This is a genomic window from Ruegeria sp. AB8 (assembly GCF_056542605.1).
This window is the reverse complement of record NZ_JBQGAB010000012.1, coordinates 1-109,485: the sequence shown is the minus strand read 5'-3', so window position 1 is coordinate 109,485 and position 109,485 is coordinate 1. Positions and strand designations below refer to the sequence as shown.

119 protein-coding genes, 2 tRNA genes, 1 other RNA gene and 1 pseudogene are annotated in these 109,485 nt (G+C 59.1%); 64 read left to right on the top strand and 59 right to left on the bottom strand.

Annotated elements, in window-relative coordinates; translation table 11 throughout:
* Window positions 1-28: 28 nt before the first annotated feature.
* Together ACR0CG_RS14060 and ACR0CG_RS14055 are read left to right on the top strand one after the other, a co-directional pair.
* A complete protein-coding gene (locus tag ACR0CG_RS14060) occupies window positions 29-886 on the top strand; it encodes a bile acid:sodium symporter family protein (protein ID WP_480525673.1) in 858 nt (285 codons plus the stop codon).
* Window positions 887-897: 11 nt separating this feature from the next.
* A complete protein-coding gene (locus tag ACR0CG_RS14055) occupies window positions 898-2,559 on the top strand; it encodes an FAD-binding dehydrogenase (protein ID WP_480525671.1) in 1,662 nt (553 codons plus the stop codon).
* A gap of 4 nt (window positions 2,560-2,563) precedes the next feature.
* Here the strand turns inward: ACR0CG_RS14055 and ACR0CG_RS14050 are convergent, their stop codons facing one another.
* From ACR0CG_RS14050 to ACR0CG_RS14040, 3 genes are all read right to left on the bottom strand, one after another.
* On the bottom strand, window positions 2,564-3,310 hold the full coding sequence (locus ACR0CG_RS14050; RefSeq protein ID WP_321252079.1) for a YbaY family lipoprotein: 747 nt from the start codon (window positions 3,308-3,310) through the stop codon (window positions 2,564-2,566).
* A gap of 97 nt (window positions 3,311-3,407) precedes the next feature.
* Window positions 3,408-5,186 (bottom strand): SLC13 family permease, encoded by a 1,779-nt coding sequence (locus tag ACR0CG_RS14045; RefSeq protein ID WP_170609899.1) that lies wholly within the window; start codon window positions 5,184-5,186, stop codon window positions 3,408-3,410.
* An 82-nt stretch (window positions 5,187-5,268) separates the two neighbouring features.
* Complete coding sequence (locus ACR0CG_RS14040) at window positions 5,269-6,090, bottom strand: TIGR00282 family metallophosphoesterase (RefSeq protein WP_480525669.1); 822 nt, start codon at window positions 6,088-6,090, stop codon at window positions 5,269-5,271.
* Window positions 6,091-6,178: 88 nt separating this feature from the next.
* Here ACR0CG_RS14040 and ACR0CG_RS14035 point away from each other — a divergent pair, with 88 nt between their 5' ends.
* The gene (locus ACR0CG_RS14035; RefSeq protein ID WP_480525667.1) at window positions 6,179-6,412 is read left to right on the top strand and encodes a putative hemolysin; all 234 of its coding nucleotides are present in this window, start codon (window positions 6,179-6,181) and stop codon (window positions 6,410-6,412) included.
* A gap of 3 nt (window positions 6,413-6,415) precedes the next feature.
* On the opposite strand, the gene ACR0CG_RS14030 is transcribed toward ACR0CG_RS14035, so the two are convergent.
* Entirely contained in the window at window positions 6,416-6,988 is a 573-nt protein-coding gene (locus ACR0CG_RS14030) for a 5-formyltetrahydrofolate cyclo-ligase (RefSeq protein WP_480525665.1), read from the bottom strand.
* Complete coding sequence (gene mgtE / locus ACR0CG_RS14025; protein ID WP_480525663.1) at window positions 6,985-8,379, bottom strand: magnesium transporter; 1,395 nt, start codon at window positions 8,377-8,379, stop codon at window positions 6,985-6,987. Before mgtE ends, ACR0CG_RS14030 begins: the two co-directional genes overlap by 4 nt.
* A 138-nt stretch (window positions 8,380-8,517) precedes the next feature.
* On the opposite strand from mgtE, the gene guaD reads away from it, so the two are divergent.
* Window positions 8,518-9,807 (top strand): guanine deaminase, encoded by a 1,290-nt coding sequence (guaD, locus tag ACR0CG_RS14020; RefSeq protein ID WP_480525660.1) that lies wholly within the window; start codon window positions 8,518-8,520, stop codon window positions 9,805-9,807.
* 65 nt (window positions 9,808-9,872) lie between these two features.
* Here the strand turns inward: guaD and ACR0CG_RS14015 are convergent, their stop codons facing one another.
* The 3 genes from ACR0CG_RS14015 to ACR0CG_RS14005 all read right to left on the bottom strand — a co-directional run bounded on the left by ACR0CG_RS14015 (window position 9,873) and on the right by ACR0CG_RS14005 (window position 12,531).
* The gene (locus ACR0CG_RS14015) at window positions 9,873-11,207 is read right to left on the bottom strand and encodes an 8-oxoguanine deaminase (protein WP_480525658.1); all 1,335 of its coding nucleotides are present in this window, start codon (window positions 11,205-11,207) and stop codon (window positions 9,873-9,875) included.
* A 116-nt stretch (window positions 11,208-11,323) separates the two neighbouring features.
* Window positions 11,324-12,115, bottom strand: a complete 792-nt coding sequence (hisN, locus tag ACR0CG_RS14010; protein WP_480525656.1) for a histidinol-phosphatase — start codon at window positions 12,113-12,115, stop codon at window positions 11,324-11,326.
* A 44-nt stretch (window positions 12,116-12,159) separates the two neighbouring features.
* Window positions 12,160-12,531, bottom strand: coding sequence for a helix-turn-helix domain-containing protein (locus ACR0CG_RS14005; RefSeq protein ID WP_170609884.1), 372 nt, complete (start codon window positions 12,529-12,531; stop codon window positions 12,160-12,162).
* A 345-nt stretch (window positions 12,532-12,876) separates the two neighbouring features.
* Between ACR0CG_RS14005 and ACR0CG_RS14000 the strand changes: the two genes are divergently transcribed.
* A complete protein-coding gene (locus ACR0CG_RS14000) occupies window positions 12,877-13,833 on the top strand; it encodes an NADPH:quinone oxidoreductase family protein (protein ID WP_480525654.1) in 957 nt (318 codons plus the stop codon).
* Between the two features lie 6 nt (window positions 13,834-13,839).
* On the opposite strand, the gene ACR0CG_RS13995 is transcribed toward ACR0CG_RS14000, so the two are convergent.
* Window positions 13,840-14,721, bottom strand: a complete 882-nt coding sequence (locus ACR0CG_RS13995) for a LysR family transcriptional regulator (protein ID WP_170609881.1) — start codon at window positions 14,719-14,721, stop codon at window positions 13,840-13,842.
* 126 nt (window positions 14,722-14,847) lie between these two features.
* Between ACR0CG_RS13995 and ACR0CG_RS13990 the strand changes: the two genes are divergently transcribed.
* The 3 genes from ACR0CG_RS13990 (at window position 14,848) to ACR0CG_RS13980 (ending at window position 16,567) form a co-directional block, all read left to right on the top strand.
* Window positions 14,848-15,066 carry a DUF1127 domain-containing protein gene (locus ACR0CG_RS13990; RefSeq protein WP_480525652.1) on the top strand — a complete coding sequence of 73 codons (219 nt, stop codon included), beginning with the start codon at window positions 14,848-14,850 and terminating at the stop codon, window positions 15,064-15,066.
* 172 nt (window positions 15,067-15,238) lie between these two features.
* Window positions 15,239-16,015: a Bax inhibitor-1/YccA family protein gene (locus ACR0CG_RS13985; RefSeq protein ID WP_480525650.1), complete on the top strand. Its 777-nt coding sequence runs from the start codon at window positions 15,239-15,241 to the stop codon at window positions 16,013-16,015.
* Window positions 16,016-16,084: 69 nt separating this feature from the next.
* A complete protein-coding gene (locus ACR0CG_RS13980) occupies window positions 16,085-16,567 on the top strand; it encodes an N-acetyltransferase family protein (protein WP_480525648.1) in 483 nt (160 codons plus the stop codon).
* Between the two features lie 53 nt (window positions 16,568-16,620).
* On the opposite strand, the gene ACR0CG_RS13975 is transcribed toward ACR0CG_RS13980, so the two are convergent.
* The 3 genes from ACR0CG_RS13975 to ACR0CG_RS13965 form a co-directional block, all read right to left on the bottom strand.
* Window positions 16,621-17,127, bottom strand: coding sequence for a hypothetical protein (locus tag ACR0CG_RS13975; RefSeq protein WP_480525646.1), 507 nt, complete (start codon window positions 17,125-17,127; stop codon window positions 16,621-16,623).
* 214 nt (window positions 17,128-17,341) lie between these two features.
* On the bottom strand, window positions 17,342-17,509 hold the full coding sequence (rpmG, locus tag ACR0CG_RS13970; RefSeq protein WP_010441901.1) for a 50S ribosomal protein L33: 168 nt from the start codon (window positions 17,507-17,509) through the stop codon (window positions 17,342-17,344).
* 128 nt (window positions 17,510-17,637) lie between these two features.
* The gene (locus tag ACR0CG_RS13965) at window positions 17,638-18,342 is read right to left on the bottom strand and encodes a DUF533 domain-containing protein (protein WP_321252040.1); all 705 of its coding nucleotides are present in this window, start codon (window positions 18,340-18,342) and stop codon (window positions 17,638-17,640) included.
* A gap of 348 nt (window positions 18,343-18,690) precedes the next feature.
* On the opposite strand from ACR0CG_RS13965, the gene ACR0CG_RS13960 reads away from it, so the two are divergent.
* From ACR0CG_RS13960 to ACR0CG_RS13950, 3 genes are all read left to right on the top strand, one after another.
* Window positions 18,691-19,326: a DUF1326 domain-containing protein gene (locus ACR0CG_RS13960; RefSeq protein ID WP_170609870.1), complete on the top strand. Its 636-nt coding sequence runs from the start codon at window positions 18,691-18,693 to the stop codon at window positions 19,324-19,326.
* Window positions 19,327-19,338: 12 nt separating this feature from the next.
* Window positions 19,339-20,181, top strand: a complete 843-nt coding sequence (locus ACR0CG_RS13955) for a DUF2182 domain-containing protein (protein ID WP_480525644.1) — start codon at window positions 19,339-19,341, stop codon at window positions 20,179-20,181.
* Window positions 20,182-20,246: 65 nt separating this feature from the next.
* A complete protein-coding gene (locus tag ACR0CG_RS13950) occupies window positions 20,247-20,579 on the top strand; it encodes a GYD domain-containing protein (RefSeq protein ID WP_170609866.1) in 333 nt (110 codons plus the stop codon).
* Between the two features lie 6 nt (window positions 20,580-20,585).
* On the opposite strand, the gene rnpB is transcribed toward ACR0CG_RS13950, so the two are convergent.
* From rnpB to gatC, 5 genes are all read right to left on the bottom strand, one after another.
* An RNA gene (gene rnpB / locus ACR0CG_RS13945) (RNase P RNA component class A) lies at window positions 20,586-20,977 on the bottom strand.
* 139 nt (window positions 20,978-21,116) lie between these two features.
* Window positions 21,117-21,818 (bottom strand): N-acetylmuramoyl-L-alanine amidase, encoded by a 702-nt coding sequence (locus ACR0CG_RS13940; protein ID WP_480525642.1) that lies wholly within the window; start codon window positions 21,816-21,818, stop codon window positions 21,117-21,119.
* On the bottom strand, window positions 21,769-22,470 hold the full coding sequence (locus ACR0CG_RS13935; protein ID WP_170816665.1) for a hypothetical protein: 702 nt from the start codon (window positions 22,468-22,470) through the stop codon (window positions 21,769-21,771). The genes ACR0CG_RS13940 and ACR0CG_RS13935 overlap by 50 nt, the downstream gene beginning before the upstream one ends.
* Window positions 22,471-22,508: 38 nt before the next feature.
* Window positions 22,509-23,996, bottom strand: coding sequence for an Asp-tRNA(Asn)/Glu-tRNA(Gln) amidotransferase subunit GatA (gene gatA / locus ACR0CG_RS13930; protein WP_170609860.1), 1,488 nt, complete (start codon window positions 23,994-23,996; stop codon window positions 22,509-22,511).
* 3 nt (window positions 23,997-23,999) lie between these two features.
* Window positions 24,000-24,287: an Asp-tRNA(Asn)/Glu-tRNA(Gln) amidotransferase subunit GatC gene (gatC, locus tag ACR0CG_RS13925; protein ID WP_170325838.1), complete on the bottom strand. Its 288-nt coding sequence runs from the start codon at window positions 24,285-24,287 to the stop codon at window positions 24,000-24,002.
* A gap of 233 nt (window positions 24,288-24,520) precedes the next feature.
* On the opposite strand from gatC, the gene ACR0CG_RS13920 reads away from it, so the two are divergent.
* Both ACR0CG_RS13920 and ACR0CG_RS13915 read left to right on the top strand, forming a co-directional pair.
* Window positions 24,521-24,679 (top strand): hypothetical protein, encoded by a 159-nt coding sequence (locus tag ACR0CG_RS13920; protein WP_480525640.1) that lies wholly within the window; start codon window positions 24,521-24,523, stop codon window positions 24,677-24,679.
* A gap of 151 nt (window positions 24,680-24,830) precedes the next feature.
* Complete coding sequence (locus ACR0CG_RS13915; RefSeq protein WP_480525638.1) at window positions 24,831-25,403, top strand: DUF4202 domain-containing protein; 573 nt, start codon at window positions 24,831-24,833, stop codon at window positions 25,401-25,403.
* Here the strand turns inward: ACR0CG_RS13915 and ACR0CG_RS13910 are convergent.
* Entirely contained in the window at window positions 25,394-26,047 is a 654-nt protein-coding gene (locus ACR0CG_RS13910) for a ceramidase domain-containing protein (RefSeq protein WP_480525636.1), read from the bottom strand. The two genes, ACR0CG_RS13915 and ACR0CG_RS13910, sit on opposite strands and share 10 nt — an antisense overlap.
* A 57-nt stretch (window positions 26,048-26,104) precedes the next feature.
* On the opposite strand from ACR0CG_RS13910, the gene ACR0CG_RS13905 reads away from it, so the two are divergent.
* Window positions 26,105-26,797, top strand: coding sequence for a metal-dependent hydrolase (locus ACR0CG_RS13905; protein ID WP_480525634.1), 693 nt, complete (start codon window positions 26,105-26,107; stop codon window positions 26,795-26,797).
* Window positions 26,798-26,804: 7 nt separating this feature from the next.
* Entirely contained in the window at window positions 26,805-27,776 is a 972-nt protein-coding gene (locus tag ACR0CG_RS13900; protein ID WP_480525633.1) for an adenylate/guanylate cyclase domain-containing protein, read from the top strand.
* A 27-nt stretch (window positions 27,777-27,803) separates the two neighbouring features.
* Here ACR0CG_RS13900 and ACR0CG_RS13895 read toward each other — a convergent pair whose 3' ends face one another.
* Window positions 27,804-28,262: a nucleoside deaminase gene (locus ACR0CG_RS13895; protein WP_480525631.1), complete on the bottom strand. Its 459-nt coding sequence runs from the start codon at window positions 28,260-28,262 to the stop codon at window positions 27,804-27,806.
* A gap of 62 nt (window positions 28,263-28,324) precedes the next feature.
* On the opposite strand from ACR0CG_RS13895, the gene ACR0CG_RS13890 reads away from it, so the two are divergent.
* From ACR0CG_RS13890 to ACR0CG_RS13820, 15 genes are all read left to right on the top strand, one after another.
* On the top strand, window positions 28,325-29,140 hold the full coding sequence (locus tag ACR0CG_RS13890) for a pseudouridine synthase (protein ID WP_480525629.1): 816 nt from the start codon (window positions 28,325-28,327) through the stop codon (window positions 29,138-29,140).
* 177 nt (window positions 29,141-29,317) lie between these two features.
* Window positions 29,318-30,232 (top strand): 5-bromo-4-chloroindolyl phosphate hydrolysis family protein, encoded by a 915-nt coding sequence (locus ACR0CG_RS13885; RefSeq protein WP_480525627.1) that lies wholly within the window; start codon window positions 29,318-29,320, stop codon window positions 30,230-30,232.
* Window positions 30,233-30,262: 30 nt separating this feature from the next.
* Entirely contained in the window at window positions 30,263-31,453 is a 1,191-nt protein-coding gene (locus ACR0CG_RS13880; protein WP_480525625.1) for a toxic anion resistance protein, read from the top strand.
* Entirely contained in the window at window positions 31,428-32,423 is a 996-nt protein-coding gene (locus ACR0CG_RS13875; protein WP_480525623.1) for a DUF2927 domain-containing protein, read from the top strand. The genes ACR0CG_RS13880 and ACR0CG_RS13875 overlap by 26 nt, the downstream gene beginning before the upstream one ends.
* Window positions 32,424-32,445: 22 nt before the next feature.
* The gene (locus tag ACR0CG_RS13870; protein WP_480525622.1) at window positions 32,446-33,594 is read left to right on the top strand and encodes an SPFH domain-containing protein; all 1,149 of its coding nucleotides are present in this window, start codon (window positions 32,446-32,448) and stop codon (window positions 33,592-33,594) included.
* A gap of 4 nt (window positions 33,595-33,598) precedes the next feature.
* Window positions 33,599-34,024 carry a hypothetical protein gene (locus tag ACR0CG_RS13865; protein ID WP_480525620.1) on the top strand — a complete coding sequence of 142 codons (426 nt, stop codon included), beginning with the start codon at window positions 33,599-33,601 and terminating at the stop codon, window positions 34,022-34,024.
* A gap of 56 nt (window positions 34,025-34,080) precedes the next feature.
* Complete coding sequence (locus ACR0CG_RS13860; protein WP_480525618.1) at window positions 34,081-35,205, top strand: TFIIB-type zinc finger domain-containing protein; 1,125 nt, start codon at window positions 34,081-34,083, stop codon at window positions 35,203-35,205.
* Window positions 35,206-35,287: 82 nt separating this feature from the next.
* Window positions 35,288-35,956: a nitroreductase gene (locus ACR0CG_RS13855; RefSeq protein ID WP_480525616.1), complete on the top strand. Its 669-nt coding sequence runs from the start codon at window positions 35,288-35,290 to the stop codon at window positions 35,954-35,956.
* Between the two features lie 39 nt (window positions 35,957-35,995).
* On the top strand, window positions 35,996-36,433 hold the full coding sequence (gene dtd / locus ACR0CG_RS13850) for a D-aminoacyl-tRNA deacylase (RefSeq protein WP_170682042.1): 438 nt from the start codon (window positions 35,996-35,998) through the stop codon (window positions 36,431-36,433).
* Complete coding sequence (locus ACR0CG_RS13845; RefSeq protein WP_480525614.1) at window positions 36,433-37,536, top strand: glycerate kinase type-2 family protein; 1,104 nt, start codon at window positions 36,433-36,435, stop codon at window positions 37,534-37,536. Before dtd ends, ACR0CG_RS13845 begins: the two co-directional genes overlap by 1 nt.
* 357 nt (window positions 37,537-37,893) lie before the next feature.
* Complete coding sequence (locus ACR0CG_RS13840; RefSeq protein ID WP_170609826.1) at window positions 37,894-39,480, top strand: ABC transporter substrate-binding protein; 1,587 nt, start codon at window positions 37,894-37,896, stop codon at window positions 39,478-39,480.
* Window positions 39,481-39,495: 15 nt separating this feature from the next.
* On the top strand, window positions 39,496-40,452 hold the full coding sequence (locus ACR0CG_RS13835; RefSeq protein ID WP_170609824.1) for an ABC transporter permease: 957 nt from the start codon (window positions 39,496-39,498) through the stop codon (window positions 40,450-40,452).
* Window positions 40,452-41,267 (top strand): ABC transporter permease, encoded by an 816-nt coding sequence (locus ACR0CG_RS13830; protein WP_170610901.1) that lies wholly within the window; start codon window positions 40,452-40,454, stop codon window positions 41,265-41,267. The genes ACR0CG_RS13835 and ACR0CG_RS13830 overlap by 1 nt, the downstream gene beginning before the upstream one ends.
* On the top strand, window positions 41,264-42,901 hold the full coding sequence (locus ACR0CG_RS13825; protein WP_170682045.1) for an ABC transporter ATP-binding protein: 1,638 nt from the start codon (window positions 41,264-41,266) through the stop codon (window positions 42,899-42,901). Before ACR0CG_RS13830 ends, ACR0CG_RS13825 begins: the two co-directional genes overlap by 4 nt.
* 157 nt (window positions 42,902-43,058) lie before the next feature.
* Window positions 43,059-43,895 (top strand): alkaline phosphatase family protein, encoded by an 837-nt coding sequence (locus tag ACR0CG_RS13820; RefSeq protein ID WP_480525611.1) that lies wholly within the window; start codon window positions 43,059-43,061, stop codon window positions 43,893-43,895.
* 9 nt (window positions 43,896-43,904) lie between these two features.
* Here the strand turns inward: ACR0CG_RS13820 and ACR0CG_RS13815 are convergent, their stop codons facing one another.
* The 8 genes from ACR0CG_RS13815 to ACR0CG_RS13780 all read right to left on the bottom strand — a co-directional run bounded on the left by ACR0CG_RS13815 (window position 43,905) and on the right by ACR0CG_RS13780 (window position 52,789).
* Window positions 43,905-44,828: an alpha/beta hydrolase gene (locus ACR0CG_RS13815; protein WP_480525609.1), complete on the bottom strand. Its 924-nt coding sequence runs from the start codon at window positions 44,826-44,828 to the stop codon at window positions 43,905-43,907.
* 13 nt (window positions 44,829-44,841) lie between these two features.
* On the bottom strand, window positions 44,842-46,731 hold the full coding sequence (locus ACR0CG_RS13810; RefSeq protein ID WP_480525607.1) for an acyl-CoA synthetase: 1,890 nt from the start codon (window positions 46,729-46,731) through the stop codon (window positions 44,842-44,844).
* Between the two features lie 156 nt (window positions 46,732-46,887).
* Entirely contained in the window at window positions 46,888-48,708 is a 1,821-nt protein-coding gene (locus ACR0CG_RS13805; protein WP_480525605.1) for an ABC transporter transmembrane domain-containing protein, read from the bottom strand.
* A gap of 129 nt (window positions 48,709-48,837) precedes the next feature.
* A tRNA-Gly gene (locus ACR0CG_RS13800) sits at window positions 48,838-48,912 on the bottom strand.
* Window positions 48,913-48,988: 76 nt separating this feature from the next.
* Complete coding sequence (nagA, locus tag ACR0CG_RS13795; RefSeq protein WP_480525603.1) at window positions 48,989-50,131, bottom strand: N-acetylglucosamine-6-phosphate deacetylase; 1,143 nt, start codon at window positions 50,129-50,131, stop codon at window positions 48,989-48,991.
* On the bottom strand, window positions 50,128-51,156 hold the full coding sequence (locus tag ACR0CG_RS13790; protein ID WP_480525601.1) for an SIS domain-containing protein: 1,029 nt from the start codon (window positions 51,154-51,156) through the stop codon (window positions 50,128-50,130). The genes nagA and ACR0CG_RS13790 overlap by 4 nt, the downstream gene beginning before the upstream one ends.
* A 21-nt stretch (window positions 51,157-51,177) precedes the next feature.
* Window positions 51,178-51,927 (bottom strand): GntR family transcriptional regulator, encoded by a 750-nt coding sequence (locus tag ACR0CG_RS13785; protein ID WP_170609757.1) that lies wholly within the window; start codon window positions 51,925-51,927, stop codon window positions 51,178-51,180.
* Window positions 51,914-52,789, bottom strand: a complete 876-nt coding sequence (locus ACR0CG_RS13780; protein WP_480525599.1) for a glucosamine kinase nucleotide-binding domain-containing protein — start codon at window positions 52,787-52,789, stop codon at window positions 51,914-51,916. The genes ACR0CG_RS13785 and ACR0CG_RS13780 overlap by 14 nt, the downstream gene beginning before the upstream one ends.
* A gap of 167 nt (window positions 52,790-52,956) precedes the next feature.
* Here ACR0CG_RS13780 and ACR0CG_RS13775 point away from each other — a divergent pair, with 167 nt between their 5' ends.
* The 6 genes from ACR0CG_RS13775 (at window position 52,957) to ACR0CG_RS13750 (ending at window position 58,981) form a co-directional block, all read left to right on the top strand.
* A complete protein-coding gene (locus ACR0CG_RS13775) occupies window positions 52,957-53,844 on the top strand; it encodes an N-acetylmuramic acid 6-phosphate etherase (protein WP_170805262.1) in 888 nt (295 codons plus the stop codon).
* Between the two features lie 24 nt (window positions 53,845-53,868).
* On the top strand, window positions 53,869-55,122 hold the full coding sequence (locus ACR0CG_RS13770; RefSeq protein ID WP_480525597.1) for an ABC transporter substrate-binding protein: 1,254 nt from the start codon (window positions 53,869-53,871) through the stop codon (window positions 55,120-55,122).
* A gap of 71 nt (window positions 55,123-55,193) precedes the next feature.
* Window positions 55,194-56,108: a carbohydrate ABC transporter permease gene (locus ACR0CG_RS13765; RefSeq protein WP_170609749.1), complete on the top strand. Its 915-nt coding sequence runs from the start codon at window positions 55,194-55,196 to the stop codon at window positions 56,106-56,108.
* Window positions 56,109-56,118: 10 nt separating this feature from the next.
* A complete protein-coding gene (locus ACR0CG_RS13760; RefSeq protein ID WP_170682055.1) occupies window positions 56,119-56,958 on the top strand; it encodes a carbohydrate ABC transporter permease in 840 nt (279 codons plus the stop codon).
* The gene (locus ACR0CG_RS13755) at window positions 56,955-57,989 is read left to right on the top strand and encodes a Gfo/Idh/MocA family protein (protein WP_170805259.1); all 1,035 of its coding nucleotides are present in this window, start codon (window positions 56,955-56,957) and stop codon (window positions 57,987-57,989) included. The genes ACR0CG_RS13760 and ACR0CG_RS13755 overlap by 4 nt, the downstream gene beginning before the upstream one ends.
* Window positions 57,986-58,981 (top strand): ABC transporter ATP-binding protein, encoded by a 996-nt coding sequence (locus ACR0CG_RS13750; RefSeq protein ID WP_321251970.1) that lies wholly within the window; start codon window positions 57,986-57,988, stop codon window positions 58,979-58,981. The genes ACR0CG_RS13755 and ACR0CG_RS13750 overlap by 4 nt, the downstream gene beginning before the upstream one ends.
* A 148-nt stretch (window positions 58,982-59,129) precedes the next feature.
* On the opposite strand, the gene ACR0CG_RS13745 is transcribed toward ACR0CG_RS13750, so the two are convergent.
* Together ACR0CG_RS13745 and ACR0CG_RS13740 are read right to left on the bottom strand one after the other, a co-directional pair.
* The gene (locus ACR0CG_RS13745; protein ID WP_480525593.1) at window positions 59,130-59,693 is read right to left on the bottom strand and encodes a tetratricopeptide repeat protein; all 564 of its coding nucleotides are present in this window, start codon (window positions 59,691-59,693) and stop codon (window positions 59,130-59,132) included.
* A gap of 30 nt (window positions 59,694-59,723) precedes the next feature.
* On the bottom strand, window positions 59,724-60,212 hold the full coding sequence (locus tag ACR0CG_RS13740) for an Lrp/AsnC family transcriptional regulator (protein ID WP_170609741.1): 489 nt from the start codon (window positions 60,210-60,212) through the stop codon (window positions 59,724-59,726).
* Window positions 60,213-60,314: 102 nt separating this feature from the next.
* Between ACR0CG_RS13740 and putA the strand changes: the two genes are divergently transcribed.
* The 3 genes from putA to ACR0CG_RS13725 are packed head-to-tail and all read left to right on the top strand — an operon-like array spanning window position 60,315 to window position 64,870.
* Window positions 60,315-63,716 (top strand): bifunctional proline dehydrogenase/L-glutamate gamma-semialdehyde dehydrogenase PutA, encoded by a 3,402-nt coding sequence (gene putA, locus ACR0CG_RS13735; RefSeq protein WP_480525591.1) that lies wholly within the window; start codon window positions 60,315-60,317, stop codon window positions 63,714-63,716.
* Window positions 63,717-63,758: 42 nt separating this feature from the next.
* A complete protein-coding gene (locus ACR0CG_RS13730; protein ID WP_480525589.1) occupies window positions 63,759-64,502 on the top strand; it encodes a rhomboid family intramembrane serine protease in 744 nt (247 codons plus the stop codon).
* Window positions 64,499-64,870 (top strand): GFA family protein, encoded by a 372-nt coding sequence (locus ACR0CG_RS13725; protein WP_480525587.1) that lies wholly within the window; start codon window positions 64,499-64,501, stop codon window positions 64,868-64,870. The genes ACR0CG_RS13730 and ACR0CG_RS13725 overlap by 4 nt, the downstream gene beginning before the upstream one ends.
* Here ACR0CG_RS13725 and ACR0CG_RS13720 read toward each other — a convergent pair.
* Complete coding sequence (locus ACR0CG_RS13720) at window positions 64,846-65,685, bottom strand: IclR family transcriptional regulator (RefSeq protein ID WP_480525585.1); 840 nt, start codon at window positions 65,683-65,685, stop codon at window positions 64,846-64,848. The two genes, ACR0CG_RS13725 and ACR0CG_RS13720, sit on opposite strands and share 25 nt — an antisense overlap.
* A gap of 199 nt (window positions 65,686-65,884) precedes the next feature.
* Between ACR0CG_RS13720 and bhcA the strand changes: the two genes are divergently transcribed.
* From bhcA to bhcD, 4 genes are all read left to right on the top strand, one after another.
* Window positions 65,885-67,075, top strand: a complete 1,191-nt coding sequence (bhcA, locus tag ACR0CG_RS13715; RefSeq protein ID WP_480525583.1) for an L-aspartate--glyoxylate aminotransferase BhcA — start codon at window positions 65,885-65,887, stop codon at window positions 67,073-67,075.
* Window positions 67,076-67,084: 9 nt separating this feature from the next.
* Window positions 67,085-68,056, top strand: a complete 972-nt coding sequence (gene bhcB / locus ACR0CG_RS13710) for a beta-hydroxyaspartate dehydratase BhcB (RefSeq protein ID WP_480525581.1) — start codon at window positions 67,085-67,087, stop codon at window positions 68,054-68,056.
* Between the two features lie 11 nt (window positions 68,057-68,067).
* Window positions 68,068-69,231 carry a 3-hydroxy-D-aspartate aldolase BhcC gene (gene bhcC / locus ACR0CG_RS13705; RefSeq protein WP_480525579.1) on the top strand — a complete coding sequence of 388 codons (1,164 nt, stop codon included), beginning with the start codon at window positions 68,068-68,070 and terminating at the stop codon, window positions 69,229-69,231.
* Window positions 69,232-69,316: 85 nt separating this feature from the next.
* Window positions 69,317-70,282, top strand: coding sequence for an iminosuccinate reductase BhcD (bhcD, locus tag ACR0CG_RS13700; RefSeq protein ID WP_480525577.1), 966 nt, complete (start codon window positions 69,317-69,319; stop codon window positions 70,280-70,282).
* A 63-nt stretch (window positions 70,283-70,345) separates the two neighbouring features.
* Here the strand turns inward: bhcD and ACR0CG_RS13695 are convergent, their stop codons facing one another.
* On the bottom strand, window positions 70,346-71,131 hold the full coding sequence (locus ACR0CG_RS13695) for an inositol monophosphatase family protein (protein WP_480525576.1): 786 nt from the start codon (window positions 71,129-71,131) through the stop codon (window positions 70,346-70,348).
* A gap of 321 nt (window positions 71,132-71,452) precedes the next feature.
* Between ACR0CG_RS13695 and ACR0CG_RS13690 the strand changes: the two genes are divergently transcribed.
* A complete protein-coding gene (locus tag ACR0CG_RS13690) occupies window positions 71,453-71,812 on the top strand; it encodes a hypothetical protein (protein ID WP_170682068.1) in 360 nt (119 codons plus the stop codon).
* Between the two features lie 70 nt (window positions 71,813-71,882).
* Here the strand turns inward: ACR0CG_RS13690 and ACR0CG_RS13685 are convergent, their stop codons facing one another.
* On the bottom strand, window positions 71,883-72,788 hold the full coding sequence (locus ACR0CG_RS13685; RefSeq protein ID WP_480525574.1) for a LysR family transcriptional regulator: 906 nt from the start codon (window positions 72,786-72,788) through the stop codon (window positions 71,883-71,885).
* A 94-nt stretch (window positions 72,789-72,882) separates the two neighbouring features.
* Between ACR0CG_RS13685 and metF the strand changes: the two genes are divergently transcribed.
* Entirely contained in the window at window positions 72,883-73,749 is an 867-nt protein-coding gene (metF, locus tag ACR0CG_RS13680; protein ID WP_170609711.1) for a methylenetetrahydrofolate reductase [NAD(P)H], read from the top strand.
* A gap of 214 nt (window positions 73,750-73,963) precedes the next feature.
* Window positions 73,964-74,650, top strand: a complete 687-nt coding sequence (locus ACR0CG_RS13675) for a J domain-containing protein (protein ID WP_480525572.1) — start codon at window positions 73,964-73,966, stop codon at window positions 74,648-74,650.
* A 69-nt stretch (window positions 74,651-74,719) separates the two neighbouring features.
* On the opposite strand, the gene ACR0CG_RS13670 is transcribed toward ACR0CG_RS13675, so the two are convergent.
* Entirely contained in the window at window positions 74,720-75,238 is a 519-nt protein-coding gene (locus tag ACR0CG_RS13670) for a YHS domain-containing (seleno)protein (RefSeq protein ID WP_480525570.1), read from the bottom strand.
* A 251-nt stretch (window positions 75,239-75,489) separates the two neighbouring features.
* Here ACR0CG_RS13670 and yghU point away from each other — a divergent pair, with 251 nt between their 5' ends.
* Window positions 75,490-76,368: a glutathione-dependent disulfide-bond oxidoreductase gene (gene yghU / locus ACR0CG_RS13665; protein ID WP_480525568.1), complete on the top strand. Its 879-nt coding sequence runs from the start codon at window positions 75,490-75,492 to the stop codon at window positions 76,366-76,368.
* 43 nt (window positions 76,369-76,411) lie between these two features.
* On the opposite strand, the gene ACR0CG_RS13660 is transcribed toward yghU, so the two are convergent.
* Both ACR0CG_RS13660 and ACR0CG_RS13655 read right to left on the bottom strand, forming a co-directional pair.
* Window positions 76,412-77,200 carry an SseB family protein gene (locus tag ACR0CG_RS13660; protein WP_480525565.1) on the bottom strand — a complete coding sequence of 263 codons (789 nt, stop codon included), beginning with the start codon at window positions 77,198-77,200 and terminating at the stop codon, window positions 76,412-76,414.
* Window positions 77,193-77,780 (bottom strand): uracil-DNA glycosylase family protein, encoded by a 588-nt coding sequence (locus ACR0CG_RS13655; RefSeq protein ID WP_480525563.1) that lies wholly within the window; start codon window positions 77,778-77,780, stop codon window positions 77,193-77,195. Before ACR0CG_RS13655 ends, ACR0CG_RS13660 begins: the two co-directional genes overlap by 8 nt.
* A gap of 225 nt (window positions 77,781-78,005) precedes the next feature.
* Here ACR0CG_RS13655 and ACR0CG_RS13650 point away from each other — a divergent pair, with 225 nt between their 5' ends.
* Genes ACR0CG_RS13650 through ACR0CG_RS13635 form a run of 4 tightly spaced genes read left to right on the top strand, consistent with a single transcriptional unit; the run spans window position 78,006 to window position 82,577 of the window.
* Window positions 78,006-78,665, top strand: coding sequence for an ABC transporter ATP-binding protein (locus tag ACR0CG_RS13650; protein ID WP_170609701.1), 660 nt, complete (start codon window positions 78,006-78,008; stop codon window positions 78,663-78,665).
* Complete coding sequence (locus ACR0CG_RS13645) at window positions 78,643-80,226, top strand: KpsE/RkpR family capsule polysaccharide export protein (RefSeq protein WP_480525561.1); 1,584 nt, start codon at window positions 78,643-78,645, stop codon at window positions 80,224-80,226. Before ACR0CG_RS13650 ends, ACR0CG_RS13645 begins: the two co-directional genes overlap by 23 nt.
* A gap of 5 nt (window positions 80,227-80,231) precedes the next feature.
* Complete coding sequence (gene kdsA, locus ACR0CG_RS13640) at window positions 80,232-81,065, top strand: 3-deoxy-8-phosphooctulonate synthase (RefSeq protein WP_480525559.1); 834 nt, start codon at window positions 80,232-80,234, stop codon at window positions 81,063-81,065.
* A 15-nt stretch (window positions 81,066-81,080) separates the two neighbouring features.
* A complete protein-coding gene (locus ACR0CG_RS13635; protein WP_170682076.1) occupies window positions 81,081-82,577 on the top strand; it encodes a phosphomannomutase/phosphoglucomutase in 1,497 nt (498 codons plus the stop codon).
* Window positions 82,578-82,631: 54 nt separating this feature from the next.
* On the opposite strand, the gene ACR0CG_RS13630 is transcribed toward ACR0CG_RS13635, so the two are convergent.
* Window positions 82,632-84,587 carry an AsmA family protein gene (locus ACR0CG_RS13630; RefSeq protein ID WP_480525556.1) on the bottom strand — a complete coding sequence of 652 codons (1,956 nt, stop codon included), beginning with the start codon at window positions 84,585-84,587 and terminating at the stop codon, window positions 82,632-82,634.
* Window positions 84,588-84,685: 98 nt separating this feature from the next.
* Here ACR0CG_RS13630 and rimO point away from each other — a divergent pair, with 98 nt between their 5' ends.
* Window positions 84,686-86,074, top strand: a complete 1,389-nt coding sequence (gene rimO, locus ACR0CG_RS13625; protein WP_480525554.1) for a 30S ribosomal protein S12 methylthiotransferase RimO — start codon at window positions 84,686-84,688, stop codon at window positions 86,072-86,074.
* A 97-nt stretch (window positions 86,075-86,171) separates the two neighbouring features.
* Here rimO and ACR0CG_RS13620 read toward each other — a convergent pair whose 3' ends face one another.
* Window positions 86,172-86,360, bottom strand: coding sequence for a hypothetical protein (locus ACR0CG_RS13620; RefSeq protein ID WP_170609689.1), 189 nt, complete (start codon window positions 86,358-86,360; stop codon window positions 86,172-86,174).
* A 228-nt stretch (window positions 86,361-86,588) separates the two neighbouring features.
* On the opposite strand from ACR0CG_RS13620, the gene ACR0CG_RS13615 reads away from it, so the two are divergent.
* Complete coding sequence (locus tag ACR0CG_RS13615; protein WP_480525553.1) at window positions 86,589-86,831, top strand: CDGSH iron-sulfur domain-containing protein; 243 nt, start codon at window positions 86,589-86,591, stop codon at window positions 86,829-86,831.
* Here the strand turns inward: ACR0CG_RS13615 and ACR0CG_RS13610 are convergent.
* The 5 genes from ACR0CG_RS13610 to ACR0CG_RS13590 all read right to left on the bottom strand — a co-directional run bounded on the left by ACR0CG_RS13610 (window position 86,814) and on the right by ACR0CG_RS13590 (window position 88,770).
* Window positions 86,814-87,092 carry a DUF6455 family protein gene (locus tag ACR0CG_RS13610; protein ID WP_480525551.1) on the bottom strand — a complete coding sequence of 93 codons (279 nt, stop codon included), beginning with the start codon at window positions 87,090-87,092 and terminating at the stop codon, window positions 86,814-86,816. The genes ACR0CG_RS13615 and ACR0CG_RS13610 overlap by 18 nt on opposite strands.
* Entirely contained in the window at window positions 87,092-87,361 is a 270-nt protein-coding gene (locus ACR0CG_RS13605; protein ID WP_170682081.1) for a DUF6455 family protein, read from the bottom strand. Before ACR0CG_RS13605 ends, ACR0CG_RS13610 begins: the two co-directional genes overlap by 1 nt.
* Window positions 87,362-87,376: 15 nt before the next feature.
* Entirely contained in the window at window positions 87,377-87,628 is a 252-nt protein-coding gene (locus ACR0CG_RS13600) for a DUF6455 family protein (protein WP_480525548.1), read from the bottom strand.
* Window positions 87,629-87,697: 69 nt separating this feature from the next.
* Window positions 87,698-88,066: a YigZ family protein gene (locus ACR0CG_RS13595; RefSeq protein ID WP_480525547.1), complete on the bottom strand. Its 369-nt coding sequence runs from the start codon at window positions 88,064-88,066 to the stop codon at window positions 87,698-87,700.
* Window positions 88,063-88,770, bottom strand: a complete 708-nt coding sequence (locus ACR0CG_RS13590) for a M48 family metalloprotease (protein ID WP_480525545.1) — start codon at window positions 88,768-88,770, stop codon at window positions 88,063-88,065. Before ACR0CG_RS13590 ends, ACR0CG_RS13595 begins: the two co-directional genes overlap by 4 nt.
* A gap of 120 nt (window positions 88,771-88,890) precedes the next feature.
* Between ACR0CG_RS13590 and ACR0CG_RS13585 the strand changes: the two genes are divergently transcribed.
* Complete coding sequence (locus tag ACR0CG_RS13585) at window positions 88,891-89,139, top strand: hypothetical protein (RefSeq protein WP_170609675.1); 249 nt, start codon at window positions 88,891-88,893, stop codon at window positions 89,137-89,139.
* Here the strand turns inward: ACR0CG_RS13585 and ACR0CG_RS13580 are convergent.
* Entirely contained in the window at window positions 89,127-89,402 is a 276-nt protein-coding gene (locus ACR0CG_RS13580; RefSeq protein ID WP_480525543.1) for a DUF167 domain-containing protein, read from the bottom strand. The two genes, ACR0CG_RS13585 and ACR0CG_RS13580, sit on opposite strands and share 13 nt — an antisense overlap.
* A gap of 134 nt (window positions 89,403-89,536) precedes the next feature.
* On the opposite strand from ACR0CG_RS13580, the gene ACR0CG_RS13575 reads away from it, so the two are divergent.
* Together ACR0CG_RS13575 and ACR0CG_RS13570 are read left to right on the top strand one after the other, a co-directional pair.
* Window positions 89,537-90,115, top strand: a complete 579-nt coding sequence (locus tag ACR0CG_RS13575) for a nitroreductase family protein (RefSeq protein ID WP_480525541.1) — start codon at window positions 89,537-89,539, stop codon at window positions 90,113-90,115.
* A complete protein-coding gene (locus tag ACR0CG_RS13570) occupies window positions 90,112-90,810 on the top strand; it encodes an EI24 domain-containing protein (RefSeq protein ID WP_480525539.1) in 699 nt (232 codons plus the stop codon). Before ACR0CG_RS13575 ends, ACR0CG_RS13570 begins: the two co-directional genes overlap by 4 nt.
* A 3-nt stretch (window positions 90,811-90,813) precedes the next feature.
* On the opposite strand, the gene ACR0CG_RS13565 is transcribed toward ACR0CG_RS13570, so the two are convergent.
* The 4 genes from ACR0CG_RS13565 to ACR0CG_RS13550 all read right to left on the bottom strand — a co-directional run bounded on the left by ACR0CG_RS13565 (window position 90,814) and on the right by ACR0CG_RS13550 (window position 93,801).
* A complete protein-coding gene (locus tag ACR0CG_RS13565; RefSeq protein ID WP_170609668.1) occupies window positions 90,814-91,089 on the bottom strand; it encodes a DUF1467 family protein in 276 nt (91 codons plus the stop codon).
* 22 nt (window positions 91,090-91,111) lie between these two features.
* Window positions 91,112-91,516 carry a methylmalonyl-CoA epimerase gene (gene mce / locus ACR0CG_RS13560; protein WP_170609666.1) on the bottom strand — a complete coding sequence of 135 codons (405 nt, stop codon included), beginning with the start codon at window positions 91,514-91,516 and terminating at the stop codon, window positions 91,112-91,114.
* A gap of 96 nt (window positions 91,517-91,612) precedes the next feature.
* Entirely contained in the window at window positions 91,613-92,539 is a 927-nt protein-coding gene (argF, locus tag ACR0CG_RS13555; protein WP_170609664.1) for an ornithine carbamoyltransferase, read from the bottom strand.
* A 74-nt stretch (window positions 92,540-92,613) separates the two neighbouring features.
* Complete coding sequence (locus tag ACR0CG_RS13550; protein WP_480525536.1) at window positions 92,614-93,801, bottom strand: acetylornithine transaminase; 1,188 nt, start codon at window positions 93,799-93,801, stop codon at window positions 92,614-92,616.
* A gap of 293 nt (window positions 93,802-94,094) precedes the next feature.
* Here ACR0CG_RS13550 and ACR0CG_RS13545 point away from each other — a divergent pair.
* Window positions 94,095-94,972 (top strand): annotated as a pseudogene (locus ACR0CG_RS13545) (DMT family transporter).
* A gap of 123 nt (window positions 94,973-95,095) precedes the next feature.
* On the top strand, window positions 95,096-96,331 hold the full coding sequence (locus tag ACR0CG_RS13540) for an MFS transporter (protein ID WP_480525533.1): 1,236 nt from the start codon (window positions 95,096-95,098) through the stop codon (window positions 96,329-96,331).
* Here ACR0CG_RS13540 and ACR0CG_RS13535 read toward each other — a convergent pair.
* A complete protein-coding gene (locus tag ACR0CG_RS13535) occupies window positions 96,328-97,131 on the bottom strand; it encodes an ABC transporter permease (RefSeq protein WP_480525738.1) in 804 nt (267 codons plus the stop codon). The two genes, ACR0CG_RS13540 and ACR0CG_RS13535, sit on opposite strands and share 4 nt — an antisense overlap.
* Before the next feature lie 126 nt (window positions 97,132-97,257).
* On the opposite strand from ACR0CG_RS13535, the gene ACR0CG_RS13530 reads away from it, so the two are divergent.
* Both ACR0CG_RS13530 and ACR0CG_RS13525 read left to right on the top strand, forming a co-directional pair.
* On the top strand, window positions 97,258-97,833 hold the full coding sequence (locus tag ACR0CG_RS13530; RefSeq protein ID WP_170610884.1) for a GcrA family cell cycle regulator: 576 nt from the start codon (window positions 97,258-97,260) through the stop codon (window positions 97,831-97,833).
* 5 nt (window positions 97,834-97,838) lie between these two features.
* The gene (locus tag ACR0CG_RS13525) at window positions 97,839-98,483 is read left to right on the top strand and encodes an NUDIX hydrolase (protein WP_480490312.1); all 645 of its coding nucleotides are present in this window, start codon (window positions 97,839-97,841) and stop codon (window positions 98,481-98,483) included.
* Between the two features lie 19 nt (window positions 98,484-98,502).
* Here the strand turns inward: ACR0CG_RS13525 and ACR0CG_RS13520 are convergent, their stop codons facing one another.
* From ACR0CG_RS13520 to ACR0CG_RS13490, 7 genes are all read right to left on the bottom strand, one after another.
* Window positions 98,503-99,633, bottom strand: a complete 1,131-nt coding sequence (locus ACR0CG_RS13520; protein WP_480525531.1) for an energy transducer TonB family protein — start codon at window positions 99,631-99,633, stop codon at window positions 98,503-98,505.
* Window positions 99,630-100,007 carry an ExbD/TolR family protein gene (locus ACR0CG_RS13515; RefSeq protein WP_480525529.1) on the bottom strand — a complete coding sequence of 126 codons (378 nt, stop codon included), beginning with the start codon at window positions 100,005-100,007 and terminating at the stop codon, window positions 99,630-99,632. The genes ACR0CG_RS13520 and ACR0CG_RS13515 overlap by 4 nt, the downstream gene beginning before the upstream one ends.
* 4 nt (window positions 100,008-100,011) lie before the next feature.
* A complete protein-coding gene (locus ACR0CG_RS13510; RefSeq protein ID WP_480525527.1) occupies window positions 100,012-100,338 on the bottom strand; it encodes an ExbD/TolR family protein in 327 nt (108 codons plus the stop codon).
* Between the two features lie 31 nt (window positions 100,339-100,369).
* On the bottom strand, window positions 100,370-101,035 hold the full coding sequence (locus ACR0CG_RS13505) for a MotA/TolQ/ExbB proton channel family protein (protein WP_170609650.1): 666 nt from the start codon (window positions 101,033-101,035) through the stop codon (window positions 100,370-100,372).
* Complete coding sequence (locus tag ACR0CG_RS13500) at window positions 101,032-101,466, bottom strand: hypothetical protein (protein ID WP_480525525.1); 435 nt, start codon at window positions 101,464-101,466, stop codon at window positions 101,032-101,034. Before ACR0CG_RS13500 ends, ACR0CG_RS13505 begins: the two co-directional genes overlap by 4 nt.
* 198 nt (window positions 101,467-101,664) lie before the next feature.
* Window positions 101,665-102,243, bottom strand: a complete 579-nt coding sequence (locus ACR0CG_RS13495; RefSeq protein ID WP_480525524.1) for a PA14 domain-containing protein — start codon at window positions 102,241-102,243, stop codon at window positions 101,665-101,667.
* 116 nt (window positions 102,244-102,359) lie between these two features.
* Window positions 102,360-102,812, bottom strand: a complete 453-nt coding sequence (locus tag ACR0CG_RS13490) for an Lrp/AsnC family transcriptional regulator (protein ID WP_170609644.1) — start codon at window positions 102,810-102,812, stop codon at window positions 102,360-102,362.
* 73 nt (window positions 102,813-102,885) lie between these two features.
* Here ACR0CG_RS13490 and ACR0CG_RS13485 point away from each other — a divergent pair, with 73 nt between their 5' ends.
* Window positions 102,886-103,482 carry a LysE family translocator gene (locus tag ACR0CG_RS13485; protein WP_170609642.1) on the top strand — a complete coding sequence of 199 codons (597 nt, stop codon included), beginning with the start codon at window positions 102,886-102,888 and terminating at the stop codon, window positions 103,480-103,482.
* 1 nt (window position 103,483) lies between these two features.
* Here the strand turns inward: ACR0CG_RS13485 and ACR0CG_RS13480 are convergent, their stop codons facing one another.
* A complete protein-coding gene (locus ACR0CG_RS13480; RefSeq protein ID WP_480525522.1) occupies window positions 103,484-104,317 on the bottom strand; it encodes an AraC family transcriptional regulator in 834 nt (277 codons plus the stop codon).
* Window positions 104,318-104,917: 600 nt separating this feature from the next.
* Between ACR0CG_RS13480 and ACR0CG_RS13475 the strand changes: the two genes are divergently transcribed.
* Complete coding sequence (locus tag ACR0CG_RS13475; RefSeq protein WP_480525521.1) at window positions 104,918-105,880, top strand: acetyl-CoA carboxylase carboxyltransferase subunit alpha; 963 nt, start codon at window positions 104,918-104,920, stop codon at window positions 105,878-105,880.
* Between the two features lie 4 nt (window positions 105,881-105,884).
* Here ACR0CG_RS13475 and ACR0CG_RS13470 read toward each other — a convergent pair whose 3' ends face one another.
* The 3 genes from ACR0CG_RS13470 to ACR0CG_RS13460 all read right to left on the bottom strand — a co-directional run bounded on the left by ACR0CG_RS13470 (window position 105,885) and on the right by ACR0CG_RS13460 (window position 108,513).
* Window positions 105,885-107,015 (bottom strand): lytic murein transglycosylase, encoded by a 1,131-nt coding sequence (locus ACR0CG_RS13470; protein ID WP_480525519.1) that lies wholly within the window; start codon window positions 107,013-107,015, stop codon window positions 105,885-105,887.
* Window positions 107,016-107,139: 124 nt separating this feature from the next.
* Window positions 107,140-107,787 (bottom strand): GntR family transcriptional regulator, encoded by a 648-nt coding sequence (locus ACR0CG_RS13465; RefSeq protein WP_170609635.1) that lies wholly within the window; start codon window positions 107,785-107,787, stop codon window positions 107,140-107,142.
* A gap of 30 nt (window positions 107,788-107,817) precedes the next feature.
* Window positions 107,818-108,513: a M48 family metallopeptidase gene (locus tag ACR0CG_RS13460; RefSeq protein ID WP_480525516.1), complete on the bottom strand. Its 696-nt coding sequence runs from the start codon at window positions 108,511-108,513 to the stop codon at window positions 107,818-107,820.
* Window positions 108,514-108,613: 100 nt separating this feature from the next.
* Between ACR0CG_RS13460 and ACR0CG_RS13455 the strand changes: the two genes are divergently transcribed.
* Both ACR0CG_RS13455 and ACR0CG_RS13450 read left to right on the top strand, forming a co-directional pair.
* Window positions 108,614-108,931 (top strand): TIGR02300 family protein, encoded by a 318-nt coding sequence (locus ACR0CG_RS13455; protein ID WP_170609631.1) that lies wholly within the window; start codon window positions 108,614-108,616, stop codon window positions 108,929-108,931.
* Between the two features lie 146 nt (window positions 108,932-109,077).
* Window positions 109,078-109,153, top strand: a tRNA-Ala gene (locus ACR0CG_RS13450).
* Window positions 109,154-109,485 lie beyond the last annotated feature (332 nt).

The following is a 109,485-nucleotide window of genomic DNA, read 5'->3' as shown; positions in this document are numbered from 1 at the left end:
ATCCGAACAGCTTTGGGAGGAGTTGTTCTTGGATCTGCTCATCAATGTCGGCCTGCCCGTTTCGTTGGCCATCATCATGCTGTCTCTTGGTATCGGACTGGAGGCGGCCGATTTCCGTCGCGTGCTAAGCCGACGGTATCCGATCGCGATCGGCGCCTTGTCTCAGATTGTTTTGCTGCCTGTCACCGCTTTTGCCGTCGTCAAGCTGTTCGCCTTGCCGCCCGCAATCGCAGTCGGGTTCATGTTGCTGAGCTTTTGTCCCGGCGGCGTGACCAGCAACATCCTGTCCCGGCTTGCCAGGGGCGATGTCGCGCTGTCCGTCAGTCTGACCGCCGTAATCAGCCTGCTGTCCATCGTGACCGTGCCCGTACTGGCCGCATGGTCAATCAGCCATTTCATGGCCGAGGATGCGCCCGAGGTGTCGATCAGCGGACTGGCCATCGCCATGTTTCTGATCACCACGCTGCCCGTGGCCATTGGTGTCGGCCTGCGCCATTTTGCAACCGGGTTTGCCGATCGGGTCGAACCTGCGCTGGCCAAAACCGCTACTATCCTATTCATCCTGATCGTCATCGCCGCCCTGGCCGGAAACTGGCAGTTGTTCATCGACAACCTCGGCATCATGGGTGCGGGGCTGGTCACACTGAACCTGGCGCTGCTGCTGATCGGACTGGGACTGGCGCGCGCAGCCAATCTGTCGTGGAATGAAAGCAAGACGATTTCCATCGAAACCGGCATTCAGAACTCGACACTGGGTATCACGCTGGCGGCCTTGATCACTGGAACAGAAAGCGGGTTCAGCCCGCTGGCCCTTCCCTCGGCCGTTTATGGCATCACAATGTATTTCGTGGCTCTTCCGTTTCTCGTTTGGTTCCGCAACCGCTGAAAGGACATTTCATGACCAACAATACTGCAGATGCAATTGTCGTTGGCGGCGGTCTTGCCGGTCTGGCAGCGGCGGCGGAACTTGGCGACCGCGGCAAGAAAGTGATCATCGTTGATCAGGAACCTGAACACTTTCTGGGCGGCCAGGCGTTCTGGAGCCTTGGCGGATTGTTCATGGTCGACACGCCCGAGCAACGCCGCATGGGCATCCGCGACAGTCAGGATCTTGCCCTGCGGGATTGGATGGGCAGTGCGCAGTTCGACCGCGACGATGACCTCTGGCCCCGCAAATGGGCCGAAGCCTATGTCGAGTTTGCCGCTGGCGAGATGCGCCCGTGGTTGCATCAGATGGGCCTGCGCTGGTTTCCGGTGGTGGGCTGGGCCGAACGCGGCGGATCTTTCGCGGATGGACATGGAAATTCGGTCCCGCGCTTTCACATTACATGGGGCACCGGACCGGGCGTGCTGGAACACTTCATCCGCCGGGTGCATGAACATGTCAGCGCCGGGTTGATCCGGTTGGAATTCCGCCATCAGGTCAGCCACATCATCATGCAAAACGGCGCGGCCAAAGGCGTTTCGGGCGAAGTTCTGGCCGACGACGACGCCCAGCGCGGTGGTAAGACCAACCGCGACGAGGTTGGCGAGTTCGAGTTCTATGCGCCATCAATCATCGTCACGTCCGGCGGCATTGGCGGCAACTTCGAGATGGTGCACAAAAGCTGGCCGCGCGAGCGTCTGGGCGCTCCGCCGCAGGACATGGTTGCGGGCGTTCCCTTTCACGTCGATGGCCGGATGATCCCGATCAGCGAAAAGGCAGGCGGGCATGTCATCAACGGCGACCGGATGTGGCACTACACCGAGGGCGTGCGGAACTGGGATCCGATCTGGCCAGCCCACGGAATCCGCATTCTGCCCGGCCCCAGCTCGATGTGGTTCGATGCCAAGGGCAACCGGATGAAACCGCCCTGCCTGCCGGGTTTCGACACGCTGGGCACGCTGCGCGAAATCCTGAAAACGGGATACGAATACAGCTGGTTTGTCCTGACACAGAAAGTGATCAAGAAGGAATTCGCCCTGTCGGGGTCCGAGCAGAACCCGGACTTCACCTTGGGCAGTTGGAAAGAGGTGATCCGTCAACGTGTCCTATCCGGCTCAAAAGCCACCGGGCCGGTCGAGGCGTTCAAGGAAAAGGGCGAGGATTTCGTCGTTGCTAACACCCTGACCGAACTGGTGCGGGGCATGAACCATCTGGGCGATGACCTGATTGACGAAGCCCACTTGCGAGCCCAGATCGAAGCGCGGGATTCGCAGGTCGACAACCCGTTCTCGAAAGATGCACAGATGATGGCCATCCTGGCGGCGCGCAACTATCGCGGCGACCGGCTGATCCGCACGGCCAAGCCGCACAAGTTCCTTGATCCTTCAAACGGGCCACTGATCGCCGTCAAACTGCATGTTCTGACACGCAAGACGCTGGGCGGTCTGCAAACCAATCTGGACAGCCAGATGATCGGCGCAGACGGGCAGACCGTGCCCGGCCTTTTCGCCGCCGGCGAGGTCGCGGGATTTGGCGGCGGCGGCTATCACGGATACAATGCGCTGGAAGGCACGTTTCTGGGTGGCTGCATTTTCTCAGGCCGCAACGCAGGACGGTCCCGGGCCGTGGCCTGACGATTTACTTTGCGCGGTTTAGCTGCACGACCGGTTCGCCGGCACTGTTCAGAAAATTCAGCGTGTCGCCTTTGAACGCATAGGTGGTCACGTCCTGCAGTGCCTGGAAGAACTCCCGCTCGACCTCATCCTGTGGCGGTGGGCAAGCCCGCAGTGTGGCCGCCATGTTGTCAGGAAAAGCGATATCGGTGCCGGCTATCTCTGCCTGACCGGAAAAGCGATTGCATCCGCCGCTGCCAGAAAAACTGCCATCTTCAGCAAATGTTATTTCGGGGAATTTGTCCGTTTCCAGCACCGCACCGTTCAGACCCATCGCCACCCAGGTCGACCCTTGCAAAGCTTCCGCGCCCTGTGGGCGGGCCTGCACCAGCAAAAGGTCTGCGGTGTTACCAGCGTCTCCGGTCAACACTGGATATGCGGTATCGGTGGTGAACAACAACTTGTCGCCCAGAAAAATCGATCCCCGGACGACATAGCGCATTTCATCACGGATCAGCGCGTCATCGTAAGCCAGTTCATATGTCGCCGGTACACCATCAAGGGCAAAACGCTGAGAGGCGAGCGTAAGCGCCGGGGCATCCGCACGCGAAACATCCTGCAATTGCACATAGAGGGTCGCATCGGGCGGAACCGCTATCCGTTCGCGATATGTGGCGGTTCCGGTCAGAGTTCCGGCGGAACTCTGGCTGCCAAGCAGGGTCAAAAATACTGCGCAGGCGACGATGGCCTGCCCGATCCTGGGAAAAGGCATTGTTCTGTCCTTGCTTTGATACTCTAAGCAGAAAAGATTGTGCCCGGATCGGCATTTACAAGAGCAGCCCGCCAAATTCGGCGGTTCCACGCCGGTCCTACAATGGCCAGATCAGCGGGATCAGAAGCGAAGCCAGCAAACCAACTGTCAGGTTCAGCGGAACGCCGACCTTCAGGAAGTCGGTAAACCGATACCCGCCGGGGCCATAGACCATCATATTGGTCTGATACCCGATCGGGGTCGCAAAAGACGCAGATGCCGCCACCATGACCGCCACCACCAACGGGCGCGGATCGATGCCGACCGCCTGCGCCAGTCCAATGGCGATAGGCGTCACCACAACTGCCACCGCATTGTTCGAGACCAGCTCGGTCAGAACGGATGTCAGCAGATAGACTGCCCAGATAATCAGGAACGGCGGAAGGGCACTCAGGCCCGGCGCGATCGCCTCGACAATCAGGGACACGGCGCCGGATTTGTCCAGGGCCGCTCCGATTGCCAGCATCGAAAAGATCAGGGCCAGCAGCCGGCCTTCGATAAAGGAAAACGCCTCATCCGCGTCGATGCATCGGGTGATCAGAACGACGGCAACCGCAAGGATCGACAACAGCAATATCGGTGCCACACCAAGGGCCGCCAGAGCGACGATGCCCACCAGAGCGCCGATGGCAATTGGTGCGTGACTGCGCCGGAACGCCCGCGCCGAAGGTTGGGAAACATCGACCATGTCCATATCCGCCGCCAATCTCTGAATGTCCGCGGGCGCGCCCTCCAGCAGCAGAGTGTCGCCCACGCGCACGATCAGATCATCCAGCTGACGTCCGATATTCTGGTTCCGGCGGTGCACGGCCAGCACGTAAACGCCATAACGGCGGCGCAGGCGCAGCGCACCAAGGGTTCGGCCAACCATGCGGCAGCCCGGTGTGATCAGAACCTCGACCGTCTTGGTTTCGACAGCGGAAACCTGATCGACCCGCTTGAGTTCCTTGTTGCGCTGAAGGCTGAGCAACTCGGTCATCTCGGTCCGCAGAACAACGCGATCCCCGACTTTCAGGTTAACGTCCTTCAGATTTCGCCGCAGCGACTCGTCCCCCCGGATCACGTCGATCAGGCGCACTCCGGGGCGTTTGAACAGTTGCACGCCCATCACTTCGCGGTCGATCAGGTTGCTGTCAGGCGGCACCACCGCTTCGGTGAAGAACTTCATCTTCGAACGGTCGCTGAGCATCGTGGCCATACTGTCGCGTGCAGGCAGCAGGCGCGGCGCGATGAAGCGCAGGTAGATCATGCCGTAAATCACCAGAGCGATCCCCAACGGGGTCACTTCGAAGATGGTAAAGGGGGTCATTCCCTGCGCCCGGGCAACGCCGTCGACCAAAAGATTGGTCGAGGTGCCGATCAGCGTCAAGGTTCCGCCCAGAATGGCAGCATAGCTGAGCGGAATCAGCAACTTCGAGGCGGGCATGTTTAGCGTTCGTGCGATCTGTACGAACACCGGGATCATCACAACAACCACCGGTGTGTTGGACACGACGGCCGAGGCCAGAATGACGAACCCCATCAACAGGCCAATTGCTATTCGTGGATTGACCTGCGCCTGTTTCTGCGCCGTCGATGTAAAGGCGTCCAACGCCCCTGTCCGGACCAGAGCGCCCATGATGATAAACATCGCGGCGATGGTCCACGGGGCCGGGTTGGACAAGACCGCAAGCGCGCTTTGGTAGGGCAGAATGCCGGTTACCAGCATCAGTGCGACCCCACCGATGGCAACGACCTCGGTCGGATAGATTTCGCGCAGAAACATGACGAACATGCCCGCGACAATCGCAAGCGCCAGTATCGCGCTGCCGGTGTCTGTCAATTGAAGGAATTGCATTCGTGGTATTCTGTCCGAACCCTAACCCGGCCTGAGCGCCTGACATGCAGTTTCACGCATTGCTCGGGGTTGAGCAAGCCTGTCATGCACCCGGCGGGCCTGCTTGTTGCAGCCGGCCGCCCACCCGCACCATGTGAATCGACTTGGCCTGACCGTCGCGATCATCGGTTTCGACAAAAACTCCGCTTAGAGTGGCTTCGCCATTCGCAGGTGTGAACCGGGCCTTGGGCATTCCGGTGATAAACCGCCTCATCGGCTCCTGCTTGTCCATGCCGATGACCGAATCGTAGTCTCCGCACATCCCGGCATCCGTCAGATAAGCCGTGCCGCCCGGCAATATCTGCGCATCTGCCGTCGGCACATGCGTGTGCGTGCCGACCACAAGGCTGGCGCGCCTGTCGCAATAGTGACCCATGGCCATTTTCTCGGACGTTGCCTCGCAATGCATGTCGACAATGATGGCCTGCGCCTGCCCGCCACGGGGATGCGACTTGAGGATCGGCTCGATAGCCGAGAACGGATCGTCAAAGGGCCGCTTCATGAACACCTGCCCCAACACCTGCACAACCAGCACCTTGCGTCCACCCTGCGCGTTGAACAGACGATGCCCCCGACCGGGCGCACCCTTGGCGAAATTCACCGGTCGCACGATGCGCGATTCTTTCTCGATGAATTGCAGCATGTCTTTCTGGTCGAACGCATGATCGCCCAGTGTCAGGCAATCGGCCCCCGCATCCAGCAACAGCTTTGCGTGATCACCCGTAAGCCCCATCCCGTTCGAGGCGTTTTCACCGTTGACCACAACAAAATCCAGCCGCCATTCGTCGCGCAGACGCGGCAGATGCTGTTGTATGGCCGCGCGTCCCGTACGGCCCATGACGTCACCCAGAAAAAGTATCCTCATTCAACCGTCCTAAGTGTGGCATCAGGCAAGCACAAGCGGTTAAACTGTCTGCACAATCCGTCAATATACCCAACACAGGAGAATTTGTATGTTCCGCATCTTTGTGGCGATTGTTGGTCTGGCCTCGCTGGCAGCATGTGATCAGCCTTCTTCCGGCGAGTCTTCCACTCAGCTGGCCAACCCGGCCGCGACCTTTTGCGTGGAAAGCGGCGCACGGTATGAGATCCGGGACGGTGCCGACGGCCAGTCCGGCTTCTGCATTCTGGAAGACGGGCGCGAAGTCGACGCCTGGGAATATTTCCGCGAAAACAACCCGGCCTGACGATCAATCGGAAAAGGTCAGAACACGGCTTTCAGTGATCACCATATCCAGCGGCTGATCTGTCGGTTCCAGAGGCAACCCCTCGGCCTGCTGCGCATCAAATGCAAACCCGATGGCCAACGTCGGGCGTTTGGCGCGCAGCCCCTCCAGCGTGCGATCATAGAACCCGCCGCCATAGCCCAGCCTGCCGCCCTGCGCGTCAAAGGCAACCAATGGCACGATCAGGATCTCGGGGTCGAAATAATCGTCGACCTCGGGCACTTTGGCGCCAAACGGCCCATCTTTCAAAACACCATCGGGGGTCCAACGGGAAAACCTCAGTGGTTGCCCCGCGGCCTGAATCAACGGAACGCCGACTGGCCCGTAGGCCGACGCCTCGGCCATTGCCGCCAGCGGGTCGATCTCGGTGCGGATCGGCATGTAGCCCGACAGCGGCACCCCGCGATACCCGGCCAGAACCTCTGACAATCGCCCTGCCGCGCCGGGCATGCGCGTGTCAAACGCCGCCTTGCGGCGGGCGAAAGCGGCCTTTCGGGCGGCGGCCTTGATTTCTGTCAGATCGGTCGTTTCGGTCACAATAGCACCACGCTGGCAAGCCCCAGAAAGATGAAGAACCCCATGACATCCGTGGTTGTCGTCACAAAGGTTCCAGATGCCAGCGCCGGGTCAACACCCATACGGTCCAGCAAGACCGGTACTACCGTACCTGCAAAGCCCGCGATGATCATGTTCACGACCAGCGCGGACCCGATCACGACACCCAATAGCGGCGAATCGAACCACAACATGCCAACCGTGCCCAGAACGACGGCAAAACACAGACCGTTGAGCATCCCAACCAGCAACTCCCGCCGGATCACGCGCCTTACGTTCGAACCCGTCAGGTCGCGCGTTGCCAGTGCACGCACGGCAACCGTCAGCGACTGAGTGCCCGCATTGCCGCCCATCGATGCAACGATCGGCATCAGAATCGCCAGCGCTACCAGTTGGTCGATGGCCGCTTCGAACTGCGAAATCACCAGCGAGGCACAGATGGCGGTACACAGGTTCACCGCCAGCCACGGCAGTCGGCGCCTGCTGGTCGCAGCCACGCTGTCGGACAGTGAGCTTTCGTCGCTGACCCCGGCCAGACGCAGGATGTCTTCCTCGTGTTCTTCGTCCAGAACAACCATCGCATCGTCGATGGTGATTACACCCACCAGCCGCCCATCGTCATCCATGACCGGAGCCGAGATCAGGTGGTACTGGTTGAAGGCATAGGCCACATCCTCTTCGTCCTGATCGACGGGGATGGTATAGAATTCCTCTTCTGCGATGTCGCGCAGCGGAACTTCGCGCCGGGTTGCCATCAGTTTTCCCAGGGCGACCTGCGCCACCGGTTTCAGGCGGGGATCGATAAGAATGACGTGATAGAATTGCTCGGGCAGGTCGTCATTGGCGCGCATGAAATCAATGGCCTGACCCACTGTCCAATGCTCGGGCGCCATGACCACTTCGCGCTGCATGAGGCGACCGGCGGAATTTTCCGGGTAAGACAGCGCCTGCAGGGCCGCGATCCGCTCGGCATGCTCCAGCGCGCCCAGAATGGCTTCCTGCTGAGGTTCCTCAAGGTCTTCCAGCAGGTCGACGACATCGTCGCTTTCCATATCGCGGACAGCATCGGCCAGAACATCCGGGCGCAGAACGCCAATCACCTCTTCCCGAACCACTTCATCCAGTTCGGAAAGAATGTCGCCGTCAAACTCCTTGTCATACAAACGGATCAGCCGGGCACGATCGAACGGATTGACCTGCTCCAGAAGGTCGGCGATGTCAGCCGCGTGCAGCGGCTCCATTAATTCGACGAGTTTGTCGCGATCTTCTACATCGACAGCATAAAGGATGGCTGCCACAGTCCGGCGGTCCAGCGCGTAGACATCTTCGTCCTCGGCGGACTCGGTTACGGGTTCATCAAAGCCTGTTGTCATATGCTGCCCCCGCGAATTTCCATTTGCCCCTAATTAGAAGAAGCAGCTACCGGAAAACAATGACAATGCGCCAATTTACCGGCATCTTCCGCGCGCTTATGGTGTTTCGCGGTCTCAGCCGGGCGGAGGAAAGCGGAAATGGCGCAAAAAACACTGTTGAAGGGACGTGTCCTGAGCTTTTCGGGCTCACCTTTCGAAGGTGAACCGACAGATGCCGTCACCATCAGCGAGGCGGTCGTCATCGATGACGGCCATATCGCGGCCGTAGGTGACACCCGGAGCCTGACAGAAGCGCATCCGGATGCCGCAATCGTCGATCACGGACAGCACCTGATCATGGCAGGGTTCGTTGACGCGCATGTGCACTATCCGCAGACAGCCATGATTGCCAGCTGGGGCAAGCGGCTGATCGATTGGCTGAACTCCTATACATTCCCCGAAGAGATGAAGTTTGGTGAAATCACCTATGCCAGCGAGATCGCCAACCGGTATCTGGACCTGACGGCTGCGCATGGGACAACAACGATGTGCAGTTTCTGCACCATCCACCCGGAAAGCGTCGACGCCTTTTTCACTGCAGCGCAGCAGCGTGGACAGCGGGTCGTGGCCGGCAAGACCTGTATGGACCGCAATGCACCCGAGGGTCTGCGCGACACGGCACAGACGGCCTATGATCAGTCCGAAGCACTGCTGGAGAAGTGGCACGGCATCGACCGGCTGTCCTATGCCATTACGCCCCGTTTTTCACCAACTTCGACCCCGGAACAGCTTGAAGCCATGGGGGCATTGTGGGCCGAGCACCCACATTGCCTGATGCAGACGCACCTGAGCGAACAGACAGATGAGATCGAATGGGTCCGGTCGCTGTTTCCCGACGCGCGCGATTACCTGGACACCTACGAAAAGTTTGGTCTGCTGGCCAGCCATGGCCTGTACGGTCACGCCATTCATCTTGAGCCACGGGAACGCGACCGGTTGCGCGAACTGGATGCGGCCCTGATTCACTGCCCGACCTCGAACACTTTCATAGGCTCGGGCCTGTTCGACATGGCCGGGCTGATGAAGGACGGTCACCGGGTCGGGCTGGCGACAGATACCGGCGGAGGATCGAGTTTCTCGATGTTGCGGACAATGGCCGCAGCTTACGAGATCGGCCAGTTGCGCGGATCGCCGTTGCATGCGGCACAATTGTTGTGGCTGGCCACCGTCGGATCGGCCCGGTCGCTGCGAATGGACAATTGCATCGGCAATATTGCCCCGGGGATGGAGGCGGATCTGGTGGTTCTCGACCTGGCCTCGACCCCGGCCATTGCCCAGCGCGAAGCCTGCGCAGAAGACCTTTGGGAAGCCGTTTTCCCAACCATCATGATGGGGGATGACCGGGCCATTGCCGAGGTCCGGATTGCCGGCAAACCAGTCACGGTTTGAAGGAATACGCCTGACGGCGCATTCCTCCGGCAACGGAATTTCTGAACAGACGACGAGATCGACGCTTATCCGGCAAGCGCCCGCGCAAGTTCATTCTGGCGTTCGATCACGCGGGGCATGTCCAGCGTAACTATATGCCCATCCCGCACGATTTGTCTGCCTTCGACGAACAGATGTTTGACCCGAACCGGCCCCGCAAGCAGCAAGGCGGCCGGATCCCAGCTTCCCGCGCTTTCGATGCCGGATACATCCCAGATCGCAATATCGGCGCGTTTGCCGGGCATAAGCCGCCCGCAATCGGCGCGATTGAGCACGTCTGCACCGCCACGGGTGGCAATCTCGAGCGCTTCGCGGGCCGACATGGCATCCGCGCCATTCGCGACCCGCTGCAACAGCATCGCCTGCCGGGCCTCGGCCACCAGATTGCCGCCGTCATTGCTGGCCGACCCGTCAACGCCCAACGCAACCGGAACGCCCGCGTCGCGCATTGCGCGGACCGGCGCGATGCCTGACCCCAACCGGCAGTTTGAGCATGGGCAATGCGCAACACCGGTGCGGGTTCGGGCAAACAGGTCAATTTCGGCTCGGTCCAGTTTGACGCAATGGGCGTGCCAGACGTCCGAACCAGTCCACCCCAACTCCTGCGCATACTGGCCCGGGCGGCATCCGAATTGTGACTGGGAATATGCAATGTCTTCGTCATTTTCGGCCAGATGCGTGTGCAGCATCACGCGCTTGTCCCGTGCCAGCACCGCCGTGTCGCGCATCAGTTCACGACTGACCGAGAATGGTGAGCACGGGGCCAGACCGACGCGGCACATCGACCCTTCGGATGGATCGTGGAATTTGTCCACAACCCGGATCATGTCAGACAGAATATCCTGCTCTGCCTCGACCAACATGTCCGGCGGCAGGCCACCATCGCTCTCACCGATACTCATCGCACCGCGTGTCGGATGAAAGCGCAGGCCCAGTTCGGCGGCGGCGGCGATGGTGTCGTCCAGTCGCGCGCCATTGGGATAAAGATACAGATGATCGGAACTGAGCGTGCATCCCGAAAGCGCCAGTTCGGCCAATCCGATCTGAGCAGAAACGAACATCTCTTCCGGGCCAAAGCGGGACCATATCGGGTAGAGTGTTTGCAGCCAGCCAAACAACAGCGCATCCTGACCTCCGGGAACCGCCCGGGTCAGAGTTTGGTAAAGGTGGTGGTGCGTATTCACCAGGCCGGGGGTCACGACGCAGCCCATAGCGTCGTGCACGTCACCGGTTGTGGTAAGCCCCTGCCCCAATTCAGCAATAACGCCGTCCCGGATCAGGATGTCCGCGCCATTCAGTTCCTGCCGATCGTCATTCATCGTCAGAATGAAATCGGCATTCTTTATTAGAGTATCAGTCAATTTGTGCCCTCCTGCATCAGTCCGTCTCGTGCAAGAAGTGCATGGGCTGGCGGAAAACGGACACAAGAACCAGCCATCGGCACTGTACCGGCGGCTGCGGGTGCCATCAACAGGTTTCAGAAATTGCGAAGAATCTCTAGCGCAGAGGCGTGGATGTCCGGGTTGGCAGCCGCCAGTGCGCGGCCTCCATTGTGGGCCGGTCTGCCCTGCCAATCTGTCACGATACCACCCGCCGCCTGAATGACGGCGATCGGCGCCTGAATGTCATAAGCGTTCAGTCCGGCCTCGATCACCAGATCAACCTGCCCTGCCGCCAGAAGGGCGTAGGCGTAACAGTCCATTCCATAACGGGTCAGTCTGGCTTGCTGAGACACCGCCTCAAACCCGGCCCGGTCTTCAGGCGTTCCAACTTCGGGAAAGGTTGTGAACACCATCGCCTGATCCAGCGATTGCGTGGACCGGGTCCTGAGCTTCCGGGTGCCTGTCGGGCCTGTGACCTGTGCCGAATGTGCGGACCCCACGAACCGCTCACCAATGTAAGGCTGGTCAATCACACCCAGGATCGGCCCGTCCTGCGTGCTCAAAGCAATCAGAACGCCCCATGTCGGGGTACCGCTGATGAACCCTCGCGTACCATCGATCGGATCAAGAACCCAGGTCCGCCCGCTGGTGCCATCGACATGGCCGAATTCCTCGCCGAAAATACCATCCTGAGGGCAGCGCCGCGCCAGAACTGCCCGCATCGCCTTTTCCGCCTCGCGGTCAGCGATTGTTACGGGGTCAAACCCATCAGCCAGTTTGTTGGACGTTTCAAGATCGGACTGCCGGAAGTAAGGAAGTATGGCCGCGCGCGCCGCATCGGCCATTTCCCCGGCGATTTCCAGATCGGTTGCTGAACTTTGATACATGCGCAACCCGTGCGGTCAGCGCGTTCCGAAGTCAAGCCTGCTGATCAGGCGACGTCACTGAGAACACGCGCCAGTTCGAACAGACGACGGCGCTGGTTTTCCGGGATCGCGTAGTACGAGCGAACCAGATCCAAAGCTTCCTTATCCCCCATCAGATCGGCAGGCACCGATTTCTTCCCGGCATCTTCTTTCTGGGTTTCTTCCAGACCCTCAAAGAAAAAGCTGACCGGCACATCCAATGCTTCGGCGATGTCCCAAAGGCGCGATGCGCTGATCCGGTTGGCCCCGGTTTCGTATTTCTGGATTTGCTGAAACTTGATACCAACCTGCTCGGCCAGCTGCTGCTGGGTCATGCCAATCAGCCAGCGGCGATGCCTTACGCGTTTGCCCACATGGACATCGACGTGATGAGTCATTGGTATTCTCCTCTACTACACACACAACTGCCGGGGGTTACGCAAAAAAACAAACGTGTTCGCCAACCTAGCGAGCCGCTGTTAACTATTCCCTAATTCAGGAATGTGCTCCCCCCGAAACAGCACCAGATTTCAATATCACCTCTTTTGTCTTTTTTTTCAAGAAGGTTGAATCAGTAACATCGTATAATGGTTTGTGGTTGTACAACCGCCGGTTTTGAGCGCTCTGTTTCCCGAACAGACACAATCAACGAAGCCCTATCATACATCATTCACGCGCTCTCTGGTAATTGATTGACATTCCCCCCGCATCGCTGGCCTATGCGAAAAACAAGGAGCGCGACGATGCTGGCCTTTCGCCTTCAATCCGGAGAATCAACAGCCCGGCTCTGCAACATCAACGTCCCAAAGCCGGGGCAGGACCAGGTTCGGGTCGCTATTAAAGCGTGCGGATTGAATTTTGCGGATCTGCTTATGCAGAACGGCACGTATCAGGACACGCCGGATACTCCGTTCACGTTGGGCATGGAGATCGCGGGTATTGTTGATGAAATTGGAAACAATGTCTCTCATCTGAAGCCCGGGGACCGTGTTGCGGTCTATTCAGGTCAGGGTGGATTGGCCGAGTTTGGCGTATTCGATGCCGAAAGGGCGATTCTCCTGCCCGATCAGATCAACTTCGAGGACGCTGCCGCCATTCAGATTGCATACGGCACCAGCCATATCGCGTTGGATCATCGTGCGCGCCTGCAACCCGGCGAAACCCTTTTGGTCACCGGCGCGGCGGGCGGCGTCGGCCTGACTGCCGTCGAAATCGGCAAACTGATGGGCGCGACAGTGATTGCGCAGGCCCGTGGTTCTGAAAAGCTTGCGGTGGCCCGCGCGGCAGGTGCGGATCATCTCGTGGATGCCTCCGAAGACCTGCGCGCCCGCGTCAGGGAACTGGGTGGGGCGGACGTGGTTTATGATGCGATTGGCGGCGACGTGTTCAAAGCCGCCTTTCGTGCCACAAACCCCGAAGGCCGACTGCTACCGATCGGCTTTGCGGGTGGAGAGGTTCCGCAAATTCCGGCCAACCATCTTCTGGTCAAGAACCTGACCGTAATCGGGCTTTATATCGGTGGGTATCTGAAATTCAGGCCGCAGATCGTGCGCGACAGCTTTGACACGCTGTTCCGTTGGCACGCCGAAGGCCGGATCAAGCCGCATATCAGCCACACCCTGCCCCTCAAGGACGTGGAACAGGGCATGCGCTTGCTGAAAAAACGGAAATCAACCGGCAAGATCGTCATCACGATCTGAGGCCTGTCACCCGACCACCGCCTTCAAAGGGGTGCCGCCCACCATGCGAAAATTCTGACGAACCAGCGACGCCAGCTCCTCGATCACCGCGCCGCGACCGGGATCTCCTCCGTAAAGGTTGATCATGTGGGCAGGCAGCTCTGGCAATGCCCCACCCGAGTCGATCTGCTGCAGATGCGCGGCCTCCGTTCCATCCAGCATTGCGTGAACGGCAAGATCGGCGCTGACGGTCGCTTCGATTGTACGGTCGTTTTCTGTTTCGACAGACAATTCCCAGGGGATACCCGCCGCGTCCAGCGCCGCGATGACCTGGGGCCGGAACAAACAGCGCCGCCCAAGCGCCAAAGGCAACGGGCGTTTGCGCCACGCTGACCCGCCAGAAGCTCCAATCCAGCGCAACGGCAACTCGGCCACGGTTTCTGCACCTTCGGCCGCCGAGGCCTCGGTCGTCAGTATCAGATCACATTCGCCGCGCTTGTACATGTCCTTGAGTTGCAACGAATAGGACGAAACCAGCTGGACGCGGACACGCGGAAAATCTGCGTTGAAACGCTGTAGCACGCGCGGGATGGCCGGATAAACAATGTCATGCGGCACGCCCAGCACGACTTCGCCTTCGAAAGCCTGATCGGTGAGTTTCGAGATCACTTCGTCGTTCAGGGCGATCATGCGGCGCGCGTAGGCCAGCAATTGTTCGCCCGACGCCGTCAAAGCGATGGTTCTGCCGCTGCGATCCAGTAGCTCAAGGCCCAGAAGCTCCTCCAACCGCTTGAGCTGCATCGAAACCGCAGATTGCGTCAGGTGCAGAAAACCGGCGGCGCGTGTGACGCCGCCCTGATCGGCCACGGCAACGAAGGACCGCAAAGTGGTGATGTCCAAATTTCTCATTTCACGAATCCTGATGGTTCACGTCAAAAACATTCATTTTTAAAATGTGCCATAGTGATACATATAAATCAAGGAAGTTGATGCAAACTGCATTAATCATCACAGAGCAAGGAAAGGACAACCGTTATGACCCAAATTGCAGCATCACACGAGCACGTATGTAAACAGCCATCGAAAGGCTACAGATTGCGGGATCTTCTTGGCCTTGCCCGGCAGCGTCGTGACCTTGCCAAGCTGGATGGCAACGCACTGAAAGACATCGGCGTGACACACACCGAGGCCAGTCGCGAAGCAGCCCGCCCGTTCTGGGATGCTCCCGAAAACTGGCACAAACGCCTGTATTGACCGGCCAAGCATCGCGATCTGGCGGCAACTGAAACAATGCCGTCAGATTTGTCGAGTGTTTTAGCAGGTTTTGGGCGTAAAACTCTTGAAACATGTGCCTCACTCTCCGATATTTGCAGGGAAATCGGTCTGCAACTGCGGGCTGAACCAGAATCGCAAAGGGAGACCCTTAATGGCACAATTTGACACGATCCGGACGGCGACCGGTGCGCGCGCCGCCCAGATTGACGAGGGCCTGCGCGCCCACATGAACAAAGTCTACGGCACCATGTCCGTGGGCATGCTGATCACTTTCCTGGCTGCATGGGCCATCGCCGGCCTTGCGACCACAACTGATCCGTCTGCCGCGGCAGCTCAGCTGAGCGAGACCAAGTATCTGACGTCGCTCGGATACGCACTGTTCGCTTCGCCGCTCAAATGGGTGATCATGTTCGCCCCGCTGGCCTTCATCTTTGGCTTCAGCGCCGGGATCAATCGCCTGTCCGCAGCCGGCGCACAGACGGTGTTCTACCTGTTTGCCGCTGTCATGGGTGTATCGATCAGCTGGATTTTCCTGGTCTTCACCGGCCAGTCGATCATTCAGGTGTTCCTGATCACCGCGATCGCCTTCGCGGGCCTGTCGCTGTATGGTTACACCACCAAAAAAGATCTTTCGGCGATGGGTACGTTCCTGATCATGGGCGTGATCGGCCTGATCGTGGCGTCGATCGTCAACATCTTCATCGCCTCGTCTGCCATGGCTTTCGCCATTTCGGTCATCGGCGTTCTGATCTTTGCCGGTCTGACCGCGTATGACACGCAGAACATCAAGGCCACATACCTGCAGATGGCCCACTCGGATGATCAGGAATGGCTGGGCAAAGCCGCCATCATGGGCGCGCTGAGCCTCTATCTGGACTTCATCAACATGTTCATGTTCCTGCTGCAGCTGTTTGGCAACCGCGAATAACGCGACGCACAATCCAAATCGAAAGGGCGGGTCCGAAAGACCCGCCCTTTTTTTGCGGAAAGAAAACCAATGACGATCCAGGATATCCGGCCAGATCAGGCCCATCTGATTTTACCCTTGCTACACCAGGTTCATGACCTGCATCTGGAACATCAGCCTGAAAGATACGCAGCGCTGCCGCCGGATGCCGAGCTGACCGACTACATCCAATCCCGGCTCATGCAGCCCAACCTGTTCACTGTCGGTTTTTTCGAACGCGACAAGCTGCTGGGTTATGCCATTTTTGAGATTTCCCGGCGCCCCGCGTCACCCTTTCACCCGGTTGATACCCGCGCTGTGCTCCACCAGATCAGCGTCGACAGGGCCGCGCGCCGCCGTGGCATCGGCACCGCGCTGCTGGAAACCGTCAAATCGCGGCTGAGGCTGGTTGGCGGAAGCGTTCTCACGGCCTCGGTCGCCAGTTTCAACGCCCCGTCCCAGGCCCTTATGGCCCATTCCGGGCCGAACCATTCTCTGACCATAATGGAATGGCGTGACCCTAGCCCTCAATGAAAAAGCCCCACCGAAAAGGTGGGGCCCAATCAAATTCGCTGTCAGCCCGAGTATCAGCTACAGTTCAGAGGCACCGCAAAACCGGAGCTGCGACTGTCAGACCCTTTCCGGTACACTTCGCCAGCTGGCAGGCACCCGGTGAACCGTTCCGTGTTGGCGCCAAACGCCGCTCCGGTGGAACTGTCCACTTTTCCACCGTTGCTGGCGGTGCGCAGAACCCCGAAAAGCGTGCCGTTTACGCTGACAGTGCTCAGGTACAGGTTGTTGCCCTGATTGGACAATTGAACGGCGCTGACATCGGATTGTCCGCCATTGGCAATCGCCACACCGGCGATTTTTGACAATTCAGTCTCATCCGAGACGACCGAAACGGTCGGAATTTTCGCGAGTTCCGCAGGTACATTGGTCGCTGGCGGTGCAAATGCAACTGCGCCTTCGACTTCCGAGACCGTGCGCGGTTCACCATCAATGCCGGTAAAACCAACGCCCTGGCGGTTGAACGGGTCCTCACAGGCCGACAGGCTCAGAACGAGGGTCGAAGATAACAAGATTTTTTTCATGGCGCTCAACGTTTTGTGGCGGTTTGCTCAACCGTAGCGGCAGGTCGCCACGAAAAGCAAGACGCCGGGGATGCGATTGGGCCATATGCTGATGCTCTGCTGCAACGGCCATGGACGTGCATGGGAAAGCACAAACGCGCTTGTGAAACGTTGAAAAACAAAAAAGGGTCCTGCTTCGCAGAACCCTTTAACTGTGTCCGGATGGACAGGCAGATTACTTGATCTTGCCTTCCTTGTACTCGACATGCTTGCGAGCGACCGGGTCGTATTTACGAATGGTCATCTTCTCGGTCATGGTGCGAGCGTTTTTCTTGGTCACGTAGAAGTGGCCCGTGCCCGCGGTCGAGTTCAGACGGATCTTGATTGTCGTCGGCTTCGCCATGGTTATCTCCTGCGTCCGAAAAGGCAGGGGCCTTTCGGTTGAATTCCTATGAGCGTGCGCTTTTACGCGCTGCACAGCCCATGTCAAGGGCTATCGCGCGCATCGAGGCAGCAGAAGGTGGGATGGCCTTATGCAGGAAGTGTCGGTGCCCCCATATAGGTATGAATCTGATTACATTCCGCGTCCGACAGCCCCAATGCGGTTGCCAGCTGACGCAGGTATGACGCCTCACGCGCGTTATCCAGGCGAATCGCAGCCAGAGACGTGGCGTATATCTGTGTTTTCAAAGGTCCGCCCGCAGCGGCCGCCAAGCCCATGACATCAATCGGCGCGTTCAGTTGTTCTTGAACGAAGGCTCGCTCCTCATCGCTGATGTCGTCCCCCAACTCTCCCAGAATTGTTTCTTTTTCATGGGTGTCCAGTTCACCATCCGCCTTGGCCGCCTGGATCATCGCCCGCAGCATCAGCTTGGCCTGCTCCTCCATGACGGCGCCACCGGGTGTTCCCCGGAACACGGTATCCATCATGTCCGCCGTTTGCTGGCTGCCCGACCTTGCCGCGCCTTGCATGGCGTTCATCAGACCGCCCAGCCCGGCGGCACCTGCCGGGTTGACCATACCCAGCTTGCCGATCATCTCCTGAAGTCCGGCGGCCCCACCGGGCATGCCGAACTGCTCGGCCATCTTGCCAAGCTGGTCCATGCCAAATCCGCCCCCCGCACCCTGCATTGCATCCTGCAGGCCAGCCATGCCGCCCATCTGCTTGTATTTCTCCAGTCCTTTCGCGGCAGCAAACCCTACGGCCACCGAGGCAAGTGCTTTCATGAAACTCATAATCGTCCTCCCGATTCAAAAATTACTCCTCACCGCACCTACTCAGACGTCCTTTAACCCGGCTTTCGGAATTCGCCGGACAACGGCTGGACTGTTGCGGACTGAAAACTCAGCAAACACAAGACTATACGAAAACGAAAAACCATGTACGCGCTCGTGCATTTCCATCATTAAACTGGCGCTTTCCCGCACATGCGGAGCTTCAATTGCCCGGATCACGAATTCGTGATACCGTGCCGCCACTTCACTGACCCAAGAAGCCATCTAAGCGCTTAACGCTTGAGGCACTGAAAACAGGCGAAACCTCTGTCAGCAGAGTTTTAAGGCATGTTTTTCTGGGGGGCTATCATGACAGAATGGACTATTCAGGGGGAAGAGCTGGCCAATTGTAACTGCAATTTCGGTTGTCCTTGCCAGTTCAGCGTACTTCCGACACATGGGAACTGCGAAGCGGTTGTCGTCTTTGACATTGAAGCTGGCAAATATGGCGATACCGATCTGGCGGGCTTGCGCGCTGCCGGCGTCTATTACTGGCCCGGACCGATCCACGAAGGCGGCGGTCAGATGCAGCTTATCATCGACGAAAGCGCCAGTCCCGATCAGCGGGCGGCCCTGCAAGCGATCATGACCGGCGAGGACACCGATGAAATGGCCACCATGTGGTACGTCTACAGCGCCATGGCCCCGCAGAAACACGAAACTCTGTACCTTCCGATCGAGCTGGACTGGGATCGCGAGGAACGCAAGGGGTTCGCGAAGGTCCACGGTATCTTCGACGTCGAGGTCAACCCGATCCCGCATATCGTATCTGGAGCGCCGCACCGCGCATCCATCCAGCTGCCGAACGGGTTCGAGTACCGCCACGCGGAATCCGCCGCAGGTACGACGAGAACATCCGGGGGTGCCATAAGCCTGACATTTGATGCCACCCACGCGCACTTGGCGCATCTCAACATTTCCGGCCACGGTGTTTTGGGCGCTTAACAGGGGCGTCGCATGACACGAAACTCTGACGCACCGCCCGTGGCTGTCGCTGAGCGGTTGCTGAGGCAGGACAGGCTGATCGTTCTGGTCAGTGTCTTGGTGATCGTTCTCGGGGCCTCATGGTACACGATTACCGGGATCGGCATGAACATGTCTGCCGTCGAAATGACAAGGATGGCCCGGCCAATCGGCGAGCCCATGCAGATGCCGGTCGACCGGCCATGGAGCCTGCCCTACGCGCTGCTCATCTTTTTGATGTGGTGGGTCATGATGATCGCCATGATGACCCCCAGCGCGGCCCCTGTTGTCCTGTTGTTTCTGGCCCTCAAACGTGTCGGCGCTGACAAGGCCAATGCGGCCCGCCTCAGCTTGCTGTTCCTCGCAGGATACCTGATCGCCTGGGGGGGCTTCAGCCTGCTTGCGACACTGGCGCAATGGGGTCTTGAGCATGTCGGCCTGTCTGATGGCCCCATGATGACCGTCCGGTCAAAGGCATTTGCAGGCTGTGTCCTGATTGCGGCTGGCCTCTATCAGCTTTCATCGCTCAAATCCGCTTGTTTGCGACATTGCCAAAGCCCCGCCCGGTTTCTAGCCGAACACAATCGGCCCGGCGCATCGGGTGCGTTCAGCATGGGCGTCATTCACGGGACATTTTGTCTGGGCTGCTGCTGGGCATTGATGCTCTTGCTGTTCGTCGGCGGCATCATGAACCTCTACTGGATTGTCGCCATCGCAATTTACGTTGCGCTGGAAAAACTTCTGCCCCGAGCCCGCTGGCTGATCCCGGCGACGGGCATCGGGTTGATTGCAACAGGTGCCTGGGTGCTGGCAAGCGCGATAACTTCCGGCACCTAGGCTCTCAAACGGCCAGGGAACCGGCCGAATTCAGGGTTCCGTCACATTGATCCCAGGAGGAGAAAATGCCTTTATTCATAACTTACGCCACCTATTCCCAATCCGGCATCAAGGGAATGCTGCAAAAGCCATCAGACCGCACCGCGCCGGTCAAAGCCCTGCTTGACAAGGTGGGCGGCAAGCTGCTGGCATTCTATATGACCACCGGATCGAATGATGTGGTTGTGATCAGTGAGGCACCTGACGGCACCGACGCAGTTGCGGTCGGAATGGCCGTCGGCGCATCGGGCGCCGTCGACAAGATAGAGACGGTCCGCGCGTGGACGGCAGAGGATTTTGTTGCCATCACGGAAAAAGCGGCGGCCCTGACCGGTGCCTACACACCGCCCGGAGGGTAAGAGGATACGCGCGGAGGGCCTGTAAGCCGGATCTTGTTCCGGGGTTGCCCCCTTCGATGACCATTCCTCTAGGCCGCACATTGCTGAGCGGCTCAAGCTGCCAACCCGGTCCCTCTCGGCCAAGACGCGCTTAGCGGCGGTATCGGCTTGCGCCGACCGGCCCGCGCGGGGACCCTATTTGGCATTGCTCCCGGTGGGGCTTGCCGTGCCGCCGCTGTTGCCAGCGGCGCGGTGGGCTCTTACCCCACCGTTTCATCCTTACCCTGCAAGCAAGGCGGTTTGTTTTCTGTGGCGCTTTCCGTCGGGTTGCCCCGCCCGGGCGTTACCCGGCACCGTTGCCTTGTGGAGTCCGGACTTTCCTCTCGGGCTTGCACCCCAGCGGCCATCCGGCCCTCCGCGCTGGCGTTGGGTATGCCTTGGGGGCGGTGACGTCAAGAGTGGACAGGGTGCGAAGGGGCCAGCCCCTTCTTGGCCTGCGGCCAATTCAACCCCGTGATATTTTTGGCCAGATGAAGCCCGGATTTGTTTGAGGGTTGCTCAGCTGATCGGCGCAAGGTCAGCGGGTGTGAGCGGACCTTTAGCCCAGGGGCGGTATCTGAGCCGAACGGCGGTGAGGAGTGTTTCGTCATCCGTGTCAGCGGTATAGCCTGCCAGGCGGGCCTTGGTGCGGAACTCTTGTGTCAACGCGTTCAGAGGGCATCTTCCCTGCCCTCGCCGCGCCGCAAGCCCCTGACGTTCAAGCCGAGGCCAGTCAAAGCGGGGGCCGGGGTCTGATTTGCGGCCCGGTGCCATGTCGGAATGCCCGATCACGCCTTGCGGCGGGATCGACCAGCGCGTCATGATTTGGGGTAACAGGTGTTCCAGCACATTCATCTGAAGGTGCGAAAAGGGATGAAAGCCTGTATTGTCCAGCTCGACCCCGATCGAGCGCGAGTTGATATCGCTTTGACCGAGCCACTCCCCTGCCCCGGCATGCCATGCGCGGTCTTCCTCGGGCACCATTTGCCAGAGGGTGCCATCATTTCCGATCAGGTAATGTGCGGAGACTTCGGCCTGCGGATCGCACAGACGTTCCAAGGCCGCCTGCGCGCTGTCCATCGCTGTGTAGTGGAGTAAAACCAAAGACGGCTTCAACCCGTCGCGGCGCGGTCCGAAATTGGGGGACCGGTGCCAGATCGGCGTCAGGGGATCAGTTGCTGACGGCACTGCGGAACGGGCTTGGGTCCCAGTTGCAAGCATAGCCGTCACCGTCCGGGTCAAGCCCCTGACGATCCCGCTGCGGGCCGCCATTTGACAGAAAATCGATCTGTGCCTGATCCGGGGAAGGATATTTCGCGCAGTTGCGCTGCGCCTTAGCCTGCAGGTTGAACCCGGCGCGGCTGTAAAGCTGGGTCCCCACGGGGTTCGACGTGTTCAGAGCATATTGAACGATGTTGGGCTGTCCGTCCGACCCGCGCTGCGGTACGGCGGTTGGTGCGACCACCTCGTATGTCTGGCGGTTCTGTTCGATCAGGGCGGCGTCGGATTCGATGCTGCGGCGGTTGGATACGGCCGCAAAATCCTGTTCGTCGGAAATTCCCTGTGCATTGGACACCGGGATCGGAGTGGATGCGCCCTGCGGAGAAGTGCTGGCCAAGGCGGCGGCTGTCTGAGAAGCGATGTCCGCATTGGCCCCGGTCGCCACGGGTGTCACCGCACCCGGAGCGCCAAGCGGTTGTGCGGACACGTCCACCGGGCCAAGCAACGGATTACCGCCCAGTCCCTGCCCGGCCAGTTCAGCCTCGCGTTGCGCCTGGTAATCAGGCGTGTTGAATCCCGTATTGGCCACTGGTGCCACGTCGGTGCAAGCCGCCACCACGCCGATGGCGGGGATCAGAAGCAAAAAGCGCATGTGACTGCTCCGTGTCTGCTGCTCTGGTTGCCAGAGGCTTACCACCATTTCCCCGGCTTGGCCACGAAACCGGCCGCGTTTTCCAGCGCATAGGCGGTGTTGAGCAGATCGCCTTCGTCCCACGGACGTCCGATCAGTTGCAGGCCAAGGGGCAGACCTTGTGAATCCAGACCCGCAGGCACCGAAATACCGGGCAGACCGGCCAGATTCACCGTCACTGTGAACACGTCGTTCAAATACATTTGAACAGGGTCGGCTTCGGTCATCTCGCCCAGACCAAAGGAGGCCGACGGTGTCGCAGGTGTCAGAATCGCATCGATTCCGGCGGCAAACGCGTCCTCGAAATCTTTCTTGATCAGGGTCCGAACGCGGCGAGCGCGGTTGTAGTAGGCGTCATAGAAACCGGCTGACAGCACATAAGTACCAATCATGACACGGCGCTGCACCTCATGTCCGAAACCCTCGGCGCGGGTCTTTTCGTACATCTCGGTGATGCCGTCACCCTGCGCCAGTTGCGCGCGGCGGCCATAACGCACACCGTCATAACGCGCAAGGTTCGAGGACGCCTCGGCCGGTGCGATCACGTAATACGCGGGCAACGCGTATTTAGTATGCGGCAGCGAAATATCGACAATCTCGGCACCCGCTGCTTTCAGCATCTCGGCCCCTTCGGCCCAGAGCTTTTCAATCTCAGCAGGCATTCCATCCATGCGGTATTCTTTGGGGATACCGATTTTTTTGCCCTTGATGTCGCCGGTCAGCATCGCCTCAAAGTTCGGCACCGCCAGTTCGGCACTGGTCGAGTCCTTGGGATCGTGACCGCACATCGCCTCGAGCATGATCGCAGCATCGCGCACGTTCTTGGTCATCGGACCAGCCTGATCCAACGAAGAGGCAAAGGCGACGATACCCCAGCGCGAGCAACGACCATAGGTCGGCTTGATGCCGGTGATGCCGGTGAAGGCGGCAGGCTGACGGATCGAACCGCCGGTATCGGTACCGGTTGCCGCTAGGCAAAGGTCGGCAGACACGGCCGAAGCCGACCCACCGGATGAACCGCCTGGTGTCAGTTGCGCGTCGTCATTGCCACGGCGCCAGGGGCTGACCGCGTTGCCATATACAGAGGTTTCGTTACTGCTGCCCATGGCGAACTCGTCCATGTTCAGCTTGCCCAGCATAACCGCGCCCGCATCGGCCAGTTGCTGCGAAACGGTGGATTCGTATTCCGGCTTGAAACCTTCCAGAATCTTCGAGGCCGCCTGCGAGGGCACACCCTTGGTGCAGAACAGATCCTTGATGCCAATCGGCAGGCCACACATCGACGGTGCGTCGCCGCCCTTGATCCGCTCATCTGCCGCCTTGGCGCGCTCCAGTGCAATCTCGGGCGTCTTGTGGACAAAAGCATTCAAAGCATCTGCCTGATCGATTGCTTTCAGGCAGGCTTCGGTCAGCTCGACTGAGGTCACGTCACCCTTGCGCAGCGCGTCTCGGGCTTCGGCCAGGCCCAGTTTGTTCAGATCGCTCATGTCTTACTCCACCACTTTGGGGACTGCGAAAAAGCCTTCGCGGGCGTCGGGGGCATTGGCTAGAACCTTGTCCTGCTGGTTTCCGTCAGTGACCACATCCTCGCGACGTTTCAGGCGCATCGGCTCGACCGAGACCATCGGCTCGACGCCTTCGACATCCACTTCGTTGAGTTGCTCGATGAACCCAAGAATGGTGTTGAACTCGGACGCCAGCGCGGGCAGCGCATCATCCTCGACCTTGATCCGGGCCAGTTTGGCCACCTTGGCGGCGGTGCTTTGGTCAATCGACATCGGAAAACCTCATATGCGTTAGGGGGCATTTACCCGTCTGCCGCACCGGTCGCAAGACCAACAGACTCGGCGGATGATCGAAGGTGATCATGGCAGGTCCGAAGCACCCCATTCAATTCTGAATATCTCATATGCAAAAAAGTGAACTACACGGTTCACTTTGCATCTTGAAATACTGAACTGCGCTGTTCACTTTCTAACATGTGCAACAGCACAAAACCCGGAGAAAGATCATGAAAACCTTCATCACCGCCTTCGTTTTGTCCGCAACTGCCGCCATTGCACCAGCAATGGCTTCGGGCTTTGATTTCAACCCGTTGACCCGCACCCTGACCTTCCCCGAACCGGTTGCCCAGCCGGTCACCAAGGACACCACAATTCGCGGGAACTAAATAGAAGAAAGCGCCGGATCAGATATGCCGCGACTGATCCGGCGTTGCTGCAATTGCATGCTGCGGACCCTGCGACAAGCCGCTACCATAGGGCGAAAGGACCCGCCGGGAGATCCGGCAGGTGCAGACTTGCCAGACTATGGAGCCATACATGAGCGCACAAAAACAAGCCGTCCTGGACGCAATCGACGCAGTCAACATACAAGACCCCAACCAGGATGGCGGAGAGCCGGAGGCCCTGCTTTATGGCAAGCGGATGAGCGAGGAGCTTGCGCGGCTGTTCCCCGACGCCTCTGACGCGCTGCAGATTGCGGCACGCGGTCAGCACGTGGAACGCTGGAAACTGGCGCGCAGCGAATACCCCGAAGGGCGGGCCGGTTATCTGGCTTGGCGCAAGGCGCAGGGCGTTCACCATGCCGAAGTCGTCATGGGCCTGATGGAAATGGAAGGCTATGGCACCGATCAGATCGATGCCGCGGGCCGGATGCTGCGCAAGCAAGGCATCAAACGCGATGCCGAAGTGCAGGCCCTGGAAGACGTGATCTGTTTCGTCTTTCTCAAATGGTACTTCCAGCCCTTTGCTGCAAAACACTCGGCCGAGAAGATTCAAAGCATTGTCGAGAAAACGGCCCGAAAGATGTCTGGCGAAGGGCGCGCGCGGGTGTTGCGGGAATTCGACCTGCCCGATCATCTGGCAGATGCTTTTCGCGCCGATCAGACCTGATTTTCGGCCAGGTCCTTTCTGTAGACTTCGATCATCCAACCCAGCATCGTTGCGTTCAACAGATGCCACATAAAGTGTGTGCCCATCGGGAATTGGGCACACAGGGCCGGATCAAGCGCGCGGAACGTGATGGACAGGATCAGCAGTACTGCCCCGGCGGCCATGCCGCGCGCCAGAACAGGTTTTTTTAACCGCAACAATGCAGCATAGATCAGGATCAGCAACGGGACCGGCGCGTAGGCAGCGGACCCGCCAAGACCCGGCACAAACCGAAACAGCGGGATTGTCGCAGCCGCATAAGGGATGAAAAGCACGGTGCCGACCAGCGCCCATACCGGAGACATCCGCCAGATGTCGCGGTTTACCGCATAGATGTAGACCAGAATGAACAGCAGGATGGGCGTTGTATCGGCAATAGCCGCCCAAACCTGTGCATGAGTGTGAAACAGAAAACTGCCCACTCCGATCAGGGCAAGCACTGCGACCAGCACCATCGCCAAGGGCATACCCTGCCCTCGTACCCGGCGCCACATTACCCATGCAGCAACCAGGAAGGCCGCATTGGTCAGCGCATTGACCGGTTCAGCCCAATACGCGGGCGACAGTCGTTCGCAATAGCCATCGATTTCCTGCATCCAGTCCATGGATTTTTACATAGCCGATGCTAGGCTGAGGCCAACAGTCTGAATGGGAGGATTTTCATGAATATCATCTGGTTGGGTCACGGCAGTTTCCGCATCGAAACCGGCGGTCAGGTCTTGCTGATCGATCCCTGGCTGAGCGGTAACCCCGTCCTGCCCGAAACTCAGCATGACGCGGCGATCGAAGGGGCCACGCATATCCTGCTGACACATACCCATTTCGACCATGTGGTCGATATCCTTCCCTTGGCGAAGCGCCTGGGCGTGCCGGTTGTCGGCCAATACGATCTGATGGGTTTTTGGGGCGAAACTGAAGGCATCGAAACGGTCGGGTTCAACAAAGGCGGCACGGTCGACCTGAACGGCGTCAAGGTTTCGATGGTACCTGCGTCGCACAGTTCAACCTTTTCGACGCCGGAGGGGCTGCGCACCGGCGGCACCGAGGTCGGGTTCATGATCGTCACCGAGGGCAAAACGCTGTATGTCTCTGGTGACACTGATATCATGGCCGACATGGACTGGATGGGCGACTATTACAAACCGGATATCGGCATTCTGTCCGCGGGCGGCCATTTCACCATGGACATGAAAGGCGCGGCTTATGCGTCCAAGCGCTATTTCAATTTTCGGACCGTGATACCCTGCCACTACAAAACCTTCCCGATCCTTGAGCAATCTGCGCAGGATCTGAAAGACGGCCTGCCCGGCGTCGATGTGATCGAGCCTGAAGTGATGCAGGCGATCACACTATAGGTCCGATGTGAGCGGCGAGGTTTCTCCTTCACCAGAATTGATCGCGGTTGTGCGGCGATGGAACAAGGCCGTGCAAGACAGGGACCGCGCGGTTTTGGAGAACATGCTCTCAACTTCGGAACACCTGAGATATCAGGGATCGGCGGATGAAGAATCCTGGTCCGGGCAGGTGTTCCGACAGGGTTTCGCCGATCATACGAATGAAATTCCCGACTATGCCTGGCAGGAACATTCGCTGGAAGCCTTCGAGTGTGGAAACGCCGGTTGGGCGCATTGTGAAGCGACGATGACCTTTGCCACGAACGGCAAGGCCGCGTTGCATCGATTTACCTTTGTTCTCCATCTGGAAAACGGCGTCTGGAAAATGGTGCAGATGCATGTCTCCAATCCGACCTCTAACATGGAAAAGATCGGGATCGAACATGAGGCCCTGAATGCGTTGATCGAAGCGGCACGGCGCGAGTTCACGCAGGAACAGAGCGAGGGCACCGCCTCGGTCATGTTCACAGACATTGCCGGATCATCCGAAATCACACGGCGACTGGGCGATCAGGAGTGGATCAAAGTCATATCGGATCACTTTGATCTGGCAGAGAAAGTGATCCATGCGCATCAGGGGCGTCTGGTCAAATCGCTCGGAGACGGAACCATGTCGATTTTTTCGTCCGTCCATGACGCGGTTCAGGCGGCCGTCAATTTCCAACGGGAAAACAGGTCGGCCAACGTCGACACGGCGCTTGGCCTTCGGATTGGGATCCATACCGGCGACGTCATCCACAAAGACGAAGATTTCTTTGGGTCCGTCGTAAACAAGGCGGCGCGGGTTACGAATGTCAGCGGGCCATACGAAATTCACGTGACTGACGTGACAAGGCTGCTGGTGGGGAACACCGCCGGATTGAAGTTCAGTGCCCCAAAACCAGTTCAGCTAAAAGGGTTCGGCGGGCAACAGACAGTCTACCGTTTGGACTGGACCTAGACCCTTTCAAACCACGTCAGGATAAGGTCACTTGCCGGCCCGCTTATCGGCAAAGAACTCAAGCAGCAGGGTTTCGCATTCTTTGGCTGCGATACCATCATAAACATCCGGCTTGTGATGCGTCTGCGGGTGGGTAAAGACCCGTGCGCCATGTGCCACACCGCCCGATTTCGGATCGGCAGCCCCGTAATAAACACGCCGGATGCGCGCGGCGGCCAAAGCGGCAGCGCACATCGCACACGGCTCCAGCGTGACATAAAGGTCATGATCCGGTAGTCGCTCGGACCCAGCATCGGCGCAGGCAGCGCGTAGGGCCAGAATCTCGGCATGGGCGGTCGGATCATTCAACTCGCGCGTCCGGTTGCCTGCGGTCGCAACAATCCGACCGTCGGGCGCGATGATAACCGCACCGACCGGAACCTCTCCGCGTTCGCCTGCCAATCTGGCCTGTTCCAGCGCCGTGCTCATATGCGATCTGAATTCCATATCTCTGACTGCATCAGAAACCTGCCTTTCGCAAGCGGGCGGGATAGGTTATGGCCGGATCCATGAGCAACACCCCTCCTCCCGGCGACCGGATCGCCAAGGTCCTTGCGCGCGCGGGCGTCGCCTCGCGCCGCGAGGCTGAACGCATGATCGAAGCAGGTCGCGTGGCCGTGAATGGCAAAGTGATCGACAGCCCGGCGCTGAATGTCACCTCGAAAGACAGAATTGTGGTCGATGGCAAGCCGGTGTCCGAACCCGAACCCTCGCGCCTTTGGCTGTATCACAAACCTTCTGGGCTGGTGACAACCACACGCGACGAAAAGGGCCGCGCGACGATTTTTGACAAACTGCCCGAGGACATGCCCCGGGTCATGAGCGTCGGGCGGCTTGACCTCAATTCCGAGGGGTTGCTGCTGCTGACCAATGACGGTGGCATCAAGCGCAAGCTGGAGCTGCCTTCGACCGGTTGGCTGCGCAAATACCGCGTCCGGGTAAACGGCCGGCCGAAAGATGAAGACTTCGAGCCGCTGCGCAAGGGGCTGGTGATCGACGGGGAACGGTTTCAGCCGATGACCGTTTCCCTGGACCGACAACAAGGGGCGAACGCCTGGCTGACGATCGGCCTGCGCGAAGGCAAGAACCGCGAGATTCGCCGCGCAATCGAGGATATCGGGTATGCGGTGAACCGCCTGCTCCGGGTCTCGTATGGACCATTCCAGTTGGGCGACCTGAAGCCCGGCGAGGTCGAAGAAGTGCGCCGCCGCGTGATGCGGGATCAGCTGGGGCTGGAAGGCGGCGAAAAACCCGATGGCACCGCTAAACGGACCACGCGCCCACAGCGAAAACGTCCCCCGGTCGGCAAGAAAACTCGCAAGTGACGCCAGTCACACAACCTTCCCCCTAGCGCCAAGCCCGCGCATACACTAAATTTTCTGTGAACGCGGAAGTCCTTGGGGGTGCCATGTCCGGAAGCGGAGTGCAAAAACTGGCCTACGCGGCACTGCTGGTGCTGTTGTTTGGAGTATGCACCGGCCTGCTGGGAGGGCTATAGGCGCATGGCCAAAAAGTACGGCGGAAAATACAGCCCCCAGGGTGATACGACACCTTCGGATCAGCCCAAGCGCGGACAATTTGACAGCGCGCGGGTCGAACCTGCGGGCGCACGGGCGAATGTTCTTTTCATTCCGGCAATTCCACTGGTGTTCCTGTCTCTGAACGACGGCGCCATTGGCATGACGATGGGTCTTGTAGCTGCCGGTCTGCTGACAGCAGCTGCGTTTCTGCTGCGCGAAGGCCTGCGCGCCGAAGGGGCCTACAACGCCCGTCGCACAGCCCGCCGCCCCGCCTTTCCACGCAAGATTTTCGCCAGCATTCTGACCGGGTTGGGTGTGGCGCTTGCCTCGTACCGGACCGAGTATCTGGATGCCGAGGCGGTGTCGCAGGTCAGTCTGCTGGCGCCTGTTCTGTTTGGCGCAGCGGCGGCAGTTCTGCACTCGGTCTCGTTTGGCCTTGATCCGATGAAAGACAAGGGCATGGAAGGTATAGACACCTTTCAACAGGATCGCGTCGCACGTGTGGTGGAAGACGCCGAAGCCCACCTGTCCGAGATGACCGACGCAATCAAACGTGCCAGGGACCGTACTGTCGAAGCCCGGGTTGAACGCTTTCAGGACACCGCCCGCGATCTTTTCCGCACAGTCGAGGAAGACCCGCGCGATCTGGCCGGTGCCCGCAAATACCTGACGGTTTATCTGCAAGGTGCCCGCGATGCGACGATCAAGTTTGCAGATGTCTACGCGCGCACCCGCGATGCGCAAGCCTTGTCAGATTATTCATCGTTGCTGGATGATCTGGAACAGAATTTCGCCGCGCGCACCCGCAAGATGCTATTGGATGACCGAAGTGATCTGACGGTTGAAATTGAAGTGCTGCGCGAAAGGCTGCAGCGCGAAGGCGTCCGGTTGGACTGACCGGCCATTATTTGAGCGAGGAATATCCCCATGTCCGATGAGATCAAGAAAAAGGCCGTTGAAGCTGAAACGATTGTTCAGGAAGTGACTGCCGTGGCCCTGCCCGAACCCAAGGCCGATATTGTCCCGCTGGAAGAGGCCGATGAACCTGTCGGCGCGGAAATTCGCAAACGGATGGAAGAGATCGACATGGGCAATACCAATTCGATCGTGTCCTTTGGTTCGTCGGCACAGGCCGAGTTGCAGGAGATCAGCCAAGCCATGCTTGCGGACGTACGCAACAAGGATGTTGGCCCCGCTGGCGACAGCCTGCGCGATATCGTGACCACGATCCGCGGGTTCTCGGTCAATGAGCTGGACGTACGCCGCGAACGTAGCTGGTGGGAGAAATTGCTGGGTAAGGCCGCGCCCTTTGCCAAATTCACAGCGCAGTTCGAAGATGTGCAAGGCCAGATCGACAAGATCACCGACGATCTTCTGGGGCATGAACACACCCTGCTCAAGGACATCAAGTCGCTGGATTTGCTATACGAAAAGACGCTGGGCTTTTATGACGAACTGGCGCTTTACATCGCGGCGGGCGAGGAAAAGCTGACCGAACTGGACAGCCACGACATCCCGGAAAAAGAGGCCGAGGTTCAGGCCGCCGCTGAGGGCGAACAGGTAATGGAAGCGCAGGAGCTGCGCGATCTGCGCGCCGCGCGCGATGATCTGGAACGCCGCGTTCACGACCTGAAGCTGACCCGGCAGGTGACAATGCAGTCGCTGCCGTCGATCCGTCTGGTTCAGGAAAATGACAAGTCGCTGGTGACCAAGATCAACTCGACCTTGGTCAACACAGTCCCGCTGTGGGAGACGCAGCTTGCGCAGGCCGTCACGATCCAGCGCAGCGCCGAGGCTGCCTCGGCCGTGCGCGAAGCCAACGACCTGACCAACGAATTGCTGACCTCGAACGCGGCCAATCTGCGCCAGTCCAACAAGATGATCCGCGAGGAAATGGAACGCGGTGTCTTTGACATTGAGGCCGTCAAAAAGGCCAATGCAGACCTGATCGGCACGATCAACGAAAGCCTTGCCATCGCCGATGAGGGCAAAGCCAAACGCGCTGCCGCCGAAGAAGAGCTGAAAAAGATGGAGGCTGAACTGCGTGACACTCTGGCGGCGGCCAAGGCCCGAAAGGATGGCATCGGCGACAATGCCGGAACCGCTGTATCGGGCTGAGGCGGGTCGGGGCGTGCGTCCGTTGAAATGTCTCAAGGTCCTGCTGGGACTTGTTTCGCTGTTGGCTCTGGCCAATTGCGACGAATCGCTGACGACCTCACTTGTTCCCGAGGCTCGCCCGGCCGAACCGGCGCCGCAGCCCAATGCCTATGTTCCCCCGTCTGCGGCCAGTCAGGATCTGGCGCGTTTCTATCAGCGGGTCGAGCGCGATCTGCTGACACGCGGATTGCTTCGTGTGGACGGTGGCGGCCCGGATACTCCCTATGATGCCGACGATCTGACTCGCAATTTCGAAGCCATCGCGTTTTACAGTGAATACCCTGATCACGCCGTGGCGATTGGTTCAGGACAGACCGATGGGCAGCTCAGTCGCTGGTCGGGGCCGGTGCGCATCCAGACCGAGTTCGGGCCGTCGGTTCTGCCCGAAACACGCAAGCGGGATTCGGAACTTGTCCAAGGCTACACCGAACGTCTGGCGAAACTGACGGGGCACCCTGTGTCGGTCGTCAGTCGCAAGGCCAATTTTCACGTCTTCTTTGCCGGCAAGGACGACAGCGCATACGTCGTCGCCCGCGTGAAACAGCTGATACCGAATATCAGTCAGGCCTCGCTGGATCTGATCGCCAATCCCCGCGCGAGCTTCGACTGTTTCGTGCTGGCCTCGGCCACAAGAACATCACCGTACAAATACGTACGTGCTGTCACGCTTATCCGGTCCGAATTGCCTGATCTGGTGCGGCGCAGTTGCATTCACGAGGAAATCGCCCAAGGCCTGGGTCTGTCCAACGACAGCCCCACAGCGCGACCGTCGATTTTCAACGACGATGACGAATTTGCGCTTCTGACCAGCCATGACGAGAAATTGCTGACTATTCTATACGATCCGCGTCTGCAGCCTGGCGTGTCTGTTGAAGATGCTAGGCCCGTGGTGCGTATCATTTCACGTGAGTTGATGGGTCAGTCGCTCTGACCTCAAGGACAGGAGAACCCAGATGGGAATTTTCGATTTTCTGACCGGCGAATTCATTGACGTCATTCATTGGGTGGATGACACCCGGGATACGATGGTCTGGCGGTTCGAGCGCGAAGGACACGAGATCAAGTATGGCGCCAAGCTGACGGTGCGCGAAGGTCAGGCAGCGGTTTTTGTCCACGAGGGGCAACTGGCGGATGTGTTCACGCCGGGCCTTTACATGCTTGAGACCAACAACATGCCGATCCTGACGACGCTACAGCATTGGGACCATGGCTTTCAGTCTCCGTTCAAATCCGAGATCTATTTTGTCAACACGACCCGGTTCAATGACCTGAAATGGGGCACCAAGAACCCGATCATGTTACGCGATCCCGAATTTGGCCCGACCCGGATCAGGGCCTATGGAACCTACACGATCCGCGTGAAGGACCCCGCTAAATTCCTGGTCGAAATCGTCGGCACTGATGGCGAATTCACCATGGACGAGATCAGTTTTCAGATCCGCAACATCATCGTGCAGGAATTCAGCCGGGTGATCGCCGGGTCGGGCATTCCGGTTCTAGACATGGCGGCCAATACCGCCGATCTGGGCAAGCTGATCGCAGCAGAGGTGTCGCCGGTGCTGGATGGCTACGGGCTGGAAATGCCCGAGTTCTATATCGAAAACATCTCGCTGCCTCCGGCGGTCGAGGCTGCGCTGGACAAGCGGACATCGATGGGGCTGGCGGGAGATCTCGGCAAGTTCACCCATTATTCTGCGGCAGAGGCAATGACCGCCGCGGCCAGCAACCCCGGTCAGGGTGGCGGTATGGGCGCAGGTCTTGGTATGGGAATCGGCATGGCGATGGCGCAGCAGATGTCGAACATGGCAGCGGGTCAGCCGAGCGGCCCCTGGGGCGCGTCCGCCCCCGCTGCTCCGCAACCGACGGCGCGTGTGGCACCGCCGCCCCCGCCGCCCGTGGAACATGTCTGGCACATCGCGGTGGACGGACAGGTCAGTGGACCGTTTTCCAAAGCCAAAATGGGCCGCATGGCCACGGATGGCGAAATCACCCGCGACACGCATGTCTGGACGGCCGGACAGGACGGCTGGAAAAAGGCCGGTGATGTGCAGGAACTGGCGCAACTTTTCACCATTCTCCCGCCGCCGCCGCCGGGTGCGTAACCCGATGGGCAGGTGTGTTGCGCCAGTCTTCATCGCCGTCGCTTTGCTGAGCGGATGTGCGGGACCGGGCCGCGAACCGGCCACGCCCTCTCTTCCTCCGCTCATGGTGGACGCCGCGCGGCAGAGTTTTTTCAAGGCTCATCCGGGGGCTGCCGCCGATTTGTTCGATGCCAAAGGCGACGGTTTCCGGATATTCCAGAATGGCCGGGCTGAATACCGGTCATTTGGGGCGCTATCCGATCTTCGCACGTCGACCTATGTGTCGGAGATGTCAGGCAACCGGATATGTCTGGCTGCGGCTGATCATTGGTCAGGCGCGTGCCTTGACCTTTTCGGCAATCCTGAAGGCACAATTGTGGTGCAGGTCGAGTTCGGCAATGGCACCAGACGCAGCTACCAAACGCAGGTCGTTCCGGCATCTGATTTCTAAGACCATTTGGAAAGCAACTGAACACGCGCCTGTAAGAGACAGTAAACCCTGGTGAAATGGCAATGACCGATCCTGAGCAACTCACTGTTACACAAACAGACGAACACCGCTTTCCATGCAATCAGTGTGGCGCTGATTACCGGTTCAACCCCGGCGACGGCACGTTGACCTGCGATCACTGTGGGCACTCGGTGTCGATTGGTGCGGGTCCGTGGGGCGGCGCAAGCCTGCGTGAGCTGGATTTTGACGCGGCAATTGCAGATCGCCTGCCAGACAGCGAGATTGAGGAAACCCGAGTTCTGTCCTGCCCGAACTGTGCCGCACAGGTCGAATTCGACCCCGCCACGCACGCGGCGGAATGCCCGTTCTGCGCCACGCCAGTAGTCACGGATTCGGGCGTGAACCGTCACATCAAACCCAAAGGGGTATTGCCGTTTGCGCTGGATGAACGTTCGGCCCACAAGGCCATGGGTGATTGGCTCGGCCGGCTGTGGTTCGCCCCGAATGGCCTGAAAAAATACGCCCGCAAGGGGCGGAAGATGCAGGGTATCTACGTGCCCTACTGGACGTTCGATGCCGATACCAAATCCCGATATCGCGGTGAGCGGGGTGTGATCTATTATGAAACCATAACGGTCATGCGCGATGGGAAGCGGGTTCAGCAACAGGTCGCAAAGGTGCGCTGGTCTCCCAAATCGGGCCGCGTGGCGCGGTTTTTCGATGATGTTCTTGTGCTCGCCTCTCGCTCATTGCCGAAACGTTACACCGACGCACTGGAGCCCTGGGACCTGCCGGCGCTGGAGCCTTATCAGCCCGAGTACCTGGCAGGCTTTCGGGCCGAAGCCTACACTGTCGAGTTGAAGGACGGGTATGCCGAGGCACGGGCGCATATGGCACGCGTCATAGAACGGGATGTACGCTTTGACATCGGGGGCGACCGTCAGCGCGTGCATGCGGTTGAAACCGATGTGCGGGATGTTACCTTCAAACATATCCTGCTGCCGGTCTGGATGGCGGCCTACAAATACCGCGGTCAGACCTATCGATTCGTAGTGAACGGGCGAACCGGCCGGGTTCAGGGGGAACGGCCCTGGTCGGCCATCAAGATCACGATCGCGGTGGTGCTTGGACTTCTGGTCGCGGCCGGGGTTGGCTACCTGGCGGCGACGGGCCAGCAATAGACTTACAATCCGTCGTCCGGACCCTTGATCTTCGCCCAACCCGCAGCCATCCTGCGCGGCGTTGGGGCGAAGGAGATATCGGGTGACGCTATCGGCATTGAACGGCTTGCTGGAGGATCGACACTCCTGCCGCGCCTTTTTGTCAGATCCGGTACCGCGGGGTGATATCCGGAAAATCCTGACCAGCGCGTCCCGTGTGCCAAGTTGGTGTAATGCACAGCCCTGGCAGGTCGTTATCACCAGCGGCGCGGAAACCGAGCGCTTCCGGCAGGCCATGATGCATGAAGCCGCGACCGGCACCCCTGCCCCGGATCTGCCCTTTCCCAGCTTATATTCAGGTACCTATCAGGAACGCCGCCGTGCCTGTGGATGGGCATTGTACGAATCGGTCGGTATCGAGCGCGGCGACCGCGCGGCGTCGGCGCGGCAAATGAGCGAGAATTTTGCCCTTTTCGGTGCGCCCCATTGCGCCATTATTTCCAGCCCGGCCGAGCTAGGCCCTTACGGTGCGATGGATTGTGGTGGATTTGTCACGGCGTTTACGCTGGCGGCGCAGGCTCTGGGCGTGGCCACTATTCCGCAGGCGGCGCTGGCCGCTTACAGCCCGTTTCTGCACCGGTTTTTTCAGATCCCGGATGATCGCCTGATCCTGTGTGCGATATCTTTCGGGTACCCGGACAGGGACCACCCTGCAAACGGTTTCCGAACAAACCGCGCAGGCGTGGATGAAATCGTGGACTGGCGGGGCTGACGCCGGTGTTCCTGAAAAGAATGGACTAGGAGAGAAGACATGCGGGCCCTTCTGCAACGCGTGACGCGCGCATCCGTATCGGTCGGCGGAACAGTGATCGGTCAGTCCGGCACCGGTCTGCTGATCCTTGTCTGTGCTATGCGGGGTGACGACGAACAGCAGGCGGACAAGCTGGCGCAGAAGATTGCCAAAATGCGTATCTTTCAGGACGACGCCGGAAAGATGAACCGGTCGCTGCTGGATATCGGCGGATCGGCCCTCGTGGTCAGTCAGTTCACACTGGCCGCCGATACGTCGCGCGGCACCCGACCAGGATTTTCTGAGGCTGCGCCTCCGGAACAGGGCAAACAGCTTTATGAAACGTTTGCAGACAAACTGGCGGCTCAGGGTGTTGCCGTCGAAACAGGAGAATTCGGCGCGACTATGGCCGTCGAACTGGTCAACGATGGACCGGTCACAATCTGGGTGGAAAACTGATGTCCCAAGCGGAAAAAGCACAGCGGATCTGGCAGGCCGGCGTTTCGGCGGTCGATGGGTACACGTCTGTTAGGCAGGCGTTGAGCGATATCCCGGTGCCCGATCGCATCCTTGCCGTGGGCAAACCGGCAGCGGCCATGGCGCGGGCGGCGCTGGAACATTTTGGTGCATTGCCGACACTTGTCGTAACCAAGGACGATCACGGCCGCGACCTGCCTCCGCATGTAGAGGTGATCGAGGCCTCGCACCCTGTTCCCGACCACCGCAGTCTTGCGGGCGGCAAAGCCCTGCGTGAAGCCGTCGAGAACATGGCGGACGGATCACATCTTCTGTTGCTGGTATCCGGCGGCGCCTCGTCGCTGGCCGAGGATCTGGTGCCGGGCAAAATTCTGTCCGATCTGGAACAGTTGAACAAAAGACTGTTGTCCGAGGGGCTGGATATTACCGCCATGAACGCCGAACGGCGCAAGCTGTCGCGGATCAAGGGCGGCGGTCTGTTGACTGGTTTTTCGGGCGCGCGCGTGACCGTTCTGGCCATATCCGATGTGCCCGGTGATGACCTCAACGTCATCGGTTCGGGCATCGGCGCACTGCCCGATGATCACGCCTACAAGGCCACGGCCCGGATCGTAGCGTCGAATGCACATGCACGGGGCGCAGCAGCGGAATTGGCGGCGGACACCGGATACACGGTGCTGGCCAACGAGGAGTGTCTGCACGACGATTATCTGGAAATTGCCCGGACGCTGGGGCCGCGGTTGCGGTCCATGTCGACGGGCGCCATGATTTTTGGTGGTGAACCAACGGTTGTACTACCGCAAAACCCTGGCCGCGGGGGGCGGAATCAGGCGCTCGCGCTGGCCCTGGCACGGGAAATCGCCGGAACCGAGGGGCTGACACTTATGGTCGGCGGGACCGACGGAACCGATGGACCCACACTGGCTGCGGGTGCGATCATCGACGGATCAACCTGGGGCGAGGGCGCAGAGCAGGCATTGCAACGGGCCGACAGCGGGAGCTTTCTGGACAAAGCAGGCGCATTGCTGGTCACCGGCCCAACCGGAACGAACGTTATGGACTTGCTTGTCGTGGTGCGCGCGTGAACGGGAATGATCTTGTCCCGAAGTCGCACGATGTTGGTCTTTTCGGACAGAGATCGGTCCGCAAAACCAGAAAAAACTGACGTATTTTGCGCCCGCACATCGACAGTTATCAAACCTTTCGTGAAGAAAGTTTCACTGATGAGAGACGACTGGATCGCGATATAGTATTGAAGGACAAGTAATCTGGTCGCGTTCCCTCTGGATGAGCGGCCTTCGAGACACAACATTTTTAGGCTGGGACGGCATTTCTTGAAATTTTAGTTCTTGTCGCCTGCTCTAAAATGCGCGAACTTTGACTCGTGCGTCAATAAAAAGCCCAGAAAGGGCCTGCAACTCTACCAACCGGGAGATTCTTGAATGAACGAACAACTCACTCACATGACCAAACAGGTTACAGCCGGCAAGCTGACCCGTCGCGAATTCATGGGGAAAGCAGCGGCATTGGGTGTAACTGCGGCAATGGCCAGCACCATGTTTGCAGATGCCGCGCGTGCGGCAGGCCCGAAAAAGGGCGGTGATCTGAAGTTCGGCCTGCAGGGCGGCGAATCCACGAACTCGCTTGACCCGGCAACCTATGCAAGTTCGGTTCCGTTCCAGAACGGCAAGCAATTCGGAGACCAGCTGGTCGAAGTCGCGCCTGACGGCACGATCGAACCGCGTCTGGCCGAAAGCGTTGAAGGCAGCGCAGATGCCAAGGTCTGGACTTTCAAGCTGCGTCAGGGTGTCGAATTCCACAACGGCAAGACAATGACCAGCGAAGACGTGCTGAAGACCATGCAGCGTCATTCGAACGAAGATTCGAAGTCGGGTGCTCTGGGCATCATGAAGGGCATCGAGTCGATGAAGGCCGATGGCGACAACTTCCAGGTCACGTTGAGTGAGCCGAATGCGGACCTGCCCTATCTGATGGCCGACTACCATCTGATCATTCAGCCGGATGGCGGCATGGACAACCCTGGGGCGGGTATCGGTACCGGCCCTTACAAGCTGGAAGTGGACGAGCCGGGTGTCCGTCACCTGTTCACCAAAAATGAAAACCACTGGAACAGCGATTTCGGCAACTTTGACAGCGTCGAAGTCGTTGTCATCAACGATGCAACCGCACGGACGGCTGCGCTGCAATCCGGCCAGGTCCATGCGGTCAACCGTGTTGAACCCAAAGTTGCCGACCTGCTGGGCCGCGCACCGAACCTGACTGTGCACTCGACTGCTGGTCGCGGACATTATGTCTTCATCATGCATTGCGACACTGCGCCGTTTGACAACAACGAACTGCGCACCGCGCTGAAATACGCCATCAACCGCGAGGAACTGGTGGACAAAGTGCTGCGCGGCTATGGCTCGATCGGAAATGACATGCCGATCAACGCAGCCTACCCGCTGTTTGACGAGACCATCGAACAGCGCGAATTCAGTGTTGAAAAAGCTGCTGAGCACTACAAGAAGTCCGGCCATGACGGCTCGCCTATCGTTCTGCGTGTTGCCGACGGTGCCTTCCCGGGTGCTGTGGACGCCGCTGCGCTGTTCCAGCAAACCGCTTCGCAGGCGGGTATTCCGCTGGAAATCAAGCGTGAACCCAACGATGGATACTGGTCCGAGGTTTGGAACGTTCAGCCGTTCTGTGCGTCATACTGGGGTGGCCGTCCGGTTCAGGATCAGATGTACTCGACCGCATATCTGTCCAGCGCCGACTGGAACGACACGCGGTTCAAGGTTCAGGCGTTCGACGATCTGCTGTTCGCCGCGCGCGCGGAACTGGACGCCGAGAAGCGCAAGGGCATCTATAGCCAGATGGGTCAAATGGTCCGCAACGAAGGCGGCCTGATCTGTCCGATGTTCAACGACTTTGTCGAAGGCGTGAGCAACCAGCTGGACGGCTGGGAATCTGACCCGACTCAGGAGATGATGAACGGCAACATGTCCCGCAAAATGTGGTTCGTCTGATACGGGCTACGGATAATGCACCCCATCATCAAACTGGTTTCCCAGCGCCTTGCGCTGGGAATCCTTTTGCTGTTCGGCGCTTCGGCCCTGATATTCGGCCTTACCGAAGCCCTTCCCGGAGACGCCGCGCAAGCCGTCCTGGGGCAGTCCGCAACGCCTGAAGCCCTGGCCAACCTTCGTGAGGAGATGGGCCTGAACCGCCCTGCCCTGACACGCTATTTCGAATGGCTGGGAGGTATCGTTCAGGGTGATCTTGGCCAGTCACTCACCAACAAGCTCGATATTGCCGAGAGCATTGGAAAACGTCTCGGGAACACTCTGTTTCTGGCGTGTGTTGCCGCAATCGTGTCCGTCCCGCTTGCGATCTTTCTGGGGCTGCTTGCCGTCCGGTACCGTAACCGCTGGCCAGATAAACTGATTTCCGCGGTGACCCTGACGACAGTCTCTATCCCGGAGTTCCTGATCGGCTACGTTGTCATCTACTATATTTCGGTCAAGCTGGGATGGTTTTCATCACTGGCGATGATTAATGATTCCATGTCCTTCGGGCAAAAGCTGAACGCAATTGCGCTGCCGGCCTTCGTTCTGACGCTAGTGGTATTGGCGCAAATGATGCGCATGACGCGTGCGGCCATTCTGAACCTGATGCAGTCGGCCTATATCGAAACCGCAGAACTGAAGGGGTTGAGTACGTTTCAAGTCATTGCCCGACACGCTTTTCCCAACGCGATTTCGCCGATTGTTAACGTGGTTATGCTGAACCTCGCCTATCTGGTTGTGGGTGTCGTCGTCGTCGAGGTTGTGTTCGTCTATCCCGGCATGGGGCAGTATCTTGTGGACGCCGTGACCAAGCGTGACGTGCCCGTTGTTCTGGCCTGCGGCGTGGTGTTCGCGGCGGTCTATATCGGCCTGAACATGGTTGCGGATATCGTGTCGATCCTTGCCAACCCAAGACTGAGGCATCCGAAATGATAAAGAATATTCCTCTTTCGGCATTGATCGGCCTTATGTTCACCGGCGCGTATTTCTTTGTGGCCATCGCTGCTCCATTGATTGCGCCTTACGGAATGGCTGAGGTCGTCGGCGACGTTTGGGAGCCCGCCAGCGCCGAGCATCTGCTGGGCACCGACAATATCGGACGCGACCTGCTGACCCGGATGATCTATGGCGGTCGGACAACGATCTTCATCGCCGCCGCTGCGACACTGCTCAGCTTCATTACCGGCACGTCTCTGGGCCTGTTGGCTGCGGTTCTGGGCGGATGGGCCGATCAGGCGCTCAGCCGGACGGTTGATCTGGTCATGTCTATCCCCACGCTGATCCTGGCGCTGGTCATTCTGGCAATCGTTCCGGTAACCGTCCCGATCCTGATCCTTGTGATGGGCCTGCTGGACGCAACGCGACCCTATCGCCTGTCACGCTCTGTCGCCGTGGACATCAACGTCATGGACTATGTCGAAGCCGCTAAACTGCGCGGTGAAGGCCGGGGCTGGATCATCTTTCGGGAAATCCTCCCGAACGCTTTGTCGCCTTTGGTGGCCGAGTTCGGATTGCGTTTCATCTTTATGGTTCTGTTCATCTCGACCCTGTCGTTCCTGGGTCTTGGCGTCCAGCCGCCGCTGGCGGACTGGGGCGGCATCGTGAAAGAGAACAAGGATGGCATCGTCTATGGCATTGGCGCAGCCCTGTACCCCGCTGTGGCCATCGCAACGCTGGCAATCTCGGTCAACCTTGTGGCTGACTGGATTCTGAACCGTACAACATCGCTGAAAGGAGGCCGGGGATGAGTGATACCCTTCTCAAGGTCCGCGACCTCAAAATCGGCGCGACCGTCTACCCGCCGGGCGAAAAGCCCCATGACATCGAAATCGTGCACGGGGTCAGCTTTGACCTCGCGCCCGGCAAGGTGCTGGGCCTGATCGGTGAATCCGGCGCCGGTAAATCCACCATCGGACTGGCGTCGATGGCCTATGGCCGGGGCGGTGTGAAAATCACCGGTGGCGAGGTCTGGGTAAACGGACGAGACATTCTGAAAGCGTCGCATGGCGACATACGCAAGTTGCGGGGGGGCGAGGTCACATACGTGTCTCAGTCCGCCGCTGCCTCGTTCAACCCGGCCAAAAAGATCATGGATCAGGTGGTCGAGGCCGCAGTCGAACAGAAAAAGTTCTCGCGGAAAGTGGCCGAAGGCCGCGCACGGGAGCTGTTTGCCAAGCTGGGTCTGCCTGACCCAGACAATATCGGCGAACGCTACCCGCACCAGGTCTCGGGCGGTCAGTTGCAGCGTTGCATGACAGCCCTGGCTTTGTGTCCCGAGCCTGATCTGGTGGTCTTCGACGAACCCACCACGGCGCTGGACGTTACCACACAGATCGACGTTCTGATGGCCATCAAGGAAGCCATTGCCGATACCGGCGTTGCCGCGCTCTACATTACGCACGACCTTGCTGTTGTTGCGCAGGTGAGCGACGACATCATGGTTTTGCGAATGGGCAACACTGTCGAATACGGCAATACCGATCAGATCATCAACAACCCGCAAGAGGAATACACCAAGGCGCTGGTCTCGGTCCGCTCCATCGAACACGAAGAAAAGAAGCCCACACCCGAAGCGGTGCTGAGCGTCGACGGCATCACCGCGCGCTACAAGGGTCTGAATTTCGACGTGCTGCACAACGTCAACGTCGAGCTTCATCCGGGGCAGACCTTGGCGGTGGTGGGAGAATCCGGCTCGGGTAAGTCGACGCTTGCACGGGTGATCACCGGCCTGCTGCCGCCGCGCGACGGAGAGATCACCTTTGCCGGTCGCAAGCTGTCGCCCGACTTAAAGGGGCGTTCCCGCGAGGACCTGCGCGAGTTGCAGATGATCTATCAGATGGCCGACGTGGCGATGAACCCCCGTCAAACGGTTGGTACGATCATCGGCCGCCCGCTGGAGTTCTACTTCAACATGCGCGGCGCGGAAAAGCGCAAGCGGATCATCGAATTGCTGGATGAGATCGAACTGGGCGAAAAGTTCATCGACCGCTACCCGGCGGAACTGTCCGGTGGTCAGAAACAGCGTGTGTGTATCGCGCGCTCGCTGGCGGCCAAGCCCAAGATGATCATCTGTGACGAGGTGACCTCGGCACTCGACCCGCTGGTGGCAGACGGGATCCTTAAGCTGCTGCTGGATCTGCAGAAGATCGAGGACGTGGCCTATCTGTTCATCACCCACGATCTGGCGACAGTGCGCGCGATCTCGGATTCGATTGCCGTAATGTACCAGGGCCGCGTGGTCCGGTACGGTCCGAAATCCGAGGTTCTGAGCCCGCCGTTCGACGACTATACCGACCTGCTGCTCAGCTCGGTCCCCGAGATGCATCTGGGCTGGCTGGAAGAGGTCGTCGCCCACCGCAAGATGGAAAGTGCCGGGAACTGATCCCTGCCCTTTCCGTGACTTTTCGGTGAAAACCTAAATCCCGGCACCTTGTTCAATGACAGGTGTCGGGATTTTGCCATTGGGGGCGCGAACGGGCAGAACCCTGACCGCGAATCTCCTAGGGTCGCCTGAAATAATCAATCAAAAGGCCAATAACATGGACCGCAAACTACTCCTCATCATTCTGGACGGTGTTCCGTGGCGAAATTTCCGGCGACTGTTCGGCAACCTTGAAGGCTGGGTCGAAAACGGCGAGGCACGGGTTTGGAAACTGCGCGCGGTTCTGCCATCCACATCGGCCAGTTGCTATGCGTCGATCCATACCGGAGTGACACCGCAGGAGCACGGCTGCACGGGCAACGGAAATGTGTTCCGGGTAAGCCACAAGGACGTCTTCAGCCAGGTCCGTGAGGCTGGTGGCGTGACCGGCGCCGTGACCCACAGCTATTGGTCGCAATTCTTCAATCGGCACCCGTTCGATTACGTCCGCGACATCGAATATGATGAGCCTGAGAGCAAGACGATCAACCACGGCCGGTTCCACACCATGACCGGCTACGGCAAAGCCAATCAGATGACGCCGTCTGACGTAGACCTATATGCCACTCTGACCAGCCTCTGCCTGCGTCACGGGCTGGATTACGGGCTGCTTCACGCCTGTACACTGGACAGCATGGGACACCGCTTCTACCACGATTGCGAAGAGATGGATCACGCCTGTTTCGTCGCGGACGAAATGCTGGCCCCGTTCATCCCACGTTGGCGGCAACTGGGCTACGAGGTCATCGTGACTGCCGATCACGGTCAGGATGAACGCGGCCACCACGGTGGACGCAGCCCGCTGCAACAGGAAACGGCGTTGTATTACTTTGGGGACGCAAAGGGGCCTGAAGCCGATCAGGTGATCGACCAGCTACAGCTTGCCCCGACAATCCTTTCCCGTCTGGGCGCCCCCATCGCCGACACGATGAAGGCTAAGGCGTTTCTGAAATAAGGCAGGGGATCAGTCGTAGGACCAGATGCCCTGCCCCAGCGCCTCGATGGCGACGGAAATTCGCTCAAAGCTGGCTGCTGCGCGTGTGACAGATGTTCGGGCGCGCAGATAGCCGTGAACCAGACCAGGTTCGTTGATCCAACAAGCCTGCCCGCCAGCGGCTATGATCCTTTCACAATATTCTGACCCGTCATCCCGCAAGGGGTCGCAATCAGCGGTTACGACAACGGTTGGTGGGAGCCCGGAAAAGTCAGAATCGTGCAAAGGCGCAAAAGTCGGATCATGATCCGGCACGGAACCGCCGCAGCGGACTTTTTCATAGAACGTCACTTCTTCCTGCGTCAAAAGCGGGGCATGCGCATGTTCGACATAGGACCCCTTTGAGATGTCCCCACCAAGAGCCGGATAAATCAGGACCTGCCCCAGAACGTCGTCCAGTCGCCCGCGCGCATAGTGTGCAACCGCTGCCGCCAGATTACCCCCGGCGCTGTCGCCAGCCAGTACCATGGGATCGCCGAACTCCTGCGCGGCCCAGGTGACCGCAGTCCAGCTGTCCTGAAACTGCGCCGGGTGCACATGTTCGGGGCAAAGCCGATAGTCGACCGCAACAACGTGGTATCCGGTTTGCGCGCAGATTTCGGCACAGACGTCATCGTGGCTTTCAAGTCCACCCACGACAAATCCGCCGCCGTGAAAATAAACCACGGTGCGGGTGGGATCTCCAGCTGTATAGACCCGGACAGGTACACCGTTGGCGGACCTGTCCTGCGTGTTTACGCCCGGCGGCCGGGGTTGGCGAAAGTCCTGACACATCGCGTCATAGACGCGGCGCTGATCGTCAATCGACAACTCAACGGCATCTTCGGGATAGCTTTCAGCCGTTCGTCTTATGAACGCCCAGGTTTCTTCATCGATCAGACGTTCATAATCCATTGTCCCTCCGCGGTCAGGCAGCCCATTCCCATGGCCGGGTGAACGATCCCAGCACTTTGGAAACATCGTCCTCGGATGAGCCGTTCGCGTCAAGCTGTGCGACGAGCCCGCGCTTTTTGTCGTCGATCACGGAAACCACGCGCGCGTCGACGCCCGCCTTCTCAAGCACACCGTTGTAGATTCGGGTGATCGCCTGTTTTCGCAGTTCGGGCTTAAAGACTTTACCCACCGCCGTTTTTGGCAATTCGTCCAGAATTGTCATATGCTTGGGCTGCGCTGCACGCTCGTGAACGTGAACCTTGCAGTATTCCAACAGTTCTTCTTCGGTCACGCTGGCCCCGTCGACCAGTTCCACGAAAGCGCACGGCACCTCGCCCGAATGCGCGTCCGGCTGTCCGATTGCGCCGGCAAAGGCGACCGCCTCGTGCCCCAGCAGTGCTTCTTCGATCTCGGCCGGATCGATGTTGTGGCCACCGCGAATAATCAGGTCCTTGGCACGACCGGTGATCCACAGATACCCGCCCTCGTCAAACCGCCCCAGGTCACCCGTCCGAAGATACTTGTCGAAATGATAGAGGTTAACGTTCTTGTCCACTTCGGTATAGGTATTGCCCGCGTAGACACCGGGGTTCGAAACACAGATTTCCCCAATCTCGTCTACGTTGCATTCCGTCGGGCCATCCGGCCCGTCGCGCAGAATTTTGACGTCGGTGTATGGGAACGGAATACCGATCGAGCCGATCTTCTTCTCGCCATCCACCGGATTGCACGAAACAAGGCAGGTTGCTTCGGTCAGGCCATAACCTTCGACAATTGTAACGCCGGTCGCTTCCTCGAACCGGCGGAACAGCTCCACCGGCAAAGGGGCCGAACCCGAAAAGGCGGTTTTCACGCTTGAGATATCAGCATCCACGGGGCGCTGCATCTTGGCGGAAATCGCGGTGGGTACGGTGATGATAAAGGTAACTTTCCAGCGTTCGATCAGTTTCCAGAAATTGTCGAACACCCCGTCGCCCCGATACCCTGCAGGCGTCGGGAAAATCACATGAGCGCCAGAGGACACCGCCGCCATCATGATCACATGCACAGCAAAGACATGGAACATGGGCAACGGGCACATGATGACGTCGTTTTCATCGAACAACAGCGTGTTGCCCAGCCAGCCATTGTAAATCAGACCGGAATATTTGTGCTGCGCGACCTTTGGCATACCGGTTGTCCCTCCGGTATGGAAGAAACAGGCGACGCGGTCTTCCTTGCTGTCTTCAAAGGTCAGCGTTGTCGGCTGTTTGGCCAACTCCTGTCCGAAATCCTTGTAGTCCGCATGGGCAAGGTGCTCCTTGTCGCCCATTTTGGGACGCAGGAACGGCACCAGCCACGATTTCGGAGGCGTGAGATAGCGGTTCAGATCAATTTCGAGAATGGTGTTGACGCTTGGCGCGTGCCGTACGGCTTCTTCCACTTTCTGCGCGACATCCGCCTTGGGGAATGACTTCAACGTGACGACAACCTTGGCACCTGTCTCCCGCAGGATGGCCGCGATCTGCTCCGGCTCCAGCAGCGGGTTGATCGGATTCACGATACCCGCGACCGCCCCACCCATTAGAGTGACCAGCGTTTCGTTACAGTTGGGCAGCACATAGGCCACCACGTCCTTTTCCCCGATGCCAAGCGAACGGAACAGATTGGCCGCCTGATTGACCTTGCCCAGCAGTTCTGACCAGGTCAGGGTCTCCGCCTTGTCCTTCGGGCCAGACAACAACTGAAAGCTGATTGCCTTGTGGTTGGGAAAACGCCCGGCCGTACGCGACAGCAACTGATGGAAGGTAACCGGAACGTCGCGGTCCTCCCACGGCATCTCCTGCTCCATTCTCGCCTTGTCTTCCAATCCCACAAAGGCCATGTGGCTCCTCCCTTATCTCTCCCACGTCACGCGCGGGTTTGCTTTGCATGCAAGGATGCGGCCAAAACCGAGCGTTATCAAGCAACGGCTTATCGAGAGATACAGAAGATTTGTAGAATTACGCCACGGCGAAATCGGAATTGCCCATACGTCAGGCTATTCCGCAGCGACACCATCCGTGAATTGCAGGCGCGCCAAACGTGCATAGAGGCCATCCTGCGCTACCAGATCCTCATGCGTGCCCTGCGCCACGATCCGGCCGCTTTCGAGCACAACGATGCGATCGGCCTTTTTAACTGTGGCCAGACGGTGCGCAACGATCAGCGTGGTCCGCCCTGCGCGCATCTGATCCACCGCGCCCTGCACCGCCCGTTCGCTTTCGGCATCCAGTGCCGAGGTCGCCTCGTCCAGCAGCAGAACCGGCGCGTCCCGCAGGATTGCGCGAGCGATCGCGATACGCTGTTTCTGTCCGCCAGACAGCATGACGCCTCGCTCGCCGACAAAGCTGTCATAGCCTTCCGGCAGCGCCAAGATGAAGTCATGTGCGGCGGCGGCACGTGCAGCGGCCTCAACCTCGGCATCGGTTGCGTCAAGACGGCCAAAACGGATGTTTTCCCGCGCAGAGGCCGCAAAGATCACCGGATCCTGAGGCACCAACGCCATGTGCTGGCGGAAATCGGCACGGCTCAGATCGAGCAGGTTCACCCCGTCGAGGCTGACATAACCTCCGTCAGGGTCATAGAACCGCTGGATCATCTGGATCACGGTTGTCTTGCCTGCCCCGGACGGACCAACGAAAGCAACCGTTTCGCCCGGTTTGACCTGCAACGTCAGGTGGTCCAGCGCCACGATGTCCGGACGCGCCGGATAGCGGAAAGTCACGTCTTCGAATCGGATTTCGCCCCGTACAGGCTGTGGCAGTGTATGGCCCTGCGCCGGATCGATCACGGTGTCTTCGGCGTTCAGCAGTTCAACCAGCCGTTCGGTTGCCCCTGCGGCGCGCTGAAGCTCGCTCCAGATTTCCGACAGCGCGGCGACCGAGCCTGCCATGATGATCGAATAGATCACGAACTGGATCAGAACGCCTTCGGTCATGACCCCGTTCCGCACATCATTTGCACCCATCCACAACACGCCGACGATGCCGGAAAACACTAGGAAAATAACGATTACAGTCAACACCGCACGGGTCTGAATTCGGCGCAGCGAAACCACGTACGAAGTCTCGGTCATGTCACCGAACTGCTTGCGGCTGGCGTCTTCGTGGGTAAAGGCCTGCACGGTCTGAACGGCGCCCAGCGCCTCACCCGCGTTGCCTGACGAAGCGGCGATCCAGTCCTGGTTCTCGCGGCTGATCACGCGCAGGCGGCGGCCCAGAACGAGGATCGGAACGACCACGATCGGGATCAGCAGCAAAACCATGCCGGTCAGCTTGGCCGAGGTCAGCAGCATCAGCACCAGACCACCGAAAAACAGCAGCATGTTGCGCAGCGCAATCGAGACCGACGACCCCAACACAGATTGAATCAAGGTTGTGTCTGTGGTGATGCGGCTCAGAACTTCGCCGGTCATGATGCGTTCATAAAATTCCGGGCTCATGCCGATCACACGGTCAAACACCGCCTTGCGGATATCGGCAACCACACGCTCACCCAGCCGCGTCACCAGAGCATAACGAACCCCGGTTCCGACCGCCAACACCGCCGCGATGCCTAGTGCGGCCAGAAAATACCAATCGAGCAGCTCACCGTCTTCTATGCGGAAATTGTCCACCACCCGACGCACCGCCAGCGGCAGTGTCAGCGTCATGCTCGCGGTCAGCACCAACGCCAGAGTGGCCCCGATCATCAGCAACCGATACGGCTTCATGAACGGCCAGAGAGATGTCAGTACCCCAACCTTTCTCGATCCCTTACGCTCTTCGCTGGCACCGGGGGCCGGTGTTGTTGCTGGACTGGCGGTCGTGCTTCTTGCCATGTCTGGCCCTTGTGTCTTGATCGGTTTTGAGTGACCGCTTTCTTGGCGGCAGTGACCGGCAGGGTCAAGCCGCATGGCAAAATCAGCGGTCCACAAGGGCCATTTGACGCAGAGTTTTCGGGGCTGATCTGGAGCGGGCGGCGGGAATCGAACCCGCTTCATCAGCTTGGAAGGCTGAGGTAATAGCCAGTATACGACGCCCGCTCAGCAGGTGGCGGTTTAAGCGATGCATCTGACCGCGTCAAGCGCAGTTCGCCGGGTGGAAATCAAAAAACCTGCCTCAGGCAGAGGGCAGGCTTTTGGACAACCACGTAAAGGATTTCAGGTCAGAAGATATCCGGATCAATGTGTCCGCCTGCAAGGGCGCAGGCGGCAACCCGATCATCCGTGCAGGTGTTGTTGTCGCGGCCACAAGAGCGTCCTGCAAGGGCACACCGACCTGTTCAGCCAGGGTTCTGACAGCGGTCGTCAAATCCAGATCGGCGCCAGCCAAAGTTCCATCGCCAAGGGTCAGACGCCCATCTGTGCGCGTTATGCGACGCCCCTCCAGTTTGAATTCGGCTTGATCCGTTCCGGCCACAGCCATTGCATCACTGACAAGAAAGATCCGGCCGGGTCCGGTTTTGGCGGCCCAGGCGGCCCGCATCACTTCGGGATGCACATGAATGCCGTCGGCGATCAGGCCTGCAGACAAACCACCATTGGCCAAGGCGGTGCCGACAAGGCCAGGTTCACGATTGCCCATCTGGCTCATCGCGTTGAACAGATGAGTGACGCAAGATGCCCCAGCTTTGGCATAGCGCTGGCAGGTTTCGAAATCCGCATCGCTATGGCCCAGCGACACCAGTGCGCCGACCTGCTTAAGTTCCATGACCTGTTCCAGTGTCACCGCCTCGGGGGCGAGCGTCACTTTCAGGCATGGCAGCAACTCGGCCGCCCTGATCAGCGCATCAAGGTCCGCATCCCCCATGGACCGGATCAAAGAAGCGTCATGCGCCCCTTTTCGGGCAACCGACAGGTGCGGCCCTTCCAGATGAAGGCCGGCAATGCCGGGAACCCCTGACCGGATCGCCTGAACAGCGGCCTCGATGGCAGCCGCCGTCTTCTCTGCCGTGTCGGTGATCAGCGTCGGCAACAGATGCGACACACCAAGCCGCTTGTGTGCCGCAGCTATCCGGCCAAGAGTTTCGACGGAGGGGTCGTCATTGAACATCACCCCGTCCCCGCCGTTGACCTGAAGGTCGACATATCCAGGGCTCAGGATATCTCCGCCCAGATCAACGATGACCCCTTCGTCCGATGCATCCGATTCGCGCCCAAGAATAGTCAGGTTCCCATCGACGAGCCGCACCGGCCGATCGCTCAGCAACTGCGTACCGTCAAATATTTTTCCGTTTCTGAATGTTATCGCGCTGGCGCTCATACCGTCTCGGTCACTTTCTTCAGATGTCGCGGGGTATCGGGATCAATTCCGCGATTGTCAGCTACAGCTTCGACCATGCCATAAAAGGCCGTGATCGCCGTTATCGGATCTGTCAGCCAGTGATCGGTGCGCACAACCGGCAAGGGTTCGGCCCGTTTGACCTTGTCCGTCGCTGCAAACACGGTCGCTCCTTTTTCTGCCAGTGCATCGGCCGCTTCAGCCGCATTTTGCTCGGCGGCGTCGCGGGCGGCAAACACAATTGTTGGGAACCCCTCGTCGACAATGGAGACAGGCCCATGCAGCACCTCGGCGGCCGAGTAGCTTTCGGCGTGGATCTGGCAGGTTTCCTTGATCTTGAGGGCCGCTTCGTTGGAGATCGCCAGCGAGGGTCCGCGGCCAAGAGTAAACAGCGACCGTCCGTCGATGGCCCCGGCTGCGGCAGACCAGTCACATCGCGCGGCGGCGGCCAGATGATCTGGCAGCGCGTGAATGGCGCGCAACAGCGCCGCATCACCCTTGATCTCGGCCAGCAGCCACAGCCCGGCAACAAGCGATGTTACAAATGTCTTGGTGGCCGCCACGCTCAGCTCGGGGCCCGCGTGGATCGGCAATACCGCGTCCGCCACCTCGGCCAGGCGCGATTCTGTGTTGTTGGTGATCGCCATCGTAAGCGCGCCTGACGCCTTGAGCGATCGGGTCATTCCGACAATATCCGGGCTTTGACCCGACTGGGAGACCGACAGGCACAGCGTTCCGTCCGCTTTCAGATCAACGCCATAAATTGAGCTGACGGAGGGCCCGACCGAGGCCACTGGCAAACCCAGCAGTAGCTCGCTGGCGTATTTCAGATAAGTGCAGACATGATCGGACGAACCGCGCGCCACTGACACCAGAAAACGCGGATCGGCATCGCGCGCCAGTTGGGCCGCCGTCTGGATCTGGGACGCGCCCTGAGACAGCAGCCGTTCGACCGCGTCGGGGATTTCCAGAATCTCCCGGCGCATTTTTGTGGTTTCTGCGGACATAAGAGTACCGGCCTTTCCGTGTTACAACCGCAATTCGGCTACGAAATCGTAGGCGTCACCGCGATAGAGGGATCGGGTCAGTTCCGCGACCCGTCCGTTTTTCAGAAATGATATGCGTTCTATGTTCAGCCCTGCCGCCCCTTCGGGAACAGCCAGCAAATCCGCCTCGCGCGCCGCCAGGTTGAGGGCTGAAATCTTCTGCACCGCACGAACCGGGCGATGCCCCAGATCGTCGAGCACTTCATACAGGGATGTGGTCACTTCGATCGGGTTGGGCAGGATGTCCAGCGGCAAGGCTGCCCGTTCCAACGCCAGCGGTCGGCCATCGGCCTCACGCAGGCGATAGATACGGGAAATCTGCTCGCCCTCGGACAGGTTCAGGGCGTTCACTTCCTCGGCAGACGGCTCGAACACTCCGCGCTCCAGCCATTTCGAGGTGGTTTGCATGCCCCGGCTGGCCATATCTTCGGTGAAGGATGTCAGATGCGTCAGCGACTGCTCGACACGGGGCAATCGCTGACGAATGAACGACCCCGAGCCCTGCCTTTGCTCGATGACGCCCTCTTGCACCAGCTCCTGAATAGCCTTTCGGATGGTCACGCGCGAAAGATCTGTTATTTCAACCAGTTCCCGCTCGGAAGGCAGCGAAGAGCCCGGCGGCAGCACGCCCGTATCGACACCTTCCTGCAATCTGCGTCGCAGTTGCACATAACGGGGACCGTTGTCGCGGCCCAGCCACGCATCGGGGCGCAGGAAATCAGTGATACTCATGCTGAACCTCCCTCGCCAGTTCCAGTGCCCCTGCCAAAGGCTCTCCCAATGGCGGGCGAATGCAGGATTGCATTTCCGGCGGCAGATAATCGGCATAGTGCTTTGCAATACCGCCGGTCAGGCAAATCGTGACGCCGCTTTGCCAGCCCAATTGACCAGCGGTTTCCACGACATAATCCGCCCCTGCCCGCATGATCCGCACGGCGACGACGTCGCCATTTCCGGCAGCTTTCGTGACTTGGGGCGCGAGTTCGCCGAACTGAAATGGTGTGGCCCTGCCGGCAAACTGCACGATACCGGGCGCGCCCCCAAGATCGGACAACAGGCTTCGCGTCAGGTCGGACCGGGGATGAACGCCATCAAGTGCGCTCAGCGTTCGGGACAAAGCTTGCCGGCCGACCCATTGCGCCGATGCCTCGTCACCAAGAACGGGGCCCCAGCCACCCGCGAACCGCATAACGCGGTTCCGCTGCGACGCCAGGAACGAACCGGTTCCGCAATGGACCACGACGCCATCCTGCGCGCCCAGCGCGCCCCGAACCGCAGCAGGCCTGTCGTCTTCGACACGCGCGCAGGCAAATCCTACCGCATCTCTAAGTCTTTGTGCCAAAGCGGCATCTGTCACACCGGCGAGACCGACAAACGCAGGCAGGCCGATCAACGAACGGGGATCAACGCCAAGCTTTCCCGCCAACGCGTCAAGCCCGGCCCGAATCTGACCCACGGCACCATAAAAATCCGTTGAAACATTCGCAGAGCCAGCTTCAACCTGGCAGACACTGCCCGCAATGGCGCAGGCAACGCGGCATCGCGTTCCACCACCATCCACGGCCAAAACAGCATCTGCAAGGGACTCAGTCATGACAATACCATTATAATACCTTTAAGCTTTTTGAAAGACTGAATTAGACCGAAATCAACAAGAAACTGCCAATTATCGCGCCAAGCGCCGGGAAATCATGAAAAAAATAAAGTCTTGGACAATTGGTATTAAATAGGTATTGTAAACCGATCAACAGGGGGAATCCTTTGACGCTGCCATCAACAGAACAAGTGCACAGCGCTGCCGCCAACCTGGATTCGGGCGACCTTTCCGCCTCGGCATTGCTGCTGGCCGAGGGCCAGATAGCGGCGGCGCAATCCGTACGTGACGCGGCCGACGCGATCGCAAAGGGTGCGCACGCAATGGCACGGACGATTCAGGCTGGTGGAGTTCTGCACTACACCGCCGCCGGATCTTCCGGCCTGATGGCCGCAGCAGACGCGCAGGAACTGGGCGGAACCTTTTCGATACCGTCTTACCAACTTCGCATTCATATGGCCGGTGGCCTTCCGACCGGGGTGGAAATGCCCGGTGACGCCGAAGATCTGCAGGACGGGCTTGACCAGGCCTTCAGCGCGTTAAGCAAGCGGGACACGGTCATCGCGGTTTCAGCCAGCGGCTCAACGGCCTATACGGTGGCAGCCATCGAGATTGCCCGCGCGCGCGGCGCCTGCGTGATCGGTATTGCCAACAATGCCGGCAGCCCACTTTTACAGAAGGCCGACATACCGATCCTGCTGGCAACACCGCCCGAACTGGTTTCGGGTTCGACCCGCATGGGGGCCGGAACCGCGCAGAAGATCGCCCTGAACATGCTGTCGACGCTGATGGCACTGGAACTGGGTCATGTTCACGACGGCATGATGGTCAACTTGCACGCCGACAATGACAAGCTGCGCGCCCGGGCCACCGGCATCGTTTGCCGCATCGCCCGCGTCCACAGCGAAACGGCCAACCGGGCGCTGGCGATTGCAAAAGGCGAGGTAAAACCCGCCATTCTGATCGCGGCGCTTGACCTGACCTTACTCGAAGCAACCGCGCGACTGCGCAATGCAAATGGAAACCTGAGCGCCGCACTGGCGCAGGACACATGACTGCTAACCAACTGGGAGAGAGAAATGACATATAGAAGTCTGAAACTGGCCTTGCTCGGCTCGACGCTGGCCGCGACCGGCGCCATGGCCGAGGATGTGACGCTGACCATCGAAAGCTGGCGCAATGACGACCTGACTTTGTGGCAAGAGCAGATCATTCCGGCGTTCGAGGCCGCAAACCCGGGCATCAAACTGCAATTCACCCCGTCGGCCCCGGCAGAATACAACGCGGTTCTGAACTCGAAGCTCGATGCAGGTTCGGCCGGAGATCTGATCACCTGCCGTCCTTTTGACGCTTCTCTGGCCCTGTACGAAGCTGGTCACCTGACCGATCTGTCCTCGGTCGAGGCGATGAGCAACTTCTCGGACGTGGCCAAGTCCGCGTGGCAGACGGATGACGGTTCGGCCAGCTTCTGCGTTCCGATGGCGTCGGTGATCCATGGCTTCATCTACAACAAGGATGCGTTTGCCGAACTGGGTATTGAAGTCCCAACCACAGAAGATGAATTCTTTGCCGCGCTCGACAAGATCAAGGAAGACGGCAGCTACATCCCGATGGCGATGGGCACCAACGACCAGTGGGAAGCCGCCACGATGGGCTATAACAACATCGGTCCGAACTATTGGAAAGGCGAAGAAGGTCGACAGGCCCTGATCGCGGGCGCACAGAAACTGACCGATGAGCCGTGGACGGCCCCCTACGCCACTCTGGCACGTTGGAGCCAATATCTGGGCGACGGGTACGAGGCGCAGACCTACCCTGACAGCCAGAATATCTTCACGCTGGGCCGCGCTGCGATCTACCCTGCCGGTTCATGGGAGATTGCCGGTTTCAACTCGCAGGCGGATTTCGAAATGGGCGCGTTCAAGCCCCCGGTCCAAAATGCGGGTGATACCTGCTACATCTCGGACCACACCGATATCGGCATTGGCATGAATGCTGCCACCAAGCATCCGGAAGCGGCAGAAACCTTCCTGGCCTGGGTCGCAAGCCCCGAGTTCGCCGAGATTTTCGGCAACGCCGTGCCCGGCTTCTTCCCGCTGTCAAACACTCCGGTAGAACTGCAGGACCCGCTGGCCAAGGAATTCGTCGGCTGGCGCGACGAGTGTGAATCGACCATCCGCTCGACCTATCAAATCCTGTCGCGCGGCACGCCGAACCTTGAAAACGAAACCTGGGGCGCATCGGTCGCCGCCATCAAAGGTGCCAGCACCCCCGAGGAACTGGGCGCAGAACTGCAGGAGGGTCTGTCCTCCTGGTACGCGCCGCACCAGTAAGTCTGGCCTCAACCTTACCCGGGCGGCGATGATCGCCCGGGTATACCCGACACTCCATTGAAAGCAGTCCGATGAACCGCCCCCGCTTCCGCTGGCATATCGTTGTTTTTCTGGCACCCGCCGTGCTGGTTTACACCGCAGTGATGATCTTTCCGCTGTTCAACACGCTGCGTCTGGCGCTTTACACCGAAATCGATCAGAGCCGCGTCTTCGTTGGATTGCAGAATTTCCAAACGCTGTTTTTCGACCCCATCTGGTCTGAACAGTTCTGGAACGCATTGGGCAACAATTTCTGGTTCTTCCTGATCCACATGCTGGTGCAGAACCCCATCGGGATCGCTCTGGCCGCCCTGCTCAGCCACCCGCGCCTGCGATTTGCGGCACTGTACCGGTCGGCCATCTTCATCCCCACGATCCTGAGCTTCGTGATCGTCGGGTTCGCGTGGAAGCTTATCCTGTCCCCGATTTGGGGCATCGCACCGTCCATGTTGGACGCCATCGGCCTCAAGTCTCTTTACGCACCGTGGCTGGGGAAAGAGGAATACGCGTTGACCACACTGGCGCTGATCTCGGTCTGGCAATTCGTGGGCATCCCGATGATGCTGATCTATGCCGCCCTACTGACCATTCCGGAAGAAATTCTCGAGGCCGGAGAGATCGATGGCATCACCGGTGCCGCCGCATTCTGGAAAATCAAACTGCCGCTGATCCTGCCGTCGATCGGGATTATCTCGATCCTGACCTTCGTAGGCAATTTCAACGCGTTTGACCTGATCTATGCGGCCCAAGGTGCGCTGGCGGGTCCGGACTTCTCAACCGACATTCTGGGCACATTCATGTACCGCACATTCTTCGGCTTCCAGTTGCAGCTGGGCGATCCGCATATGGGGTCCGCGATAGCCGGTGCGATGTTCGCCATCATCCTCGTCGGTGTCTGCATCTACCTGTTCGGCATCCAGACCCGGATGCGCCGGTATCAACTGTGAGGGCCAAGCGATGAACAAAGCACGTCATAACCCCCTCAATATGTACGCCATGCACGGCGCGCTGATCCTCTACACGTTGATCGCCCTGTTCCCGGTCTTCGTGATCCTGATCAACAGCTTCAAATCCCGCCGCGCCATCTTTCGCGAACCGTTGGCTTTGCCGAATTCGGAAAGCTTTTCGATGATCGGCTATGAGACGGTGATGAAGCAGGGGGATTTCTTCCTTTATTTCCAGAATTCGATGATCGTCACCGTGGCATCGCTGTTCTTCATCCTGCTGTTCGGCGCCATGGCGGCCTATGCGCTGTCCGAATACCAGTTCAAGGGCAACCTGGTGATGGGCCTGTACCTGGCGCTTGGGATCATGATCCCGATCCGCATCGGCACCGTCGCCATCCTTGAGATGATGGTGGCAACAGGGCTGGTAAACAGCCTCTGGGCGCTAATACTGGTCTATACAGCGCAAGGTTTGCCGTTGGCGGTGTTTATCCTGTCCGAGTTCATGCGACAGGTCAGCGATGACCTGAAGAATGCCGGCCGCATCGACGGGCTGTCGGAGTACACGATCTTCTTCCGGCTGGTGCTGCCCCTCGTCCGCCCTGCCATGGCAACCGTGGCCGTGTTCAACATGATCCCGATCTGGAACGACCTCTGGTTCCCGCTGATCCTTGCCCCGGCTGAAGAAACCAAAACGCTGACGCTGGGCAGCCAGGTCTTCATCGGTCAGTTTGTGACCGATTGGAACGCGGTTCTGTCAGCGCTGTCCATGGCGATCCTGCCGGTGCTGATCCTGTACGTCATCTTCTCGCGCCAGTTGATCCGTGGCATCACTTCAGGAGCTGTCAAATGACCCGTGTTCTGATTGCAGGCCTTGGCAATATGGGGCTGAGCCACGCGCTGGCTCACCACCACCATCCCGACGCCCAGATTGTCGGATTGGTGAACCGGTCCGGCCGTGTGGATCACCCTGAGCTTGCTGGTTATCCGGCTTATTCGGACTTCGCAGCGGCGCTGGACGAAGCGAAACCGGATCTGGTGGTGGTCGCCACCTACTCGGACAGTCACGCCGACTACGCCTGCGCGGCGATGGAAGCCGGTGCGCATGTGTTCGTTGAAAAGCCTCTTGCCACCAACGTCGCTGACGCACGGCGCGTGGTTGAAACCGCCACTCGACTGAACCGCAAACTGGTCGTCGGGTATATCCTGCGCCACCACCCTTCATGGATGCGGCTGATTGCCGAGGCGCGTGATCTGGGCGGGCCTTATGTGTTCCGCCTGAACCTGAACCAGCAATCTTCGGGCGCAGAATGGGAGACGCACAAAGCGTTGATGCAGACCACCTCGCCCATCGTCGATTGCGGCGTGCACTATGTCGACGTGATGTGCCAGATCACCGACGCGCGCCCTGTCCGCGTGCATGGCATGGGCTTGCGCCTCTCCGATGAGATCGCGCCTGACATGTACAATTACGGTCAGTTTCAGGTGATCTTCGACGATGGATCGGTCGGCTGGTACGAAGCGGGCTGGGGCCCGATGATGTCCGAAACCGCGTTCTTTGTGAAAGATATCGTTTCCCCCAAAGGGTCCGTTTCGATCACGGACGGCAACAAGGGCGCTTCCGCCGATATCGATGGCCATACGAAAGTCGGCGGGCTGCTGGTCCACACGCCGGAGGGAGACCGCACAATCGAAATGCCCGATGAACCCGGCCATCAGGAGCTCTGTGACGCCGAACAGGCCTATATGCTGCGCGCCATTGCCGAAGACATCGACCTGACCCGCCATATGACCGACGCCGTACAGTCGCTCGCCATCTGTCTGGCCGCGGATGAAAGCATCCGGACCGGCCAACCCGTTTCCCTTGAGGAGCCCGCACAATGACCGCTCTGACCCTGACCAATGTAAACAAGTCCTTTGGCAATGTGCATGTCCTGAAAGACATCACGCTTGAAGTTGAAGAAGGTGAATTTGTCGTCTTCGTCGGCCCATCAGGTTGTGGCAAATCAACCTTGCTGCGTGTGATTGCAGGGCTCGAGGATGCATCCTCGGGCGAAATCAGCATCGGTGGCCATGAGGTCAACCTTGTTCCGCCCTCCAAACGCGGGATCGCGATGGTGTTCCAGAGCTATGCGCTCTACCCTCACCTCAGCGTGCGCGGAAACATGACGCTGGCGCTGAAACAGGAAAAACAGCCCAAAGCGGTGATCGAAGAACGCGTTGCCAATGCCAGCCGGATGCTGAACCTGGAGCCGTATCTGGATCGTTTTCCGTCTGAACTGTCAGGTGGCCAACGGCAGCGTGTCGCCATCGGCCGGGCGATCGTCCGCGAACCCAAGCTGTTTCTGTTTGACGAACCGCTTTCGAACCTGGACGCCGCGCTTCGCATGAACACAAGGATCGAGATCGCCAACCTGCATCGCGCTCTGGATGCATCGATGATCTACGTGACCCACGATCAGACCGAGGCCATGACGCTGGCCGACAAGATCGTCGTTCTGCGCGACGGTCGGGTCGAACAGATCGGTAGCCCGATGGAATTGTACAATAACCCGGCCAACCAGTTCGTTGCTGGCTTTCTGGGCTCACCCTCGATGAATTTCCTGCCGGAAGATCTGGTCCATGGCGAAGGGCAGAACACCATCGGCATCCGTCCCGAAGACCTGTTCCTGTCCGATGGCGGCCCCTTGGCCGCGCGCGTGAGCCACGTTGAAAAGTTGGGCGGCGATACGAATGTCATTGCAAAAGTGCATGAGCATTCGGTGACAGCCCGGTTGTTCGGCCAACATGCCATATCGGAAGGGGAAGAACTGCACCTGTCGTTCTCTCCGGATAAAGCCTATCGGTTTGACAGCGACGGAATGCGCCTGCGGTGACGCGCGGTGCCAACAAAGTGTTCGGATAACCGTCGAGTATAGCAATCGGTGCTATTCGCAACGGCCTTGTCCCATACGCATCGAAGAAGGCTACCGGGGCATTCAGTTTTTCAAGCCGCCCCAAACATTTTCACAGGATGACCAATTGTCAGATATCCTCGCCCGGGGGTTCCAGCGGTCCGCCCGGCCCGGCCAGATGACGCTCGGCCAGCCACGGATTTAAAACCAGCGCTTCATCCAGCGCTTCACGCGCCTGATCTATTCTGTGCAACCCAAGCAGTGTCAGCGCCCGGCCGCTGATCGCCGCGACATGGTTGGGCGAAAGCTCGATTGCCCGGTCAAGGTCAACCAGGGCCGCCTTGAAATTGGAACGCAGATAATTTGCGAAAGCCCGTTGATTGTAGCCTTCGGCGTAGGATGGGCAATAATCAATCAACCGATCAAATTCCTGTATCGCGCCTGACAGATCGCGACGTTGGATGCGCGCCATGCCGCGGTCCAGCATGGCTTGTGCATCTTCATCGGGCGCATCCCGCCACAACTCCCACATCAGGCCAGAAATCTCACGCGCGGCCTGTTCGCTTGGTGCCTGTTGAACCTGCGAGATCAGCAGGTCGACGTCTTCGACATGATCGGGCACTGGCGGACATTCTTCAGCGTTGGCAACCGTAGCGGCCAGTACGGCAATCAGAGGCAGGGCATGAAGTTTCATCTGCCAATGATGGTGCATCCCGGGGTTTCGTCAACCGATCCTTTCGATGGCCCCTGACAATCCGGTTTCCTTCACGGCCTCCATCGCGACAAAAGTCGATGTATTCGCCACGTGTGGCAGGGACGAGATCTTTTCCGCAAGGACCGCCCGGTATTCAGACATGGACCCTGTGCGGACTTTGAGAAGGTAGTCGAAGTTCGAGGCGATCATATGCGCCTGCTCGATCTCGGCCACCCGGCGCACCGCCGCGTTGAACTCGGCCAATGCCTTTTCTCGCGTGTCGGACATGCGTACCTCGACGAACGCGACATGATCCAGTCCAAGGCGGATAGGATCCAGCAGGGCGCGATAGCCCGTGATGATGCCTTCAGCCTCAAGCCGTTTCAGCCGCGCCTGTGTCGGCGATTTCGACAATCCGATCCGCCGCGCCAAGTCCGCGACGGATACCCGTCCGTCCTCTGCCAGAATCGTCAGAATTGACTGATCGAACCGATCAATATCCAAAAAGTCTTTTTGCATCGCACTTACCCGAAAATACGGTCTATTTACCCAAGTATTGCCAATAATCAGTCGATTGTCCCGAAATTTCGACGGTATACTCATCAAAAGCCCGGAGGAAAAATGTCACACAACCTGCGCTCTGTCATCGACAGCCAAACTTATGCCGACCAGGACACCGTACTGGAACGCCTGACCGAACAGGCAAATCTGACGGTTGCCGACCGAAACGCCATATGCGCGGCGGCGGCGCAACTGGTGCGTGATATCCGATCCAGCACATCGCCGGGCATGATGGAGGTGTTTCTGGCCGAATACGGCCTGTCCACGGATGAGGGCATCGCGCTTATGTGTCTGGCCGAAGCCCTGTTGCGCGTCCCGGATGCCGACACTATCGATGCGCTGATCGAAGACAAGATCGCACCGTCGGACTGGGGCAAGCATCTGGGCCACTCCTCGTCCTCGCTGGTCAATGCGTCGACCTGGGCGCTGATGCTGACGGGCAAAGTGCTGGATGAAGACAAGGCATCGCCCGTGGGTGTGCTGCGCAGTGCAATCAAGCGGCTGGGGGAACCGGTGATCCGAACCGCCGTCGGACGTGCGATGAAAGAAATGGGGCGTCAGTTCGTTCTGGGCGAAACCATTCAGTCGGCCATGTCGCGCGCCAAAGGGATGGAGACGAAGGGTTACACTTATTCCTATGACATGCTTGGCGAAGCCGCCCGGACCGAGGCGGATGCGGCGCGTTATCACCTGTCCTATTCCCGCGCGATCACCGCGATTTCCGATGCCTGCACCCATGACGACATCCGTGCCAACCCCGGCATTTCAGTGAAACTGTCCGCTCTGCATCCGCGCTATGAACTGGCGCAGGAGCAACGGGTGATGGATGAACTCGTTCCCCGCTTGCGCGCGCTGGCATTGCTGGCCAAAGCCGCGGGGATGGGTCTGAACGTGGACGCGGAAGAAGCAGACCGCCTGTCCTTGTCGCTGCAGGTGATCGAGGCTGTCATGTCTGAACCCGCATTGGCGGGTTGGGACGGCTTCGGCATCGTTGTTCAGGCCTACGGTCCCCGCGCCGGGCTGGTTCTGGATACGCTTTATGAAATGGCCGAACGTCACGACCGCAAACTGATGGTGCGGCTGGTAAAAGGCGCCTATTGGGATACCGAGATCAAGCGGGCTCAGGTCGAGGGCATGAACGGGTTCCCCGTCTTTACTCGCAAAGCCGCAACCGACGTCTCGTACATTGCCAACGCCCGGAAGCTTCTCGGCATGACGGACAGGATTTATCCGCAGTTTGCCACGCATAATGCCCACACCGTCAGTGCGATTCTGCATATGGCCGACGACCAGCCGTACGAGTTCCAGCGCCTGCACGGCATGGGCGAAACCCTGCACCGGATCGTCAAGGACAAAAGCAACACGCGCTGCCGTATCTACGCCCCGGTTGGCGCGCATCGCGATCTGTTGGCCTATCTGGTGCGGCGGTTGCTGGAGAACGGTGCGAACTCGTCCTTCGTGAACCAGATTGTGGATGAGGACGTCCCCCCGGAAGAAGTTGCAGCCGACCCGTTCGTATCCATTGAACACGCTGTCACGCCGCTGACCACCGGTCCCGATCTGTTCCAGCCCGAGCGAAAAAACTCGGTTGGGTTCGACCTGCATCACACGCCCACGCTGGACAGGATCGACGCCGCAAGGGACAGGTTCCGGGCCCATCACTGGTACGCACAGCCCCTGCTGTCCGACAACGCTGCGCCCAAAGCGGATGAGCCGGTTATTAACCCGGCGCAACCGATGGACAGGCCCGGAGCGGTTGCCCCCGCCAGCGCAGACGATGTCGAACTGGCCCTTGCGTCAGCGGCACCGTGGCAGGCCCCTGCTTCCGAGCGCCGGGAAACCCTGAACAGGGCAGCAGATCTTTATGAACAGAACTTCGGGGAGCTGTTTGCCCTGCTGGCACGGGAAGCCGGTAAGACCCTTCCCGACGCGGTAGCCGAGCTGCGCGAAGCCGTCGATTTCCTGCGCTATTATGCGGCCAACATTCCCGATGCCAAACCGGCCGGAACCTTTACCTGCATCAGTCCGTGGAATTTTCCGCTGGCGATTTTCTCGGGTCAGATTTCGGCGGCGCTGGCGACCGGCAACGCCGTTCTGGCCAAGCCTGCACCGCAAACACCGCTGATCGCCCATCGGGCCGTGCAATTGCTGCACGAGGCCGGTGTGCCCCGCGATGCCCTGCAATTGTTGCCGGGTGGGCCCTCGGTTGGCGCAGCTCTCACCTCTGACCCGCGGGTATCCGGTGTGGCCTTTACCGGCTCGACGGCGACGGCACTGAAAATCCGCGCCGCAATGGCAGAAAACCTGCGCCCGGGCACACCGCTGATTGCGGAAACCGGCGGTTTGAATGCGATGATGGTCGACAGCACCGCGCTTCCGGAACAGGCCGTGCAATCCATCATTGAAAGCGCGTTTCAGTCCGCTGGCCAGAGGTGCTCAGCCTTGCGCTGTCTCTATGTGCAGGAAGATATCGCCGACGACCTTCTGAAAATGCTCAAGGGTGCCATGAATGCCCTGCAATTGGACGATCCGTGGCTAATTTCGACTGACAGCGGCCCGGTGATCGATGAAACCGCGCGGCAGGGTATTGCCGACCATGTGGCCCGTGCCCGCGCCGAAGGCCGCGTATTGAAGGAAATGCCCCTTCCACCTGAAGGCACATTTGTTGCTCCGACCCTGATCGAAGTGTCAGGCATCACCGCACTGGAGCGCGAGATCTTTGGACCCGTTCTGCACGTCGCCCGCTTTAAGGCCGCCGAAATCGATCAGGTGATCGCGGATATCAACGCGACCGGCTATGGCCTGACATTTGGCCTGCACACCCGGATTGACGACCGTGTTCAACACGTGACCGAGGCGGTGCATGCCGGAAACATCTACGTAAATCGCAACCAGATCGGCGCGATTGTCGGCTCGCAACCATTTGGAGGAGAAGGGCTATCCGGCACCGGCCCCAAGGCGGGCGGGCCAAACTACATGGCGCGCTTCTGCGCGCCGGACAGACAGAAGCGCCCGGGTCAATGGGACTCAATCATGACAACGCTGCCCAAACCAGAAGGACAAGCCGCGCCAACTCGGACACGCTCCTTGCCCGGCCCGACCGGCGAATCCAACCGCCTGAGCGAAACACCCCGCGCGCCCCTGCTGTGCATGGGACCCGGTGAAGACGCCACTCAGGCACAGGCGGAGGCTGTAAAGGCCCTTGGCGGCACCGCCATCTGCGCAACCGGCAACCTGGACCTGCACCGGATCGAAAACCTGACCGGGATTTCGGGCGTGTTGTGGTGGGGTGACGAAGAAACCGCCCGGCAAATCGAACGCCTTCTGGCGCGACGGGACGGTCCGGTCCTGCCCCTGATCCCGGGCTTGCCCGACCGCGCCCGCGTGTTGGGAGAGCGACACGTCTGCGTCGATACAACCGCCGCCGGAGGAAACGCGGCCCTTTTGGGGGGTGCGGCGTAAGCATGTCTTGACGCTGGGCCGGGAAAAGCCCAGCGTCGCCCCATGTTTCCGATCCGAGATCATAACCCTTCGGGGCGCACGCCGTATGTCGTCTATATTCTGATGGCGGCCAATATCCTGATTTTCCTCAGCTATGTCGGCGTTATGGACAACGCGCGAGTGATCAACCAGCTTTACTACGACTATGCAGTCATCCCCGCGCGCATTGCGGACGGGTTCAGCTTTGAAACCCTGGTGACCTCGATGTTCTTGCACGGCGGCTGGATGCATCTGGCGGGGAACATGCTGTTTCTGTGGATCTTCGGCGACAATCTGGAAGACGAAATGGGCCACCTGCCCTTTCTGCTATTCTATGTACTGTCGGGCATCGGAGCAGGCCTGATTCATGTCCTAACGGCGCCAGACTCCATCGTGCCGACCATCGGAGCCTCTGGCGCCATTGCCGGTGTCATGGGCGGTTACCTCTTGCTGTTCCCCAAAGCGCGGGTCGATGTTCTTCTGATCCTGATCATCTATTTCCGCGTCTTCACCATTCCTGCCTTTATCATGCTGGGCATCTGGCTGGGGATGCAGTTTTTGGGAAGCCTGGCCAGCAACCCTGATGAGGGTGGTGTCGCCTACTGGGCGCATACCGGCGGCTTTGTGGTCGGATTGGTGCTGTGCATTCCGGTTTGGCTGCGCCGGGGCGGACCCGGTTTCTGGAACCGGACCCATGGCCACCCGCCCCACCCCGAACACAAGTACAAGCTGACCCAATCCCGCATTCCGAAAGTGCCTCGCAGATGACCAGAATGACAGCCACCTGCCATTGCGGCGCAGTCGAAATCGAGGCCGAGTTTCCTGAAGGCCTGTCCTCGGCCGCCCGTTGTGATTGCTCATTCTGCCTGCGGCGCGGAGCAGCGGCGGCCACTGCGACCACCGAAAGTTTGCGCGTATTAAAGGGTGCTGGGAACCTCGGCCTGTACACCTGGGGCACACACACGGCCAAGCATCACTTCTGCAAGACCTGCGGCATCTACGTGTATCACCAGCGCCGGTCCGACCCCGCCGAATGCGGCGTCAATGTGGGTTGTATCGAAGGCGGCAATCCCCGCGCGCATGGGCCAATACCTTGGAACGACGGCGTCAATCACCCGTCTGACAGATCGGAGTGATCCGGGGTGCGCCCCCCGCTCAGGAACGTGATTTCAGCGGCGGCCTTTGTCACAAGGTCTGCCAGTTCCGGCGCACGTGTTTCGTCAAACCGCACCGACGGGCCTGAGACAGATATTCCTGCGCAGGGTTCACCCCGGTCATTGTAGATCGCGGCACCGATGCAGGACATACCTTCATACCGCTCTTCCCTGTCCAGCGACCAGCCACGCCTGCGCGTCTCAAGCAAATCCAGCAACAACTGCGGTTCGGGCACGTGCGTATGCTGGGTGAAGGCGGTCAGTTCCGTGCCGCGCAGGGCTTTTTGCAGTGAAGCTTCCTTCATAGCCGCCAGAATGGCTTTGCCTGTTCCTGATGCGTACATGGGTGTTCGCGCCCCGGGCGGAAAGAAAGCGCGGATCGGGTTCGATGTTTCAACCTGCCCGACAAAGACAACCTCGGCGCCATCCGGTACGGCCAGATTTGCCGTTTCGCCACTGTCCTGCATGAGACGGCGCAAAATGGGACGGCCGATCTCCAAAACACTGTTGCGCCGCAAAAAGGATGCGCCGGTCCGGTAGGCTTCGATCCCGATCATCCATTCCTGCCGCTCATCGTCAAAAGTCACATAGCCGTGCTTTTGCAGGGTCGTCAGAATCCTGTGTGTCGTAGCCGTGGGCACATCGATTTCACGGGCCAGATCGCTGAGGGCCGCGCGTTCGAAACGGGCAACCGCGCTCAGAACGCCCAGCGCGCGGTCCAGCGATTGCATGGTCCCGGCCGAACTTTCCTTGAACAGGGATTTTGGTCTGCCGCGTGGCCGCTTTTGATTGTTCATTTCTGCTTCCTGTTCGAAGTTTTGCCTAGCCATAGATTGAATTTTTTCGGGTCATATTCCGCCTTACAAATTTGAGAAACTGAAAATCTCATAATTTCAAGGTATTACATATTTAATTGCAAAAATGAAAATATTTTTCAAGAAAATTGCAAGCTGACGCCTGCGCAGTCACAATTCTGTCAAAGCGGAGGACTCAGTCATGTCAAACCAGAATCCGGTCTTCATACCCGGCCCGACCAACATCCCCGATCGTCTGCGTCTGGCCATGCATGTTCAGACACAGGATCACCGTGCGCCGGATTTCGTCGAAACCTTTGCCCCCGTGCTGGAGGACACTAAGAAGGTGTTCGGCACCACCGAAGGCAAGATCATCACATTCCCGGCCAGCGGAACCGGAGGGTGGGAAGCGTCGATAACCAACACGCTCAGCCCTGGCGACAAGGTTCTGGTCGCGCGCTATGGCGTTTTCAGCCACCGCTGGATCGACATGTGCGAGCGGCACGGGCTGGACGTGCAGGTCATTGAATGCGCTTGGGGCAGCGGCGCGCCGGCGGATCAGTTCCAAGCCGCCCTTGCTGCGGACACGAACCACGAAATCCGCGCTGTACTGGTCACTCACAACGAAACGGCGACCGGTGTGCGCTCGGACATCGCAGCGGTTCGCAATGCTATGGAGGCGGCCGGCCATCCGGCGCTTTTGATGGTCGATTGCGTCAGCTCGCTTGCCTCGATGCCGTTCGAATTTGATCAATGGGGAGTCGATATCGCCGTGTCGGGCTCGCAAAAGGGGTTCATGCTGGCAACCGGAATGGCGATCCTTTGCGCCAGCCCCAAGGCGCTGGAAGCGATGCAATCCGCGAAACTGCCGCGCACCTTTTTTGACTTCCGCGACATGCTTGCAGCCAACGCATCCGGCGGCTTTCCATATACCCCGCCCCTGCAACTGATCTACGGTATGCGGGAAAGCCTGAAAATGTTGTTCGAAGAAGGGCTCGAAAATGTCTACGCCCGCCACTTCCGTCTGGCCGAGGGTGTTCGCCGGGCCGTGGATGCGTGGGGGTTGAAGCTGGTGGCGCAAAGCCCGGATCTGTTTTCGGATACCGTTAGCGCGGTTCATGTTCCGGATGGGTTTGACAGCAACGCGCTGACCGACCACGCCTTCAACGCCTATGGTGTCTCGTTCGGTGTTGGTCTGGGGCAATTGAACGGAAAGGCGTTCCGTATCGGGCATCTGGGATCGCTGACCGACGTTATGGTTCTGTCTGGCCTCGCCACGATCGAGATGGCCATGGCCGATCTGAACTACCCCATCAAACTGGGCAGCGGTGTTGCCGCGGCACAGGATTACTATCGCAGTGGTCCGTCCGGCCATGCTCAGGCTGCAGCGTAGGAGGCGAAGATGCTGGATCAAGTCACCGCAGCCGATCTGATCATCGCCGACATGCGCGCGGCGCGTGAGCGGATCAAACCCCATATCCGCCGCACCCCGGTCATGCGTTCGGAATATCTGGATGACCTCACCGGAGCGCAGTTGCACTTCAAATGCGAGAACTTTCAGGAAGCCGGAGCCTTCAAGGTGCGCGGTGCTTGCAACGCCGTCTTCGGGCTGAGCGACGAGAAGGCAACCAACGGCGTTTGCACGCATTCCAGTGGCAACCACGCCCTGTCCCTGTCCTATGCGGCGGGCCGGCGAGGCATTCCGTGCAACGTGGTCATGCCCCGCACTGCACCGCAGGCCAAAAAGGACGCGGTGCGCCGCTATGGCGGTACGATCACCGAATGCGAGCCGTCGACTTCGTCCCGCGAAGCAACGTTTGCCGAAGTACAGGCCCGAACCGGTGGCGAGTTCGTGCATCCCTATAACGATCCTCGCGTCATTGCGGGTCAAGCGACATGTTCGGCGGAATTGCTGGAACAGACGGATGGCGTGGATGCCGTCATTGCCCCGATCGGCGGCGGCGGCATGGTGTCGGGGACTTGCCTGACCGTCTCCAACCTGGCCCCTGAAACCGCGATTTACGCGGCTGAACCGGAACAGGCGGATGACGCATATCGCTCGTTCAAAGCCGGTCGGATCATTGCAGATGACGCGCCCAAGACGGTGGCCGACGGCCTGCTGGTGCCCCTTAAAGAAAACACATGGCATTTCGTTTCAAACCACGTGACCGACATTTTCACCGCGACCGAGGATGAGATCGTCGATGCGATGAAACTGACGTGGAAGTACCTGCGCGTGGTGATGGAACCTTCGTCGGCGGTGCCGCTGGCGACCATTCTCAAAAACCCCGAAGTGTTCCGGGGCAAACGCGTCGGGGTGATCATTACCGGCGGAAATGTGGATCTGGACAAGCTTCCCTGGCTGGCAGGGTAAGGAGGATGACAATGAACAAACCTTTGAACATGGACGAACTGGAAGTTGGCTTTGACGTCCCCGCCGCCATTGGCATGGATGAAAGCGAAATCCAGACCCCCTGCCTGATCCTGGACCTTGACGCGCTGGAGCGGAACATCCGCAAGATGGGCGACTATGCCAAGGCACACGGGATGCGCCACCGGGTGCATGGCAAGATGCACAAATCGGTGGACGTTGCCAAACTGCAGGAAGAGCTCGGCGGCGCGGTTGGCGTGTGCTGCCAGAAAGTGTCCGAGGCCGAGGTGTTTGCCCGCGGCGGCATCAAGGACATTCTGGTGTCAAATCAGGTGCGCGACCCGGCCAAGATCGACAGGCTGGCGCGACTGCCAAAATATGACGCCCACGTCATCGTCTGTGTGGATGACATCGACAACGTCGCCGATCTGTCCGCCGCGGCAGTGCGGCACGGAACGGAACTGAGTGTTTTTGTCGAAATCGACTGCGGTGCGGGGCGCTGCGGTGTGACGACAACAGCAGATGTGGTTGCGATTGCGCAAGCCGTTGATGCCGCTGACAACCTTAAGTTTCTGGGCATTCAGGCCTATCAGGGCGCAATGCAGCACATGGACAGTTTTGACGATCGCAAAGCCAAGCTCGATGTTGCAATCGCCATGGTGGCGGATGCGGTGCAGGGGCTGAAGGCCGTCGGACTGGAACCTGAACTGGTTTCGGGCGGTGGCACGGGGTCTTACTACTTCGAATCCAATTCTGGCGTTTACAATGAACTTCAGTGTGGGTCCTACGCCTTCATGGATGCCGACTATGGCCGGATCCTCGACAAGGACGGCAATCGGATCGATCAGGGGGAATGGGAGAACGCGTTCTTCATCCTGACCAGCGTGATGAGCCATGCCAAAGCCGACAAGGCGATCTGCGATGCAGGTCTCAAGGCCCAGTCAGTCGATAGCGGGCTGCCCTTTATCTATGGGCGCGACGATGTGGAATACATCAAATGCTCGGATGAACACGGGGTGATTTCCGATCCCGGCGGAGCGCTGAAGGTGAATGACAAACTGCGGCTGGTGCCCGGCCATTGCGACCCGACGGCCAACGTCCATGACTGGTATGTTGGTGTGCGCGACGGCAAGATCGAAACCCTGTGGCCGGTTTCTGCCCGTGGCAAAGCCTACTGACCGGTATCCAATCTGACATACGGGGCAGTTTATAATCTGCCCCGTTTGCTACGCTCTCCGCCAACATTCAGGAAAGGCGCAAACGATGTATATCGTTCCCGAAAAGGAAATCGGAGCCCTGATGGGCCGAAAGGAAAGCTATGCGGCTGTCGAACAGGTATTTGCCGCGATGGCGTCTGGGGATGCCTACAACTTTCCGGTTGTGCGCGAAGCCATTGGCCATGCGGATGCACTATATGGGTTCAAAGGCGGATTTGACCGGGTGGGTATGACCTTGGGACTGAAGGCCGGGGGATACTGGCCCAACAATCTGGAAACGCACGGTGTGATCAACCATCAGTCTACCGTTTTCCTGTTCGACCCGGATACCGGACGGGCCAAAGCAATGGTTGGTGGCAATCTGCTGACCGCCCTTAGAACCGCAGCGGCCTCGTCCGTGTCGATCAACCATCTGGCCCGGAAGGATGCCAAGGTGATCGGCATGGTTGGCGCAGGGCATCAGGCTGCCTTTCAACTGCGGGCGGCGCTGGAACAGCGCAAGTTTGAAAAGGTCATCGGCTGGAACCTGCATCCCGAAATGCTGTCCAATCTCGCCAAGGTTGCCGAAGACGCGGGATTGCCGTTCGAGGCCGTGGACCTGCCGGGTCTGGCCGACGCGGATGTGATCATCACCATCACGTCGTCCTTCGCGCCTTCACTCCTGTCGCAACATGTGTCGGATGGCACGCATGTCGCGTGCATGGGCACCGACACGGTTGGCAAACAGGAAGTGGAAACTGATCTGATCATTCGCGCCAGTGTCTTCACGGACGAAGTCGCGCAGGCGGTGACGCTGGGTGAGTGCCAGCACGCGGTGGCGGCTGGGGCAAAATCCGAAAAGGACATTCGTCAGATCGGCGAGGTCATCAACGGCACGCATCCGGGGCGCACCTCGGCAGAGGAGGTCACGCTATTCGATGGTACAGGCGTGGGCCTGCAGGATTTGGCCGTCGCCAGCGCGGTGGTCGATCTGGCCATCGAAAGCGGCGTCGCCATCGAAGTCGACTTCTGAAACGAGAAACGCGCCCTGATTGGGGCGCGTCATCGAAAATTTAGCTGTGGCGGGAATGTTCCGTTATCCCCGGATCACCTTGGCGAAACTGTCAAAGATCGGCTCGTTGGCGCAAATGACTTCGCCGTCTGACAGAATTTCACCCTCAGGGTCCAGCGCCTGAACCAGCCCACCGGCTTCTTTCACGATGATGATGCCTGCGGCCAAATCCCAGGCGTTCAGGCGGCGTTCCCAAAACCCTTCGTACCGGCCAGCCGCGACATAGGCCATGTCCAGCGCAGCGGCACCCCAGCGGCGTACGCCGGCGGACACAGGCATCAGCCGGGCCAGATCCTGCAATGTCGCGGGCAGATCCGACCGCCCGCCAAACGGCAGACCCGTGGAAAACACGGATTCGATCATGCGGTGCCGGCCCGAAACCCGTATACGATGGTCATTCATCCATGCGCCTTCGCCCTTTTCGGCAAAGAACATCTCGTCCTTGGCCGCATCGTAGATCACACCGGCGACGATCTTGCCCTTGTGTTCCAGCGCGATGGAAATCGCCCAGTGCGGAAGGCCGTGCAGAAAGTTGGTTGTACCGTCCAATGGGTCCACAATCCAACGACGGGTCGGATCTTCGCCGTCGATCGAACCGCCCTCTTCCGCCAGCCAGCCATAGGTCGGACGCGCGCCCAGAAGTTCCTCTTTCAGGATCGCCTCGGCTGCAATATCGGCCTTGGAAACAAAATCTCCGGCACCCTTCATCGACACCTGCAGGTTTTCGACTTCACGAAAATCCTTGACCAAAGAACGCCCCGCCTTGCGCGCGGCCTTGATCATGATGTTGAGATTTGCACTGCCAACCATTGTGTATGGGCTCCTGTCCGGTCAAACCGCGCGTATACTGATGCATTGCGCCCTTGCCAAGAGGGTTGATGCGCATAGCAGCCTACCAAGCCGTGCATGATCCGCCGCACACGTTCAAACTCAGTTATCAGAAATTCCGCAGCGCACCAGCGTTTTGAAGGTTTGTTGTCCCGGCTGTGAACTTGAACACAGACACCTTGACAACGGTGTGTTTTTTGGAAGCTGCTCGACAGAGTTTTTTCAACCGTTAATCAGTTCAAATTTCCATTTTCCATTACCCGCATGCAATGCACGCATCTGACAAATTTTAGGAGTAGTAGTATGACGACATATCACGAGTTTCCGCGACAGGACATTGACCAGCTTGTAGAAACCGCACGTGCGCATTTTTCGGAAATGGACCTTTCGGCCGCGCCAACTAAGGAAATGATGCACGAAGCGACGCCGATGATCCTGGGTGAAACCTGCATTTCGGTCGAAGTGGAGAATGGCAAAATCTGCCTCAAAATTCCGATTGTCGACAAGAAGGTGTGCTTTCCGATCCCGCCGTCTATCCCCAATGGGACGGCCGCCAAAGCCTGCGTTAAAATCTGTACCACACTGGGCTTTCCAACCGGTGCCTGCGTGACCATCACGGCACTTGGTATCCAAGTTGTACATCAGTGTTTCGGCAAGTGTTGACAATTCTTCGGGGCCTTGTGATCGCGAGGCCCCTGCTAACAATTCCGGCATTCCCTTTCTGGCTCGAAAATCATTGCGCCTGAAGCCTGCGTGCCTTGGTCCGGGCCAGATTGACCAGTTCCTGCACAAACGGTTTTTCCAGATCTTCTGACCGGACCGCCGCGTACAATCTGCGCGTGATCCCTTCGCTGGTCAGGGGCCGGGTGACGTAATCCGAGTTGTACTTGACCTCGCGCACAACCCAGTCCGGCAGTACCGAAATACCGCGGTTTGAGGCCACCAGCAGCAGGATGACGGCTGTCAGCTCCACCTGCCGGATCGATGCAGGCTCCACACGGGCGGGTATCAGCAACTGGCTGAACACGTCCAGCCGCGTGCGTTCGACCGGATATGTGATCAGGGTCTGACCGCGAAAATCCTCGGCCTCGATAAATTCCTTTTGCGCCAGCGGATGCGCCGAAGCAGCGACAAAAACCGCGTTGTAGTCGAACAGTTCCACGAACTCGACACCCGGCAGGTCCTCGGGGTCGGAAGAAACAACCAGGTCGACCTCTTCTTTCTGCAAAGCCGGAAGCGCGTCAAAGGCCAGGCCCGGGCGAATGTCCACGTCGACATCCGCCCAGGATTTCCGGAATGATTCCAGCACCGGAAACAGCCATTCGAAACAGGCGTGGCATTCGATTGCGATATGCATGCGCCCGGTTCGCCCGTCCCGAAGCGATGAAAACTCGTGCTGGGCTGCCTCAACCTGCGGCAGGATCTGTTCGGCCAGGCGCAACAGGCGTACACCCGCCGCCGAAAGCTTCATCGGTTTCGAGCGGCGCAGGAACAGTTCAACACCGGCCTGATCCTCTAACCCCTTGATCTGATGGCTTAACGCAGACTGGGTAATGTTCAATTGATCTGCAGCCCGCGCCAGTCCACCGCAATCATGGATCGCCTTGATCGTACGAAGGTGTCGGAATTCAATGTGCATTGCTGTTCGACTCATGTTGTTCTTGAATTATATGAGTTTGTCTCACATAGCGGGACGTGGCACAAGGGATCCAGGTTGTTAAGACGAGGCCACGATGACCAAGCCAGATATCTCATTCGAGTTCTTTCCGCCGCAGACGCTCGAAGCTTCCTTTCGGTTGTGGGACACGGTTCACATTCTAGCACCGCTGGCACCACGGTTTGTCTCCGTCACTTATGGTGCAGGCGGCACCACACGCGAACTGACACGCGATGCCGTGGCGACCCTGCACAAGTCGCTGGATCTTCCGGTGGCCGCGCATCTGACCTGCGTCGATGCCTCGCGTCAGGAAACCCTGGAGATCGCCGACACGTTTGCCCGCGCGGGCGTTCAGGACATCGTTGCCCTGCGCGGTGATCCGCCCAAGGGTCAGGATCAGTTCGTTCCGCACCCGGACGGGTTTGCAAGCTCGGTCGAGCTGATTTCCGCGCTGGCCGAAACCGAGATGTTCTCGATCCGTGTGGGCGCCTATCCAGATATCCACCCAGAAGCCTCCAACGCGCAGGCGGATATCGATTGGCTCAAGGCAAAACTGGACGCGGGCGCGGAAGAGGCCCTGACACAATTCTTCTTTGAGGCCGAAACCTATTTCCGGTTCCGCGACGCGTGCGAAAAGGCCGGCATCGACAAACCCATCGTGCCCGGCATCCTGCCCATCGAGAACTGGAAGGGCGCACGGAATTTTGCCCGCCGCTGCGGAACGCGCATTCCGGCCTGGGTCGAAAACGCTTTCGAAAAGGCCGTGCGTGATGATCGCGAAGACCTGCTGGCGACGGCAATGTGCACAGAATTGTGCTCGGACTTGCTGGAGGGCGGCGTGGACAAACTGCATTTCTACACGCTGAACCGCCCCGAGCTGACCCGTGATGTCTGCTTTGCGCTGGGAATTACGCCGAAAACTGAATTGCAGAACGTCGCCTGACCCGGTTGGCACGTTCCATTCTGCCCCTGTTTGGCCACCGCCAGACAGGGGCTTTTTTCGAAAGCTCCTTTATTTCAGACGGGATGCCCCTTCCGGATGCGCCTGACGGACAATCCAAGATGGAATTGCCGCATTGTTCCCGCAACGCCTTAAATTTACCTGAAAATTTGACAAAGCCATGAAGCTGCTCAATGTGGTTTCAGTGTAGTGTTTAATGAGTGATTTGAGTATGGAGCCTGCTGACAAGATCAGGGCGCGCCAGGATGCTTTGGCACATCTCGGCCTGGACCCGTCTGCTAATTCCGATGACATCCGCGAGGCGTGGAGACATATCGCGTTTCATGCCCATCCGGACCACACCGAAGGTGACAGTTCCGGCTTTGCCAATGCCAAGGCGGCCTACGATCTGCTGCGCCGAGAGGGCATGGTTGCAAAAGGGACTGCCGGGTCAGCCGCCCGAAAGCCACGCCGTCCGAAAATTCGCAAACGGGTCATCGAACTGGACGCAACCGCAATCGACGCCTGCCGGGATATGCTGCGCAACGTCCTGTCGCAATCGAATGGATCAGATGCTGATCCGGTTTCTTCCGGAAAAGGTGCCCAGTCTGCATTGTCCGACCACATCCCCGAGGCTGTCGGGTGCAATGGTCGGCATCTGACTTATTTTGTGACCTCCTCAGTTTGCGAAGGGGCGAACCGCGTGGCCCTGCCAACAACGGTCCTGGCCGGTTGCCGGCACGCCGAAACCGAGGTTTTGAGTTTTCAGTCGAAAGAGTCAGGCGCAGGAGAGGTTGTGGTTCCTGACGCAATCATGGCCCGCAAGTTTCCCGGTGCCAAAAGTGTCAGGATCCGGTTCGAATCCGATCAGCGCACACGCGACGATTATTGCATGGCAAGTTGAGCCCTTGCCGCAAAGCCAAAGCCCGGCATCGGTGGGGAGCCGGGCTTTGGTGATTTAAACAGGTAAGGCTCAGTTTGTTATAGGGCCTTCCGAAGTGAACTTTGGGATTACACTGGTCGAGGCGGCGTCGGGTTCGATACCCGGCCAGTTGCCTTCGGCCAGATTGATGTTGCCGGGCACGTCCTCTTCCCAGAACCCGACCACAACATCGGTAATGTTGAGGTACAGCTTGTCATCCACGATGCGCCACAGGTTCGGATTGCCCGGAACCTTGCCGCCTTTGGAAACGCCATAGGCGCAATGTCCGTCATATTGCGGAGCGTAATAGGCAGGATTTTCAAGGAACTTGTCGCGGTTTTCTGCGCTTGAAAAGGCCCACGTGGCACCATTGTAATCTGCCGTGAAGTTTGCGTTGCCGCGAACGGCTTCGGGCTGAGACTGCCCGACCGGAACCTGATCCAGGCCGCGATAAGCGACAACGTCGTAGCCCGAGACGGCAAATCCGGTTCCGTCAATATACTGATCGCCGGCAAAGGCGGGCACGGCCAGGGTCAGCGCGGTGGCAAGGGACAAGGCAAAGCGTTTCATGTCATAAATCCTATTGGGTCCGGGGTTAGCAGGATCGCCCGTTTTGCGGGTCTGGTCAGAGCATAGGCAATACCCGGTCAAAACATAGCCCCGCTCGCGCCGCTGTGAGGTCGAATGAGATTTCGTGACGGGTTTTGCAGCCATTGTTACAAAACAGACCTGTTAACCGGGGTTGGACTCTGCCGATTGCAATATTAGCTGTTGGGATGTCGGACAATTCCTCCCACTTTGCTGAGAAAGGCAAGATAGAGATGAGCGAGCAACCCACCTATGAACCCCCAAAGGTCTGGACATGGGACAGCCAAAGCGGCGGACAATTCGCCAATATCAATCGCCCGATCGCAGGCGCGACCCATGACAAGGACCTTCCGGTCGGTCAGCATCCCCTGCAGCTTTATTCGCTGGCCACGCCCAACGGGGTCAAGGTCACTGTCATGCTGGAAGAACTTCTGGCGCTGGGGCACAAGGGTGCCGAATACAATGCGTGGCTGATCAATATCGGTGAAGGGGATCAGTTCGGTTCAGGATTTGTCGAGGCCAACCCGAACTCGAAGATCCCGGCCCTGTGGGACCGGTCGGGTGACAAGCCAGTGCGCGTGTTCGAAAGTGCCTCGATCCTGTTCCATCTGGCCGAGAAATTCGATGCGTTTCTGCCCAAGGAAGGGCCTGAACGCACGGAAGTCATGAGCTGGGTGTTCTGGCAGATGGGAAGCGCGCCCTATCTGGGCGGCGGGTTCGGCCATTTCTATGCTTACGCGCCAGAGAAATGGGAATATCCGATCAATCGGTTTGCAATGGAAACCAAGCGGCAACTGGACGTGTTGGACAGGGAACTGGCCAACAAGACCTATATCGCTGGCGAAGACTATACCATTGCTGATATGGCAATATGGCCGTGGTACGGGCAACTGGTTCTGGGCCGCCTATACAGCGCAGCCGAGTTCCTGGACGTCGATTCCTACAAGAACCTGATGCGTTGGGCCAAGGCGGTCGATGCGCGGCCCGCGGTACAGCGAGGCCGCATGGTCAACCGGGCCTTTGGCGAGCCGCACACGCAGTTGCACGAGCGTCACGACGCCAGCGATTTCGAAACCCGGACGCAGGACAAACTGGAACCTGCCGCCGAATAGTCTTGCCCCCTGCCGTCACGGCAGGGGACATCCGGCTACTTAATTACTTAAGAATTGGCGGCCGCTCGGGATCACTACCGGGCGCAAAGCGCCCGACATCACGCTTTTCGGGCTGCGGCAGGTCAAACCGCAGCCCGACTTTTTCCAAACTTAACGTGACTTGGTCCCCGGGCGCGAAAAAGCCGACATCCATCGCGCCAGCTTCGATTCCGGAAAATGTCAGCGCTTCGGACGCGGCTTTGGCAAGGGCCGGTTCTGCGCCTTCGACCGCCCCGACAAAACCCAGCAAATGACCAGATGCTCCGCTGGCCGATCTGGTTCCGGCCAGGAAAGCAGCCTGCGCCAACCCCACCGCCGTCGCCAGTTTGGTATCAAGCGCCGTCAGCAGTTCATCCGGAAGACCCGCCGGGGGAAGGAACTCGGCGAGTTGTTCCTGAACCTCTTGCGGGGAATGCTGAAGGGTCTCCGTCAGCCATCCCAAAGCCTCTGGCGGGATCAGCATCGAGGACGGGGCGACCTCGAGGTTGAGCCCCAGACCAATTCGCTGCCCTGCCAGCAGCGATGACAGAACCCGTCCGGACAGGGCGACATAAGGAACGGGACGACCTGCAAACCGGGCAAGCCGGTCTTCACGATCAAACGCCAGCACAAAACGTCCGTCCGCCACATCGAACACCTCGGGCGAGACGTTATCGTCCCGCGCTTCTTCCGTCAGCAGCAGGAACAGCTCAGCGTCTGCCAGCCGTTCAAAGAACTTCAGCCGGGCTGCGTCATCCTGTGGGGCAGCCTCCATCGCGGAATGGGCGGCATCCAAGGCCGTTGTCTCAGTCATTCAGAACCTCTTGCACCCTGGCGCGCAGAACCGGCAGCAGGTCTGCCTCGAACCAGGGGTTCTTTTTCAGCCATGCCGTATTGCGCCAGGACGGATGAGGCAAGGCAAAGACCTGCGGCGCGTGGTCTCGCCAGTTCCGAACCGTCTCTGTCACGGACGTACGCGTGCCCAGATGGTAGGTATGGGCATGGGCACCGACCAGAACGGTCAGCGGAACCGCTCCCAATGCTTGCATGACTCTGTCATGCCAAGTCTCGCCACAGATTGCGGGCGGCGGCAGATCGGCCTTGCGCGTATCATAGCCGGGAAAACAGAAAGCCATCGGAACGATTGAAACACGGGATCGGTCATAAAACACGCTCTCATCAATCCCCAACCAGTCGCGCAATCGGTCGCCCGAAGGGTCTGTGAAGGGACGACCTGAGTCATGCACCCGCGCGCCCGGTGCCTGTCCTGCAACAAGGATCGGCGTTCCGGGACGGAACCAGACTACCGGGCGTGGCTCATGCGCGGTTTGCGTCGCGGCAAAACGCGCTTCGCAGATCCGGCAGGACCGGATTTCCTGGGCAAGAGTGGTCATCTGGTGGCAGCAATTCCTAAGACAGGTTTCCAAACGGGCTTCGCTGAAAGATAGAGACCGCGCGCGCCTGCGCCAACTGCCGTTATATCACAAAAGCCACAGCACCTTGTGGGGCGCATTGATCATTTGTTTCACAATTCGACATAATGTAGCCAACAAGAACTCGTAAACGATGCGTTCTTTCATCGAGGAAAGACCGCAACTCCGAAGCGAAACAGGCCAGCAATGCTTGAATTCGAAAATGTCAGCAAGTCCTTCTGGACCGGCACCCGGCGCAAGGTGATCCTTGATCGTGTTTCCTTTCGGATCGAACTTGGCCGCTCGGTTGGGATACTTGCACCCAACGGAACCGGAAAAACCACGCTGATCAACATGATGGCCGGTCTGGAAAAACCCGACGAGGGGGTGATCCGCCGCGAATGCAAGGTGTCCTTCCCAATGGGGTTTACCGGAGGGGTTTCCGGCAAGATGTCGGCGCTGGAAAACTCGCGCTATATCGCAAAGATCTACGGCATGGACCCCGACTATATCGAGGCATATTGCCAATGGCTGTGCGGTCTGGGCGAATATTTCAACCAACCGCTTGCGACCTATTCATCCGGCATGCGGGCCCGGTTCACGTTTGCGCTGATGCTGGCGCTGGACTTCGACATGTACCTGATAGATGAGGGCATGCCCGCCACAACCGATGTCGAATTCAACAAGAAAGCGGGCTCGATCCTGAAAGAGAGATTGCGCACCACAACGCTTGTGATTGTGTCGCATTCTCCAACCACTCTGGAAAAATTTGCGCGTCAGGCAGCGGTTCTAGTGGACGGGCAGCTTTACATGTTTGAAACCTTGGAAGAGGCAAAACAGTTATATGACTACCAAACCCAAGGCTAGAAAATACAACTGGCGCCGAAAACGCCAAGGCGAAGGTACACCAGATGCGCGCGCAGATGCGATTTCGCGTATTCGAAGTGCGACTCAACCACCCGAAGCGGCCAACAGTAAACAGCCCGGAACTGAACTGGACGAAATCAAGCGCGAGGGGCTGACCGGGCGCCAGTTGCGCATGGCACGACGGCTGGCACAAAAGAACGGGCTGGCGGCCACGTCGGATTATGACGCGGTTCGCCTGTTGCGCAAAAAGGGGATCGACCCTTTTCAGGGCAACAACCTGCTGGATCTGGCGGCTGCGGGTAACAAGGACGAACAGGGCACGGCTCAGGTCGAGGACAAGGTAACGGTCCACCTGCCGCAAACTGTCGGAGATAAATCCCATCCCCTGCCCGGCCCGGAGTGGAGCCCGACTGAACGGCGCAACTATGAGATCAGCCAGATCCAGAAAGAGGTCGCCCGGCGTCGCAAACGGAAATTGTTTACCCTGTTTGCCCGTCTGGCCGCGTTTGTGCTGCTGCCCACATTTGTTGTGGGGTATTATTTCTATCGCGTGGCGACCCCGATGTATGCCAGCGTCTCGGCGTTTTCGATCCTGCAGGCCGACGGCGGCGGCGGTTCGATTGGGGGCCTGCTTTCCGGAACGCAGTTTGCGACAGCACAGGACTCGGTCGCGACGCAGGAGTTTCTGGAATCCAAGGATGCCCTGCAACGTCTTGAACGCGATACCGGCTTTGCTGAAGTCTTCAAGCAGGATTGGATCGACCCGGTGCAGCGGTTATCCCCCGACGCCAGCCTGGAAGAGACGTACAAACTGTACAAGCGCATGGTGACAATCGGCTACGACCCCACGGATGGAATCGTCCGGATGGAGGTTGCGGCCCCGGATCCGGATATCGCCGTTGATCTGTCGAACCGGCTGATTTCCTATGCCGAAGATACAATCAATGGCCTGACCGAACTGAAACGCGAAGACCAGATGCGGGACGCCATGAAGGGGTTTGAAACCGCCCAGGAAGAGCGGCGCAAGGCGCAAGAAAAGCTGATCGAACTGCAGCTGGAAGGCGCGGTACTTGATCCCGAAAACGTTCTGGCGGGACTACGCGGCCGGATCAACGAGATCGAGATCTTGTTGCAGGACAAGGAACTGCAGCTGGCCGCCCTTCTGGACAACCTGCGGCCCAACAAGGCCAAGGTCGATGGGGTTACCGCCGATATCGAACGGCTTGAGGCCGTACTGCAAGAACTGAATGCCGAGATGCTGGATGCCTCGGCAGGCGAAAACTCGCTGGCGCGGCTGAGTGTCAGGATTCAGATGGCACAGGCCGATCTGGCGGCGCGGGACATGATGCTGCAAACAGCCATGCAGCAAGTGGAAACAACGCGCACCGAAGCCAACCGTAAAGTTCGGTACCTGACAGTCTCGGTCAACCCCGTCCCCAGCCAGGAACCCAGCTATCCGCGCAAGTTCGAAAATACGATTTTGGCTTTCCTGTTGTTTGCTGGTATCTACCTGTTGATCTCGCTTACCGCGTCGGTCCTTCGTGAACAGGTATCCTCGTAAGACATATGAAACATGTAAAAATCTCCGACCTGACGGTTGGCAACGATCTTCCGCTGACCGTCATCGCCGGCCCCTGCCAGCTTGAAACCGCCGATCATGCCCAGATGATCGCAGGCACCATGAAAGAAGCCTGCGATGCCGCAGGCGCGCAGTACGTTTTCAAGGCCTCCTATGACAAGGCGAACCGCACCTCGTTGTCTGGCAAGCGCGGCATGGGCATTGATGCCGGGCTGAAGGTGCTGGACGACATCCGCAGCTCGATGGGCATCCCTGTACTGACGGATGTCCACACCGAGGCCCAGTGCGCAGTCGCGGCCGAGGCGGTGGATATTCTGCAAATCCCCGCCTTCTTGTGCCGACAGACCGACATGTTGCTGGCCGCTGGTGAAACCGGCAAGGCCGTCAATGTCAAAAAGGGTCAGTTCCTGGCGCCGTGGGAGATGGGCAATATCGTCGACAAGATCGAAAGCACCGGCAACCAGAACATTCTGCTGACCGAGCGCGGCACATCCTTTGGCTACAACACGTTGGTGGCCGACATGCGATCACTGCCGCAAATGGCCAAAACCGGCTATCCGGTCGTGATGGATGCCACACATTCGGTTCAACAACCCGGCGGCAAGGGCGGCTCGTCCGGCGGGCAAAGGGAATTCGCGCCGGTGATGGCCCGTGCGGCGGTTTCGTTGGGCGTCGGCGCCGTGTTCATCGAAACCCACCAGGACCCAGATACCGCGCCGTCCGACGGCCCCAATATGATTCCGCTGGACCAGATGGGACAGCTGATTGCCACATTGATGCGTTTTGATGCGCTGGCCAAAGAAAACCCCATTCAGATTTAACGATTGAGAAGAATTATGACCAAACCCACGCCTGAGGTGACCCCCAACACCTGGAGCTTTCTGCGCGATGCGATGATCAAACCCACCGGGTTCCGCGAATATGACGCCCGCTGGAAATACCCCGAGGAAATCAACCTGCCCGGCATGACCGCGCTTGGTCTGGGGCTTGGCACGCAGATGCGCAGACGCGGGATTGAACCGGTAATCGCAGTGGGCAACGATTACCGCGACTATTCTCTGGCGATCAAGAACGCGCTGATCCTGGGGCTGATGCAGGCGGGTATTCAGGTCAAGGATATCGGCCCGGCCCTCAGCCCGATGGCTTATTTCGCGCAATTTCATCTGGACGTGCCTGCCGTGGCGATGGTCACGGCCAGCCACAACCCGAACGGCTGGACCGGCGTCAAGATGGGCTTTGACCGCCCCCTGACCCATGGTCCGGATGAGATGTCCGAGCTGCGCGATATCGTCCTGAATGGCGAAGGTATCCCGCATGAAGGCGGATCTTATGAATTCGTCGATGGCGTGAAAGAGGCGTATATCGATGATCTGGTTGGCGATTTCAGAATGTCCCGCCCGCTGAAAGTTGTATGCGCCACAGGAAACGGGACGGCATCGGCCTTTGCCCCTGAAATATTCGAGCGGATGGGCGTCGAGGTCGTGCCTAGCCACAATCGGCTGGATTACACCTTCCCGAACTACAACCCCAATCCCGAAGCCATGGAGATGTTGCACGACATGTCCGACACTGTGAAATCCAGCGGCGCCGATCTGGCGCTTGGTTTTGACGGGGATGGCGATCGATGCGGTGTGGTCGATGACGAGGGTGAGGAGATTTTCGCCGATAAGGTCGGCGTCATCATGGCACGCGATCTGGCCAAGCTATATCCCAATTCGACCTTCGTGGCCGACGTGAAGTCCACGGGTCTGTTCGCCAGTGATCCAGAGCTTCGGGCGCATGGCGTAAAGGCGGATTACTGGAAGACCGGCCACAGCCACATGAAGCGCCGCGTGAAAGAGATCAACGCCCTGGCCGGGTTCGAGAAATCGGGCCATTACTTTCTGGCTGAACCAATCGGTCGCGGCTACGACTGCGGCATGCGCGTCGCGGTCGAGATCTGCAAGCTGATGGACCGCAATCCTGATCAGAGCATGTCTGACCTGCGCAAGGCGCTGCCAAAAACGTGGTCGACGCCGACCATGTCACCCTATGCAGCAGACACCGAAAAATACGATATCCTGAACCGCCTTGTCGACAAACTGGTCGCCAAGGCCGACGCTGGCGAAAGCTTTGCCGGACGTGCGATCAAAGAGGTCGTTACCGTCAACGGTGCCCGTGTCATTCTGGACAACGGCAGCTGGGGTCTGGTACGCGCATCGTCCAACACGCCCAACCTTGTTGTGGTTTGCGAAAGCAGTGAAAGCGAAGGCGAAATGCGCGCCATATTTTCGGATATCGACGCGGTCATCCGTACTGAACCGGGCGTCGGCGATTACGATCAGACCATCTGATGTATCAACCGGGGCGCGGATCGCGCCCCGGGTTTTTCTGACCTGGCCGTCATTTCAGTCCGCGCCCAGCAGTTTCAGCAGACCTTTTTTTGCCTCTTCCTCAAGCTTGTTCTTGATGGCATCTTCGATCTGGTCACTGTCCGTAATCGTTGTGTCCAGTTCGCCGCCGACTTTTTCAAAGACCTTCTGCTTGGCGTCATCTTCAAGCTTTTTGAGTTCTGCATCAGCCGCGGCCTCGATCACCTTGCTCAGGTCCGGCCGGATCGAGGGGTTGCTCCAAGGCCCCTGTATCCGCACCGGCACGGCGATGCCCTGACCCGAATTTGCCCGCAATGCGACCGGGGTGAACAGGTAATCGATGTCCCGGGCACCCAGCCCGACACGGCCTTTTCCATCCGCCCGGTAGTTATCCAACAGCATCAGCAGATCGTTGTTGGTCAGCGTGCCCTGATCCATCGTGAACGTGGCCGACAAGCTGTTGAACACCGTTGTGCCGCCCGTGCCCTGCCCCCGGCCCATCAGACGGTCGAGATCGATACCTGCGATTACCCCTCTGCCGACATTGACGCCCCCTTTTCCGCTGAGGGATCGCATGATCTGGTCTTCGGTTTGCCCGACGCCCAGAAACTCGAGCGTTCCCGATCCGGTGCCCGAAAGCCGTTCTATCCCGGCCAGCGTTGAGAGCATCTGCTTCAGGTCAATCCCGTCAGCCCTAAGGTTGCCGCCCACCGACAGCCCGTTCTGGTTGTTGACCACCATCTGCCCGTTCAACTGTCCTGAGAACAAGGTGGCCGGGTGCATTTGAAACACAGCCCGCGCCCGATCAAGGCTCATGGTCAGATCGCTTTGGCCGAATGTCATTCCAGGAACCGCAATTGAGGTGGCCGTCAGGCGGATATTGCCGTTGGCCAAAGCCAGGGCTGATGCATCAATCGGGTCTTTGGACCAACCCGTGTCAGGCGCAGATGCACTGGATGCTCCACCACCGGTGGAGGCATCGGTGCCAGCAATCTGAGACAGATCCAGATCACCCGCGCCCAGCCGGGCCGTGATCTGAGGCGTATCGGAAATGACAATGTCCGCCTCGCCAGTCAGGCGGTTGTTGTCCAGAATTGCGGTCATATCCCGCAAGGCGACCCGGCCGTCGCTGGTATAGGTCATCTGACCGGATACATTCGCCACACGCCCAAGCCCCTGCGGCACATAAGTTCCGGCCTGCCCGAAGGCCGCCAGCATTTTCTCGGTGTTTGACGATTGGACCTCAAGCTGGCCGTCCATTTCCCCGGCCAGGTTGACCCGTCCGTCAAACCCGATCTGACCACCCGGCGCCGCAAGCAGCAATTCCAACGCGGTCACGTCTCCGGACGAAAATGCGGGTAGGTCGGGTATTTTCAGATCGACCTTCACGGTGCCGCCGGGCACCGCCATGCTGGCCTCCATCACCATTGGAGCGGTGACTTCGGGCCAACTGGCCGACAAATCGACATTCGCGAAATCCATCGTTGTGACACCGTTTTCGATGTAGATCAGCCGCACACGGGTCAGTTCCAGAAACTCCAGCGTGACCGTGCCAGCTTCGGCATCCGGCGCAGATCCCCCGGGATCGCCACCCGAAGTGGCAGCCGTCGCAGTGCCAAGTTCCCAGTTTGCGCGCCCATCCGACACTTCCAGTCGAAGAACCGGGTTTTCTGCCACGACCCGTTTGATCCTTATGTCACCGGACAACAACGCCGCTGCGTCGACACCGACCATCAGACGTTCCGCGCTCAGCATTGGTTCTGGCCCGGCCCATGCAGCGTTACCAAACGTGACGGGCCCGGTTTCCATTCCCAGAACCGGCCAGAAGGACAGGTTCACGTCTCCGGACAGGTTCAGGTCGCGACCTGTCTGCGCCCGAACCTGCTCGGCCAGAATCGATCCCAGTTTTTCGCCCGGCATCAGCAACAACGCGCCAATCACCAGCCCGATTACGGCAACGAATACGAACAGGATCCGCAACAACCACTTCATCTTTCTGCTCTCCGCCTTTTTGGCTTTTCTTTGCTTGGGATCATTCAAATCAAAAGCGGGATTTGCAAGGGGAAGCGTTCCCCACTATATGCCGCGCCATGAGCACGAACCCGCCAAACCTCCGCCCCGACCTGGCACCTGCCGCCCGGATCACCGATACGCTCCGTCCGAACCAGCCGACCATCGGTATGGTGTCCTTGGGCTGCCCCAAGGCTTTGGTCGATAGCGAGCGTATCCTGACCCGTCTGCGTGCCGAAGGGTACGGCATTTCGCCCGACTATTCAGGGGCCGATGCCGTCATCGTGAACACATGCGGGTTCCTGGACAGCGCCAAGGCAGAATCGCTGGATGCAATCGGCGAAGCGTTGGTGGAAAACGGCAAGGTCATCGTGACGGGCTGCCTAGGCGCGGAACCGGACTACATCCGCGAGCATCACCCGCGGATCATGGCCGTTACCGGCCCACATCAATACGAACAGGTGCTGGATGCCGTGCATTCGGCAGTTCCGCCCGATCCGGACCCGTTCGTCGACCTGCTGCCAGCCTCGGGCGTCAAACTGACACCACGCCACTACAGCTATCTGAAGATTTCGGAAGGCTGTAACCACAAATGCAAATTCTGCATCATCCCTGACATGCGCGGGAAACTGGCAAGCCGCCCAGCCCATGCGGTGCTGCGCGAGGCGGAAAAGCTGGTTGAAAGCGGTGTGCGCGAGTTGCTGGTAATCTCGCAGGACACCTCGGCCTATGGGCTGGATCGCAAATACGACGTCAACCCGTGGAAAGACCGCGAGGTACGCAGCCACATCACCGATCTGGCGCGCGAGTTGGGACAGTTGGACGCCTGGGTGCGGCTGCATTACGTCTATCCCTACCCGCATGTGCGCGAACTGATCCCGTTGATGGCGGATGCTGGCTGCAATGTTCTGCCCTATCTGGACATCCCCTTTCAGCACGCCCATCCGGATGTTCTGAAACGCATGGCCCGCCCGGCCGCCGCAGCCAAAACACTGGAAGAAATCGCCGCATGGCGCGCGACCTGCCCCGACATCACCCTGCGTTCGACCTTTATCGTGGGTTATCCGGGCGAGACAGATGCCGAATTCCAGACCCTGCTGGACTGGATGGACGAAGCGAAACTGGATCGCGTTGGCTGCTTTCAATACGAAAACGTAGACGGTGCCCGGTCCAACGACCTGCCGGATCACGTTCCTGCTGACGTCAAACAGGACCGTTGGGAGCGGTTCATGGAAAAGGCACAGGCAATTTCAGAGGCCAAGCTGGCGGCCAAGGTTGGTCAGACGATTGAGGTCATCGTCGACGAAGTCGACGAAGACGCCGCCACATGCCGCACGAAGGCAGACGCGCCCGAGATCGACGGCAACCTGTTCATTGACGAAAACTTCGAATCCCTGAAACCGGGCGACATCGTTTCTGTCGAGGTCGACGAGGCCGGAGAGTATGATTTGTGGGGAAAACTGGCCTGACCAAAAGACGTCAATCGCCGTGACGACCGGCAATTGGGACATTCAGATCAGGGCGCGGATTTGCAGGCGGCCCTGAACAGGACCGCCTGCGAAAGGCTTATTGGGAAACTGGATTACAGACAGTCTGACCCGCTTCGGTTGTGGCCAGTTCATAGCCTGCCGGACAGCTCGGAGAACCGTATTTGTCATAGTCAGGCTGGATATAGACCGGGGCCGGCTCTTCCTGCTGAGAGCAGGCGGTCAGAATAAGGGCAAACGCACCTACGGCTGCGAGTTTCAGTTTCATGTCCGTCAATCCTCTATTACTTTTCTGATATTGCCCGGTTTTTCGGGCCAATCTCAGAATAAGAGTTGGCGGGCGTTCTGGCAACTAAACAGATCACAAATTCGTTATTTCGGGCAGAGTTACGCTGGTAAAGGCGACCACGAGCGCTGAAAATTCCACAACCGCTACCCTTTTCAGGCCTATGTTCTAAACTATTGAAGTGACATCAGCCAACAACGGAGCAGCCAAATGGCCGACAGCCCGATCATTGCCCAGAAAGGCCCTTATCCGGTCGAAGTGACCGAAGGGAAAAGCTATTTCTGGTGCGCCTGCGGTACGTCCAAGAAACAACCTTTTTGCGACGGATCTCACAAAGGAACCGGGCTGGAGCCGGTGAAATACACTGCCGAAGCAACAAAGAAGGTGTTCTTCTGCGGCTGTAAGCAGACATCGAAACCGCCATTGTGCGACGGCTCACATTCGCGTCTTTGAAGACTTTCTAAGCGCCTCAAGAGCAGAGGCGTTTGCGCAGAAATCAGGCGCCTTTTCCGGTGGTGACTGCTGCGTTGCCAGCCATAACTCACATTTGCTGCTACAATCCGCTGCCCGGCACCGAGTAACGATTTCGGCAAATCCGTGGGGCGACAGTTTCCCTTCGGCCATCGCATCCGAGAACGAAACCCCGATGATCCGTGCGGTCGATCGGGTAAGCCAGAAATGCTTGTCGATATCTCCCAGTCTGTCCGAAGCCATCACTTGCATCCTTTTTGCCGGGCTTTCAGCACCGCAAACTGAGCCTTGTTCATACAGATTTCAGGGGCGTTGGACGCGTCTTCGCAGCGGTCCAACCATTCAGGACAGGCACTGGCCCAGTTACAGCCCCGGCATCGCTGCACCATGTTGCTCCAGTCCCGTTGGGTTAGGTGCCCGCCCTTATGCGCTGCGGCGATGTCTACGCCGGTCGCCTGCCCCATGCGCAGGACCAGTCGAAGATGGGTCATGATGTGTCCCAGTGGTGACATGGTACATCCGGCCGCTCAGGGTTTCAGTTTGTTCAGCAACTCCTGATTTCGGCAGTATTCCGGCGTCTGGCTTGTGGCTACCACTTTGGTCAGGAAGTTCTCGCAATGGCCGGGATTGGGGCAATCGGTGCAGCGCAGAACGGCATCGGAAATCGCGTCGATCGAAACCTGGCCAGCGATGGCGGCTTCTTCCAGATCAACTCCGACTGTCGTGGCCATCTGGTCCAGAAGACCGGCATGGCGTCGCAATGTGTTACGGCTGAGCATCACGCATCCTTTCCCGTTCGCGTTACAAGAAAGGATATCGCACCCGGTCGCGTCAGCCTTTGACTCAGGTCAAGGTGCCGCCGCCTGATGATCCAGATAGGCGCGCGTCGCATCCTGCACGCGCCGAAAGCGGTCGCCCCCCAGTTTTTTCCCGCCGTACCAGCGCGTTACTACGATCAGATGGCTTTCCAGACCTGCCCGCTCCATCATTCGCAGGATCACCATTCCGGCCCCGCTTTCGCCGTCATCCGCTTTGAGCGCACCGGTCGGCAGTACCGCAGCCCAGGTATTGTGCGTGGCTTTCGCATAGCTCTTGTCAGATTTCAGCTCACTCAAAACCGCATCGATTTCATCCCGGGTCTTAACTGGCGCACCGGATACCGCATATTTCGAACCGCGATCTGTCAGGATCACGCCCATCCGGACAAGCGATGTCATGGGGTCAGCCCCAGTTGCCGGGCGGTTTCCTGAACTATCTGCACACGCTGCGCGTTAGGTGGATGGGTGCCAAGAAACTTGTCACCCGGATCAGGAATGCGATTGAAATACACTGCCCCTACCAAGGGGTTGTATCCCGCCCTATAGGTAATGACGGTGCCCAGTTGATCGGCCTCAAGCTCGAAATCCTTCACATAGGCCTGCACACCGACCTGTGCCCCCAGTTTCTGCCAAGCTTCGACATCAGCGTCATCTCCTCCGTCGAGGCGCGCGAGGTCACCGAAAATCACCGCGCTTTCCTGCGAATTGTTCGACTGCCTGGCAAGGTGACCCAAAACGTGATGCGCGGCCTCGTGCCCCATGACAAACGCCAGTTCGTCGGCGTTCTTTGCTGAATTGATCATGGTCTGTGTGAAAATGATCACCGGTTGCCCGTCATCATCCAATGTCTGAAACGCGTTTTCTGGGGCCCGTGGGTTCAGATCAACCATGATCGTAAAGTCGCAGTTCCGGTTGCCCGACTGTCGCAAGCATTCAGTGCGCGCCGCTTTGCCGACTGCTCGGCTGATTTCGCGGAACTCTGCGGACGAGACCTGAGAACCCGGGCTTTCACTGTCCCAATCCTCGGCAGGCAAAACGCGCAAAGTACCGGCATCGCAGGCCGCCAACAGAACAGAAACCAGCAAAAATGTCAGGCGGCGCATCAGTAATCCTTTGGACCGGTCATACCGTATCGCAACCATAGCGTGCCACGCCGGGAACGGCCACGTCTGATTGGCAGTCAATGGGTTGCATTACCTGCGTTGGCCCTGCACTTTGCTTTTATGTTTTCGATTGAGCATGAATTCGACTCGACAGTCATTACCCTGGTGGACGAAGGCGAAAAGCCTTTGAACGAAGATGTCGTTATCAACAGTTTCGCAGAATGTGTGACGCTTGAACAATTGGATCCGCGCACGGACCAGGTTCAGAAAATTACCCTGTCACCCGAACAGGTGCGCGACTTGGCGGCGGCGCTGGACCTGCCCGAGGGGGTCTATCAGATACGCGAAACGCCACCTCAGGGATCATAGACAAAGGTTTTGTCACGAGCGGTCTGACCGTGCTTCAGGATCAAGACAGACGCCGAAATCCCCATGGAGCGTGCCAAAAGATTCCGAACCGCCTTGTTTGCCCTTCCGTCTTCAGGTGCGGCGGTGACACAGACACGCAGAGTGGTGCCGTCCACCGCAATGCTGTCACGCGCTGCTTTTGGAGTAACCCTGACCGAAATCTGTTTGCCCGGCACCACATGTGCGCTCAGATCCGGTAAATATCGCAGTTTTGCTTTGACCATCCTGCTTCCCTGTTCGCAACACCCTTGCATGAACGGGGACAGAGTGAAATTGATCTGACACCAAAACAGCTTGCCCTTGAATCAGAGGCAGTGCCACCCAAGATACAAACTGCCTATGTAAAGGAAGTTAACATATGCCTCTCAAGAATCCGGCTGCTCTGGAGTTTCTGCAAATCCGCCGCTCACGTCCGGCCAAAACGCTGATCGCGCCAGCCCCCACACGGGAAGAACTGATGCCACTGCTTACGGCAGCAGCTCGCAGTCCGGATCATGGCAAGCTCGAGCCCTGGCGTTTTCTTGTGCTGGAAAAAGGGGCGATGGCCCGTCTTTCGGAGCTGACCGGGGACTGCGGCGCTCGACTAGGGAAATCGCCTGAAGATATTTCCAAGGCCCGCAGCCAGTTCGACATGGGTCATCTGGCCGTAGCGGTAATCGAGGTTCAGAAACCATCGGAAAAAATTCCCGCCATCGAGCAGACCTATTCCGCCGGAGCGGTCTGTCTGGCGCTTTTGAACGCGGCGCTAGCCGCCGGCTGGGGCGCGAACTGGCTGTCAGGCTGGCAAGTCCATGACCGCAAGTTCTGCAAGGACGCTCTGGGCCTGGCCGATCACGAGCGTGTAGCGGGCCTGATTCACATCGCGACCGAAGGAGCGGAACCACCGGAACGCCCGCGCCCGGATGTGACCGCGCTGACGCAATGGGTTGTTGAATGATTATCTTTCAGTCGTTCTTTCTGGCGCTCGGCCAGATCGGAGATCCGAGATTCCGCAAGGTCCTGCTGCTGGGCGTCGGCTTGACTTTCGCATTGCTGGTCGTGGCTTATGCCGGTTTCCTGTGGCTTATCAATGCGCTTGTCGGCGACCAGGCCACTTTACCCTTGCTGGGTGAGGTCACGTGGCTGAACGATCTGCTCAGTGTCTCCTCGCTGCTGTTGATGATGGTACTGTCCGTGTTTCTGATGGTGCCCGTCGCCTCGGCCATCACGTCGATGTTTCTGGATGAGGTCGCGCAGGCCGTCGAGGACAGGCACTATCCCAATCTGCCACCGGTTGCAGGAATTCCGGTCACCGAGGCGTTGAAGGATACAGTGAACTTTTTGGGCGTTCTGATCGCGGCCAACCTGCTGGCGCTGGTTCTTTACGTGATCTTCACGCCGCTTGCCCCGTTTATCTTCTGGGCGCTGAACGGATTCCTGTTGGGGCGTGAATACTTCACTCTGGCAGCGATGCGCCGACTGGGCCGCGATGGCGCGCGCAAGCTGCGCGCCAGGCATTCCGCAACCATCTGGATAGCCGGCACGTTGATGGCAATTCCGCTGTCAGTGCCGCTTGTAAACCTGCTGATCCCCATTATCGGAGCAGCCACGTTCACGCATATCTACCATCAACTGTCAGCCACGGACTTGTAAGGGCTATCCCTGCCGGTCAAGCTGGTTCAGCCAGTCGAAATCCTGCACCGAGATCACGCCGGACACGATGATACCGGCGATGATGGCCCACAGGACGGCCGAGATTCCGGTGGTGATCCACATCTTTTTCTTCATGTGATGCACTTCCGGAGCACCCGCATGGGTGCCCGGAACGATCTCGCCCAGATCGCCCTGAGTTTTGATACGGATGGGCAACACCACCAGCAAGGTCATGAACCAGATGACCGCAAACAAAACAATCGCTGCCGTGATCGTCATATCAGACCCTCCGAGGCTGTGGTCAGACCTGCTCGAGTTCGACCAGACATCCGTTGAAATCCTTGGGGTGCAGGAACAGAACAGGTTTCCCGTGGGCACCGATCTTGGGCTCTCCTGATCCCAGGACACGGGCGCCGGTTTCCTTCAGGTGGTCACGAGCGGCAATGATATCTTCGACCTCGTAACACACATGGTGAATGCCGCCCGCAGGGTTCTTTTCCAGAAACCCGTTGATCGGGCTGTTGTCGCCCAGCGGATAGAGCAGTTCGATCTTGGTGTTCGGCAACTCGATGAAAACGACGGTTACACCGTGGTCCGGCTCATCCTGAGGCGCGCCAACCTTTGCGCCCAGCGCGTTGCTGTATTGCGCGGATGCGGCTTCGAGGTCCGGAACGGCGATGGCGACGTGGTTCAAACGTCCGATCATTGTGCTCTCCTGTCGTTTCTGCGTTGCAGCGTTTATGGGCGCAGACGATCAAAAGGGCAAGGCGCGACGGCCCCGCCCAGTTATTGCCTTTAGGCGTCAGACACCCAGACACCAGCGCATGACCGCCTTTTGCGCGTGAAGACGGTTTTCGGCCTCATCAAAAATGACCGAGTTCGGGCCATCCATAACCTCGGACGTGGCTTCCTCTTCCCGGTGCGCCGGCAGGCAATGCATGAACAACGCGTCGGGTTTGGCGTGGGCCATCAGTTCGGCATTGACCTGATAGGGGCGCAGCAGGTTGTGACGGCGTTCCTTGGCAGACTGGGAATCGTGCATCGAGACCCAGGTGTCGGCGACCACCAGATCGGCACCTTCAACCGCTTTGTAGGGATCACGTTCGACCACGATCTTCGAGCCCTTTTGGCGGGCAAAGCCCATGAACTCTTCTTCCGGATCGAATTGAGCGGGTCCCGTGAACGTCAGATCGAAGCCGAACTGGCCTGCAGCATGCAGGAACGAAGCACACACATTGTTGCCGTCGCCTGTCCAGACCACCTTTTTGCCAGCGATGGGGCCGCGGTGTTCTTCAAACGTCAAGACGTCCGCCATGATCTGGCAGGGATGGGTGCGGTCAGTCAGACCGTTAATGACGGGGACATCCGAGTATTCGGCCATTTCGGTCAGGATGGTTTCGTCAAAGGTCCGGATCATGATCATGTCCACGTAGCGCGATAGCACACGGGCGGTGTCGGCGATGGTTTCTCCATGGCCCAATTGCATATCCTTGCCGGACAGAACCATGGTCTGCCCGCCCATCTGGCGCACGCCCACATCAAACGACACGCGGGTTCGGGTCGAAGGCTTTTCGAAGATCAGCGCGACCATGCGATCCTTGAGCGGCTGTTCATCGTCATGAGCCGCCTTGGGGCGGCCGAGGCGCGCCTTCTTCATGGCGTCGGCTTGATCGATCATGCTGCGCAGGGCTGCCGCATCGGTTTTATGGATGTCGAGAAAATGGTTCATTTCATTTCGCTTTTGGCTGTCGGACGCCGGGGGCCAGCCCCCGGACCCCCGGAGTATTTGGGAAAAGATGAAGATCAGGCGGTTGCGAGACTGGCTTCGACCTGTCGGGCGGCTTTTTCCAGGCGGATCATGGCCTGCGCGATATCGTCCTCGGTCAGCGTGAGCGGTGGCAGGAGGCGAATGACGTTATCGGCAGCGGGTACGGTGATGACCGCGTTGTCATAGCCGGCATTCACCACGTCGGTGTTTGTCGGCTTGCATTTGAGGCCCAGCATCAGACCGGCACCGCGCACTTCTTCGAACACGTCAGGATGATTGGCGATCAGGCTTTCGAGTTTCTGGCGCAGCAGGCCGGCCTTGCGATTCACGCCTTCGAGGAAGGCCGGTGTGGCGACCTGATCGATCACTGCACAGCCTACCGCGCAACCCAGCGGGTTGCCGCCATAGGTGGACCCATGTGTGCCCGCTGTCATGCCGTTCGCCGCATCCTCGGTTGCCAGCACGGCACCCAGCGGGAAGCCCCCTCCTATACCCTTGGCAACCAACATGATATCAGGCGTAATACCCGCCCATTCATGAGCAAAGAGCTTTCCGGTACGGCCGACACCGCATTGCACTTCGTCCAGGATCAGCAGGATTCCGTTATCGTTGCAGATCTGGCGCAGCGCCTTGAGCTCCGCATCCGGAACCGGGCGAATGCCCCCTTCGCCCTGAACGGGTTCGATCATGATCGCGGCTGTATGTTCGGTGATGGCGTTTGTGACACCGTCCAGATCGCCGAAGGCTACATGAACGAAACCGGGCAGCAGCGGACCGAAGCCCTTGGTCATCTTCTCGGACCCTGCGGCGGCAATACCTGCCGAGGAACGCCCGTGAAAAGATCCCTCGAAGGTAATGATCTCGATCCGGTCCGGCTGATCTTTGTCATAGAAGTGCTTCCGAGCCATCTTGACGGCCAGTTCACAGGCTTCGGTACCGGAATTGGTGAAGAATACGGTATCCGCGAATGTGTGTTCGACCAGTTTGTCGGCCAGCGCCTGCTGTTGAGGGATCTGGTACAGGTTCGAAACATGCCACAACGCGTGCGCCTGATCCGTCAGAGCCGCAACCAGTGCCGGATGCGCGTGCCCCAGCGCGTTCACCGCGATCCCGGCGCCGAGGTCCAGAAAACGTCGGCCGTCCGCCTCGGTCAGCCAGGCACCTTCGCCTTTCACGAATGAAAGCGGTGCGCGATTGTAGGTCGGCAGAACGGACGGGATCATCGGATCATCCTTTTCAGATTGGTTAAGCCCCGTGAGTGATACACGAAGGCCGGTTTCGTCAACTGATTTGGTGGAGATTGCGCTGATTTGAACAGCACAAAGAATCAACAGGGCCGGTTACGCCGTCAGGCGTCGGCGTCGGAGGCGCAGGATATGTGCGTGTTTGATCATGCGGGCCGTATAGCGGGACCTTCGGTTTCTGAAAACCCCGAAATTGAGTGGACCGCATAATTTCACTCTGACACAAGCATTTGGCACTTGTCATTTCGCCCTGCGTCGCGCACCGCTGAACCATGACCCCGGCGCGCCAGAACCCTGCCCTTGCGGCTTTTCTCATCTTTGTTGCAAGCGCGCTGATCGCGGGCACAACACTGCTGGCCAAGGCGCTGGGCACCGATACGCTTGGTCCGGCGCTTCATCCGATGCAGATCAGCCATGGGCGGTTTCTGTTTGCCTTTGTCGTGATCATCAGCGCGGTCGTCGCGCTGTGTCCGAATCTGCGGCGACCGCATTGGGGGCTGCATGTCGGGCGGACCAGCTTTGGCTGGTTGGGGGTCACGCTGATGTTGCCTCGGTCGCGTATATTCCAATAGCGGATGCGACTGCGATTTCCTTCCTGAACCCCGTCTTTGCGATGATGCTCGCCATCCCACTTCTGAAAGAGTCGGTCGGTCCCTGGCGCTGGCTGGCGGCAGCGGTGGCCCTGACAGGCGCGCTGATCCTGTTGCGCCCCACGCCGGCCAGTTTTCAGCCCGCAGCGCTTTTGGCGCTGACGGCGGCTGCGGTGATCGGGATGGAGCTGATATTTATCAAGAAACTCTCGGGTCGTGAAATTCCGATCCAGATTCTGCTGGTGAACAACTCTATCGGGCTGGGCATCGCAACGGTTGCAGTAGTTGCGGTTTGGCAGCCGCCCACCCCTGCACAATGGGTCGCTCTGGCGGGGATCGGTGGGCTCATGGCCTGTGCGCAGGCCTGTTTTGTCAACGGTATGGCCAGGGCTGACGCCTCATTCGTGGTGCCGATCAGCTACGCGACCCTGATCTTTGCCGCCCTGTACGATTTTGCTGTTTTTGGCGTGATTCCGGATGCGGTCAGCTTGGCAGGCTCGGCCATCATCCTGACCGGCGCCCTGATTCTGGTCTGGCGCGAGGCTCGCGCGCGGCAATAAAAATATCCGGAAACTGCCAACGTTTTTGGCCCGAGGGCGACCTCGGTGTCGCAAATCTTCACGACACCTGATCCGAGACCCGCATTCTGGTCGAAGTTGTTTGTTGTTTAGAGAGATTACGCGATGCACGAACGCCGAATCCCGGAATGGGTCCGCCATGTTCCTGCCCCGTCGGTTCGCGAGTTCGGACTGCTTGCGGGTTTTGAGGCGATTGTTCGCGGCATTCTGATTTCGGTCTTTCCGCTGGTGATGTATCGCGCGCTGGGCGACGCGTCTTCGGTTTCCGTTGTGTATTTTCTGGTGGGGATCGTGTCACTGACGGCCGGTCTGATGGTGCCATTCATCATTCGCTTCATTCCGCGGCGCTGGGCGTACACCATCGGCTGCGTGATGTTCATGGTAAGCGCTGTTCTGGCCATCAAGGGCAGCCCGACCGCCGTGGTGACTGCCTTGGCCATAAACACGGTGGCGACAGTTGTGACATTTGTCTGCTTCAACGCTTACGTGCTGGATTACATCAGCAAAATCGAACTTGGACGCTGTGAAACCAGCCGCATGTTTTACAGCGCGCTGGGCTGGACTGGCGGACCGATGGCCGGCGTATTGCTGATGGAACTATGGGCACCAGCGCCTTTCGTGATCAGCGCGGTCGCCTCTTTTGGCATGCTGATCCTGTTCTGGAGCATGCGCCTGGGCAATGGCAAACTGATCACCAAAGCACGCGGACCGGCAACGAATCCACTGGCGTTTCTGCCTCGTTTCTTCTCCCAGCCCCGGCTGGTGGCCGGATATCTGTTTGCGATGATCCGCTCGTGCGGCTGGTGGATCTATGTGGTCTACCTGCCAATCTTTGCCATTCAGAACGGGCTGGGTGAACAGCTTGGCGGCATTCTGCTGTCGGGAACCAATGCAATGCTGTTTGTCGCCCCATTGATTCTGCGCTGGGTCCAGGCGCGGTCTTTGCGGGCTGCGGTTCGGACGGGTTTTGCCGCCTGTGGGGTCTGTTTCGTCATCGCCGGGGCGGTGGCGGGATGGCCCACCGTGTCGGTTGCGGCGCTGGTTTTGGGGTCGGTCTGGCTGATCGTGCTGGATATCTGCGCCGGGTTGCCATTTCTGATGGCCGTGAAACCGTCGGAGCGGACCGAGATGTCTGCTATCTATTCCAGCTATCGGGACGTATCGGGCATTCTGACGCCGGGCGTGGCCTCACTGGTACTTCTGGCTACGCCGGTTGCAGGCGTGTTTGCGGCCGGCGGCGGTGCCCTGTTTGGGGCATGGGCGGTAGCTGCACGGTTGCACCCCAGGCTGGGACGACCCCGGGTCCCGTTGCAGCCGGGTGCGCTGGCCGAAGCCGCCTAGGCCTTTAGCCGATACCCTGTTCGCAGCATCTGCCAGGTCAGCGCGCCTATCAGGCCCGTCGCGCCTGCGCAGACGGCCATGCCCAGCCACGGCGAACTGTCGGACACGCCGATCATCCCGTAACGCAACCCGTCAATCAGATAAAAGACGGGATTCAGATGGCTCAGGCGGTTTAGCACCGGTGGCAAGGCTTCGACCGAGTAGAAGGTGCCCGACAAAAAGGCCAACGGTGTGACAATGAAATTGGTGATCGCCGCCATCTGGTCGAATTTGTTGGCGAAAATTCCGGCAAGCAGCCCGAGTGCCCCCATGAAAGCGCCGCCAAGCAGCACAAAAATCAGCGCTGTCAGCGGATGTTGCGGCACCAGCCCCAGGACCACTGCCAGCGCGATGGCGACAACGCAGGCAATCAATAGCCCCCTAGCGATGCCACCGGCCAGATAGCCCAGCAAAATCTCCAGCGGCGAAAGCGGAGGCATCAGAGTGTCGACAATGTTTCCCTGCACCTTGGCGATCACCATCGAGGATGATGTGTTGGCAAAGGCGTTCTGAATGACTGTCATCATCATGATTCCGGGGGCCAGGAAGGTCAGGAACGGCGCACCCATCACGTCCGGCCTGCCGGGGCCGATAGCGATATTGAAGATCAGCAGGAACAACCCCGCGGTCACCAGCGGGGCCAGCAAAGTCTGCGTCCACACCGCCAGAAAGCGCAGGGTCTCGCGCTGCGCCAGCGTGTAAAGGCCCATCCAGTTCACTACTCCGAAATGGCGCGTATTCTGATCTGCGGGAATTTGCATCATCTGACCTCAACCTGATTCGAAGACAGCTTGTAACTCGGGCTGCAGTGATTAAAATAGGGGGCTGATACGAATTCCCAAGGCGGCCCGAATCCGGGGCCGCTTTCCGCTTTTGAAAGGCAAATGATGTCCTGGACTGACGAGCGTGTAGAACTACTGAAGAAGATGTGGGGCGAGGGCCAGTCGGCCAGCCAGATCGCCAAGGAACTGGGTGGTGTGACCCGCAACGCCGTGATCGGCAAGGTGCACCGTCTGGGCCTGTCGAACCGGACCACGGGCGCGGCACCGGCCAAGGCTGAACCCAAGGAAAAACCAGCCCCCGAACCAAAGGCGGAAGCCAAGCAAAAACCTGCACCGAAGACCGAACCGGCACGCCCGGCCCCTGCCCCGGCAGCCGAAGCCAAGCCCGCCATTCCGGCCCGTCGTCAGATCATCCCGGCCGGTCAGCCCCTGCCGCCGCAACCGTCGGCCAACGAGATCAGCCCCGAAGCGCTGGCCAAGGTCAACGAGGTCGAAAAGAAGGCCAAAAAGCTGACATTGATGGAACTGACCGAGAAAACCTGCAAATGGCCGGTCGGCGACCCCGCAACCGAAGATTTCTGGTTCTGCGGTCTGCCGGTTGAACAGGGCAAACCCTATTGCGAGGCGCATGTGGGCGTGGCCTTTCAACCCATGAGCGCCCGCCGCGACCGCCGTCGCTGACCGGGATGCGCCAGGATCCGACCGCGCTGGAGGATACCTGGCTTGCGCGGGCGAAACGTCTGCTGGCGCTGTCCGAGACCGGGCAGCACTTTACCACGGACGGTTTTGACCGCGAACGCTATGACGAGATCGCCGCTTTGGCGCGCGCCATGCTGGCTGATCTTGGCCACGTCCCGCTGTCACGGATCGAAGGGCTGATATCCGACCATACAGGCGGTTACGCAACGCCCAGCATTGATATTCGCGGCGCAATTATTCGCGACGGCCGAATCCTTCTGGTCCGTGAACGCAGCGACGGACGATGGGCGATGCCGGGCGGTTTTGCTGATATCGGCAGTTCCCCGGCGGAAAACATTGAACGCGAAGTCTGGGAAGAGGCCGGACTGCGGGTCCGCGCACGTCAGCTTTACGCGCTGCGACACAAGGCACGCCACCCGTATCCGGCGGACATACGAGATTTCTACAAACTGTTCTTTCTGTGCGAGGAAAGCAGCGTCACAGCACCAGAACCCGGCATGGAAACAAGTGAGGTCGCGTTTTTTGCGCCCCAGGATCTTCCGGAGCTGTCTTTGGTTCGGAATCTGCGGTCAGATATCGAAGCCGCATTTACGGCACTCACGAACGGGTCGACTGTCACCCTGTTCGATTGACATCAACTTCCCACCGTAATCAGTTGTTCTGGTAGAAGAATGACAGCTTGCGGCTGGTTCCGCTGGGCGGGCGTGGGAACGGTGCAGCGCGCCTGACCTGTTCGCGGGCCGCGCGTTCAACTTCGAGCGAGCCGGAACTGTCCACGATTTCGACCCAGGCCAGTGAACCGTCGGGATCGATCTGGAAAAACACCTGCGCAAAACCTCGGGCCGAAACAAACACAACCGGTGCGCGATTCAGATGTACCAGAACCTGCCCGGCATAGTTGGTTACATCGGAGTTCCCAGGCCCGCGCCCGCCCGAACGCGATCCCCCGCTGCCCTGCCTGAACCTATCGATGCCTTCGCGGCGATAAACGGTCAAAGGCGAATCGACTACCTGATCAGGAAAGCGCAAGTCGCTGAAATCCCTCGATCCCTTCAATACACCTTGCCGTTCCGTTGTTGGTCGCCGGTCCGGAAGGCGTGGCCTGATTGAGGTGGTCACGGCGAGCTCTGAATCTTCAGATTCTTCCACTGTTTCCGCCGCTTCCGGTATCGGTGACAGAGCGGCGATCTCCGGTTCCACCGCTTCCTGCACGGGTGGAACAATGGCTGTGATCGGCGGGGTGGCGGCCGCTTCGGGTACGACAGGCAGAGCGGCAGGCTGTTCGGGTTCTGCCGCAGCCTCGATTGCATCAGGATCGCCCTGAGGCGCTTCGGCTGCGGTTTCCGCCTCGATGGGATCGGAGTTGGCTTCATCGGCGCTGGGTTTGTCGTCGCCATCGGCTTCTTCGGCAGTAATTGAAGGCTGAACCGGCTCTGCAATCTCTGGCTGAACGATTTCGGCTTCGCCGGTATCAGGGGACGGCACCGGCTTTGGGTCGTTTGAGGCGACCAGCGCCTCGGTGATCGGAACCGGTTCCGTCCGTTCGGGTTCGGGCGGCGTTTCCTCTGGCGACTCGGGCGTTTCAGCAGGCTCGGGTTCGACGGGCTCCGCCACGGGCTCGACCAGGTCCTCGAAGGCATTGCCCATTGCCACCCTGTCAGGCCGGGTATCCGGTGTCTCAGATCCGGGCAGCGCCGGTGTCGTCAGAGTAAGCCCCATCAAGTGAACCATCACCGAAATCGCGATCGCCACGGCGGCAATCAGGGCAGACCCGCGGATCATTCGAGCGCCTGTTCGGTCACGACAAAGACCGATGTTGCCCCCAGACGGCGCAAGGAAGTGGTGATTTCGATCAGGCGCTGACCCTGCGCGTTGCGGTCCGGAACGATCCGTACCGGACCTGCATCATGTGTTTGCATGTAGGCCTCGGCGCTGGATGGAGCACCGCGAAAACTAAGTGTTCCGTCGCTGTGCAGCACCAGCGCGTCGGGTGGTTCGCGCCCGGCCAGATCGGACGTGTTCACCAGTTCAAGATCCCCGTCCATTGGTGGTGCCAGCGTGCCCGTTATCAGAAAGAAAATCAGCATCAGGAAGATGACATTGATCAACGCAATGGTGGAATCACGTTTACGGCTGGGGCGGGCGCGGCGGATCATGGCCTTACTCCAGCACCAGAACGCTGAGGTCTTCACGGCCACGCAGCAGAGCCAGAATATCAACCAGATGCTGTGCTGTGGCGTCGTTGTCCATGCTGATCAGAACCTGACCCGCTTCGACCCGGGCTGCCAGTTCCTCGGGCGTGACCGGCGCGCCGTTCAGTACCAGCCGGGTCGACCCCAATTGCACGAAAGCGCGTTCCGACGGCGCATCCGAGGCCGCCTCACCGCTGGTTGCGCTGCTTAGTTCGATCTCGCCAAAGCGGGAAAAGGTCGAGGACAGCATGAAGAACAACAAAAGCAGGAAAATGACGTCAATGAGTGGCGTCATCGACAATGGGCGTCGGACGAAGGGTGCGGTATTACGCATGTTCGGGCGCGACCGGGGTATGCGCTCTGCCCGTCGCGGCCTGAATGCCCTGCCCCGGAACCAGCACGGTTCGCAGTGCCTTGTCAGCGAACACACGCTCGCGTGCTGTCCGGCTTTCGAACCACGACAACACCATCGAGGTTGGCATAGCGACCGCCAGCCCGACTGCCGTGGTGATCAGCGCAACCCAGATACCGCCAGCCAAAAGCGAGGGATCGACCGAAGCCCCGGCGGATTGCAGGCTCTGGAACGCTTCGATCATACCCAGAACGGTTCCGAACAGCCCCAGCAGCGGCGCAAGTTGCGCAACGGTATCAAGCAGGCGAAAACCCCGCTCTAACCCCGCCAGCGCCAGCCCGGCCTCGGCATCCAGCCGCTCGGACAGGCCCGGTGCATCCGGTGCGTCCATCGCCGCATTCACGAGTGGAGCAAGGTAGCTGTGGCTTTGTGTCAGACGGTCACGCGCAAGCTGCCGATCACCCGCATCCCAGGCCGCTAGCGCCTGAGACAACACCCGATGCCGACCCACGCCGCACGCGGCAAACTGCCAGAGCTTGTACAGCGTGACGGCGAGCGTCAGCACCGACATCACGATCAGGATCGCAACCACCGGCCCACCCAGGGCCACGATCTCGCGCAGCGCAACCAGCGGGCTCATCCCAGTAGCTCCACGTCGACACGGCTGCCAAGCGTCAGCGTTTCCCGGCATATGTCGCTTTCTGCCCCGTTGACCTGACAGGAATTCGTACCGTTGAAAAGAACCTGACCGATCTTCTCGCAGGACAATCCGGAAAGGTTGAACTGGCGCACGCGCATACGGCCCTCGGGAAGGTCCCTCAGAAGCAGAAGCGTCAGGCGATCCACGCCTCCGGAGGTGTCGAAAATCACGGCTTCAAACGAAACAGCGTCAACACCTTGCCCCGTGTCATTTCGCACCACGAAAGTCATCTGGCAGGCGTCATCAATATCCTGAAGTGTGTTGAGTTCGACAAACAGTTCCGCCGCAGAGTTTTCATCAGATTGCGCCAGCGCCACAGCCGGCAGCATTCCCAGAAAGAGCCCGGCTAGCGCGAGACGTCGAATTAACATGTGCGGGCTCCCGAAGGTTCAGCAGTTACTTTGTTGACCCCGAGGATCGCACCCGGGGTGTGGTTTTCATACCCAAGATAGGTGCGATGAAAAAGACTTGCAGGCGGCCTTGTGAAAATTCGTGCATTTTTTGGGAATAGCCCGACATGCCCGATCAAACAGACCTGTTGGGCCAACCGACTGTTGCCCCGCTTGGCGTCAGCGCCCGAATGCGCTGTTCGGGGTCCATTTCATTTTTTCACCCGCTTTGCCCCATTTCATCATCAGGCAGGATGTTCCGTATTTCTGGAAATACTTAATATTCAGCGGGTACCACCCGGCCTTTGGCACTTCGACCTCGGTGCGCTGGTTGGCTTCGCAGCCCTGGCGTCCGTTGACATATCCGATCTGTTGACCGCCGACATAGGCGTCAATTCCATCGTTGGACCAGGTTTCCAACTCGTAAATGCCGGGCGAGTCAAAACGGATAAAACCGGTAATCTCCGCCGCCACATTATAGGCTTCGTTGAAAGTCATGACAGGATCACCATCCGATGTGTCACGGTAATCCAGTCCCCTCAAAGGCGGACCCGCCTTGGCCTTTTTCAACAGGAAACCAACTTTGGCGAGGTTCTGAATCTTGCGCGGCGGATTCCCCTCCCATGCGTATTTCACGTTCAGTCCCGCCTTCGCGTTGGGCTGTGGGTTTGCGGGTTGCAGTTTCAATGGCGCGGACATGGCCGTGCTGCCGATTACTGCCGCGACTGTGGCCAGCGCACCGATCCGAAAGAGTTTCATGGTCTTCTCCCTGAGTGTGGTCCTTTGGGGTTTCTCCCCTTCCGACCTTTTTATTGCGAAGACACTAGGACGTGAAAATTCACCTCGCAAGTCGGTTGAAGTTCACAATCTCAACGTCAGGCCCTTACGTCCTTTGGTGAATCCATTACAACATAGGACGTAATTGAGGTCACATGCGGCAGGGTTCCCAGCACCTCGGTATGGAAAGTCTTGTAGGACGGCAGGTCGGCACACTCCACCCGCAGCAGATACTCGATTGTTCCGGTAATATTGTGGCATTCAACCACTTCCGGCGCACGCTGCAATGCGCGCTCGAACCCTTCCTGCGCGGCTTTGGTGTGCTCGCCCAACCCTACGCCGATATAGGCCACAAACCCCACTCCCAGGGCTGCGGGGTTTAGAACCGCCCGATAACCCGTGATGACACCGGCACGTTCCAGCTCCTGCACGCGGCGCAGACAAGCAGATGGCGACAGACCAACACGGTCAGCAAGGTCCAGGTTGCTGATACGACCGTCCCGGGACAGTTCTCGCAATATTTGGCGGTTTATTTCGTCAATCTTGGTCATTGGTTGCAAAACTAATGGAAGCACGCATTAAAACGCAATTTCATTTGCCGGTTTTGCCGCAATTATTCGCTTCATGACCTATGAACTTCTACTCGCTCTGATCGCTTTTGCATTCGTTTCCTCGATCACGCCGGGGCCGAACAACCTGATGTTGATGGCGTCGGGTGCCAATTTCGGGTTCCGGCGCACCGTCCCGCACATGTTGGGGGTCGGGCTGGGCTTTACCTTCATGGTTCTGCTGGTGGGAACCGGGCTGGTTCAGGCCTTCGACCGTTATCCGGTCAGCTATACGATACTCAAAATAGCCTCTGTGATTTATCTGCTGTATCTGGCGTGGAAGATTGCCAATGCCGCGCCGACGCAGGGTCAGGCCGCGAAGGGTACACCAATGACGTTTCTTCAGGCCGCCTCGTTTCAATGGGTCAACCCCAAGGCGTGGGCCATGGCCCTGACAGCAACTGCCGCTTATACGCCGGATCAGACGCTGGGTGCGATCATGGTGGTTGCGCTGGTTTTCGGAGCGGTCAACCTTCCCTCGGTCAGCGTCTGGACCGTACTTGGGCAACAGATGGCGCGCGTTTTAACAAACCCGCGCCGATTGCTGGCCTTCAACTGGACCATGGCGGTGCTGCTGGTGGCCTCGCTTTATCCGGTGCTGTGGCCGAGTTGAGCTATTTCAGTGACAGACAGATTTCAGTCAGCAGGTCTTCTGGCGCGGTATCGCGCGGATCGTTGAGGTAAATTTCATAGCAAGGCCGATCCGCCGGTTCCTCGCCGGATTCAGGCAGCCAGTTGCCGAACAGGCTGTGATAGGCAGCGTGAATACCTGAATACGGGCCCTTGTAGGTCAGCACAGCGGTATTGCCGCCGGGGATTTCCAGCGCTTCCATACCATCGGGGGTCGCACCACCCCGATGTTCGGCACCGGCATAGCTGCGCAGTTGATCTTCGGGCACGTCATCGGGACTGTCGAGGTAGACCCCGATAACAGGACCCATCTGCGGCCACAGTTGGCGGGATTCGCACAAGGCACCAAAGGCTTCAAAGCTTTTGCCGATCTCGGCATACGCGCCTTTGTGAGGCAGCGCGACAACGCGGCGGGCGGGTTCGGTGCGTGTTGTGACGGGATGCATTGGATATCCTCCGGTTCTGAAATGTGGGTTGGCTGGCAGGCATTGCCCGGCCTTGCGAAAACCGGCGGGGCTGCTGCCATAGGCCTCGGAAAAGGCCCGCGCAAAGGATTTCAGGTTGGGATAGCCGATATCGGTGGCCACCTGCGCAACCGGCTTGTCGGATTGCACCAGCCAGCACGCCGCCCGATGCAACCTGATCCGGCGCACGGCCTGCGCACAGGTCTCGCCCGTGATGGCGCGAAACACACGATGCCAGTGAAACCGCGACATGGCGGCGACGTCGGCCAGTGTGTCCAGTGACAGATCGCCTGCCGGGTGGTCATGAATGTAGGCCAAAACGCGCAGGATGCGATCTTCGTAACTGGCTGCCATCGGTACCCTTCCTTCTTCCTGCCTAACCGGGGTCGCATATTCCGCGACCACAAATCTTGCTGAATTCTCACCAACCAATACACACTGAAACGCTACGATCTTCGCTTGGACCAATCCTGAGCCCGAACGATGGCCCAAAACAATGGACTTGCATGACATGTCTCACTCACTAGTTTGGCCGCGGTTTGGCTGCTTCCGCACTTTTTGACTTCTCGCAGAGAAGCCAAAAACACTCTTCTGCCGACGCAGGGCATGATCCCCGAGCATTTGGCTCAGAACAATCCCAGGACTGACTACCTAATTGAATATCGGCCAAGCTTTGGTCGGAAACTGATCAGCGATCCGTTCAGTGACATTCCGGATGCGATTCATCAACATCCGGGATCCGTCGATGCCACGAGCAATAGTCATATCTCTCGAGCCAAAAACACGGGATGAAAGCGAGAAAGGTGTCTAAATGCTGAAGGCGGGCGCCAATGGCCTTGCGGCTGTGAAACAGCCATACCCGCTACGGATCAGGTTCAGGACCCGGCTTGCCTTGTGTTGCATTCCTCTGGCGGCAAGTTCATATAGCGGGGAACTTCCGCGTTGAGAGGCGTCATGACCCAGTATCTGGATTTCGAAAAACCCCTGGCCGAGATCGAAGGCAAGGCCGAGGAACTGCGCGCGCTGGCCCGTGCCAACGAAGAGATGGACGTGGCTGAAGAAGCTGCTGCTCTGGACGCCAAGGCGGCCAAACTTCTGGATGAACTGTACGGCGATCTGACCCCGTGGCGGAAATGTCAGGTGGCGCGCCACCCGGAACGCCCCCATTGCAACGATTATGTCGACGCGCTGTTTACCGAGTTCACACCCCTGGCCGGTGACCGGAACTTTGCCGACGACCTGGCCGTGATTGGCGGTCTGGCGCGGTTCGACGACCAGCCGGTGATGGTGATCGGGCACGAGAAAGGCTCGGACACCAAGTCCCGGATTGAACGCAATTTCGGCATGGCCCGCCCCGAAGGCTACCGCAAGGCCGTACGTCTGATGGAGATGGCTGGCCGTTTTGGCCTGCCGGTGATTACGCTGATCGACACCGCAGGCGCGTATCCCGGCAAAGGCGCCGAAGAACGCGGCCAGTCCGAAGCAATCGCCCGGTCGACAGAGATGTGTCTGAAAATCGGTGTACCACTGGTCTCGGTCATCATTGGCGAAGGCGGTTCGGGCGGTGCGGTTGCGTTCGCTACGGCAAACCGTGTCGCGATGCTGGAGCATTCGGTCTACTCGGTGATCTCGCCCGAAGGCTGCGCCTCGATCCTGTGGAAGGACTCCGAGAAAATGCGCGAAGCGGCCGAGGCCCTGCGCCTGACCGCGCAGGATCTGCACAAGCTTGGCGTCTGCGATCACATCATCCCCGAGCCCAAGGGCGGTGCCCATCGCGATCGTCCGGCGACAGTCGAGGCAGTGCGCGCATCAATCACGGCCATGCTGGCCGAACTGGCAGGCAAAGACGCAGCGGCCCTGATTAAGGACCGCCGCCAGAAATTCCTCGACATCGGATCGAAAGGGTTGGCGGCCTGAGCCGTCAGCCCCCAAGCCTGCGCAGCAAGTCTGCCGAGGGTGTCCCAGTTACCGCCAGACCACTGGCCCGCTGGTAGTCGCTGATGGCGGCTTCGGACTTCTTGCCGATCACACCATCCGCACCTTCCGTGTCATACCCGGCCGACGTCAAACGACGCTGCAACTCCTTGCGGTCTTCAAGGGTCAGGCCGTTCTCGTCCGGCCCGAACGAGGCCTGAAATGGTGCACCGCCCGCGATCCGGTCGGCCAGATGCCCGACACCAATCGCGTAGCTGTCCGAGTTGTTGTAGCGCTTGATCACCTGAAAATTGCGGAACACCGCGATGCGCGGTCCGGGCGTCTGCGGCTGCAGCACTGCGACAGGTGTGCCTGACACCGTTCCGACCTCGCCACCCCACTTCTGGCCCCGCACCCAACCGGCGCGCGCCAGATAGGCCGCGGTCGAGGCCAGTGAGTCGGTCGGATCGTCCGACCAGATATCCCGTCGCCCGTCACCGGTGAAATCCACCGCGTAAGCCAGATACGACGTCGGAATGAATTGCGTGTGCCCCATCGCCCCGGCCCAGCTGCCGGTCATATTGTCAGGGGTCGTATCGCCGTTCTGCAGGATCTTCATCGCTGCGATCAATTGCTTTTCAAAGAACTCGCCGCGCCGTCCGTCGTAGGCCAGCGTCGACAGTGCCGATACAACGGGCACATCGCCCCGACGCGCGCCATAGCGACTTTCCAGCCCCCAGACCGCCACCACGATTTCACGGTCGACGCCGTATTGGGCTTCAATTTGCGACAAGGTTGCGCCATGGCGCTGCAGCATCTGTTTGCCGGTGCTGATCCGCTCGTCCGAGGCCGCAATGGCCAGATAATCCTCGAGCGAGCGCTTGAACTCGACCTGGTTGCGGTCGCGTTCGATCACGCCGGGCAAATAACCCGCCCCCTGAAACGCACGATTGATTGTGGTCTGCGAAATTCCCTGAGACGCCGCGCGTCCCTTGAACCCGGCAACCCAGGCATCCCAGCCTGCATTGGGCACAGCCTGCATCCGTGTAGCCGGCGCGCGCGCAGGTGAACTGATATCGGAACAGGCGGCCAGCAGCGCCGACCCAAGCCCCGTAGAAAAGGTCCGTCGATTGATCATGTCTGAAATCTGCTCTTGTTGTGGTTTTGGCCAGAGTAACGCAGACCGCGCTTTTGAGCCAGAACGTCGCTGGCCTGCGCCTGTCTCGAATGGGGCAACCGGGATGTCGTCGGCAATAAGCCGCCTAGCTGACCAGCAACCGCAAGCCCTGCGTCACATCGGACCGTACCGCCAGCCGTAATCCTGGCTCATCGCCAGCCTTGAGCGCAGCTATGATCAGCTTGTGGTAGTGTGGCGGCTCTGTGCGCCGTAGCCGCCCATAGAGTGCGCGCATCGTCGGACCCAGTTGCAACCAAACGGTTTCCGCAATTGCCAGCATCGCCGGTGCCTGCGCCCGAAGGTACAAAGTGCGGTGGAACTCAAGATTGGCGCGGATATACCCGACCGCATCCCGTTTGGTTACCATTTCCGCAACCGTCATGTTGATGCTCTGCAGCCGGTCGATCAGCGCCATGTGCGCCCGCGGCAGTGCCCGGCTTGCCAGTTCAACCTCAAGCAGGGCACGCAAGGCCGCCAGTTCCTCGATCCGGTCATTGCCGAGTTCCGGGGTCGACACGCGACCTGACGACGACAGGGTCAGTGCCCCTTCGGCCGCCAATCGGCGCACCGCCTCGCGGGCCGGTGTCATGGATACGCCAAACTCTTTGCCGATCCCGCGCAGGGTCAACGCCTGCCCCGGGGCAATATCCCCATGCATGATACGGGACCTGAGCGTCCGGTAGACGCGGTCGTGCGTTGCGGTCTGGGACTCGGTGGAACGTGTGCTCAACATGCGCCCATGTGATCACAAATATCAGCCGGGTCAACTCGTCCCGGCTTCAAATCGGTATTGATGCAGCCGCGCACCGTTGTCGCGCAACCACCGCCGCTGATCCTTGCAGGGTCCGAAAATCCGCTCGACCTGCGCCCAGAAGGCCGGAGAGTGGTTCATCTCAACCAGATGAGCCACCTCGTGGGCCGCGACATAATGCAAAATTTCTGAAGGTGCCAGAATCAGACGCCACGAGAACATCAGCGCACCGGCGGAACTGCACGATCCCCAGCGTGACCGCGTATCCCGAAGGGTCAGGCTTTTGTAAGAACGACCCAACATGGCGGCATAGTCATCGCAGGCTTCTGTCAACCGGTCGCGCGCGAGTTCCTTGAGGAATCGGGCCAGTCGTCGCCCCTCGGCCCCCGAAGGAACCGCGATCTGGTCGTCATGCATCTGGATCCTTCGCCCCGTCGCGGCAACGATTTTTCGCTCGGACCCTTCGATTGGAAGGAAACCGCCGATTTCCACCGGCGTCCGGCCGGGCTGGTTCTGCAGATGCTGCCGGATCCAGTTTTCCTTTGTGCGGGCGAAACTCAGCGCTTCGGCCTCGGGCACGCCTTGCGGGAAGGTCAGCGTGACCCGCCCGTCCAGTTGGGAAATCCGCAGACTGATCCGCCGTGCCCGCGCCGACTTGCGCAATGTCAAAGGCACCGGAGGCGTCCCGGGCAATGCATGTTTCCCCATATCCCAACTTCTCCTGCGCAAAGGCTTTGACAGTGCCCGCCGCATGTGGCACGTGACCTGAATCGTTGATACGACTCACCTGATATCAAGGGGATTTGACATGCCCAAGGAAGAATGGGGCGTAAAGCGCGTTTGCCCGACCACTGGCAAGCGGTTTTATGACCTGAACAAGGACCCGATCGTAAGCCCCTACACCGGCGAGATCGTGGTTATGGAAACCGGCAAAAGCCGGATGATCGCCGCCGACGCCGAGGATGCTGCATCCGCCAAGGCGCGTGAATCGCAGTCTGACGATGACATCGCTCTGGACGATGACGTCGATGTCGATCTGGACGATGATCTGCTGGATGATGACGATGACAATGACAACGTGTCGCTGGACGACATCACTGACATGTCATCGGAAGACGAAAACTGATTTCGTCCCGAGGCGGCCCCCGGCCGCCTCGTTTCATTTTTGCGGATCAGCAAGACGGCAAAAATTTTGCAAAACCGATTTTTTGGACTTGCACTATCCGGCACCGTCTCATAAACGTCCGTCCACCGCACAGGCGGTACCTGCATGGGGCCTTAGCTCAGTTGGGAGAGCGCTTGCATGGCATGCAAGAGGTCAGGGGTTCGACTCCCCTAGGCTCCACCAGAAAACCCTCCCGCAAAATCAAACGTTTGGGCGCTGATCAGCCGTTGGTCCCCTGACCTCATAGCACCCGGAATTCTGCGTGGGTGCTAGCTGGGTGCTATCCAATCAGGCGCGGAAAAGCCCGGCCTGCCAAACAACCAACGATGGCCAGCCTCGTGACGAATTGGCCAAATTGCCCGATCACCCAGCCGGTTTACCCTTCGATGCGGCCAGCCACTTCTGGAACCGGGCGCGTGCTATCTAGGGTCAGGACCCATTGATTTCCAGCGGTCGGCATGATTCACGGCTGAAAAACGAGCGGTGAACATGTCTGATCTTTTCTGGTTGACCGA

Bases quoted from the DNA above. Each gene is read 5' to 3' on its own strand.
- ACR0CG_RS13500 (WP_480525525.1), bottom strand. From the start codon at position 101,466: ATGTTAATTCGACGTCTCGCGCTAGCCGGGCTCTTTCTGGGAATGCTG.
- ACR0CG_RS13820 (WP_480525611.1), top strand. From the start codon at position 43,059: ATGGACCGCAAACTACTCCTCATCATTCTGGACGGTGTTCCGTGGCGA.
- ACR0CG_RS13995 (WP_170609881.1), bottom strand. From the start codon at position 14,721: ATGAGAAATTTGGACATCACCACTTTGCGGTCCTTCGTTGCCGTGGCC.
- ACR0CG_RS13650 (WP_170609701.1), top strand. From the start codon at position 78,006: ATGCTTGAATTCGAAAATGTCAGCAAGTCCTTCTGGACCGGCACCCGG.
- ACR0CG_RS13535 (WP_480525738.1), bottom strand. From the start codon at position 97,131: ATGCAAATTCCCGCAGATCAGAATACGCGCCATTTCGGAGTAGTGAAC.
- ACR0CG_RS13770 (WP_480525597.1), top strand. From the start codon at position 53,869: ATGACATATAGAAGTCTGAAACTGGCCTTGCTCGGCTCGACGCTGGCC.
- ACR0CG_RS13740 (WP_170609741.1), bottom strand. From the start codon at position 60,212: ATGCAAAAAGACTTTTTGGATATTGATCGGTTCGATCAGTCAATTCTG.
- ACR0CG_RS13990 (WP_480525652.1), top strand. From the start codon at position 14,848: ATGACCCAAATTGCAGCATCACACGAGCACGTATGTAAACAGCCATCG.
- ACR0CG_RS13645 (WP_480525561.1), top strand. From the start codon at position 78,643: ATGACTACCAAACCCAAGGCTAGAAAATACAACTGGCGCCGAAAACGC.
- mce (WP_170609666.1), bottom strand. From the start codon at position 91,516: ATGATCGGACGTTTGAACCACGTCGCCATCGCCGTTCCGGACCTCGAA.
- ACR0CG_RS13615 (WP_480525553.1), top strand. From the start codon at position 86,589: ATGGCCGACAGCCCGATCATTGCCCAGAAAGGCCCTTATCCGGTCGAA.
- ACR0CG_RS14000 (WP_480525654.1), top strand. From the start codon at position 12,877: ATGCTGGCCTTTCGCCTTCAATCCGGAGAATCAACAGCCCGGCTCTGC.
- bhcD (WP_480525577.1), top strand. From the start codon at position 69,317: ATGTATATCGTTCCCGAAAAGGAAATCGGAGCCCTGATGGGCCGAAAG.
- ACR0CG_RS13890 (WP_480525629.1), top strand. From the start codon at position 28,325: ATGAGCAACACCCCTCCTCCCGGCGACCGGATCGCCAAGGTCCTTGCG.
- ACR0CG_RS13460 (WP_480525516.1), bottom strand. From the start codon at position 108,513: ATGGGGAAACATGCATTGCCCGGGACGCCTCCGGTGCCTTTGACATTG.
- ACR0CG_RS13565 (WP_170609668.1), bottom strand. From the start codon at position 91,089: ATGACGATCACGGCAGCGATTGTTTTGTTTGCGGTCATCTGGTTCATG.
- rpmG (WP_010441901.1), bottom strand. From the start codon at position 17,509: ATGGCGAAGCCGACGACAATCAAGATCCGTCTGAACTCGACCGCGGGC.
- ACR0CG_RS14045 (WP_170609899.1), bottom strand. From the start codon at position 5,186: ATGCAATTCCTTCAATTGACAGACACCGGCAGCGCGATACTGGCGCTT.
- ACR0CG_RS14005 (WP_170609884.1), bottom strand. From the start codon at position 12,531: ATGACTCATCACGTCGATGTCCATGTGGGCAAACGCGTAAGGCATCGC.
- ACR0CG_RS13915 (WP_480525638.1), top strand. From the start codon at position 24,831: ATGAGCGCACAAAAACAAGCCGTCCTGGACGCAATCGACGCAGTCAAC.
- ACR0CG_RS13485 (WP_170609642.1), top strand. From the start codon at position 102,886: ATGACCTATGAACTTCTACTCGCTCTGATCGCTTTTGCATTCGTTTCC.
- ACR0CG_RS13895 (WP_480525631.1), bottom strand. From the start codon at position 28,262: ATGGAATTCAGATCGCATATGAGCACGGCGCTGGAACAGGCCAGATTG.
- ACR0CG_RS13685 (WP_480525574.1), bottom strand. From the start codon at position 72,788: ATGCACATTGAATTCCGACACCTTCGTACGATCAAGGCGATCCATGAT.
- ACR0CG_RS13720 (WP_480525585.1), bottom strand. From the start codon at position 65,685: ATGAACAATCAAAAGCGGCCACGCGGCAGACCAAAATCCCTGTTCAAG.
- ACR0CG_RS14050 (WP_321252079.1), bottom strand. From the start codon at position 3,310: ATGCCTTTTCCCAGGATCGGGCAGGCCATCGTCGCCTGCGCAGTATTT.
- ACR0CG_RS13885 (WP_480525627.1), top strand. From the start codon at position 29,318: ATGGCCAAAAAGTACGGCGGAAAATACAGCCCCCAGGGTGATACGACA.
- ACR0CG_RS13575 (WP_480525541.1), top strand. From the start codon at position 89,537: ATGCCTCTCAAGAATCCGGCTGCTCTGGAGTTTCTGCAAATCCGCCGC.
- ACR0CG_RS13940 (WP_480525642.1), bottom strand. From the start codon at position 21,818: ATGCTTGCAACTGGGACCCAAGCCCGTTCCGCAGTGCCGTCAGCAACT.
- ACR0CG_RS13955 (WP_480525644.1), top strand. From the start codon at position 19,339: ATGACACGAAACTCTGACGCACCGCCCGTGGCTGTCGCTGAGCGGTTG.
- ACR0CG_RS13760 (WP_170682055.1), top strand. From the start codon at position 56,119: ATGAACAAAGCACGTCATAACCCCCTCAATATGTACGCCATGCACGGC.
- ACR0CG_RS13810 (WP_480525607.1), bottom strand. From the start codon at position 46,731: ATGGCCTTTGTGGGATTGGAAGACAAGGCGAGAATGGAGCAGGAGATG.
- nagA (WP_480525603.1), bottom strand. From the start codon at position 50,131: ATGAGCGCCAGCGCGATAACATTCAGAAACGGAAAAATATTTGACGGT.
- ACR0CG_RS13655 (WP_480525563.1), bottom strand. From the start codon at position 77,780: ATGACCACTCTTGCCCAGGAAATCCGGTCCTGCCGGATCTGCGAAGCG.
- ACR0CG_RS13515 (WP_480525529.1), bottom strand. From the start codon at position 100,007: ATGATCCGCCGCGCCCGCCCCAGCCGTAAACGTGATTCCACCATTGCG.
- ACR0CG_RS13630 (WP_480525556.1), bottom strand. From the start codon at position 84,587: ATGAAGTGGTTGTTGCGGATCCTGTTCGTATTCGTTGCCGTAATCGGG.
- ACR0CG_RS13860 (WP_480525618.1), top strand. From the start codon at position 34,081: ATGGCAATGACCGATCCTGAGCAACTCACTGTTACACAAACAGACGAA.
- ACR0CG_RS13595 (WP_480525547.1), bottom strand. From the start codon at position 88,066: ATGACATCGCTTGTCCGGATGGGCGTGATCCTGACAGATCGCGGTTCG.
- ACR0CG_RS13905 (WP_480525634.1), top strand. From the start codon at position 26,105: ATGAATATCATCTGGTTGGGTCACGGCAGTTTCCGCATCGAAACCGGC.
- ACR0CG_RS13750 (WP_321251970.1), top strand. From the start codon at position 57,986: ATGACCGCTCTGACCCTGACCAATGTAAACAAGTCCTTTGGCAATGTG.
- ACR0CG_RS13585 (WP_170609675.1), top strand. From the start codon at position 88,891: ATGTTTTCGATTGAGCATGAATTCGACTCGACAGTCATTACCCTGGTG.
- ACR0CG_RS13965 (WP_321252040.1), bottom strand. From the start codon at position 18,342: ATGAGTTTCATGAAAGCACTTGCCTCGGTGGCCGTAGGGTTTGCTGCC.
- ACR0CG_RS13875 (WP_480525623.1), top strand. From the start codon at position 31,428: ATGCCGGAACCGCTGTATCGGGCTGAGGCGGGTCGGGGCGTGCGTCCG.
- putA (WP_480525591.1), top strand. From the start codon at position 60,315: ATGTCACACAACCTGCGCTCTGTCATCGACAGCCAAACTTATGCCGAC.
- ACR0CG_RS13980 (WP_480525648.1), top strand. From the start codon at position 16,085: ATGACGATCCAGGATATCCGGCCAGATCAGGCCCATCTGATTTTACCC.
- ACR0CG_RS13675 (WP_480525572.1), top strand. From the start codon at position 73,964: ATGAGTGATTTGAGTATGGAGCCTGCTGACAAGATCAGGGCGCGCCAG.
- ACR0CG_RS13845 (WP_480525614.1), top strand. From the start codon at position 36,433: ATGTCCCAAGCGGAAAAAGCACAGCGGATCTGGCAGGCCGGCGTTTCG.
- ACR0CG_RS13835 (WP_170609824.1), top strand. From the start codon at position 39,496: ATGCACCCCATCATCAAACTGGTTTCCCAGCGCCTTGCGCTGGGAATC.
- ACR0CG_RS13505 (WP_170609650.1), bottom strand. From the start codon at position 101,035: ATGAGCCCGCTGGTTGCGCTGCGCGAGATCGTGGCCCTGGGTGGGCCG.
- bhcC (WP_480525579.1), top strand. From the start codon at position 68,068: ATGAACAAACCTTTGAACATGGACGAACTGGAAGTTGGCTTTGACGTC.
- ACR0CG_RS13780 (WP_480525599.1), bottom strand. From the start codon at position 52,789: ATGACTGAGTCCCTTGCAGATGCTGTTTTGGCCGTGGATGGTGGTGGA.
- ACR0CG_RS13950 (WP_170609866.1), top strand. From the start codon at position 20,247: ATGCCTTTATTCATAACTTACGCCACCTATTCCCAATCCGGCATCAAG.
- ACR0CG_RS13605 (WP_170682081.1), bottom strand. From the start codon at position 87,361: ATGTCACCACTGGGACACATCATGACCCATCTTCGACTGGTCCTGCGC.
- ACR0CG_RS13525 (WP_480490312.1), top strand. From the start codon at position 97,839: ATGCGCCAGGATCCGACCGCGCTGGAGGATACCTGGCTTGCGCGGGCG.
- ACR0CG_RS13530 (WP_170610884.1), top strand. From the start codon at position 97,258: ATGTCCTGGACTGACGAGCGTGTAGAACTACTGAAGAAGATGTGGGGC.
- ACR0CG_RS13975 (WP_480525646.1), bottom strand. From the start codon at position 17,127: ATGAAAAAAATCTTGTTATCTTCGACCCTCGTTCTGAGCCTGTCGGCC.
- ACR0CG_RS13920 (WP_480525640.1), top strand. From the start codon at position 24,521: ATGAAAACCTTCATCACCGCCTTCGTTTTGTCCGCAACTGCCGCCATT.
- ACR0CG_RS13840 (WP_170609826.1), top strand. From the start codon at position 37,894: ATGAACGAACAACTCACTCACATGACCAAACAGGTTACAGCCGGCAAG.
- ACR0CG_RS13610 (WP_480525551.1), bottom strand. From the start codon at position 87,092: ATGGCTTCGGACAGACTGGGAGATATCGACAAGCATTTCTGGCTTACC.
- ACR0CG_RS13730 (WP_480525589.1), top strand. From the start codon at position 63,759: ATGTTTCCGATCCGAGATCATAACCCTTCGGGGCGCACGCCGTATGTC.
- ACR0CG_RS13745 (WP_480525593.1), bottom strand. From the start codon at position 59,693: ATGAAACTTCATGCCCTGCCTCTGATTGCCGTACTGGCCGCTACGGTT.
- kdsA (WP_480525559.1), top strand. From the start codon at position 80,232: ATGAAACATGTAAAAATCTCCGACCTGACGGTTGGCAACGATCTTCCG.
- gatA (WP_170609860.1), bottom strand. From the start codon at position 23,996: ATGAGCGATCTGAACAAACTGGGCCTGGCCGAAGCCCGAGACGCGCTG.
- ACR0CG_RS13935 (WP_170816665.1), bottom strand. From the start codon at position 22,470: ATGCGCTTTTTGCTTCTGATCCCCGCCATCGGCGTGGTGGCGGCTTGC.
- ACR0CG_RS13695 (WP_480525576.1), bottom strand. From the start codon at position 71,131: ATGGTTGGCAGTGCAAATCTCAACATCATGATCAAGGCCGCGCGCAAG.
- ACR0CG_RS13985 (WP_480525650.1), top strand. From the start codon at position 15,239: ATGGCACAATTTGACACGATCCGGACGGCGACCGGTGCGCGCGCCGCC.
- ACR0CG_RS13670 (WP_480525570.1), bottom strand. From the start codon at position 75,238: ATGAAACGCTTTGCCTTGTCCCTTGCCACCGCGCTGACCCTGGCCGTG.
- rimO (WP_480525554.1), top strand. From the start codon at position 84,686: ATGAGCACGAACCCGCCAAACCTCCGCCCCGACCTGGCACCTGCCGCC.
- ACR0CG_RS13510 (WP_480525527.1), bottom strand. From the start codon at position 100,338: ATGACGCCACTCATTGACGTCATTTTCCTGCTTTTGTTGTTCTTCATG.
- ACR0CG_RS13870 (WP_480525622.1), top strand. From the start codon at position 32,446: ATGGGAATTTTCGATTTTCTGACCGGCGAATTCATTGACGTCATTCAT.
- ACR0CG_RS13600 (WP_480525548.1), bottom strand. From the start codon at position 87,628: ATGCTCAGCCGTAACACATTGCGACGCCATGCCGGTCTTCTGGACCAG.
- ACR0CG_RS13725 (WP_480525587.1), top strand. From the start codon at position 64,499: ATGACCAGAATGACAGCCACCTGCCATTGCGGCGCAGTCGAAATCGAG.
- ACR0CG_RS13765 (WP_170609749.1), top strand. From the start codon at position 55,194: ATGAACCGCCCCCGCTTCCGCTGGCATATCGTTGTTTTTCTGGCACCC.
- ACR0CG_RS13785 (WP_170609757.1), bottom strand. From the start codon at position 51,927: ATGAGTATCACTGATTTCCTGCGCCCCGATGCGTGGCTGGGCCGCGAC.
- ACR0CG_RS13475 (WP_480525521.1), top strand. From the start codon at position 104,918: ATGACCCAGTATCTGGATTTCGAAAAACCCCTGGCCGAGATCGAAGGC.
- ACR0CG_RS13490 (WP_170609644.1), bottom strand. From the start codon at position 102,812: ATGACCAAGATTGACGAAATAAACCGCCAAATATTGCGAGAACTGTCC.
- ACR0CG_RS13540 (WP_480525533.1), top strand. From the start codon at position 95,096: ATGCACGAACGCCGAATCCCGGAATGGGTCCGCCATGTTCCTGCCCCG.
- ACR0CG_RS13910 (WP_480525636.1), bottom strand. From the start codon at position 26,047: ATGGACTGGATGCAGGAAATCGATGGCTATTGCGAACGACTGTCGCCC.
- ACR0CG_RS13480 (WP_480525522.1), bottom strand. From the start codon at position 104,317: ATGGCAGCCAGTTACGAAGATCGCATCCTGCGCGTTTTGGCCTACATT.
- ACR0CG_RS13635 (WP_170682076.1), top strand. From the start codon at position 81,081: ATGACCAAACCCACGCCTGAGGTGACCCCCAACACCTGGAGCTTTCTG.
- metF (WP_170609711.1), top strand. From the start codon at position 72,883: ATGACCAAGCCAGATATCTCATTCGAGTTCTTTCCGCCGCAGACGCTC.
- hisN (WP_480525656.1), bottom strand. From the start codon at position 12,115: ATGTATCAAAGTTCAGCAACCGATCTGGAAATCGCCGGGGAAATGGCC.
- ACR0CG_RS13590 (WP_480525545.1), bottom strand. From the start codon at position 88,770: ATGCGCCGCCTGACATTTTTGCTGGTTTCTGTTCTGTTGGCGGCCTGC.
- ACR0CG_RS13455 (WP_170609631.1), top strand. From the start codon at position 108,614: ATGCCCAAGGAAGAATGGGGCGTAAAGCGCGTTTGCCCGACCACTGGC.
- ACR0CG_RS13620 (WP_170609689.1), bottom strand. From the start codon at position 86,360: ATGAAACTGAAACTCGCAGCCGTAGGTGCGTTTGCCCTTATTCTGACC.
- ACR0CG_RS13815 (WP_480525609.1), bottom strand. From the start codon at position 44,828: ATGGATTATGAACGTCTGATCGATGAAGAAACCTGGGCGTTCATAAGA.
- ACR0CG_RS13960 (WP_170609870.1), top strand. From the start codon at position 18,691: ATGACAGAATGGACTATTCAGGGGGAAGAGCTGGCCAATTGTAACTGC.
- ACR0CG_RS13495 (WP_480525524.1), bottom strand. From the start codon at position 102,243: ATGAAACTCTTTCGGATCGGTGCGCTGGCCACAGTCGCGGCAGTAATC.
- bhcB (WP_480525581.1), top strand. From the start codon at position 67,085: ATGCTGGATCAAGTCACCGCAGCCGATCTGATCATCGCCGACATGCGC.
- ACR0CG_RS13580 (WP_480525543.1), bottom strand. From the start codon at position 89,402: ATGGTCAAAGCAAAACTGCGATATTTACCGGATCTGAGCGCACATGTG.
- ACR0CG_RS14035 (WP_480525667.1), top strand. From the start codon at position 6,179: ATGTTCCGCATCTTTGTGGCGATTGTTGGTCTGGCCTCGCTGGCAGCA.
- ACR0CG_RS13550 (WP_480525536.1), bottom strand. From the start codon at position 93,801: ATGATCCCGTCCGTTCTGCCGACCTACAATCGCGCACCGCTTTCATTC.
- bhcA (WP_480525583.1), top strand. From the start codon at position 65,885: ATGTCAAACCAGAATCCGGTCTTCATACCCGGCCCGACCAACATCCCC.
- gatC (WP_170325838.1), bottom strand. From the start codon at position 24,287: ATGTCGATTGACCAAAGCACCGCCGCCAAGGTGGCCAAACTGGCCCGG.
- guaD (WP_480525660.1), top strand. From the start codon at position 8,518: ATGGCGCAAAAAACACTGTTGAAGGGACGTGTCCTGAGCTTTTCGGGC.
- ACR0CG_RS14040 (WP_480525669.1), bottom strand. From the start codon at position 6,090: ATGAGGATACTTTTTCTGGGTGACGTCATGGGCCGTACGGGACGCGCG.
- ACR0CG_RS14055 (WP_480525671.1), top strand. From the start codon at position 898: ATGACCAACAATACTGCAGATGCAATTGTCGTTGGCGGCGGTCTTGCC.
- ACR0CG_RS13470 (WP_480525519.1), bottom strand. From the start codon at position 107,015: ATGATCAATCGACGGACCTTTTCTACGGGGCTTGGGTCGGCGCTGCTG.
- ACR0CG_RS13690 (WP_170682068.1), top strand. From the start codon at position 71,453: ATGACGACATATCACGAGTTTCCGCGACAGGACATTGACCAGCTTGTA.
- ACR0CG_RS13865 (WP_480525620.1), top strand. From the start codon at position 33,599: ATGGGCAGGTGTGTTGCGCCAGTCTTCATCGCCGTCGCTTTGCTGAGC.
- ACR0CG_RS13570 (WP_480525539.1), top strand. From the start codon at position 90,112: ATGATTATCTTTCAGTCGTTCTTTCTGGCGCTCGGCCAGATCGGAGAT.
- mgtE (WP_480525663.1), bottom strand. From the start codon at position 8,379: ATGACAACAGGCTTTGATGAACCCGTAACCGAGTCCGCCGAGGACGAA.
- ACR0CG_RS13805 (WP_480525605.1), bottom strand. From the start codon at position 48,708: ATGGCAAGAAGCACGACCGCCAGTCCAGCAACAACACCGGCCCCCGGT.
- dtd (WP_170682042.1), top strand. From the start codon at position 35,996: ATGCGGGCCCTTCTGCAACGCGTGACGCGCGCATCCGTATCGGTCGGC.
- ACR0CG_RS13520 (WP_480525531.1), bottom strand. From the start codon at position 99,633: ATGATCCGCGGGTCTGCCCTGATTGCCGCCGTGGCGATCGCGATTTCG.
- argF (WP_170609664.1), bottom strand. From the start codon at position 92,539: ATGAACCATTTTCTCGACATCCATAAAACCGATGCGGCAGCCCTGCGC.
- ACR0CG_RS13465 (WP_170609635.1), bottom strand. From the start codon at position 107,787: ATGTTGAGCACACGTTCCACCGAGTCCCAGACCGCAACGCACGACCGC.
- ACR0CG_RS13790 (WP_480525601.1), bottom strand. From the start codon at position 51,156: ATGTCCGCAGAAACCACAAAAATGCGCCGGGAGATTCTGGAAATCCCC.
- ACR0CG_RS13755 (WP_170805259.1), top strand. From the start codon at position 56,955: ATGACCCGTGTTCTGATTGCAGGCCTTGGCAATATGGGGCTGAGCCAC.
- ACR0CG_RS13880 (WP_480525625.1), top strand. From the start codon at position 30,263: ATGTCCGATGAGATCAAGAAAAAGGCCGTTGAAGCTGAAACGATTGTT.
- yghU (WP_480525568.1), top strand. From the start codon at position 75,490: ATGAGCGAGCAACCCACCTATGAACCCCCAAAGGTCTGGACATGGGAC.
- ACR0CG_RS13825 (WP_170682045.1), top strand. From the start codon at position 41,264: ATGAGTGATACCCTTCTCAAGGTCCGCGACCTCAAAATCGGCGCGACC.
- ACR0CG_RS13660 (WP_480525565.1), bottom strand. From the start codon at position 77,200: ATGACTGAGACAACGGCCTTGGATGCCGCCCATTCCGCGATGGAGGCT.